Consider the following 113,794-nt stretch of genomic DNA (forward strand, 5'->3'; position numbering starts at 1 on the left):
CTCTGCTACAACGACTACAACATCGACAACTGGACCTGGGCCAAGACGCAGGGCGTCTACAACATGGTCAAGGACTTCAAGGCCCGCGGCGTGCCGATCGACTGCGTCGGCCTGCAGTCGCACTTCAACAGCGGCAGCCCCTACAACAGCAACTACCGCACCACCATCTCCAGCTTCGCCGCCCTCGGGGTCGACGTGCAGATCACCGAGCTGGACATCCAGGGCGCCTCCCCCACCACCTACGCCAACGTCGTCAACGACTGCCTGGCCGTCCCCCGCTGCAACGGCATCACCGTGTGGGGCGTCCGTGACCAGGACTCCTGGCGCTCGGGCGACACCCCGCTGCTGTTCAGCGGCGGCAACAAGAAGCCCGCCTACGACGCGGTCCTCAACGCCCTCAACGCCGCCGTTCCGGACACCTCGCCCAGCCCCACCCCGCCGGTGAGCCCGAGCCCGAGCCCGCCGGTGAGTCCGAGCCCCACGCCCCCGGTCAGCCCGTCGCCCGGCGACTCGCCGGAGCCCGGCGGATGCGGCGCGACGATCCGTACGGTCAACTCCTGGCCCGGCGGCTTCCAGTCCGAGGTCACGGTCCGCGCCGGCAACTCGTCGGTCAGGGGCTGGACGGTGAACTGGAGCTGGTCCGGCTCGCAGTCCATCACCCAGCTGTGGGGCGGCCTCAAGTCCGGCTCCGGCGCCTCGGTCACCGTGCGCAACGAGTCGTGGAACGGCACGCTGTCCGCCAACGGCACCACCACCTTCGGTTTCACCGCCAACGGCAGCGCCGACACGCCGACCCTGACGTGCAGCGCCTCCTGACCGGCGAAACCGCGATGACGCGCTCCTGACCAGGAGGAGCGCCACGGGCACCCCCGCCACCCGCGGGGGTGCCCTCGCGCATCTCCCCGTGCATTCACCTGCCGCACAGGGCCGTCTGGATCGCCGCATCGAGGTGCTGCTCGGCGGCGTCGGAGGGGAACGGGGTCCGGGTGACGGCGATCGCGGCGGCACGGCCGTCATCGGTGACCGAGTTCCAGGTCGAGTAGCCGGGAATGTCGCCTCCGTGCCCCCAGCTCTCACCGCCGCATTTCAGGGGCCGGCGGAACAGCCCGAGTCCGTAGCCCTTGCCGGGTGCGCTTGGGGAGACGGCGACAGTGCGGCGCATCTCCTTCAACTGCTCGGGCCTGAGCAGCTTGCCGCGGACGACGGCGCCGAAGAAACGGTTGATCTCGGCCGGGGTGGAGACCATCTGCCCGGCGGCCCAAGCCCAGGAGGGATCCAGGTCGGTCATGTCGACGAGCGGTTTGCCCAGGTCCTGCTGGTAGCCGTCCGGGTGGGGTCCCCTGACGCCTCGCTCGCCGACCGCGGGAAAGTAGGTGTGGCGCAGACCGAGCGGTCTGATCACCCGGTTGGTGATCGCCTCGGCCAGCGGGCGGCCGGTGACCCGCTCGACGAGCAGCCCGGCGACGATGTAGTTGGTGTTCGTGTACTTCCACCGGGTGCCGGGCGAGAAGGCCGGCTTCTGCTGTAAAGCCATGTCCAGTAGCCGGCGGGGTTCGTAGTAGTCGTACCGGTATGGCGCGACGGCCAGGTCCAGGAACGCCGTGTACTCGGGCAGGCCGCTGGTGTGCTGCAGCAGTTGCCGCACGGTGACGCGGTGGCCGTCGTTCCCGTTCCCTCGGATGAGGCCGGGCAGATAGGTCTCGACCGGCTCGTCCAGCCGGACCTTTCCCTCGCCCGCCAGTTGCAGGACGACCACGGAGACGAAGGTCTTGGTGTTGCTGCCGATCCGGACCTCCCCGTCCACCGGCGCCCTGGCTCTGGTCCGCAGGTCACCCACCCCCGCCGTGTAGCTGCGGACACGCCCGTCCCTGCCCCGTACGGAGGCGAGGGCCGCCGGAAAGCCGTCCCTGCGCACCAGGTCGTCCAGCAGCTTCTGCATGACGTCGGCCCCGGGCCGCACCCGGGGCGCCGCCGCGGGCGCGAGGACGGCGAGGACGGCGACGCACGCGCCGGCGCGCCGGCGTAAGCGGGAACGCGCGCACGTGAGACGCGACGTGGAACACCTCATGGCCCACCTCGCAAGCACAGGCATGTGTGCCGGGGCGTACCCATGGGACGCACCTGTAACCGGAACGCTCCGCTCGGGTCCGGCCGGAAGCAAGCAGAGACATCTTGTCTTTCTGTCAGTAGTGCTCAAGACTGTGCAATATCGAACAGATTCGGTCGTACCCGATCCGATATGGGAGAGCCGGGCACCGCCGAGCCGCCGTCATTCCGGAAAACCCCTGAAACGCCGGAATGCTGAGAACGCCTGAGGTGGCAATGAGACACGCCGTCGCCGTGCTCGCGACGCTCGCGGCGCTGGCCGCGCCGACCGCCCTGATCCCCGCCACGGCCGAGGCCGCCCCCGGCCAGGCACCGCCCGCGACGTACCCGGAGGTCGGGAAGGGCACCGCTTTCCTCGACCACGACGCGTTCGTGTCGGGCTACGCCGAGCCGGAGTGGTACAAGGCCAACATCCCGTTCCTGGAGGTGCCCGACCGGGAGATCCAGGACGTCTACTACTACCGCTGGAGCACCTACAAACGGCACATCCGCTACACCGACTCCGCGACCGGCCACGTCATCACCGAGTTCCACAACCCGCCCGGATACTCCGCCCCGCTCGGCGGCATCGTCGCCGCCGCGGGTCACCACGTCTACGAGGGGCGGTGGCTGCGCGACACCCGCCCGGTCGACGACTACCTCACGTACTGGCTGCAGGGGCCGGGCGCCGGTCCCAAGCCGAGGGAGGACTACGTCAACAAGGACACCGACGACTGGGCGCACCAGTACTCCTGGTGGGCGGCCGACGCCGCCTACCAGCGCTACCTGGTCACCGGCGGCGCCTCCTTCGTCGAGGGCCTGCTGCCCGACCTGGTCCGGCAGTACGACAAGTGGGGCGGCCAGTACGACAAGAAGCTCGGCCTGTACTGGTCGGTGCCGGTGTGGGACGCGATGGAGTACACCGCCTCCTCCTACGAGACCGACCCTGCCGACCCCTACCACGGCGGCGCGGGCTACCGGCCGACGCTGAACGCCTACCAGTACGGCGACGCAAGGGCGATCGCCGCCATCGCGACGATGAGCGGCGACAAGGCCCTGGCCGGGAAGTTCGAGAAGCGGGCGGCGTCGCTGCGGGACGCGCTGCACCGTCACCTGTGGGACCCCGAGCGGTCCTTCTTCTACCACAAGGCCCGCGCGGACCTGGACCCTCGGCAGCGGCTGGTGTCCACCCGGGAGCAGATCGGGTTCGTGCCGTGGGCGTTCCACATGGCCGAGCCGGGCACGGAGAAGGCGTGGGCGCAGCTGCTCGACCCGCAGGGGTTCGCCGCGCCGTACGGCCCGGCCACCGCGGAGCGGCGCAGCCCGCTGTTCATGCGGGACGCGCTGAGCGGCTGCTGCCACTGGGACGGGCCGAGCTGGCCCTACTCCACCTCGACGACGCTCACCGCGATGGCCAACCTGCTCGACGACTACGACCAGGACGTGGTCACCGCCGCCGACTACTACGCCCTGCTGCGCGGCTACGCGCTCACGCAGTACAAGGACGGCCGCCCGTACGTCGCCGAGGCGCACCACCCGGACGAGCCGCGCTGGATCTACGACTCCCGGGGACACAGCGAGCACTACAACCACTCCACTTTCAACGACCTGGTGATCAGCGGCCTGATCGGGCTGCGCCCGCAGCCGGACGGCAGGGTCGTGCTGAACCCGCTCGTCCCGGCCGGGTGGGACTACTTCGCGCTGGAGAACGTGCCCTACCACGGGCACAACGTGACGGTCCTGTGGGACCGCGACGGCACCAGGTACGGCCAGGGCGCGGGCATGCGCGTCTACGTGGACGGCAGGCCCGCGGCGCACCGGGCCGGCATCGGCGAGCTGACCGCCCGCGTGCCGGCCGCCGTGACGCCCGGCCGGTCGTCGCGGCCGAGTGACGACGCCGCCAACCCGTACGGCGCCGGCTACCCCAAGCCGTTCGCGTCGTACACCAACGGCATCGACAACGTGTGGGACGCCGTGGACGGGCGGATCTACTACGACGACGTCCCGCACAACCGCTGGACCAACTACCGCTCCCCGAACGACGAGGACCACCTCGGCGTGGACTTCGGCGTTCCGACCCGGGTGAATGACGTGCGGTTCCACGCCTACGACGACGGCGGCGGGGTGAGGGCCCCGGCGTCGTACCGGCTGGAGTACTGGGACGGCGCGGCGTGGCGCGAGGTGCCGGGCCAGACGCGCACCCCCGAACGGCCCGTGGGCGCGGCGTTGAACCGCGTCACGTTCCCGCCCCTGACCACGACGAAGATCCGGCTGGTGTTCGGCAATCCGCCCGGCGCGTACGTCGGCGTGACCGAACTGCAGGCGTGGTCACCCGCCGCGGCCGACACCACGGTGGACGTGGCCGTCGCCGGGCAGGCGCGGCCCGGCGTCCCCGTCGAGGTGACCACCACCTTCGCCAACCGGGGCCGCACGCCCGCCACCCGGGTCACGGCCTCGCTGGCCGTGCCGCCGGGCTGGTCGGCCGAGCCGGTCGACACCCCGCGCACCCCGGTGGTCCGGCCGGGCGGCGAGTTCACCGTACGCTGGCGGGTCGGGCCGCCCGCCGGGACCGCGCCGCGCCCCGGCGCCCACCCGCTGCGCGCGACCGCCGAGTACGACGGGTCGGCGCGGGCCGTGAGCCCCTACGATCAGGTGACCGTGGGGCTCGACCCGGACGCGTACGGGAAGGCGGAAATCCGGGACGACTTCGGCACGGACACCTCGGCGGGCTACACCCTCCATAAGCCCGAGGGCGGCGAGGCGCTGCCGGCGGTCACGGCGGGTGGCGGCCGGTTCGCGGGCGGTGGCACGCGGCCGTTCTTCGGCCTGGTCGCCGGACCGGCGGCGCTGTCGTCCGCCGACGCCATCAGCGTGGTGACGGCGGGGACGTTCGCCGGGACCGGCAGCCCGGAGGACAGCCTGTTCACCGGCTGGGTCAAGGACGCCGGGAACTACGTGACCGCCTGGTACAACAACACCCGCAAGCAGTCGGGCATCAACGTGCGGGTCGGTGGCCGGTTCCTGGACACGCCCGGCGACGCCCCGCTGAGCCTGGAACCGGGCGACCGGTTCGCGCTGGTGCTGTCCGGCGACACGATCACCTCCTTCGCCTACACCGGCGGCCGGTGGCGTCCGCTGCGTACGGCGGACATCGGCGGCGCGCTCGCCACGCCGCAGGCCCGTGACGGCTTCCGCTACGGCTTCGGCCTGCGCGGCACCTCCGGGACGATCGCGATCGCCGGCCTGGAGGGCCGCGCGGCGTAGCACCTTTCGAGCCGTCGTGCGGAGCCCTCCGCACGACGGCTCTCCTTCCGGTCAGGGCGCCCAGGCGGCGGTGACGGCCCAGCTCACGTCCTCGGCGTACGAGGCCGGGTTGTCGTAGGGATGCGCGCCGCCGCCGGAGGCGACCCAGACCTCCTCGGCGTAGTGCCGGACGCTGGTGCCCAGCTCGTTGAGCGACGCCAGGCGCACGCTCCCCGGGGTGCTCCCGGGCTGCGCGCAGAAGGTGGCGTCGCGGCGGAACAGCTCACCGCCGTCCGGGGCGTCCAGACGGACCCGGAAGTTCGCGTGTCTCAGGTAACGGCCCGGATAGTTGCGCGACTCCAGCGAGTAGCAGGTCGGGTCGGCCAGGCCGCGCCGTACGACGAAGGTGGCGTCGGACTTCAGCAGCGCGTCGCTCCCGGCGGTGACCACGTCGGTGCGGGCCAGGCTGTCCCGGTGCCGCAGGTAGCGGTCGGTGAACCCCGCAGTGGTGACCCGGAACGACCGGGCCTGGTCCAGCGGCAGGCCGGCGCCGCTGCGCCACAGTGGGACGGTCACCGCCCATGTGGTGTCGGCGGCGAAGCTCGCGGCGGCGTCCCAGGGGTTGGCGCCGCCCTGCTTCGCGACGTAGACGAGCGCGTTGTAGTGGCGGACGAAGTGGCCGCGCAGGTTGTAGGACTCCAGCCTGGTCCCGCCCTGCCCCTCGCGCGGGCAGAACGTCGCGTCGGCCGCGAACAGGGCCGTGCCGTCCTGCCGGTCCCTGCGCAGCCGGTAGTCCGAGTGGCGCAGATACTCGCCGGGGAAGTCGCGCGACTCGAACGACACGCACGAGGAGTCGGCCAGGCCCGGGCGCGTCCAGAACGTGGCGTCCTGCTTGGCCAGGTCGGCGCTCCCGCCGTCGATCACGTCGGTGCGCGCGAGCCCGTCCTGGTGGCGCAGGTAGCGGCCGGTGTAGCCGGGCGTGGTCACCCGCAGCGACACCGGCTCACCCCGGGGAACGTCGGTGCCCGCCGCGACCGCCAGCAGGCGCCGGTTGGCCTCCCGCACCCGCGCCTCGGTCATCTTCGGCACCCGGCGGTCGTAGGTGTAGAACCCGTTGACCTCGTTCTCCACGTCGTACGGCTCGGTGTAGACCGAGGCGGACAGCCCGCGGGTGTGCACGAGCCGTTCCACCTGCCTGGTGATCTCGACGTACCGGTTGGTCAGCGACCCCTCGTCGGGGTACAGGTCGCCGTAGGCGAATCCGGCGCCGGGCTGGTACTCGTGTCCCTGGACGCGCCGGCCGAGGCCGCCGAACTCGCCGAGCACGGCGATCCGGGTGGCGGTGGGAAGCCGGGTGTCGCCCTCTCCGGGCACCTGGTACCAGTGGTCGTCGATCACGTCGCCGTTCGTGGGCTCCGGGTCGGAGACGCAGCAGTTCGACCCGGAGTCGTGGTCGATCAGCCGGGTCGAGTCGATGGACCGGACCAGGTCGACGATGCGCTGGTTGTCGTACTCGCCCCAGCCCTCGTTGAACGGGACCCACATCACGATCGACGTGATCCCCTTGAGCTGGTCGACGATCCTGCGCAGCTCCGACTCGTAGTTGGCGTGGCTGCGCTCCGGCGGGTCGTCCACCGCGTCCAGCGAGGGCATGTCCTGCCACACCATCAGTCCGAGTTTGTCGGCCCAGTAGTACCAGCGGGCGGGTTCGACCTTGATGTGCTTGCGGACCATGGTGAAGCCCAGGGCCTTCTGCCGCTCCAGGTCGAAGCGCAGCGCCTCGTCCGTCGGCGCGGTGTAGATCCCGTCCGGCCAGTAGCCCTGGTCGAGGGTGCCGAGGTGGAACACGAACTTCCCGTTCAGCACCGGGCGCAGCACGCCGCCGACGACCGCCTTGCCGATCGACCGCATGCCGAAGTAACCGGTCACGACGTCACCGCCGCCGTTCCCCGTGAGCGTGACGCGCAGGTCGTACAGGAACGGGTCGTCCGGGGACCACAGGCGGGCGTTCGGGACGGGGACGCGGATGTGCGAGCCGACCGCGCCGGTGGCCGAGCCGACGACCGTGCCGCCGCTCAGCACCTCGGCCCTGGCCTGGTCGCCGGTGCCCCGCACGACCAGGTCCAGGACGCCGGCGGGCACGTCGGGCGTGGTGTCGAGCCGGGTGACGTGCGCGGCGTTCACCGGTTCGAGCCACACCGTCTGCCAGATGCCCGACGACGCGGTGTACCAGATGCCGCTCGGGTTACGGCGCTGCTTGCCGATGGGGAACGTGCCGCCGTCGATCGGCGAGGACACCCCGACGATCAGCTCGTTGTCCCCGGACCGCAGGGCGGAGGTGATGTCGAAGGAGAAGGCGTCGTAGCCGCCGGTGTGCCGGCCGGCCTGGACGCCGTTCACCCACACCCGGGTCTCCCAGTTGACCGCCCCGAAGTTGAGCATCACCCGGCGCCCGGACCAGCCGGACGGGACGGTGAACGTCCGCCGGTAGAACATGGTGTCCTCGTGGCGCTTGATCCCCGACAGCGCCGACTCGATCGGGTACGGCACGAGCACGCCCTCGGGCAGCGTCCGGCCGACCGGGGGCGAGTCGAGGTTCGGCGCGCCGGTGAACTCCCACACGCCGTTGAGGTTGAGCCAGTCGGACCGGACGAGCTGGGGCCGCGGATAGTCGGGCAGGGCGTTGGCGGGGGACACCTGGGCGGTCCAGGGCGTGGACAGGGGCGGCGTCTTCGGCTGCCAGACGGCGGCGGACGCGGCGGGCACGGTGAGCCCGGTGAGCCCGGTGAGGATCAGGCAGGCCGCCGTGAGCAGGAGGGCGGACGCGGCGGCGAGAGTCCGGCGAAGCTGGATCATCGGCATCAGCCCCGCCGCCACTTCTGGTTGGCGCCGCCGTGGCACTCCCACTGGATCAGCCGGGCGCCGTCGCCGGTGTTCCAGGCGTCGATGTCGACGCACTTGCCGGACTGCGGATTGACCAGGTCGCCCGCCGCGCTGAGCACGAACTGCTGAGCGGGGTTGCCGCTGCAGGTCGCGATCTGGATCACCGCGCCGTTGTCCCTGGATCCCCAGGCGACGTCCATGCACAGGTTGTTCTGCGTGCGCAGCGTGCCGCCGGTGAACGTCCATTTCTGTGCGATGGTGCCGTTGCACGTGTACATCTGCAGCGGGGCGCCGTCGCGGAAGTCGGCGCCGGGTACGTCGACGCACTTGCCGTTGAGGCCGCTGATCAGTGAGCTCGTGTCGCCGCCGGTGGTGGTGAGGCTCAGGCCATACGCGCCGAGGATCTCGTTGACCGGCTGGAAGAAGGTGACGCCGCCGGTGGAGCAGTTGCCCGCGGCGCCGGAGGTGACGCCCTGGGCCTGGTCGCCGGAGATGTAGGCGCCGCCCGAGTCGCCCCCCTCGGCGCAGGCGGAGGTCTGGGTGAGTCCGTAGACCAGTGAGCCGGAGTAGTTCACGGTGACGTTCCTGGCCTGGACGACCCCGCAGCGCCAGCCGGTGGTGCGTCCGGAGCGGCAGATCGAGGCCCCGACCGGGACCTCCTGCGAGCCGGCCACGGGGACGGTGCCGCCACCGTAGTCGTTGACCCAGGGGCGCGGCGTCCAGTCGCCGTTGGTGCGCACCCAGGCGTAGTCGTCGCCGGGGAACGACGAGGCGGCGAATGTGCCCTGGGCGGCGTTGTTGTAGCCCAGCGTCGGGTTGCCGGCGCGCCCGCAGTGCCCGGCCGTGACGAACCCGCCGTTGTTCACGGAGAACCCGACGGAGCACAGCACGTTGCCGTTGATGACATACTGGTCGCCGCCCCGGAGGTCGTACACGAGACGGGGAGCCTGGGCGACGGCGATCCGCGTCGCCGCCGCGTCCGCGGACGCGGCCCGCACGAAGCCTTCAGCCGCGGCCCGGTCGGCCGCCGACACAACGACCGCGTTGGCGGCGGGGTCGACGTACCAGCCGTAGACGCCGGTCCCGGCACGGCCGGCGGCCCGGTCGAGCGCGGCCTTGACGTCGTTCAGCTGCCTGTCACCGCGCTTCACGGAGACGGGGATGGCACCTGCCTCGCGTACACGCTCGGCGTCCCCCGTCTCGCGTACACGCTCGGTGTCGCCCGCGTCGAGGACACCGGCGGCCAGGCGCTGCTGCGCCGGGTCGTACCAGGCGCCCGCGAAGCGGTCGCCGAGCTCGGCGCGCACCCGGCGCTCGACGGCCGCCGCCGCGGCCTCGTGCGTCTGGCGGACCCGCGCCTGTTCGGGGGTCAGGCGCAGATCGCGCTGCAGCGCCTGCTGCATCGTCGCCGCGGTGCCGGTGGAGGGGGCGGCGGGACCCGGCGGGGGGACGGGGGAGGGGGCGGCGTGCACGGGCACGCCCGGGAGGACGAGCGCGACGGCGAACACCGCCACGCCCGTCAGCACGGTCAGTCTCACGGCAGTCCTTCTGGGGGGTGGACGAGACGTGAGAGCGCTCTCTGAAAAGAACCTTTACAGTGGTTGAGTCATCCGTCAAGGCCCAACATTTCCGCACATATCCCGTCACTGATCTCTTTCACCCCGGGGTGGAAGGCATGCCAGGCACACGGCCGGTGTGCGGGCCGACGCGGGAGAGCGTTTGTCCCGTCATGGCTCGGCCGAGGACACGGCAAGGTCGCCGGCTCAGCGCGATCCTCGCGAACGGGACCTGAGAGCGATCTTCCGCGGGGATACTGGGGGTTCGTACGTGCCCCCGACCCCCCGGAGAGTCATGCCGCAGCCGCTGGAGCCGAGCGATCCCGCACGCCTGGGCTCCTGTCGGATCACCGGCAGGATAGGCGAGGGAGGGCAGGGCGTCGTCTACCTCGGCGAGTCGGAGTCCGGCGACCTCGTCGCCGTCAAGCTCTTCCACGCGCGGCTCGGCCAGGACGCCGTGGCCCAGGCCGCCTTCGCCCGGGAGACGGAGCTCGCCCGGAGGGTCGCCCGGTTCTGCACGGCCCAGGTGCTCGAGTCCGGCATGGACGGCGGCCGGCCGTACATCGTGAGCGAGTACGTCCAGGGGCCCTCGCTGAACGAGGTGGTGGCCGCGCGGGGGCCGTTGTCGGGCGGCGCGCTCGAACGGCTCGCCATCGGCACGGCCACCGCTCTGGTCGCCCTGCACGACGCCGGGGTCCTCCACCGCGACTTCAAACCGCACAACGTGCTGATCGGACCGGACGGGCCTCGGGTCATCGACTTCGGCATCGCCCGCGCCCTCGCCGGGACGAGCACGATGACCAGCCAGATCGTTGGGACGCCCGCCTACATGGCGCCCGAGCAGTTCACGGCGGGCGAGCTCGGTTTCGCCCTCGACGTGTTCGCCTGGGCGTCCACCATCGCGTTCGCCGCCACCGGACGCGCGCCGTTCGGCGCCGACGCGATCCCCGCCATCATCAACAGGATCCTGCACCACGAGCCCGACCTGGACGGCGTCGAGGCGCCGCTGCGCGACCTGCTCACGGCCTGCCTCGCCAAGGATCCGGCACGCCGCCCGGCCGCACGGGAGATCCTCGACCACCTGGTGGGCCCGCGCCACGACCCGCGAAGTGCGCCGGCGGCGCCGGCCATGCCGTCCGCGCCCGCCGAATCCGCTTCGGCCGGGTCACCGCCGGGCGGCCCGGCCGCGTCCGCCGTCGCGACCTCCGGCTCGTCCGGGCCGCCCGTGAGCCCGCCCGGCACGCCCGCGCCGGGCACCGCGCCGGGCACCGCGCCGGACACCGCGCCGGGCGGCGGCCGGCGCGGGCGGGTGGGGGCCACCGTCGCCGCCGTGGTCGTGGCCGTGGCGGTCACGGTGGCCGCCGTCGTCGCGCTGCTGCCGTCTCTGCACCCGCCCTTCGCGGGAACCGGCGCCTCCACGACGGAGCGGGCGGCGGCCGGCACGGCCCCGGCAGCCGGCGGTGCCTCATCGCCGTCCGCCGCCCCGTCGCCCGGCCGCACGGCCAAGCCGTCGCGGTCCGCGTCGCCCGTCTCCTCGGGCCGGCCCCGGGTGAGACCGTCCACGGCCGGGCCGGACACCACGCGGCCCGCCCCCACGAGGACGGTCACCGCACGGCCGACCGCCCGCCGCTCGCGGACGACCGCGCCGGTCCCGGCCGACTCGCCGGTGTCGACGCCGGCGCGGCCCTCGCCCACGCCGGCGAAGCGGCTCGTGGAGCTCGGACCGGGACACTTCACCGAGTACTGCGTGACGCTCGGCTGGGAGTGGGTCGAATACCGCGAGACGCCCACGCCCGGCGCGTACTGCGTCAAGCGGAAGGGCGACACGATGTACCTCACCCAGAGCCGGCGCGACGCCGGCTGCCGCTGGCGCTACCCCGATCAGCAGGCCTTCCACCGGTTCAAGGCCAAGTCGAACTACTGCTTCACCTACCGCTGACCGCAGGCGACCTCGCGCACCCGAGACCACGCCCTATCTGAACGGCGGGAGAGCGGCAGGCTTCCGGCCTGCTGTCACCAGGTGTCCGTATCACATACGGCTATTTCTAGGCCATATATGGCTGGACAGCGTTTCAGCCGTGTTAGGCCGGGAGTCATTCCCACTGTCAAACATCCCCAGTGGACGCATCCCTCGACGCCACCACTGGGAGCATCATGGGTCCCGCCCTCGGCCGCCGCGCCTTCCTCCTCGCCTCCGGTATGACCGCCTCGGGCGTCGCGCTGGAGATGGCACTTTCCTCCGCCCCGGCCATCTCCTCGACCGTGACGCCCTCGACGACGGTCCACACCGTCGCCGGACCGCGCCACGGCACCGGCGGATACCGCAGGCTGTCCGACGGCCCCGGCTGGCGGCGGGTGACCCGCACCGAGCTGGCCGAGGCCAAGAAGGGCAGGGCCGACCGCCGTACGGCGCTCGCCTGCTTCGTCCAGTTCACCGACCTGCACATCACCGACGTGCAGAACCCGCAGCGCTATGAGTTCCTGCGGGCCGGGGACACGGGCTCCTGGCGCCCGCAGGAGGCGTTGACCGCCGTCGGCGCCGTCTCATTGATCGAACAGGTCAACGCCCTGCGGTACGGCCCGGCCACCCGGGCGCCGATCGGCTTCGTCATGACCACCGGTGACAACACCGACAACAACTCCCGGATCGAGATGGAGTGGTTCCTCACCGCCATGACCGGCGGCCGCTTCACCCCCAACACCGGCGACCCCGGCGGGTATGAGGGCGTGCAGAACTCCGGCCTCGGCCTCTACTGGCAGCCCGATTCCGGCAAGCGCGACGTCGACAAGCGGGTAGGGTTCCCCCGCCTGGACGGCTTCCTGGAGGCGGTCATCCGCGAGGTGAGCAGCCCCGGCCTGGCCGTACCGTGGTATTCCACCGTCGGCAATCACGACCAGCTCTTCGGCGGTGCCTATTCCACGGCCGGTGGCTTCTTCGCCGATCTGGCCACCGGCTCGCGCAAGCTGTTCGCCCTGCCCGCCTCCGAGGCCGGCGCCGTCTACCAGGCACTGCGCCGGGGCGACCCCACGGGCGCCCGCTTCCGCACCGCGTGGAAGCGCTACAAGGGCAAGGCCCGCACGGTCACCGCCGACGAGCGCCGCGCCCCCTTGAGCCCGCACGCCTACATCGCCGCTCACCTCGACCCGGCCTACACCGGCTCGGGACCCGTCGGCCACGGCTACACCCGGGACAATCTCGACAGCGGCCGGCTGGACTACTCCTTCCGGATCGCCGACGGGGTCGTCGGCATCAGCCTGGACACCACCGATCGCGGCGGCGACTACCGCGGATCGGTCGGCACGCGGCAGCTGGCCTGGCTGGAGCGGACCCTGAAGACCCACGCCGACGACACCGCGCTGATCTTCAGTCATCACCCGAGCTGGGCCATGACCAACCTCGCCCCCCATCCGGCCCGCCCGCACGAGAAGCGCCACGGCGGGCAGGAGTTGCTGGCAGTGCTGAGCAAGCACGGCAACGTGGCCGCGTGGGTCAACGGTCACTCCCATCTCAACAAGATCGTCGCTCACCACGGCTTCTGGGAGGTCTCCACCGCCTCCCACGTCGACTACCCGCAGCTGGCGAGGGTCGTCGAGCTGGCTGACAACCATGATGGGACGCTGTCACTGTTCACCACGCTGGTGGAGTCGGCCGCGCCGCACCGCACCGACTTCACCGATTTGTCCCAAAGCGGCCTGGCCGCGCTCTACCGGGAGCTCTCGTTCAACTCCCCAGGCATGCGGAGCGGGCTGGCGGGCCTGCCCGGCGACCGTAACACCGAGCTTCTGCTGAAGAGGCGCTGACGGTGAGCGACCGGCCCGGCCAGGTCCGGGATTCGGGACGAAGGCGCTCACCTCAAGGTGCGGGTGAGGAAGGCGGCGAGCCGCCGCGCGCGCTCTTCGAGGACGGCGATGCGGTCCCTGCGCGCTCGCGCGCCGGCGCCCAGGGCGTAGGCGACGACGAACGCCGCCGCCGTGGGACCGTAGCTGAGCGGCTGGTGATGCTGCAGCACCGCCGCGGAGGCGAACCCCGCGATGGTGCAGAGCACTCCGGCCAGCATCCGCGCGGGAGGGGACAGTGAGGCGAGGCCGTAGGTCGCGATCAGCGATGCGGCGGGGATCCCGCCCATCGAGCCGGTGAGGAAGAGGGCGCCGGTGCCGGCCCCCGTCACGGCGCTCACGAGCAGGGGGAACCGCCGCCGCCACAGGAGCGGCAGCGTGCTCACCGCGGCCAGGGCGGCCACCCACCACTCCAGGCGATGGTTGAGCACGGCCATGACCATGATGCTCAGGAAGCACCCGATCGCGAGTACCGCGTCGACCACCGTGGGAGGTACACGACGCACACTTCGTCCCGGCGATCCTCTGCCGTGTTTGCGCTGCTCGCAAGGGGGTATTCGGCTGCGCGACCGGGAGGCGGGCCGCATGGATGATCGCCTGTTTTCGGATCGCCGGGACGCGGGCTCGGTGCTCGCGGGGCTCCTCGGGCACTACCGGCGACTGCCCGGCGTCGTCGTCCTCGGCCTGCCGCCCGGCGGCGTGCCCGTGGCGTACGAGGTGGCGACGAACCTGGGCCACCCGCTCGACGCGCTGCCGGTGCGCAAGCTCGGCACGCCCGGCCGCGAGGAGCTCGCGATGGGGGCGATCTCCGGCGGCGGAGTGATCGTGCTCGACGAGGACGTCGTCCGCGGGCTCGGTATCCAGTCCGACACCATCCGGCAGGTGGTGGAGCGGGAGGCCCGCGAGCTGGCGAGGCGGGAGCGGGCCTACCGGGGCGACGCGCCCGCGCCGGAGCTGCACGGCAAAATCGTGATCATCGTGGACGACGGACTGGCGACCGGCGCGGGCATGCGAGCCGCCGTCCGCGCGGTCCGGCAGCGGGAGCCCGCCAGGATCGTGGTCGCCGTGCCCGCCGCGCCGCGGTCGACCTGTCAGGAGCTGTCGGCTCTGGTGGACGAGATCGTCTGCGCGACCACGCCCACGCCCTTCTTCTCGGCGGGGGAGTCGTACTGGAACTTCAGCCGGATCACGGACGACGAGGTGCGCAAGCTGCTGCACGCCGCGGCCGCCCAGGTCTCGGCGCGGGCTCGGGCGGCGCCCGCCCGGACCGGCCTCGCGATCCTGCGCTCGCAGCTCGTTCCCACACAGGAGGGCGTTCCCTCAGACGAGGTGCTGTTCGGCCTCGTCGGTGACGCGCGGTTCGTGCTGATCGGCGAGGCGTCGCACGGCACCCACGAGTTCTACGCCGCGCGCGCCCGCATGACGCGGCGGCTCATCGAGAAGAAGGGCTTCGTCGCCGTGGCCGTGGAGGCCGACTGGCCCGACGCGTACCGGGTGAACCGGTACGTCCGGGGGCGCGGCGACGACGCGTCCGCCGAGGAGGCGCTGCGCGGCTTCCGGCGCTTCCCCACCTGGATGTGGCGGAACGCGGACGTGCTGGAGTTCGCCGGGTGGCTTCGCGAGCACAACGAGCGGCTGGACGAGCGGGCGCGGGCCGGTTTCTACGGGCTCGACCTCTACAGCCTGCACCACTCGGCCGACGAGGTCATCGCGTACCTGGAGAAGGTGGACCCCGGCGCGGCGGAACAGGCCCGCGACCGATACGCCTGCTTCGACCACAGCGACGGCGACGACGGGCAGGCGTACGGCTTCGCCGCCGCCTTCGGCGCGGGGGAGTCGTGCGAGCGGCGGGTGGTCGACCAGCTCGTCGACCTCCAGCGCAACGCGCTGCGCTACCAGCGGGCGCAGGGGCTGCTCGGCGAGGACGAGTTCTTCCACGCCGAGCGGAACGCCGCGGTGGTGGCGGCCGCCGAGCGGTACTACCGCACGATGTTCGGCGGCCGGGTGTCGTCGTGGAACCTGCGCGACCGGCACATGGCCGACACGCTGTTCGCGCTGGCCGAGCACCTCGGCTGGCAACGCGGCGAGCCGGCGAGGATCGTGGTGTGGGCGCACAACTCCCACCTCGGCGACGCGCGGGCGACGGAGATGGGCGCGCGCGGCGAGCTCAACCTCGGCCGGCTGGTCCGCGAGCACAACCCGGAGGACTGCCGGCTCATCGGCTTCACCACCTACACCGGCACCGTCACGGCGGCCGGCGACTGGGGTCACCCGGCCGAGCGGAAGAACGTGCGCCCGGCGCTGCCCGGCTCGGTCGAGGAGCTGTTCCACGAGGTCGGGCACGAGGAGTTCCTGGTCGATCTCGCCCGTCCGGCCGGCGCGGCGGACGCACTGCGGGGGGCGCTGCTCGAACGGGCCATCGGGGTCGTCTACCGTCCGGGCACGGAACGGCGGAGCCACTACTTCCAGACCCGTCTGCCCGACCAGTTCGACGCGGTCGTCCACATCGACCAGACCGGCGCGGTGGAGCCCCTGGAGCGTACGGCCCGCTGGGAGCGCGGAGAGGTCCCGGAGACCTACCCGGTGGCGCTCTGAGGCCAGGACGGCGGGGCGGTGATCCGCCCGAGGAGGTTGGAGTCCGGCTCGCTGACGCCACTGGCCGGTTCGGTTACTGCTTCTCCGGTTTCCCGGAGCCCTCGCCGTCCGTGAACTGGTGGATGTCCGGCCGCATGGCTTTGAGAAAGCACTCGACGAGGGCGTCGGCGTACTCAGGGGTGAGCGGGCCGGAGCGGAGCAGCCAGCGCTGGTAGAGGGGCGCGTACAGCAGTTCGAGCGCCAGGTCGAGGTCGGCATCGGCGGCGAGCTGCCCGGCTCGCCGCGCGCTGCGCAGCCGGTCCTTCTTGGCCTCGTCCACCGGGCCGGCCAGCTTGGCGCGATACTGGGCGGCCAGGGTGGGGTCGTTGATGATCTCGGTGTTGAGCGCGCGGATGGGGCCCTCGAATGCGGGGTCGGCGAACTCGGCCACCGTCGCCCGCATCACCACCTTGAGGTCGGCCTCCAGGTCGCCGGTGTCGGGCAGTGCCATGCTCCGCTCCGGCCCGGCCTCGCTGAGCGCGAGGAAGGCATCCAGGACCACCGCGCCCTTGGAGGGCCACCAGCGGTAGATGGTCTGTTTGCCCACGCCGGCCCGGGCCGCGATGGCCTCGATGGACAGCTTGGCGTACCCCACCTCGTGAACCAGCTCGCGGGCCGCGGTGAGGATGGCCTGCCGGGAGCGCTCGCTGCGGCGGGCGGGATTGGGCTGCTTGACCATGCCCCGGATCGTACCACGGTGATAAGACGAGACGTTGCGTCTTGACTGTGCATGAGGCAAGACGTACCGTCTTGTCTCGTCTCAACGGACCCAAGCAAGAGGGGTGGAGCCCATGACCCGGGTGTGGTTCATCACGGGCGCGTCACGAGGACTGGGCCGGGCGTTCGCGGAGGCGGCGCTACGGGCGGGCGACAGGGTGGTCGGGGCCGCGCGCAACGTCGAACCGCTCGCCGACCTCGCCCAGCGATATCCCGACGACCTGGTGCGGCTGTCGCTCGACGTCACCGACCGCACGGCCGTCCTCGCGGCCGTGGAGCGGGCGGTCGCGGCCTTCGGCCGGCTCGACATCGTGGTCAACAACGCCGGCGCCATGCTCCTGGGCATGCTGGAGGAGGCGACGGAGGAGCAGATCAGAGCCCACTTCGACGTCAACCTGTTCGGCGCGATCTGGGTCACCCAGGCCGTGCTGCCGCACCTGCGGGCCCAGGGCGGCGGGCGCATCCTGCAGGTCACCACGATGGGCACCGGCGGCGGTTTCCCGATGGTCGGCCTGTACGCGGCCGGCAAGTCGGCGCTCGACTCGGTGAGCGAGGCCGTGGCGATGGAGGCCGAGCAGTTCGGCGTCAAGCTCACCATCGTCCAGATGGGCGGCTACGACACCGGCCTCTTCACCACAGGTACCACGATGACGACGCCCGACCCGCTCTACCAGGAGCTGCGCGACAAGCTGATCGAGATGTGGGGCGACGACGCCGGTCCAGCCCCGGACACCGCCGCTCCCGTGATCATGGAGCTGGTGGACCTGCCGGAGCCGCCGCGGCGTCTCATCGTCGGCGCCGCGTCCTACGACATGGTCCAGCAGAACCTTCAGGACCGTGTGGCGAAGTATCGCGCCTGGGAGCACCTCAGCCGCAAGGCGCCCGGATGACGTGGGTGCCGGTGTACGGGCGATAGGTGCCGGCATCGGTCAGGTGCCGCGGCGGGCCCGGAGCGGTTTGCCGGACCGGCGGCACGATTCAGCAGGGCTCCGCCGTGCGGTCGGGTTGCTGAGCGTGCCGTACGCCCCGCGCGGCGGGCCGCGGCCCAGCGAGGTGCTCGCGCAAATGGGCGGAGAGGAGGAGTTCTATGTGAGCTACTTCCAGGAGCCCGGCCGGGCCGAGGCCGAGGCCGAGCCGGACGTCCGCGGCCGGCTCGCCGGCTTCTACGCCTCCCTGCCCGCTTGAACTCCTGCCTGCCCGCCTGAAACGGCGACCGTCCGGGCCGGCCCGCGCGGGCCGGCCCGGACGGTCATGCCGGGATCAGATCAGGTCGAACCGGTCGAGGTTCATCACCTTGTCCCACGCCTTGACGAAGTCCTGCACGAACTTCTCCTTGGCGTCGTCGCTCGCGTAGACCTCCGCGACCGCGCGCAGCTCGGAGTTGGCCCCGAAGACGAGGTCGGCCCGGGTGCCGGTCCACTTGACCTCGCCCGTGGCGGCGTCGCGCGCCTCGAACGTGGTCTGGTCCTCCGAGGCCGGCTTCCACTCCGTGCCCAGGTCGAGCAGGTTGACGAAGAAGTCGTTGGTCAGGACCTCGGGGGTCTCGGTGAGGACACCGAGCTTCGACTGCTGGTGGTTGGCGCCCAGGACGCGCAGGCCGCCGACGAGGACCGTCATCTCGGGGGCGCTGAGGTTCAGCAGGTTCGCCCGGTCGATGAGCAGGTACTCGGCCGGCAGGCGGCTGCCCTTCCCGTAGTAGTTGCGGAACCCGTCGGCGGCAGGCTCGAGCGCGGCGAACGACTCCACGTCCGTCTGCTCCTGCGACGCGTCCACGCGACCCGGCGTGAAGGGCACCTCGACGTCGAAGCCGGCGTCCTTGGCGGCCTTCTCCACGGCGGCGCACCCGGCGAGCACGATCAGGTCGGCGAGGGAGACCTGCTTGCCGCCGGTCTGGGCGGAGTTGAACGACTGCTGCACGTTCTCCAGGGTGCCCAGCACGGCCGCGAGCTGGTCGGGGTCGTTGACCTCCCACCCGACCTGCGGCTGCAGGCGGACGCGCGCGCCGTTGGCGCCGCCGCGCTTGTCACTGCCGCGGAAGGACGCGGCCGACGCCCACGCGGTGGAGACGAGCTGGGACACCGACAGACCCGAGGCGAGGATCTGCTCCTTGAGTGCGGTGATGTCCGCGGCGTCGACGAGCTCGTACGTCCGCTCGGGCAGCGGGTCCTGCCACAGCAGCACCTCGCTCGGGACCTCCGGGCCGAGGTAGCGGGAGACCGGGCCCATGTCGCGGTGGGTCAGCTTGAACCACGCCCGGGCGAAGGCGTCCGCGAACTCGTCGGGGTTCTCCAGGAAGCGCCGCGAGATCTGCTCGTAGATCGGGTCGAACCGGAGCGAGAGGTCGGTCGTCAGCATCGTCGGGGCGTGACGCTTCGACGGGTCGTGGGCGTCGGGGACGGTGCCCGCCCCGGCGCCGTCCTTCGGCCGCCACTGGTTGGCGCCGGCGGGGCTCTTGAACAGCTCCCACTCGTAGCCGAAGAGGACCTCGAAGAAGGTGTTGTCCCACGTGGTCGGGGTGGGCGTCCAGATGACCTCGAGACCGCTGGTGATCGTGTCGCCGCCCTTGCCGGTGCCGTAGGCGTTCTTCCAGCCCAGGCCCTGCTGCTCGATCGGGGAGGCCTCGGGGTCGGGACCGACGTTGTCGGCCGGGCCCGCGCCGTGGGTCTTGCCGAAGGTGTGACCACCGGCGATGAGGGCGACGGTCTCCTCGTCGTTCATCGCCATGCGGCGGAACGTCTCACGGATGTCGCGGGCCGCGGCGAGCGGGTCCGGGTTGCCGTTCGGGCCCTCCGGGTTGACGTAGATGAGGCCCATCTGGACCGCGGCGAGCGGGTTCTCCAGCTCACGGTCGCCGCTGTAGCGCTCGTCGCCGAGCCAGGTGGTCTCGGGGCCCCAGTAGACGTCGTCGTCGGGCTCCCAGGCGTCCACGCGGCCGCCGGCGAAGCCGAAGGTCTCGAAGCCCATCGACTCCAGGGCGACGTTGCCGGTGAGGACCAGGAGGTCGGCCCACGAGATCTTCTTGCCGTACTTCTTCTTGACCGGCCACAGCAGGCGGCGGGCCTTGTCGAGGTTCCCGTTGTCGGGCCAGCTGTTGAGCGGGGCGAAGCGCTGCTGACCGGACCCGGCGCCGCCGCGGCCGTCGCTGATCCGGTAGGTGCCCGCGCTGTGCCACGCCATCCGGACCATGAGCGGGCCGTAGTGGCCGAAGTCGGCCGGCCACCAGTCCTGGGAGGTCGTCAGCACCTCGGCGATGTCCCGCTTGACCGCAGCGAGGTCGAGGGACTTGAACGCCTCACGGTAGTCGTAGTCCTCGCCGAGGGGGTTGGCCACGGCGGGGTTCTTGGCGAGGATCTTGAGGTTGAGCCGCTCCGGCCACCACTGGTGGTTGGCGTTGCCCTGGGTCGGGTGCGGGGCGCGCGTGTGCGCGACCGGGCAGCCGCCTTCACCCTCCGTCTTCGGGTCGACAACGATTGCGTCGTGGTTCTCGGTCAAGGGAATCCTTCTGGAACTAGTCGATCATGGGGCTCAGGAAGCGCGGGCGTTGGAACAGCCGGGGCACAGGCCCCAGTAGATGACGTCGGCCTCGTCGATCGTGAAGCCGTGGTCGTCGGACGCGGTCAGGCACGGCGCCTCACCGGCCGCGCAGTCGACGTCGGCGACGACACCGCACGACCGGCATACGACGTGGTGGTGGTTGTCGCCGACGCGGCCCTCGAACCGGGCCGGGCTGCCGGCCGGTTCGATGCGGCGGACGAGTCCCGCTGCGGTCAGGGCATGGAGGGCTTCGTACACGGCTTGCAGAGAGACGTGGCCCACGCGATCGCGGACCCCGGAGGCGATCGCCTCGACGTCGAGGTGGTCACCGCTACGGACGGTCTCGAGCAGTGCGACGCGGGCGGCCGTCACCCGCAGGCCGGCCCCGCGCAGTTCCTCGGCGGTCGTCGGAGTCCTGGGTGCGATCATGGCGCCTAACCTATCGTCATAAACACGAGGAGTTCAAGAGAACGAAGCGCCCAATTTTTTTGTTCTCTCGGGTGTTGCCTGCTGTTAAGGGTTGCCAGGAGGGCCGGTGCTCCCGCCCTGTGCGCAGGCGCAGCCGCACGGGACGTGGGCGGCGGCGGCGAGCACGGCGGGCGACATGCGCGACTGGCCGGTCCCCGGCGAGGACGCGGGCAGGTCGACGGGCACCGGGTAGACGATGGTCGACCGGCCCTCACCTCCCAGCTCCAGCAGCGTCTGCAGGTAACGCAGCTGGATGGCGGCCGGGTCGGCCGACAGGGTCAGCGCCGCGTCGCGCAGGTTCTGCGCGGCCTGCATCTCGCCCTCGGCGTTGATCACCTTGGCCCGGCGTTCGCGTTCGGCCTCGGCCTGGCGCGCGATGGCGCGTTGCATGGCCTCGGGAATCTCGACGTCCTTGATCTCGACCAGGTCGACCTTCACGCCCCAGGGCTCGGTCTGCTCGTCGAGGACCTTCTGCAGGCTCTCACCCAGCCGGTCACGATCGGCGAGCAGGGCGTCGAGGTCGTGGCGGCCGAGCACGGAGCGCAGGCTCGTCTGGGCCAGTTGGGAGGTGGCGACCGCGTGGTTTTCCACCTCGTTCACCGCGCGGACCGGGTCCACGACCTTGAAGTAGGCGACCGCGTTGACGCGGACGGGGACGTTGTCCCTGGTGATCGCCTCCTGCGGCGGGATGGTGAGGGCGATCGTCCGCAGGTCGACGCGGACCATCCGGTCGACCAGCGGAACCAGGAGCACGGGCCCGGGCCCTGCGATCGGCAGCAGCCGGCCGAGCCGGAAGACGACGGCCCGCTCGTATTCGCGTAGCACCCGCAACCCCGTCAGACCGCCCGCGAGGAGAAGGACCGCCGCGGCGACTGCCCAGATCACGATTCCGACCTCCAGACGGTGGTGTAGCGGTCGCCGTTCTTTGCCGCGCTTTCCGGCTCGGGGAAACCGGCGGGGGTGGCGCGGAGATGGCGGGTCAGCAGCCATCCGGTCAGGCCGGTGGCCGCGAGCGTGGCGGCGGCCAGCACGAGGTCGGGCCAGGCGGGGTGGCGTACCGCCTGGATGAGCGTCAGCGATGCGGCCAGGACGACCAGGACGAGGGCGAGGCCGCGGTGGAAGCGCCCCACCTCCGAGTGCGGCCAGGGCAGCAGCGCCCGGACGATCTCCCGGCCGTCGCGGGAGGGGGTGCAGCCGGCCTTGCCCGGGCAGGCATTGCAGACCGAGGGCTTGGCCCGGTAAAGCCGATGGTGCCGGTCCTGCCCGACCGGCCACAGCAGTTGGTCGGCCGGGCATACCCAGGCGTCGTGTTCCGGCCGGTAGGTGAACCCCCCGGTGCGGTGGCGTTCGGATCGTACGGCGACGTGGCGGGCCAGGCGGTCCAGCCCGGCGGCGGTGGCGAGCAGTCCGGCCGCGTAGCCGTCCGCCAGGACCGCCTCCATGGTGAAGATCATGCTGTGTCCACCGGTTCCCGGATGTCCGACAGCCGGGGCGCGGGGGTGACCCCGGTGACCGGGTCGGCGGTTGCCTGCCGTCCCCGGTGGCGTACGCCGAGCCAGGCGATCCGGCAGAAGGGCAGGACGCCGCCGACGATGAACAGCGCGTCGCCGGGCAGGCGCAGCCACTCGAGCAGGGTGTTGGTGCGGCCGGTGAGGTAGCCCAGGGAGCGCGCCTCGAAATAGCCGGAGGCCACGGACTCGTACAGCTGGAGGAGGCCGAGCGGCAGCAGGGTGGCGAAGCACATCCAGGCCAGGCCGATGTTGAGCGACCAGAAGGAGACTCTGGCCCACTTCTCCGGCCACCGGTCGGCGGGGATCAGGTAGCGCAGCACGAACAGGCCCATGGCCACGGCGAGCATGCCGTACACACCCATCATCGAGCCGTGCGCGTGGTTCGCGGTCAGGCCGGTGCCGATCTCGTAGTAGGAGACGATCGGGAGGTTGATCAGGAAGCCGAAGACGCCCGCGCCGAGGAAGTTCCAGAAGCCCACGGCGACCAGGAACATCACGGCCCAGCGGTGCGGGAACGGCGTGCGTGACTCCATGTGCTGGCGCGCTCCGAGCTGCACGAACGACCAGGCCTCCACGGTCAGGAAGGTCAGCGGCACGACCTCCATCGCGGAGAAGAACGCGCCCAGCGCCAGGTGCTCCACGGGTTCGCCGCTGAAGTACAGGTGGTGCATGGTGCCGATCACCCCGCCTGCCGAGTACAGGATGATGTCCAGGTAGACCACCACCAGGGCGACCCGTTCCCGCACCACGCCGAGCTGGACGAACATGTAGGCGACCATGGCGGTGGTGAACAGTTCGAGGAAGTCCTCCACCCACAGGTGCACCACCCAGAACCGCCAGAAGTCGGTGACGGTGAAGGTGTCGCCGGGGCGGGCCAGCAGGCCGATCGCGTAGACGCCGGGGATCGCCAGGCCGGACAGGAAGAACATCCAGGGCAGGTTGCCGCGGCTGTCCCTCGTCAGCGTCCCGCGCAGCACCCGCCACATCATCACCGCCCACAGCGCCATGCCGCCCGCCAGCAGGATCTGCCAGACGCGGGGGAGGTCGAGCCATTCGAACTGCTGGCTGCCCCAGAAGTCGCCCGGCCGGATGAACCCGTGGATGCTCAGTCCTTCCGCGATCAGGGAGCCGAACGCCACGACGGCCAGGGCCGCCAGCAGCGTCCAGGCGAGCCTGTCGTGCCCGCGCGGCTCTCCTCCGGCCATGAGCGGGGCCAGGAAGATGCCGGCCGCGAGGAAGGCGGCGACCACCCAGAACAGCGACAGCTGCAGATGCCAGGTGCGGGCGAGGTTGAAGGGCAGCAACTCGGCCAGGTTGAGACCGAAGAAGCTCGTGAGGTCGGCCCGGTAGTGCTCCGTCGCGCCGCCCAGCAGCACCTGGGCGAGGAAGAGCAGCGCGACGACGAGGAAGAAGAACGCGGTGACCCGCTGGGCGGGAGTGAGCGCCACGTGATCGGGCGAGTGGAAGTCGAGGGTCTCCGCCTGGCGTCCGCGCCAGCCCAGGTGGCCGCCCCACCGGCCGACGGCGCCGAACAGCGCCCCGATGCCGACCAGCAGGGCGACCAGCGACACCACGCTCCACAGCACGGTGTCGGCGGTGGGCGCATTGTCGACCAGCGGCTCGGCGGGCCAGTTGTTGGTGTAGGAGTAGCCCGCGCCGGGGCGTTCGGCCGAGGAGATCCAGGCCGTCCAGGACAGGAACGCGGTCAGCTGGCGGATCTGCCGCGGGTCGGTGATCGCGTGCGGACGCAGCCCCTTGTCCGTACGAGGGTCGGCGAAGTAGTCGCGATAGTGCCCGGTGAGCGCGGTGAATGCGTCCGCCTGCGCCCGCGTGTAGGTCAGCACCCCCGTACGGGGGTCGTAGCGATTGGTACGGAACTCCTGTCTGACCCGCTCACGAGCCCGATCGCCGCCGCCGTGGGCCCGTAGGGCGGCGGTGGCGGCGCGACGCAGGTAGTCGGCCGTGTAGTCCGGCCCGAGATAGCCCCCGTGCCCGAGCACCGACCCGTACTGCATCAGCCCGTTGGCCAGGAAGACCTTCTGCCCGTCGGCGACGTCGCGGCCGGTGTACAACTCCTGCCCGGATTCGCCGACCACCAGCCGCGGCACGGGCGGGCCCGCGGTGTACGTGCGGAACGCGAGCAAGCCCATGACGAAGAACCCGAACACGGCCACCAGCACCGCTGCCTGAATCCAGCGTCTGGAGACCAGAAGCCCTCTGCGCGTCCCCGTCCCCGGAACCATCGCTCACCGTTTCCGACAAAGGAAGGGGAGAGTGTTCCTACTCCTATCGGGCGCCGGTCGTACCGGTCGAGAGGACACGCCCTCAGCGGGCGGACCCGTGGCACGCGCGAGCCGCCCGGCGAGGGAGAGCACGGGCCGGGACCGGCCCGGCAGGTGACGGGGGACCCGTACGGACAGGCCCAAGGTCCCTGCCCCGCCGGCCCGGCGGCCGGGCATCGTTGGACGAGTCCGGCGGTGATGTCCCGGACCGCGCCCAGAGCACCTGAGGATCGAGATGTGCGAGTACTGCGGCTGCCAGGCCGTGACCGTGATCGGCGAACTGACCCGTGAGCACGATCTGGTGGTCGACCTGATCGGGGACGCGCGCACGGCGCACGCCGCCGGCGACACGGACGCCATGACCGTGATCGCCAGGCGGATCGCCGAGGTGCTCGGCCCGCACACCGAGGTCGAGGAGCACGGCCTGTTCCCCGCGCTGGCGGGCGACTTCCCCGAGCACGTCGCGGTCCTGGAGGCGGAGCATCGGCGGATCGAGGCCGTCCTCGGCGAGGCGGCGGACGGCGCGCCCGGCGATCCCGGCTGGCCGCGCAGGCTGCTCGACGTCCTGAATCTGCTGCGCGCCCACATCCTCAAAGAGCAGGACGGGGTGTTCCCGGCGGCGTTGGCCGGCCTGTCCACCGAGGACTGGGAGGCCGTCGAGGCGGTCCGGGCCCGGGCCGGCACGCTGCTGCGGGCTCCGGGCGGTCAGCGCTGACGGAGCGGGAGGAGTCCCCGGGCCCCACGACCGCGACGGCCGGGTCGCCCAAAGCGACGGCCGGGTGCCCCAAACGGGAGTAGAGCCTCCTGTCGGCTTGCGCAAAAGCGGCCGAAAGCGGTGCCTCCGGCGTACGCACGGGGGTACCAATGCGGCAGTCCGCGGTTTCCGGAGAGGGGAATCCCCCCATGACCACATCGACTGAGCATCATCCGCACACGCAACACGAGCACCGGCACGGCGCCGGGTGCGGCCATGTCGCGGTGCCGCACCGCGACCATGTGGACTACGTCCACGACGGCCACCTGCACCGGATGCACGAGAACCATGCCGACGAGTGCGAGGAGAGCACGCACGCCGTCCACGACGTGCACGACCACGAGCACGGGCCGGGGTGCGGGCACGTGGCCGTGCCGCACGGCGACCACGTCGACTACATCCACGATGGCCACCGCCACGTCCGCCACGACGGTCACTGGGACGACCACTGACCCTGCCCTGACACTGCCCCTGTCCCCGCGCCGCTCCGGCCGGGTGGTGGGGGCGGAGGGCGGCCCGTACCCTGGTCGGTCATGACGATCGTGCGAAGGGACGAGCCGCGTGAGCGCTGAGGAGGCGGCGGCCAGAATCCGGGAGATCTGCCTGGCCCTGCCGGAGGCCGTGGAGAAGCCGTTCGGGGGCCACACCGCGCCCACATACCGGGTGAGCGACAAGATGTTCGCGATGACGAGCGAGGACGGGCGGTCGCTGACGTTCAAGGCCGGGCCGGGGGTGCAGGACGCCCTCGTGGCCTCGGATCCGGAGCGCTTCTTCGTCCCGCCGTACGTCGGCCGCAACGGCTGGGTGGGCGCACGCCTGGACGCCGATCAGGACTGGGACGAGATCGCCGGGCTGATCGAGGACAGCTACCGGCTTATCGCGCCGAAACGCCTGGTCCGGCTCCTCGGCGAACGGCCGGCGACCCCGTGACCGCGGGCGAACGCGTGACCACCCACGAACGGGAGATCACCGCGCCCGTCGACCTGTGCCTGCCCGGGGGGCGGCTCGACCCCGGCGCCGTCGGCTGGACCCGCCGTCCACTCCACCGGGCGAACCTGCGTGGCTGGGGACGGCGCAAGCGCTGGGAATACTGGGGCGTCGTGACGCCTCGCCACATCGTCGGCCTGGTGGCGTCGTCGCTCGACTACGCGGGCGTGTACGGCCTCTACGTGCTGGACCGGGACACCGGCGAGGAGATCACCAAGGACGTGACGGTCCCGCTGGCACGCGGCGCCGTGTTCCCCGAGCGCAGCGGGGCCGGGACGGCCTCGGTCCGCGGCGGCGGCCTGGAGATCCGCGTCGACCAGGACCCGGGCGGCGCCACGATCCGGGCCACGGCCCCCGGAGTCGAGGTGGACCTGCGGGCGGCGTCGCCGCAGGGGCACGAGTCGCTAGGCGTGGTGGTGCCCTGGGGGCCGAACCGGTTCCAGTACACGGTGAAGGACGTGGGCCGGCCCGTACGCGGACGCCTCCGGCTGCCGTCGGGCGAGTACGCCGTCGGCGAGGCGGACTCCTTCGCCGTGCTGGACCACGGCCGCGGCAAGTGGCCGTACGCGGTCACCTGGAACTGGGCGGCCGGCAGCGGGCCCGGCAGGGCCATCCAGCTCGGCGGCAGATGGACCGACGGCACCGGCTCAACGGAGAACGCGTTGTTCCTCGACGGCCGCCTGCACAAGATCGGCGACGAGCTGACCTGGTCCTACGACCGGACGTGCTGGGAGCGTCCGTGGCGGATCACCGGCCCGCGCGTCGAGGTGGAGTTCCATCCGTTCCACGTGCGGGAGGCCCGCACCGAGCTCGGCGTCGTGGGCAGCGAGACGCACCAGTGCTTCGGCCACTTCAGCGGACGGGCGAGGGCCGACGACGGCGCCTGGGTGGACCTGGACGGCCTGGTCGGCTGGGCGGAGGAAGCGCGCAACCGCTGGTAGCGGGGGCGAACCGGCGCCTCACAGCGGCGGGTAGGCGTTGGCCAGGAGCTGGAGGAACTGCGCGCCGAACCACTGTCCCGCCGGCGGGGCGCCCGGGAGCGCGCCGCTGGGCACGTACGCTCCGGTCACGGGGGCGTACGCGGGGTCGCACATCGGGTCGTGCCGGGTGCCGTCGGGAGCGGTGACGTTCACGCTGGAGCCGTCCGAGACACCCGGCTGCTTGATCCAGGCGTACGCGTCGATGCCGGGGGCGGGAATGGCCCGGGGCCGCTCGCCGAGCCCCGCGCCGGCCTGGTTGCACCAGTTGCCGACGCTCTTGCGGCGGTCCACCCGGGATTCGTCGACGAACCGGTTCACGTCGGTGGAGGTGCTCCGGCGGACCGGGCGGTTCGGGCCGCCCCACCCGCTGCGCGAGGTGTCGATCACCATGCCGATGCCGGACGGGAACCCGGCCGCGACGAGCCGCTGCCGGAACGCCTGGGCGAAGGAGAGCTCGTCCACGTAGTCGTTCCACTCGACCCATCGCGACATCTTCACCGGCTGCCCGTTGATCTTCATCTGGGCGTCGTAGTGCGGCTCGGCCAGGGCGTTGTAGCCCCCGACGTTCACCGTGAAGCCGTGCACGGACGACGGCCCCCCGCCGGTCGCGCCCGCGATGCTCGCGAGCAGGCCGGCGGCCCGGCCGAAGTTGTCGGGATAGCCGACGACGCCGTGGTGGGAGGCGTCGAGGTAGACGTACACGTTGGGGATGGCGTGCAGCCGGGTCACCGCGTACCGCACCGCCTCCGGGTAGGCGCCGCTCGCCTGGACGGCGGCGCAGCGGCCGGTGGGGGCGGGCAGGAGCAGCCCGGGCAGGAAGTCGGGCTCGACGATCGCCACGATGCGCAGCCGCTGGTAGGCCGGGTCGGCCAGGATCTCGGCGATCGGGTCGACGTACTCGGTCCGGTAGCGGTTCAGGCCGTCGGCCGCGACGCTGAAGTCCCCGTTGGAGACCAGGCGGGTGCAGTTGCGGTCCGGCAGGTCGTTCAGCACGACCTGGATCGTGAGCGGGCTCGACACACCGGCGTCCTGCAGGACCGCCTCGTTCAGATGCGCGCGCAGCCCGGGCGAGGAGGCCGTCCCCTCGACACGGGCGACGCGGTCGAGCCAGACGGCGGTCGGACTGGCGGCGACCGCCGCGCCGCCAGGCTCCGCCGCGGCCGACGCGTACCACCAGGGGTCGACGTAGCCCTGGGCACCCACGTAGGGGTTGTCGACGCGGGTGTCGGCGGCGGCAGGGGCGCTCGTGAGGACCGCCATGACCGGCAGGAGGACCAGCGCCGCGACCAACGCCTTGAGACGCGTTCCGAGACGCACCGCCATGCCGTGCCTCCTCGACCGATGGCGTGAGATCTTCCTGTTCAGCACGATCACTCACGCGGCGGGCGCGGACAACACCGGATCGGCACGCCGGCCGTCCGCGAAGCCCTGCCGCCCGGTCTGATCTCGGTGGATGCCCGCTCCCGCGATGCCCGCCGCCTGAAAGCTTCAAAGGACGCACGCCCCGGGCGGGGTCAGCGTGCCGGGGCGGCCGGATCCGTGACCCGCGCGCCGGTCATGACGAGGCCGAGGCAGCAGCAGATGGACCACGTACGGCGCCACCATGGGCCACGGCCCCCACTGGGCCAGCACGCCCGCGACCCCCGCGCCGAGCCCGAATCCCGCCGTCTGGCACAGCGCGGCGCGGCGTGCGGCGAGCCCGCCGTCCGCCCCGGCCGACAACTCCTTCACCCAGCTGCTGCCCACCGCCATGGCGATGCCGACCGCGAAACCGGTGATCAGCCGCCCCGCGTAGATGGGCCACGCGCTCTGCCCGCCGAAGCAGAGCACCAGGCTCGCGACGGCCCAGGCGGCGGCGCCGGTCACGTGGGAACGGTGGCAGGCGACGGGGCGGCCTGCGGGCTTTCGGGCATGGGAGGGTCAGACCTTCACGGTGTCAGTGCGTGTCTCAGTCGTCGTCGCGGCCGGCGGTGTGCGGCGAGCCGTGCGTCGCGGTGAGGTGACGGAGCAGGGCCGAGGCGAACGCGGCGGCGTCGCCGGCGAGGAGATGGCTCAGGAGGGCCTCGTGCTCGTCGGCGAGGAGGGACAGCCGCTCCGGCCGCAGGAGTAGCGCGGAGATGCTCATCCGCCGCTGCCGGTCGCCCAGGGTGGCGTAGAACCGGCCGGCCAGCCGGTTCCCCGACGCTTCGACGACGCACCGGTGGAACGCCTCGTCCGCCTCGGCGAACCGGCCGACGTCCGCGGCCTCGGCGAGGGCCCGCTGACGCCGCAGCAGCTCGCGCATCCTCTCGTGGTGATCGCCGCCCAGGCCGGTCCGCGCGATGCGCTCCGCCGCGGACCGTTCGAGCGCCAGCCGCAGCTCCAGCACGTCCGCCGCCTCTCCCGGCGGCACCGGCACCACCACCGCGCCGCGCTTGGGGTGCAGCGCCAGCAGTTCCTCCGACTCCAGCCGGAGGAACGCCTCCCGAACGGGCGTGCGGCTCACGCGTACCCGCTCGGCGATCTCGCCCTCGCTGATCAGGCTTCCGCCGGGAAGCTCGCCGGAGAGGATCAGCTCCTTGGTCACCGCGTACGCGGTGTGGGCGGCGGAGGGGCGCTTCGCGGGATCGGCCATGCGAGGAGCCTACAGTCATAAATACAAGCTTGTATCTATGGTCGAGGGTGCCTCGGAGGCCGCGGCCACGATTTCCGCTCGATCAAGTTAGGCTTGCCTAAGAAATCTGACGAAGGGAACCCCCATGGCGACGACCGAACCGGCGCGGCGCACACCCCGGATCACCACGGGCGTGGTGGTGCGCACCGAGCGGCTGACCCCGCACATGATCCGGGTGGTGCTCGGTGGGGAGGGACTCGCCGGGTTCGGCGCCGGTGAGTTCACCGACCACTACGTGAAGCTGCTGTTCCCGCTGCCGGGCGTGGACTACCCGGAGCCGTTCGACCCGGCGGTGATCCGCGCCGAGCTGCCCCGGGACCAGTGGCCGAAGACGCGGACCTACACCGTACGGGCCTGGGACCCGGAGGCGCGGGAGCTCACCATCGACTTCGTCTACCACGGCGACGAGGGACTGGCCGGGCCCTGGGCGCGGCAGGCCCGGCCGGGCGACGTGCTCCGCTTCGTGGGCCCCGGCGGGGCGTACGCGCCGAGTGCGGAGGCCGACTGGCACCTGCTGGCCGGGGACGAGAGCGCGCTCCCCGCGATCGGCGCCGCCCTGGAGCGTCTTCCGGCCGGCGCGCCCGCCCGGGTGTTCGTCGAGGTGGAGGGCCCGGAGGAGGAGCAGAAGCTGCTGACCGGGGGTGACGCGGAAATCGTGTGGCTGCACCGCCGCGGCGGGCAGGTGGGCGAGGCGCTGGTGCGGGCCGTGCGGGAGTTGGAGTTCCCCGAGGGCGTCGTGCACGCGTTCGTCCACGGGGAGGCGGCCTTCGTCAAGGAACTGCGGCGTTACCTGCGGGTGGAGCGCGGCCTGCCGCTGGAGAGGTTGTCGATCTCCGGCTACTGGCGGCGGGGCCGTGACGAGGACGGCTGGCAGTCCTCCAAGCGGGACTGGAACCGCCGGATCGAGGAAGAGGAGTCCGCCGCCCTCGGCGGCTGACCCGGCCGCCCGGGCGTTTTAGGCCCTCGTTATCCGCTCGTGGTTATGGTGACGCCCGACGACGTCTCGGGGAGCGGTCTCGGGAGTGCCCATGTCCCAGCGAAAGGTCAAGCGTGTGCGCGCCGCCATGCGGCGCGAGGAGGCCAGGCGGCGCGAGGAGCGCAGGCGGCTGGTGCGCAGGATCACCTACGCCGCCGCGGCCGTCGTGACGGTGGTGGCCGTGGCGACGGGGGTGCTGGTGTTCACCACCGCCGGCGCGACGAACACGGCCACGCCGGCGGCGGGGGCCTCGCCGCCTCCGTCGACGGCGGGACCCGCCAAACCGCCGGCCTCACCGTCGGATGCCGCCTCGCCCACGGGCGCCGCCTCACCGTCGGGCGCCGCCTCACCGCCGGATGCCGCCTCACCGTCGGGCGCCGCATCGCCCGAGGCGGCGACGTCCGCCAAGTGAGGCACCGCCGTGACCCGGGCCACGGCACGGGTCACGGCCCGGGTCGTGGGGTCACGGCGTCCTGTGTCCGCCGGTCCCGCGGCGGCCAGGCCGCCCGGACCGCCGCCCGCCATGGGGACGGGGACGTTCACGGCCGCTGCTCCGGGCCGACGATGGGCGTGCGCAGCACGCCGAGCCTGTCGATCTCCACCTCGACCACGTCCCCCGGCCGCAGGAAGCGCGGCGGGTCGCGCACGTAGCCCACGCCCCCGGGCGTACCGGTGGTGAGCACGTCGCCCGGCTGGAGGGTGAACGCATGGCTGATCAGCGACAGCAGCTCGCCGACACCGAAGATCATGTCGCGGGTGTTCCCGTCCTGGACGGTCTCGCCGTTGACCCGGGTCCGCAGGCGCAGCCCGCTCGCCAGGTCGCCCACCTCGTCGGCGGTGACCAGCGGGCCCATGGGTCCGCTGCGGTCGGCGTTCTTGCCCAGCGTCCACTGCGCGGTGAGCTTCTGCGCGGCGCGGGCGGTGAGGTCGTTGAAGGCGGCGTAGCCGAGCACGGACGCCGCGGCGGTCGCCTCGTCGGCGTCGGTCAGCCGCCGCCCCACGACGGCGGCGACCTCGCCCTCCCAGTCCAGGCCGGGCTCGCCGGCCGGCACCGGGGCGGGGGTCCCGCTCGCCGTGAGGGTCGTGGCCCAGCGGCCGGAGACGGTCGGATGCCGCGGCGAGGTGAAGCCGCCCTCGGCCGCGTGCGAGCGGTAGTTGAGCCCGACGCAGACCACCCGGGCCCACGGCGGCACCGGCGGGGCGAGCTCGGCCTCCGCGACCGGGCGCAGCCCGGTGTCCGTACGGCGGGCCTGCGGCAGCCAGCGGCCGAGATCGGCGTAGAAGTCGCCGACCTCGGCGATCGGGGTGACCCGGTCGCCGATCTGGACGGCGACGTCCACCCGCCGCCCGTCGCGAATGCCGACGAGCTTCACGCGATCCCCTCCAACGGACGAGCGCATGGTCCATCCACGCCGTACCCGCCGGCGAGCTCCGGCGGGTCACCGACAACGGGCGTCACGGGCGGTTCCTCCTCCAGGGCCGAACGTGCCTGGTCACCGGCCGGCTCACACGTGCAGCCGTTCCCGGAGGAACAACGGGACGCCCGGCAGGACGCGAGTGCCGTACGCGCCGGGGCGGGCGGCAACGGCGCCTCGTGGGCGGGCGCGGGGAGCCGAACGCTCACCCCCCGGCCTCCGGCCAGGCGAGGTCGGGCAGGAAGTCCATGTCGTGCTCCCGCGCCGCCGCCGGCATGCGCGGGAAGCCCGGCACGAACGGCGGCCGGTCCACCGTGGGGTGGTCGGCAGGCGTGCTCATCCGCTGGAAGAACCGCTCGAAACCGCCGGTCGCCACACCGAGCACACGGGCCTGCTCCTCGGCCTGACAGGCGTGCGCCGGTCCGGCCGGGACGACGCCGCGCCGGAGGGAGAACGCCTCGGGAGCGCCCGGCGGGATTCCCTTCCACTGCGGGCCGTGCTCGGGGCCGGCCAGATATTCGAAGCTCATCGCGCCTCCAACTCGGCGTGGGCGGACCGGCCGATGACGCGTCAGGTGCGCCGCCGGTCGCCGGGCGCCCTGCCGTTCGAGCGGCAGGTCTTCTCACCAGGGGGTACCCGCCGCCGGCCGCGTTGGCCCAGACCCGCGCGTCTGCCCTCGGCAGACATGGCGACGGGTCGCGGGCCACGGCGAATACAAAAGCCCCATGCGTGTCTCACCGAGCATGAGTTACCGGGATCGGATGAACGAGAAACTGTTCCAGCAACGGACCCTGATGTTGACCGGAGAGGTCGACGACGAGATGGCCGAGCGGGTGTGCGCCGAGATGGTGTTGCTGGCCTCGGCGGACTCCGAACGTGACATCGTCCTGTACATCAATTCGCCGGGAGGGTCGGTGCTGGCCGGGCTGGCGATCTACGACACGATGAAGCTGGTGCCGAACGACGTCGTCACCGTCGCGCTGGGGCTGGCGGCGAGCATGGGCCAGGTGCTGCTGGCGTCCGGCACGCACGGCAAGCGGATGAGCCTCGCGCACAGCCGCATCATGATGCACCAGCCGTCGGCCGGCATCGGCGGCACGGCGATCGACATCGCGATCCAGTCCGAGAACCTCAAGTACATGAAGCGACAGTCCGAGGAGATCCTCGCCGCCGAGACGGGACGCACGGTCGGGGAGATCGCCGCCGACAGCGACCGCGACCGATGGTTCACCCCCGAGCAGGCCCGCGACTACGGGATGATCGACGAGATCGTCGGCTCCTTCCACAGCCTCGCGCCGTTCGCCGTTCCCAACCGGATGGGGTTCTCGTCATGAGCCAGTACACGATCCCGTACGTGGTCGAGAAGACTCCGGTGGGGGAGCGGTCGTTCGACATCTTCAGCCGGCTGCTCAACGAGCGGATCATCTTCCTCGGCACCGAGATCGACGACGGCGTCGCGAACGTCGTGATGGCGCAGTTGCTCCACCTGGAGGCGGAGAGCCCGGACCAGGAGATCAACCTGTACATCAACTCCCCGGGCGGCTCGTCGACCGCGATGCTCGCGATCTACGACACCATGCAGTTCATCCGTGCGAAGGTCGCGACGTACTGCATGGGCCAGGCGGCCTCCGCGGCCGCGGTGCTGTTCGCCGCCGGGGCCCCCGGACGGCGGTTCATGCTCGCCCACTCCCGCGTGCTGCTGCACCAGCCGTCCACGCAGGGGCAGGGCACCATCTCCGACCTCACCCTGCAGGCGGCCGAGGTGATGCGCGTACGCGCGCAGACCGAGGAGATCCTGAGCCGTCACACCGGGGTGGACGTCGCGCGGCTACGCGAGGACACCGACCGGGACCGGGTCTTCAACGCCCGGGAAGCCGTCGAGTACGGCCTGGCCGACGAGCTGCTCTTCACCCGCGAGGCGTCGTAGCGCTCAGGCCGCCAGCAGCTCCACCCGTGGCGTGCCGGAGGGCCTGTGCGCCGCGAGCCGGCGCGACGCGCTGATCCGCCGGACGGCACGGGTGAGCAGCTGCTCGATCGGCAACCCGAGCGCGTCGCAGACCGAATGCAGCATCTCCGACGACGGCTCCTTGCGGCCGCGCTCGACCTCCGACAGATACTGCTTGGACATGCCCACCGCGCGCGCCACGTCGTCGAGCGTGCGGTCCTGGTCGAGCCGCTCGTCGCGGAGGATCTCCCCGTACACCGTGCGCAGCAACGGGTCCGGGCCGTCGGGGATCCCCGGGGCGCGCTCCTTGGCGGCCCGCCGCGTCCGGATGTCGACGACCACTGATCGGTCCGAGGCTGCCATGCCTCGCAGTCTGGCACGTCCGGGTGCGCGGCGGACCGTCTGTTCGCGGACAGGTGAGCGGAAGTCGCCGTGCTCAGGGGCTGACGCCTCTGGCCGCCGGTCCCGATGAGGTGCCCGTCATCACCGACCCCCGCGAGGCGGCCGAAGACCTCGAACCGGCCGTGCTTTCGGCGATTCACCATGCCGCCACGCCGCAGGGTCCTGACGTCCTCAACGCGCTGTTCGCCGCGCTGCACAATCTCGACCTCACCAGGGGGGTATGTGCGCTGACATGGTTCGTGCGGCAGTCCCCCGAGAGATCTGGGATCACTTGGAGAGGCACATGAAGGCAGATACCTACGAATACCTCAGCGACTGGGCCCGCGAGAACATCGCCAAGGGCAGAGCGGAGGGACAGGCCGAGGGCAAGGCAGAGGGCAAGGCCGAGGCGATCCTGGCGGTGCTCGCCGCACGTGACATCCAGGTGCCCGACGAGTTCAGAGACAAGATCCGCAAGTGTCATGACCTGGAGCGGCTGGACGGGTGGATCCGGGTCGCCGCCACGGTCGAGTCCGCGGACGTCCTCATGGACGACGAGCTCTGATGCCCCGCCGCCGGGTCGGTCGGCACCGTACCCCGGCGGCCGGGCTGTTCCCTCGGTGGTGTCAGGCGAGCCGGTGGCCGCCCAGGGAGATCTGCGTCTCGGGCATGGGAGCGAAGAAGTCGAAGTTGGGCGGCGGGCCGACCCTCCGCTCCAGCGTCTTCACCACGTGCCGGGCGTCCTCGTTCGGGCCCGCGAGGTAGAGGGGCTTGCCGTCCTTGCCGAAGGCGATGGCCGACTTGTCCTCCCACGCCCCGAGGTGGTCGGCCGCCCCGGCCAAGTCCGTGGCCGGCTCGAAGCCGAGGTCGCGCGCGTAGTCGACCGCGCCGAAGACGAGGTGCCGGACCAGGTCGAGCGGCGCATCCCGCCACCCGTGCGCGTAGATTCTGAACCACTTGGGGAGGAAGCGGTGCAGCTCCACCTCGCTCATCACGTCGGGGCCGAGGACGTGCTTGACGCCCAGGCAGTAGACGTCGACGAGGTAGGCGCAGACCGACAGCTTGTCCCACCCGTGCTTGCGGGCCACCACCACGCTGACCGTGCCCGCGGTCTCCTGGCCGTCCGGGACGTCGTCCGCCCAGCCGGTCGTGTCCGGCACGCCGAGTCCCTCGCTCCAGCCGGCGTTGATCCAGCACCCCGCGACTTCGGGCTCGCTGGCCTGCCCGCCCGTCTGCTCGGCCACCGCCCTGACGTAGGGCGCGACCGCCGCCGGCGCCATGCCCAGCGCGCGGGCGATCTGCTTGGGGGAGCGGCCCTGTCCGCGGAGCTCGCGGACCTTCTCCAAGATCGAGCTGTCCATAGGGTCCGAAGCCTACCGGCTACCCCTCTCGGGCCGGGGTGCGGAAGACCTGGCGGCCGTGCCATTCGATATGGCTCACGTCGACGGGGTCGAGACCGCTCTGGGGGTTCTTGGCGGGCCGGCCGGCGAGAGCGAGGACCATCCGCTCGGCCGCCGGGCTCCGGCCGACGAACTTGCGGGAGACGGTGATCGTCCGGTCCCGGGTCAGGCCCAGGACGCCCTTGTCGAACAGCTTGTGGTGGATCGCGCACAGGCACAGCCCGTTGGCGACGTCGTCCGGGCCCTGGAAGGCCCACCAGCGGACGTGTGCGGCGTCCAGCCCGACCGCGACGCCGTCCAGCCACCCTTCGTAGGCGCAGAAGGCGCAGCAGTACTCGTACGCCATGAGGACGTTCTGCCGGAAGGCCGGGTCGCGGCGGGCCACGAATGGCACGGCCCGCTCGGCGGGGGTGAACCGATCGGCCAGTTCGAGCCCGACGAAGCGGCAGATGTCAGGATGCAGGGACGGTTCGAAGTTGGCGTCCAGTAACTGCCGCGCGAGCCGTACGACCAACTGGGAGTCGTCGGTCAGGGCGCGCAGGAGGTCGGGATGGAGCCGCCCGGCGGCCTGGGCTTCCCGGAGCCGGCCGAGCTCGGAGCCGGGACTGCCCGGCCCGTGCACGGTGTCGACGAGCCAGACGCCGTCACTGGTGAGGTGATGGAACGGGTATCCGGGACTGGTGTCACGCGGCGGCCCGAACTCCTTGAGCAGGAGCTTGAGGTCCGCCTCGGCGGAGCCGAACGGGATCGGTCGGCCGCCCTCGCGCTGGAAGCGGCCGAGGGCGTAGAGCAGCAGGAGCGGCTTGTGCGGCGCCCGTTCGCCCTGCCGCGTCCAGCGGCGGATCTTCGCGACACGCTCGACCCAGTCCATGACCGACACCATAGGGTGATCACAACGGCGAGGCGGCGGGGACTGGAGGAAGGTGATGGACGAACAGCGGTTCGTGCGGGTCTCGAAGTACCTCGCCAAGCATCTGCGCCACCAGCCCGAGGCCATCGGCGTCGAACTCGACGCGCACGGCTGGGTGGACGTCGGCGCGCTGCTGACGGCGGCGGCCTCGCACGGGTTCCCGATCTCGCGGGCGGAGCTGGAGCAGGTGGTCGCCGGCAACGACAAACGGCGATACGTGATCGACGGCGATCGGATCCGGGCCAGCCAGGGGCACTCGGTGCGCGTCGACCTCGACCTGCCGGTGGTCGAGCCGCCTCCGCTCCTCTACCACGGCACGGTCGCCCGCAACGTGGGGGCGATCCGCGCCGAGGGGCTGCGGCCGATGGCCCGCCACCACGTCCACCTGTCGCCGGACCGGGAGACCGCCACCCGCGTCGGCGCGCGCAGGGGGAAGCCGGTCGTGCTCGTGGTGGACGCGGCGGCGATGCACGCGGCCGGGCACGAGTTCCGGGTGAGCGCCAACGGCGTCTGGCTGGTGGACCATGTCCCGCCGGACTTCATCCAGGGATGAGGACCATGCTCGCCGGATCGGTCATCCGTGTTCGGCGTGCCGGCCGTGGTCGGAGACCTGGGCGTCGAACCAGGCGTGCAGCGCCTTCACCAGGGCGGTCTCGCCGGTGGTGTAGGTGATCCGGGCGCCGGCGGGCATCTGGGTGTAGCGGATGTCGATCCGGGTGTGCCCTTCCTGGAGGTCGTGCAGGCCGGGCATGTGGTCGCCGTGGATGGATGCGGGGTCGCCGAAGTCGCCCTCGCGGAAGGCGGTCACTTCCTCGGTGAGGTGCTGCCGGATGAGGGTGATCTGCCGTACGTCGGAGGGGTCGTCGGCGGTGACGGTCTGCACGCCGCCGGTCGCCGTCTTGCTGAATCGGTGTGTGGTGCGGTCCAGGTCGAAGGGCATCACCGCGCGGCCCTTGGCGGCGACCTCCGCCTGACGGCCGGCCGAGGTCTGGTGCTGCCCGTGGTCCTGGCCGGAGGGTGCGCAGCCGGCCGCGGCCAGCGCCAGAACGGCCAGGAGCAGCCCGGCGCGCCGGTGCTCACGCTTCATCCATCGCCTCCGTGAGGATGCCGAGGGCGCGCAGCACCGCTGCGCGTTCATATTCGGGGACGCGGCCGAGGACGGCGGAGAAGCGATCCGCTCTGGCCCGGGCGAGTCGTGCGGCCGCGTTGGCCCCATCGGGGGTGAGCCGGACCAGGACGCCGCGGCCGTCGTCGGGGGCCGGGGTGCGTTCGGCCCAGCCGCGCTTGATGAGCTGGGTGACCAGGCGGCTGGTGGTGCTCTTCTCCAGGCGGAGCCGATGGGCGAGGTCGTTCTGCCGTAGGGCGCCGTCCCTGGCCAGCTCACCCAGGGCATGCGCCTCCGAGACGGGGATGGGCTGCCCGCAGGGGGTCCGGTCGGGCTGGTGCAGGCCGAAGGCGCGAACGAATCTCGTCACGGCCTCCTGCAGGCGCATCTCCTCCGACATGGTTCGACCATACAACCAAAGTCGTTGTATCGCACAACCAGATATTCGAGTGGCGAAGGGCCCGGGGACGCCCGCTATCGTGCGTGCGTGGAGGATCTGATCATTGCCCGGCGCCTGCGCGTTCCCGTCGACAGCGCGGGGGACGAGACGTCCGATTGGGGCGGGGTGGCCGCCCGGCAGCTCGACGCGGCGCTGCTCAGTGTCGGGTTCACGTGCTCGCCCGCACTGCTCGACCGCCTGGCCCGGCTGCCCGGCGAGCAGGTGATCGACCTCGGCGTGCGCGTTCTGGCCGCGGTCCGCCGTCTGGTCGGCGATCACGTCGAACACAACGCCTACTTCGTCGACTTCCCGAACAACGTCCCGGACACCCTGGAGTTCTGGGCGGGGCTGCTGCGCGAGGCCATGCTCGACCCGGTCGCCGCCGCCCGGCTCCAGCCGGACGTCCTCAACCTGCTGGACCTGCCGCGATACGGGAGCTACCAGCACACGTACGCCGACCTGCTGGCCGCGCACGCCGAGCTGATCCCCCTGGCGAAGGACAGGGTCACCGTGCTGGAGCTGGGCGGGAGCCCGCGCGACGAAGCGCGGGAGCTCTACCTCTCGCTGGCCGGCTCCGAGGTGCCGCTCGCCGCTGAGGACCTGGCGGCTCTGCGCGCGCTGGCCGGCTTCTGTGCCGACTTCTGTGCCGACTTCGGGGCCGACGACCAGCCCGAGCACATCCCCGTACGCGAGAACCGGGCGGTCGTCAACGAAGCGCGGCTGGCCGCCGGGCGACCGCTGCTCGTCGACACCGTGACGGACGTTCTCCGGCTGGCCGCGGCCTGCTCCGGCGGCGACGTCACCCTGACCACCCCCACCCGCTTGCGCTCCTTCCGCCGCGCGGAACGCCGCATCCTGCTGGCCGCCCTGGACGCCGTCCCGGCCGCCAAGCACGGGGACGTGCTCCGCCACCGGGAGCAGTGGAAACGGCTCGGCGAGCGGCTGCACCCCCACGAGTATCCGCAGTTCCCCCGGGCCGCCCAGGTCTTCGACGTGGCCAGGGGTGTGCGTAAGGCGTCGAGCCTCGGCAGTCGCGTCGAGGCCGCGCTGGCCGCGGGCCGTACGGAGGAAGCCGTCTCGCTGCTGGAGCACACGCCCGGCGTACTGCTGCGCCGCCTCGACCACCTGCTGCGCGCGGGCGGCGGCTCCGCCGTACTGGAGGCGGCGGAGAGGGCCGCCGCCCGCGCCTCCGGCCGCGTGCTGCTCTCCCTGCGGGAGCACCTGCAGAACCGGCTCGCCCCCGCGGACCGGGTCTTCACCAACCGGTACGGCAGAGCGTGGACGACGCCCGACACGCGCCCTCCACTCGACGAGGAGGCACTTCACCGGACGCTCGCCATCCTCGACGAGGAGATCGGCCGCCGCCTGCCCGACCTCGGCGAGCTGATCGTCGACCCCGCCGTACTCGACGTGGCGCTGCCCCTGTCGGGCAAGGCCGTCGCGCCCGGGCTCCGGATGCTGCCCCGTGGTTCGCTGTCGACCGTGGACGGGGAGCTGCTCCGATTCTTCGTCCACTGGCGGCAGCGCGAGCGGCGCACCGACTACGACCTGTCCGCGCTCATGCTCGGCGCCGCCTACGACGACCCGGTGCACATCTCGTGGACGTCCTACGCGAACGGCTTCGCGACCTACTCCGGCGACCTCACCGAGGCACCCGACGGCGCCTCGGAGTTCATCGACGTACGTCTCGCCGGCGCCACCAAGCCGATCATCATCCCGCAGGTCCACGTCTATGCCGGGGAGCCGTTCGACGAGGCCGCCGAGGCGTTCTTCGGCTATATGACCAGGGACGCCGAACAGGAGGGCAGGCCGTTCGAGCCACGTACGGTCCGGATGAAGTCCGACCTGCGCGGGTCCGGCCGCGTCGCGCTCCCGCTCGTCTTCCTGCGCGGGGACGACGGCGCGTGGCGGGTGAAGTGGTTGCACCTCTACCTGTCCGGCAGTCCGGGGTTCAACCAGGTGGAGGGCAACCGGGTGACCACGTCGCTGCTCGTGCGCTCGATCGTGGAGCGGGACTACCTCAGGGTCGGTTACCTGGCCGCCCTGCTCCGGGCCAGGTCCTCCGTGTCCGTCGAGGGCGGGCACGTCACGTACATCGGGCTCGATGCGCCCGCCGATCTTCCCGAAGGGGCGCGGGTGTACACGCCCGCCACCCTGCACGAGCTGATCACCGCCTGATATCTTGCTGATCGCAAGGGCATGGAAGGGCTTCCTTCTACCTCTTTTGGACCCGGTCTGCCCGTACGGGCGCCGGGCTGGTTCTAGCTCTTCCGCTTTCCTTGCGCTCCGGCGGGTGAGGCCATTCAGGAGCTTCCTTCTCGCCTGGTTCGATTCCAGGTGGGCCCGTGGGCCTGCTGGTGACATCTAGCTTCTGAGCTCTCCTCACCCGCCCGGTCGCAGCAGTCTTCGACACGGGTTCCGCGGCGAGACGGAGAGTAACGAAAGAATCACAGACCGTTATAGTGAGCTCATCGTCCAACTCGGCGTGGATACGGTCACGCAGTGGCACTAGCCGAACACGAAGCGCTCGTTCGCCTGTTCTGCGAACGACCCGACCTCGCCGCCGACCTGCTGACTCGATCTCTCAGAGTCCAGCTGCCCGACTACGACTACGCGGGCCTCGAATCGGCCGATCTCACCCAGGTCACGCCCACCGAACGGCGCGCCGACTCGGTCATCGTGTTCCGCCGTAAACGGCCGGAAGCCGATCCCCAGCCCGTTCTCGCCGTGATCGTGGAAGTCCAGCGTGGCCCGGACCCCGGCAAGATCTGGTCCTGGCCGATGTACCTCGTCAGCCTGCGTACCCGCCTCGAATGCCCGGTCATTCTGCTGGTTGTGTGCCCCGAAGCGTCGGTCGCCCGCTGGTGCGCCCGTCCGATCGAACTGGGCCATCCCGGTCTGGTGTTGAAACCGCTGGTCGCCGGCCCGAACGAGGTGCCCGTCATCACCGACCCCGGCCAGGCGGCCGAGGACATCGAACTCGCGGTGCTCTCGGCGATTCACCACGCCGCCACGCCGGAGGGCCCCGATATCCTCAACGCCCTGTTCGCCGCGCTGCACAATCTCGACCGAGACCTGGGGGGTATGTACGCTGACATGGTTCGTGCGGCGCTGCCTCGAGAGGTCTGGGATCACTTGGAGGAGCACTTGAAGACCGAAACCTACGAGTACCTCAGCGACTGGGCCCGCGAGAACATCGCCAAGGGCAAGGCCGAAGGCAGGGCGGAGGGCAAGGCCGAAGGCAAGGCAGAGGGCAAGGCCGAAGGACAGGCCGAGGCGATCCTGACGGTTCTGTCGGCCCGAGGCCTCGAGGTGCCCGAGGACATTTCCGAGAAGATCCGGAAATGTCATGACTTCGACCGGCTGGCCGCTTGGCTCCGAGCAGCCGCCACGGTCGACTCCTCTGACGCGCTGCTCGACGACATCTCATGACGCCGTCCGGCGGTGACGTGGGACCCGCCGTGCCGGGCGCCCGGGGACACGGCAGGGCCTCCGACCACGCCGACGGCGATGGCGACACCCCGTGATGATCCGGCTGCGCTGCCGGCGTCCGCCGGGCAGGGGGCTTTGCGGTGAACGTCGTCCCCGGCGGCAATTCGCGTCAATGGCGGCGTTCACCTGTGAGTCCGCCCGGTAGGGCCTACGCGCGGAGGAAGACTTCGTCGAGATGCCACTCGAGGGCCTCCCGGTCCGGCCGGTCGCGCGGCCGGGCGGGGACGCCGATCTCCTGCCCGGCCCGCCGGTAGAACTACTCTCCGTTGCCGAACTCCTCCCGCAGGCGCGGGCTCACCGATAATCGATGCCTGTGGCGCGAGGTCATCCTCAACGACCGCACCGACGAAACCGGGCACGGCCGCCGCGAGATCCGCCGCATGAAGATCTGCACCGTCTGCCCCGGCCTGCCCTTCCCCACGCCGCCCAGGCGATCCAGGTCAAACGCCGCCGCACCGACCACAAGACCGGCAAGACCACCGTCGTGACCATCTACGCCGTCACCAGCCTCCCGCCGGGCCGGATCACCCACGCGTAACTCGCCGCGCTGATCCGCGGCCACTGGAGCGTGGAGGCCCCGCACCATATCCGAGACGTGACCTACGCGAGGACGCCTGCAAGGTCAGGACCGGCGCCGCTCGCCAGAATCCTGGCGAGCATACGCAACCTGGTCATCGGCCTGGCCCGTCTGATCGGCTGGACCAACATCGCCGCCGCCACCGACCACTACCGCAGCCACCCCCGCCGATGCTCTTCAACTACTCGGTGTTACAGCATGAGAACTCCGGCCCTGCCACGCACCCCCAGAAGAAGCTCAACAAGGTCGTAACCTGGCGGATGAATGATCGACAGGGGGGATGCTAGCGTCCGGCACATGACCGTTCGCCGTTCCGTACCCGACATCACGACCTCCGACCCGGCCGCGAGCAGTGCCTTCTATCATCTCCTCGGCTTCCGCGAGGAGATGAACCTCGGCTGGGTCGTCAACCTGGTCTCGCCGTCCAACCCCACCGCCCAGGTCATCCTCATCACCAAGGATGCGGCGGCGTCTGTAAACCCAGACCTCAGCGTTGAGGTCGAGGACGTCGACGCCGTCTACGAGGCTGTACGCGCGACCGGCGCAGAGATCGTGCACCCGATCGCCGACGAGGACTGGGGCGTCCGGCGCTTCTTCGTCCGCGACCCCGACGGCAAGGTGGTCAACGTCGTCAGCCACCGCTGATCAACGTGGCCATCTCTAGTCCGCCTGATCAGCTGGACCAAAATCGCCGCCGCCACCGACGACTACCCCAGCCACCCCGCCGACGGGCTCCAGCTACTGGGTCTTACGACCTGAGAACGCTTCGGCCCTTACACGTCCCCAGGGCAGTTCCTTCCTCGACCCCTGTGACTGGGCGGACCGGGCCTCCCAGCGGGCCGGACGTGGCGGAGTCGTGGATCTCCTACCGGACGGACGGCGGGACGATCGGTAGCGTGATGTACGAGTCGGGGAAGACCTTCTGACGCTGGACGACCAGGTCGGCCTCGGTTGAATCCGTACGGCCGGTGCCGGTATTGCGGTCGAAGCGCGGGAAGTTCGAGCTGGAGACCTCCACCCGGATCCGGTGGCCGGCCTTGAAGACCTGGCTGGTGGCGACCAGATCGATGGTGAAGGTCCCGGACGGCTCGGCGACGCGGACGATGCCGTCGATCACGCTCATCGCCCGGCCGTCCGGATACACGTCCACGAGCTTGGCCGTCCAGTCGGTCGAGGCGGCGGAGGTCTCCGCGTGCAGGGTCACCGTCACCGGGCCGGTGACCTCGATGTCGGAGGCGAGCACCCCGGTCGAGTAGCAGAGCACGTCGGGCCGCCGCTCCACGTCGCGCTGGTCCTGGGGGCCGACGTTGGTGGGGTCGGGCAGCAGGGTCGGGCCGCCGACGGTCGGGACCGGGTCGCGCGGGTCGAAGGTGAAGGTCGCCGGCTCGTGCGTGGTGGGCGGCTCGGGGGAGAGCAGGCCGCCGGTGTGCAAAAAGTAAGGGGTGCCGACCGCGCGCTCCAGCGGCCAGGCCTCCTCGTCCCGCCAGACGTCGTCGCCCATCACGAAGATCTTCACCGCGGGGCCGGTGTCCTCGCCCTTCAGGAACGCGAGCTCCCGCTGCTCCAGCTGGATCGCCTGTGCGGAGGCGGCGCCGCCGAAGAACAGCCGCCCGGTGCCCGTGGCGCCGGGCGCGAGGTGGGACCAGGGGCCGATGACCAGAGGGCCGCCCAGGCGGCGGTGGTTCTCCAGCGTCCCGCCGAGGAACAGGTCGAACCAGCCGGCCACGTGCATGACCGGCACCTCGACGCGGTCGTGGCGCAGGGTCTCGGCCAGGTCCTCCCAGTAGGCGTCGCGCTCCACGTGCGAGGTCCAGTCGCGCCACCAGGGGATGCCCGGGATGTCGCCCACCGGCAGGGTGCGCGCCGCGGCGTCCTGGTCGCCCAGCACGGGAAGAACGGCGGCGAGCCCCGCGCCGGCGTCCTCGCCCGCCTCGGCGGCGTGCAGCAGGCCGAGCATCGTCTGAAAGGCGCCCCAGTTGAGGGCCGAGCCCAGCGCGAAGGCCCCGCCGTGATACTTGAGGCCGTCGTGGAAGTCGTGCGGCGTCATCGAGGCGATCACGGCCTTCAGCCCGGGCGGGCGCGTCGCCGCCGCCTGCAGCGCGCATCCGGCGAGGTAGGACATGCCGCTCATCACGACTTCGCCGTTCGACCAGGGCTGCGCGGTGATCCAGGCGATCGTGTCGTGGCCGTCGGCGCCCTCGTCCGCCCAGGGGCGGAACTCGCCGTCGCTGCTGCCGCGTCCCCGGCAGTGCTGCAGCACCACCGCGAACCCGGCCCGCAGCGCGGGCGTCACGGGCCCCGTCCGGAACGAGTCCTCGCCGTACGGCGTGCGCACGAGCAGGGCGGGGAACGGACCGCCCTCCGCCGGACGGTGGACGGTGCCGCGCAGGACGGTGCCGTCCCGCATCGGCATGGGGGTGTCGTGCTCGACGGTGACCGGGAGCGGGGGGCGGTCGAGCTTCGGCATGAGGCTCCTCAGGGCGAGGTCAGGTCAGGGCGTAGGCGTCGTAGCGTACGGCGGCGGCCGCACGGGCCGCCGAGGCCACGGCGAGGGTGCGGTTGAGCCAGACATAGCGATCGTCGCCGGTCTCGAAGCGGCAGAACAGCCGGAAGTAGTACTCCGCCGGGTCCACGTCCTCGCCCCGCGCGAGACGGCCGAGCACCTCGGGGGTGCCGTGCCGGACTCCGCTGGTGGTGATGTAGACGTACGCGCCGTCGTGGGTGCGCAGCGTGTAGCGGGTGTCGATGCTGATCATCCCGTCGGCGTGCACGACCTGCCAGTCGGCCCCGCCGGGCAGCACCTCGCCCGACAGGCGGGGGCCATCGAAGGTGCCGCCCACGATGTTGATCACACGGCGGTGCCCCCACTGCGAGTCGCCGAGATCGAGCACGGGATCGAGTTCCACGTGGAAGGTGGCGAGCGGTTCCAGGTTCACGAGACGGCACTCCGATCGACGCTCCAGGAGGGGCGTTCGCTGAGCGAGGCGGGGTCGAACCCGGCCGTGCGCTTGTAGGACGCGGCGATCTCCGCCCGTTCGGCGTGGGGGATGACCTGCTCGATGTCGTCGAACCCGCCGGGCGCGCGCTCGTGCGCGAGCTTCATGACGACCTCCGGGCCCATCTCCCGGTTCGACAGTTGCAGCGCCGTCGTGGCCGGGCGGCGCGTCTCCTCGTACGCCGCCAGGTCGCCCCGCGCGAGGGCGTACGCCAGCACCCGGGCGTCGATGATCGCCTGCGAGGCGCCGTTGGAGCCGATCGGGTACATCGCGTGCGCGGCGTCGCCGAGCAGCGTGACGCCGTCGAAGGTCCAGCGGGGGAGTGGGTCGCGGTCCACCATCGGGTACTCGTACGCGGCCTCGGCCCCGGCGATGATCCCCGGCACGTCGAGCCAGTCGAAGCGCCAGTCGGCGAAGTGCCCGCCGATCTCGGCCAGGTCGGCGGGGCGGTTCCAGTTCCCCCGGTCCGGGGCCTCGCCGTCCAGCGGGCGTTCGGCGATCCAGTTGATCAGCGTGCGCTCGCCGGTCTCGATCGGGTAGGCGACGAACTTCTGCGTGCCGTCCCCGGCCATGATCATGGATCGGCCGGTCAGGAACGGCTCGCCGTAGGTGACGCCCCGCCACAGGACCAGGCCGTTCCACGGCGGCGGGCCCTCGCCGGGGTACAGGTGGGCGCGAACGGCCGAGTGGATCCCGTCCGCGCCGATCAGCAGGTCCTCGTCGCCTGGGCCGGTGATCCGGCTGCCGGTCCGTACGGCGTCCGGGCCCAGCCGCTCGACCACGGCCTCCAGCAGGAGCATCTGCAGCGTCCCGCGGTGGACGGAGTACTGCGGCCAGGCGTAGCCCGCGGCCAGGCCCCGGGGCTCGGACCAGATCGGCGTGCCGTACCGGTTGAAGTAGGCGAGTTCGGCTGTGGCCACGCCGATCTCGGCCAGCCGGTCGGCCAGTCCCAGCTCGGTGAGCTCTCGCACGGCGTGGGGGAGGAGGTTGATCCCGACCCCCAGCGGCCGGATCTCGGGGGCGGCCTCGTGCACGGTCACGTCCTCGAACCCGGCCGCGTGCAGGCTCAGTGCGGCGGTCAGCCCGCCGATGCCCGCTCCGGCGATGACGATGTGCACGGGCGCCTCCGGGAGGACGAGAAGTTGTTACGGCCGTAACAATACTCACGGCCCCCGGTGCGGCTGCGCAAGACTTGACGCGTGAACAGCGAGCCCGACACCCGGCCCGACCTCGCCATGGACGTGCCGCCGGACCTGCGGTACGCCGCGTACGCGCGCGAGCGCCTGGCGGCCATGTCGCCTCCGGCCGACGCCGAGGCGTTCGCACTGGCCTACCACCTGCTCCAGCTCGCCTACCTGCTGGTCACCGACCTAGAGACCCGGATCCACCGCCCGCGCGGCCTGACGCTGCCCGGGTTCCGGCTGATGTTCAAGCTCTGGCTGCTCGGCCCCACCCAGCCCGTACGGCTCGCCGAGATCTCGGCCATGTCGCGGTCCGCGGTGACCAACGCCGTCAACACCCTGGAACGCGGCGGGCTGGTCGAACGCCGGCCGGTGCCGGAGGACGGCCGCGCGGTGGTGGTCGCGCTCACCACGGAGGGCGAGGCGGCCGTGCGTGACGCCTTCGCCGAGCAGACCCGCAGGGAGCGGGAGTGGTTCACCTGCCTCGGTCCCGCCGAGCGCGAGCAGATGACGGCCCTGCTGTCGCGCATCCTCCGGGCCCGCCCGGCGGATCTCTGACGGTCAGTCGCCGCGCCGCCGGCTGGCGGCGTCGGTGAGCAGCCCGAGCCCGACGCCCAGCATCCACACGTCCTTGCTGACGCCGATGCCCGCCGGGCTCGGCCAGATGCTGCGGGGCTTGCGCAGGGCGGGCGTACGCAGGTAAAGCGCGAGCAGCCCGCCGGAGAACCCGGTGAGCGCGGCCCCGGCGACAGCCGCCGGCACGACCGGCGCCAGGAGCGCCACGCCCGTCGCGATCTCGGCCGCGGACAGCAGCTTGAGGAACCGGCGCGGCGGAACGGACTTCAGGAACGGGAAGGCGGCGGCGGCCATGCCGTGGAGTCCGGCGGCCTGCTCCTCGTCGCCGTTCCACTTCTCCACGCCGGAGTGCAGGACGTACGCGCCCGTGGCGACCCGGCCAGGCACCTCCCGTGCCCTCATGAGCTTCATCGGCGACTCCTGTCCGTTTCGATCCATACCGTCCGTTCTGCGACGATACCCGCCCGCCTGACGGCGGCAGGCGGGGGGCTGTCAGAAAGGGCGCCGTCACAGGAAGTACAGACGGTTGAGCGAGACGGACCGCGCCGGAGGCGAGCTCAGCGGCTCACCGTCGAGGCTCACCTGCCCGGTGCCCGGGTCGACGCGCACCTCGCCCGTGCGGGCGTTGCGCACCATCGCGGCGGGGCCGATGCCCCGGGTGCCGCGTACGCCGACGCGGGCCCGGCGGGTGGGCAGGCCGTCGCCGGGCCGGTGCGCCGACCCGGCGTGCGCGGGCGTGGCCACGGCCGCCGCCGCGCCGGAGACGAAGGCCACCGACAGGTCGGCGGCGGTCCCGCCGTGGGCCCCGAACTGCGGGCCGAGGACCAGTGGCTCGCTGGAACCGGTGGCGGCGTTGGGGTCGCCCACCACCCCGTACGCCGGAAACCCGGCCTTGAGCACGAGCTGCGGCTTGGCGCCGAAGAACTCCGGCCGCCACAGCACGATGTCCGCGAGCTTGCCGGGCTCGATCGAGCCGATCTCGTGCGCCAGGCCGTGCGCGATCGCCGGGTTGATCGTGAGCTTGGCGATGTACCGCAGCACCCGGGCGTTGTCGTGCCCGGCCGGGTCGCCGTCCAGCGGGCCGCGCTCGGCCTTCATCTTGGCCGCCATCGCGAACGTGCGCCGCGCGGTCTCCCCGGCCCGGCCCATGCCCTGCGCGTCGGACGAGGTGATCCCGATGAGCCCGAGGTCGTGCAGCACGTCTTCGGCACCCATCGTGCCGGCGCGGATGCGGTCGCGGGCCAGGGCGGCGTCGCCGGGCAGGTCCGTCTTCAGCCCGTGACAGGAGACGATCATGTCGAAGTGCTCGGCGAGCGCGTCCCTGCCGAAGGGCAGGGTGGGGTTCGTGGAGGAGCCGATCACGTTCGGGACGCCCGCCAGCCGCAGCACGTCCGGGACGTGCCCGCCGCCGCAGCCCTCGATGTGGAAGGCGTGGACGGTGCGCCCCTCCAGCACGGCGAGCGTGTCGTCGACCGACAGGCACTCGTTGAGGCCGTCGGTGTGCAGGGCGACCTGCACGTCGTGCTCCTCGGCGACCCGCAGCGCGGTGTCGAGCGCGCGGGCGTGCGCGCCCATGTCCTCGTGGACCTTGAAGCCGCAGGCCCCGCCCTCGGCCAGCGCCTCGGTCAGCGGGCCGTCGCCCGAGGAGGAGCCGCGGGCGAGGAAGCCGATGTTGACGGGCCAGGCGTCGAACGCGTTGACGGCGTGCCGCAGGGCCCAGGGGGAGTTCACGCCGACGCCCCACACCGGCCCGAACTCCTGGCCGATGATCGTGGTGACGCCGGAGGCGAGCGATGCCTCCATGATTCGCGGCGACAGGAGGTGGACGTGCGTGTCCACGGCTCCGGCAGTCGCGATGAGCCCCTCGCCGGAGACGATGGCGGTGCCGGTGCCCCACCACGACGTCCACGCCGTCGAGGGTGTCGGGGTTGCCGGCCCGGCCCACCGCCGCGATCCGCCCGGCACGGATGCCGATCGAGACCTTGCGCACGCCCAGCACCGCGTCGATGACGACGACGTTGCTGATCACCACGTCGCAGGTCTCGCGGACCGGCGCGGCCTTCAGGTGCAGGCCGTCGCGGGCCGTCTTGCCGAAGCCCGCGAGGAACTCGTCGCCGGGCCGCTGCGCGTCGCCCTCGACCTCGACCACGAGGCCGGAGTCGCCGAGCCGGACGCGGTCGCCCGCCCGCGGACCGTGCGCGGCGACGTATCCCCGGGCGAATCCGTGGTCGCTCATGGCGTCTCCGTGAGGTAGCCGCACGCCCGGGCCTTCGCGAGGGCGGCCTCCTTGGCGCCGGGCGCGTCCAGCGGGCCGTCGACCAGCCCCGCGAACCCGACCGCCACCCGGGCGCCGCCGATCGGCACCAGCTCGACCTCCCGGGTCGTTCCCGGGTCGAAGCGTACGGACGACCCGGCGGCCACGGCCAGGCGGGTGCCGTACGCCGCGGCCCGGTCGAACGCCAGGCGCGGGTTGACCTCGAAGAAGTGGAAGTGCGAGGTCACGGAGATCGGCACGGGCGCGGTGTTGCGCACGCGCAGCCGTACGGAGGCGGCGGGCGGGTCGTAGCCGTCGCCGGGTCCGAGCACGACCGCTCCGGGAGCGTCGTCGCCGAGGGATCCGCCGCCGAAGGGGTCGGTGACCACCGCGAGCCGGGTGCCGTCGTCGAAGACGGCCTCCACCTGCACCTCGGTGACCACGTCGGGCACCCCCGGCAGCACGTCGCCGGGGCCGAGCACCTCCCGGGCGGCCCGGATCGCCTCGGCCAGCCGCCTGCCGTCGCGCGCCGCCTCGCAGACCGTGTCGGCGATGATCGCGGTCGCCTCGGGGACGTTCAGCCGCAGGCCGCGGGCGCGGCGGGCACGGGCCAGCTCGGCCGTGGTGAAGATCAGCAGCCGGTCCCGCTCCGAGGGGGTCAGGCGCACCGGAGCGCGCCCATCGTCGGAGCCTTTTGGTCACCTTTGAGGTGGCTCATGCTGGAATGTCCCCGCATGGAGGGTCAAGCTACCGCTGGGAAGAGCCGGGTGTCCACGCGTCCCCACCCGTGACCTGGTCGAGCAGCTCCAGCAGGTGGTGGTAGGTCTCGCCGGTGGCGCGGGTCATGCCGATCTCGCACGTGCGGTTGACCGACGCGTGCGCGGCGAAGCCGCCCTCGGCCACGGAGGCGGCCTCGGCACGGGTGGCGGAGGCGGTCAGCTCCGGGTGCAGCATGCCCCGGTCGCCGGCGAAGGCACAGCACTGCCAGCCCTCGGGGACGACGACCTCCTTCGCCACCGCCCCGGCGACCTCGGCGATGGCGGCGTCGAGGCCGAGCCGGGCGGACGAGCAGGTCGGATGCAGGGCCAGCGAGGCCACCCTGCGGCCCTCCGCTGGCTGCGGCAGCCGCGGCAGGACGTGCTCGGCCACGAAGGTCACCGCGTCGAGCACCCGTACGGCGGGGGAGGCGGCGGCCACGAGCCGCTCGAACCCCTCCGTGCAGGAGGCGGCGTCGCTGACCACCGGAAGCCGGCCGCCGCCGGTCGCGCTCAGCAGCGTCTCCCGCACCCGGCGGCCCATCACCTCGTAGCCCTCGCCGAAACCCTTGGAGGACCACGGCGTGCCGCAGCACAGGTTCTCCACGCCCTCGGGCACGTGCAGCCGCACGCCTGCCCGCTCGGCGAGCCGCCGCACGGCGGCCATGACGCCGGGACCGCCGTCGGCGGGGGCGAACAGGGTGTTCAGGCACGACGGCACGTAGACCGCGTCGGCGTCCCGCGTCGGCGCGGCGCGCCGGGGCGTGCCGCCGCGCGGCAGGTCGCGGCTCCACTGGGGGACGGTGTCGGGGTCGCCCACCGCGCGGGCCGCCCGGCTCGCCCCCTCCACGAGCCCGGCCGGGGCCGCGGCGGCCGCGTCCATGGCGAGGTCCATGGCCCGGGTCACCGCGCCCCAGTGCCTGGCGGCGGTCTTCCAGCCCGCCCGCGCCGCACGCCCGTGACGTTCGCCGCGCAGGCGCTTGGTGAGGTCGCCGGTGTTGATCAGCACGGGACAGGCCGTGGCGCACATGCCGTCCACGGCGCAGGTGTCGACAGCGTCGTAGTCGTACTCCTCCTCCAGCCGCCGCGCGAGCGCGTGGTCGCCCGCAGCCCGGGCCGCGGCGATCTCGCGGCGCAGCACGATGCGCTGGCGCGGGGTCGTGGTGAGGTCCCGGCTCGGGCACACCGGCTCGCAGTAGCCGCACTCCACGCACCGGTCGACCTCGGGCTCGACGCTGACGACGGTCTTGAGGTCGCGCAGGTGCGCCCGCGGGTCGTCGGTGAGCACGACGCCGGGGTTGAGGGTGCCCGCGGGGTCGCACAGCCGCTTGACCTCGCGCATGACGTCGTACAGCTCGTCGCCGTACTGGCGGCGCACGAAGGGCGCCATGACCCGTCCGGTGCCGTGCTCGGCCTTGAGGGTGCCGCCGCGGCCGAGCACGGCGGCCACCATCTCCTCGGTGAACTCCTCGTAGCGGTCGAGGTCGGTGTCGAACCGCTCGTTGAGCATGAAGTGCAGGTTGCCGTCCTTGGCATGCCCGAAGATCACGCTGCGCTCGTAGCCGTGCGCGGCGAACAGCTCCGCGAGGTCGTCGCAGAGATCGGCCAGGGCGGGCACCGGGACCGCCACGTCCTCCAGCAACGCCGTCGTGCCGCTGGGCCGGGCGCCGGCGACCGCGGCGTACAGGTTCTTGCGGATGCGCCACAGGGCCGCCCGCCCGGCGGTGTCCCCGCTGAGGCGTGCGGGCGCGGCGAGGTCCAGCCGGGCGAAGACCCGCGCGGCCTCCCGCTCGCGCACGGCGAGCGGCTCGGGCTCGGACTCCTGCCACTCCACCAGCAGCGCCGCGTGATCGCGCACCTCCAGCGTGCGCAGGACGTCGTCGGCGTACGGGTCGGTCGCGGCCACCCGCAGCGACTCCGCGTCGAGCAGTTCGACGGCGGCCGGCCCCGCGGCGACGATCTCCGGCACCGCCGCCATCGCCTCCCGCAGGGCCGGGAAGACGACCAGGCCGGTCGCGGCGAGGCGGTGCGCCGGCACGGTCCGCAGGACGGCCTCCGCGACGAACGCGAGCGTGCCCTCGCTGCCCACCACGAGATGGGCGAGGATCTGGGCCGGCGAGTCGTGGTCGAGGAAGCTGTTGAGGCCGTAGCCCATCGTGTTCTTGAGGGAGAACTGCGCCTCGATCCGGCGTACCGAGTCCGGGTTGCCGCGGACCCGGTCGCGCAGCCGCACCAGGCCTTCGGCCAGGGCGGGTTCGAGGGCACGCAGGCGCGCGTCCGCGTCGGGCGCGCCGGTGTCGACGACGGTCCCGCTGGGCAGCACGAGGACCAGCGACTCCAGCGTCCGGTAGGTGTTGGCGTGGGTGCCGCAGGTCATCCCGCTGGAGTTGTTGGCGACGACCCCGCCGATCGTGCACGCCGACTCACTGGCCGGGTCGGGGCCGAGCTTGCGGCCGTACGCGGCGAGCCGGGCGTTGACCTGCCGCAGCACGGCGCCGGGCTGCACCCGGACGCGGGCGCCGCCGTCGAGCACCTCGACGCCCCTGAAGTGCCTGCGGGTGTCGACGAGCAGGTGCTCGCTCACGCCCTGCCCGCTCAGGCTGGTGCCGCCGGACCGGAAGGTCAGCGGCAGGCCGGTCCGCATCAGCGCCGCCACCTGCGCGGCGCTCTCCGGCACGAGAACGGCCTGCGGGGTCAGCAGGTAGTGCGAGGCGTCGTGCGCCATGCCGAGCCGGTCACTGGCCCGGGCCCGGACGATCCCCGGGACGGCGGCCTCCACCGCCGCGAGAACGGCGGGGTCGGACGGCCGCGGCCGTCGCGGCCGGGCCTGGGCCTCGGCATCGGTAAGGCTCATGATCTCAACGCTTCCGTCCAGGAGGCGCCGGTGCGCCTCTATCGCCGGGGGTCGATGTGGATCTTCGGGCCCGGACCCGCGCCGGCCGGGCGGCGCCCCGCCAGTACGCCGGCGACGTCGTCCAGGCCCACGGTGGCGGCCACGAGCGGGCGGGCGTCGACCGATCCGTCCGCGTACGCCTCGATCGTCCCGGCCAGACCGGCCGAGCCGGCGAGCACGCCCACGGCGGTGACGTCCCGGAACACGAGGTCGCGGGTGTCGATGCGGCTGGGGGACCCCGCGAGACCGATACAGACTACCCGGCCCCCCGGCCTGACCAGGTCGAGCGCGAGCGCCGGGAGGTCCGCCGCGTTGGACGCGTCGACCACGGAGTGCCACGGCAGGGCCGGGAGCGACGCGCGGGTCCAGGCGCCCGCGAAGCCGAGATCGCGAGCCAGCCGCAGCGTGGCCTCGTCGCGGCCCAGCAGGTGCACCTCGGTGCCCCGCGCTCGCGCGAGCAGCGCGACGAGCAGGCCGATCGTGCCCGTGCCCAGCACCAGCAGCCGGTCGCCGGGTTCGGCGGCGGCGCCGCGCACCGCGCGCAGGGCGTTGCCGCCGGGCTCGACGAGCGCGCCCGTCGTCGCGTCGATCGTCTCCGGCAGCGCGTGCAGGGCCCAGGCCGGTACGGCCAGCCGCTCGGCCAGCGCCCCGGGGAAGCCCTTGCGGATGCCGATCTCGGCCCGGTCGGGGCAGACGTGGTGGAGGCCGTCGCGGCAGAGGCCGCAGTGACGGCAGCCGAGCTGGGTGTCGCCGGTGACGCGGCGGCCCAGCCAGCCGGGGTCGACGCCCTCGCCGAGCGCCGTGACGACGCCGCACCACTCGTGTCCGGGACGCAGCGGATACCGGGCGTGGCCGGTGTGCAGGTAGCTCATCGCGCCGGTGAACAGCTCCACGTCGGTGCCGCAGACGCCGACCCGCTCGACGTCCACGACCACCTGCCCCGGCGCGGCGACCGGCGGCTCGACGTCCCTGACCTCGGCCCTGCCGGGGCCGGTGATGACCAGTGCGCGCACGTGCCGCCCCTACCGCGGGCGCGGGACGACGGGAGCGGCGGGCAGGCGGGCGAGGAGCACGGCGCGGTCTCTCCGGCGGGTGTCGAGGCTCATGATCGGGGCGGCACCCAATAGGGCGTGGCCAGGCCGCGTACGCCCACCCGGGCGGTGAACAGGTGCCCGGACCCCGGGTGTTCGGCCACATCGACGCCACTGGCGGACGTGGTGATGACGAGGACGTCGAGGTCCGGCCCCGCGAAGGCGGGGCAGGTGACGTTGGGCGCGCCGACCTCGACGACGGCGAGCAGGCGCCCGCCGGGATCGCGGCACTCGACCCGGCCGCCGCCGAAGACGGCGATCCACAGGTTGCCCTCGGCGTCGGCGCACATCCCGTCGGGCATGCCGCCGGCGAGTTCGAACAGCTCCCGCCGCGGCCCGGTCCGGCCGGTGACCGGGTCGTAGTCGCGCTCCCACACCACGTGCGGGACGCTGTCGATGCTGTACAGGCGGTCGCCCGAGGGGCTCCAGGCCAGGCCGTTCGACAGGGTCAGGTCCTCGTCGAGACGGACGCAGGTCGTGCCGTCGAGGCGGGCCAGCACGTCCTGGCCCTCCCGGTCGTCCAGCGCCATGCTGCCGATCAGGAAGCGCCCGGCCGGGTCCACGGCTCCGTCGTTGAGCCTGCTCCGTACGCCGGGCGGCAGCACGCGGGCGAGCTCGGTGCGGTGGCCGGCGGTGTCGACCCGGGTGAGGACCTCGCGCTCGGCGACGACGAACTCACCGTCGGCCGAGACCGCGACCGCGCCCACGGTGCCGCCGAAGGTGTGCGCGGTGGTGGCGGTGACGGCGCCGGTCGCGACGTCGAGCCGTCCCTCGTGCACCGCCCCCGCGTCGATGTCCACCCACAGCAGGCGTTCCCTGTCGGGGTCCCACACGGGTCCCTCGGCGAGGGCGTACACCTCGCCGGACGCCCGGGCGGCGGTGAACTGCCGGGTCATGCGACCTCCCGTCCGGCGGCGATCGCGCGGATGGACGGCGGGCCGCCGGGAACCACCCGCGGCGGAGCGAGCGGAAGCGCGGTCATATCCCGGATACTAGAGCCGATTTCGGGCGGAGGAAAAGGTCCTCACCGGGATCTTCCGTGCACAGTGCAGGGTTACTCGGCCTCACAAGCGCGCCACGGCATCGGTTTCAGGGGTCGCGGGCGCGGAGGTACGCGTCCAGGTCGGCGGCGCCCGCGAGCATGGCGCGGCCCCGGGCGGACAGGCGGGCCTGCCAGTCGCGCAGGGTCGACTCCAGCGGGGCGACGCCTCCGGCGGAGCGGACCTGGGCGATCAGCGGGGCGATCTGCTCCAGCAGGTAGCCGCCCCTCCTGAGCTGGTGGGCCAGCCGGACGTCACGTACGTCGGCCGCGCTGTAGACGCGATAGCCCGTCCGCGGATCGCGGCGCGGCCGGACCAGCCCGGCGTTCTCCCATTTGCGCAGGGTGGCGGGGCGGAGGCCGAGCCGTCTGGCCAGGGGGCCGATGAACGTGTCGCCGCGTTCCTGCGGCACGTGGTCGTCGGCCTTGGGCGCCAGATCGCGGAGCGCGGACTCGACGGCCTGGAGGGTGCGGCGGTCGTCGAGGAGCTGGCCATGACTCTGGTCGATGAGCCGCAGCGCGTCCTCGGTGGCGCCCCGGTTGACCGCCTGCATGATCGCCGTGGCCGTCTGGTGACCGTGCCCGGGCACGAGGCCGATGAACGCGCGCAGGGCTCGCGCGTGCAGCGGCGTGTAGGTGCGGTAGCCGTGGACGGTGCGTTCGGCGGCGGGCAGGATGCCGGCGTCCTCGTAGTTCCTGATCGCCTGGGTGGACAGGCCGTGCTCGCGCGCCAGGTCCACCGGCCTCATGGCTGCATCATCGATTGAAGGTCCATCGCGATCAGATAGGGGCGTTGCGGCCAAAAGTTTACACCGAGTGTTCAACGATACCGTCAAAGGTATGGAAATCAAGGACACGGCCCGGCCGCTCGACGGCGCGGGAGTCTCGGCGTTCCTGCGGTCGCTTCCCGTCAGGCCCCTGCTGCTCGGCCTGGGCGAGGCCAGGCACTTCGTGGGGGAGCTGGGCGAGGTGCGCAACGAGATCTTCCGGCATCTGGTCGAGCATGAGGGCTACCGGTCGTTCGCCATCGAAAGCGACTGCCTCATGGGCCTGGTGGTGGACGCCTACATCACGACGGGCGTGGGCACGCTCGACGACGTCATGGAACGCGGCTTCAGCCACGGCTTCGGCGCGTCGCCGGCCAACCGCGAGCTCGTGCGCTGGATGCGGGCGTACAACGAGGAGCATGACGAGAAGCTCCGGTTCTTCGGGTTCGACGGCCCTCTGGAGTACTGGGCGGCGAGCCCGCGCCAGGCGCTCACCGCCCTCCACACCCTCCTCGACGGCCCACTTACCGGCGCCGTGGTGACCGGGGAGACTCTCGACACTCTGCTGGGCCCCGACGACCGGTGGTCGAACGAGGCCACGGCCATGGATCCGTCCCAGTCCATCGGCCGGTCCGCCGACGCCCGGCGGCTGCGGCTGATCGCCGACGACCTGGCGGCCCTGCTCGAGACGCAGGCGCCGCAGCTGAGCGCTGAGGACAGGGAGCGGGCGGAACTGTACGCGCGCAGCGCCACCGGCCTGCTCCGCTACCACTACTGGATGGCCGACGCGTCCCCGGCCCGGTGGACCCGGCTGTCGGCCCTGCGGGACGCGATGATGGCCGCCAACCTGCGCGCCGTCGCCGAGCACGGCCCGGCCCTGGTCTTCTCCAGCAACCTCCACCTGCAGCGGAACAAGAGCCTGATGCCGTTCGGCGACCGGCAACTGGAGTGGTGGAGCGCGGGGGCGATCACCGCGACGCACCTGGGCGACCGGTACGCCTTCCTTGCCTCGGCCTTCGGCACGGCCGGCGACGACACCCCGCCCCCGGACACCGTCGAGGGCATCCTGTCCACGCTCCCGTGGGACCGCTGTCTCGTCGACGCCCGCCGCCTGGCCGAGGCCGTCACGAAGCCCGCCCCGCGCGTCTCGCGCGACTTCGCCTATTTCCCGCTGGACCCGGCCCAGCTCGGCATGATCGACGGCGTCGTCTTCCTCAAGCGGGTGGTCACGCCGGCGTGACAGGGCCGCCTGCGTGTCAGGCGTGCCCGGCACGCACGCGTGTCAATCCCGGACCTCTGTGCCGCGGGGACGTCACCTGCCCGCCGTCACGGCCTTCAGCTCGTCGAACGACTCCCGGACGATCTGCGCCAGGTCCGGCTCGCCGGGGCCGCTGATCCAGCGTTCGAACGCGATCTTGAAGGCGGCGACGCCCGCCTCGGCGGCCAGGCTCGCGGCCGGATCCGCGACGCCGCGCCGCCGAAGCGTGTCGGCGAGGGCCGCGGACCACCATGCGAGCTTGATCAGCTCGCGCTCCCGCAGTTCGGCGTTGGCGGCGATGACGGCCTGCCGCCGCAGGGAGCGCTCGCGGCCTTCCTGGAACAGGACGCCGACGTTCTCGAAGGCCGCGGCCACCGCGTCGATCGGCGCCACGGAGTCCGGGGCGCCGGCGACCGCGTTCACGAGGTGCTCCCGCAGCGCGTCCGAGCCCGAGAACAGAACCTCCCGCTTGTCCGCGAAGTGCCGGAAGAAGGTGCGCTCGGTCAGTCCCGCCCGCTTGGCGATCTCCGCCACCGTGGTCTGCTCGTAGCCGCGCTCGACGTAGAGCTCCAGCGCCGCCTCCGCGAGACGGCCGCGCGCGTTCGGCTCCCATCGACCCATGCTCGGATCCTACCTGGATGACAGTCACTGACATCGGTGCTAATTTGATGACAGTCACTGACATAGCCCCTCGCCGGGGAGCGCTCCGGCGTGGAGGGCGACCAACCACTTGGAGTACGTCATGCGCGTATTCGTCACCGGGGCGTCCGGCTGGATCGGCTCCGCCGTCGTTCCCGAGCTCATCGGCGCGGGGCACGAGGTCGTCGGCCTGGCACGGTCCGACGCCTCGGCCGCCGCCCTCACCAGGGCCGGGGCGCAGGCATGCCGCGGCACCATCGACGACCTCGACACCCTGAGGAGCGCGGCCGCCGCGTCGGACGGTGTGATCCACCTCGCGTTCAAGCACGACATCGCCTTCACCGGCGACTTCCGGGGCGCCGCCGAGGCGGATCGCCGCGCGGTCGAGACGTTCGGCGAGGTGCTGGCGGGCTCCGATCGCCCGTTCGTCCTCGCCTCCGGGCTCCTCGGGCTCACGCCGGGGCGGGTGGCGACCGAACGGGACGGGCGTGATTCCGGCGCGGCGCACGGCGACGGCCCGGCAGCCCGGCAGGCCACCGCGCTGCGGACGCTCGACCTGGCGGCCCACGGCGTACGCTCCTCGGTGCTGCGCCTGCCCCCGACGGTGTACGGCGAGGGAGACCACGGCTTCATGGCGGCCCTGGTCGGCATCGCCCGCGACAGGGGCGTCTCCGGTTACGTCGGTGACGGCTCCAACCGCTGGCCCGGGGTGCACCGGCTCGATGCCGCGCACCTGTTCCGCCTCGCGCTGGAGAAGGCCCCGGCGGGATCGGTGCTGCACGCGGTCACCGACGAGGGCGTGCCGATCCGCGCCGTCGCCGAGGTGATCGGCCGCCACCTCGGCCTGCCGGCGGTCTCGATCCCCCGCGAGGAGGCGGGCGAGCACTTCTCCTGGCTGGGCGGCATGATCGGGGCCGACGCCCCGGCGTCGAGCGCGCTTACCAGCGAGCTGCTGGGGTGGCGGCCGGTTCAGCCGGGGCTGCTCGACGATCTCGGCAAGGGACACTACTTCCGCGCTGGCTGATCGGCGACCGGCGGGCACGCGGGTGCGGGATCGTCAGGGCCGGGGGAGCGCGATCGAGGTCGCGATGTGCCCGTCGCTCACCACCCATCGGCCGGACAGGGCGCGGGTCCCCATGGCCGGGTCGTCGACCAGGAGTCGCGCGCTGAACGAGCCGGAGGCGTCGATGTCCACGACCGCCTCGGAGAAGTCGAGCCATCGACCGGTGAGCGGGAACCAGACCTTGTAGACCGACTCCTTGGCGCTGAACAGGATCCTGTCCCAGCAGATCTTGCCGTCCGCGGCGTCCAGCGCCCGGAGGGCGTCGATCTCCCCGGGAGAGGCGATCGTGGGAAGGACGTCCGCGGGAAGGGGCGCGTGCGTCTCCGCGTCGATGCCGACGGCGCGCGCCACGCCGGTGGAGGCGGCGGCCGCCGCGCGATACCCCGAGCAGTGGGTGATGCTGCCGACCGTCCCCGCCGGCCAGACCGGGGCGCCCCGCTCGCCGCGCGGGATCGGCCCCGGCGTCACGCCGATCTGGGCCAGCGCGAGCCGGGCGCAGTGGCGTCCGGTGACGAACTCACGGCGGCGCCGGTCGACGGCCCGCGCGATGAGCGGTCGTTCCTCCGGGAACAGCGTCTCCTCCGGCGCGTCGCCGAACCTCTCGGCAGACGCCACCCATGAGGGCAGGATCTCGCCGATCATGCGGCCGTCCCGGGCACCGCGAACATCCGCTCCACTGTGTGGAGGGTACAGATCCACACGCCGCGGCGGAAGATCGATTGGTGGGCGGGCGGCGCTACCGCTGCTGCTCTCCGGCGGTCAGATGTGTCCCGTCGCGCGCCTCGCGGCGGTTCCTGTACTGGCTCGCGCCCACGGCGATCGCGAGGCAGGCGCAGATGACCACGAGCGACAGCCAGACGGGGATCTTGTACACGTCGGCCAGGAGCATCTTCGCGCCGACGAACACGAGAATGGCCGCCAGGCCGTACCGCAGATACCCGAACCGGTGCATGGCCCCGGCCAGCAGGAAGTACATCGCCCGCAGTCCCAGGATCGCGAACGCGTTGGAGGTGAAGACGAGGAACGGCTCGGAGGTGACGGCGAAGATCGCCGGGATCGAGTCGACGGCGAAGACGATGTCGCTGGTCTCCACCGCGACCAGGACGGCCAGCAGCGGTGTCGCGGCCCAGCGGCCGCGCCCGTCCTGCCGGTCGCCGTCCCGCCGTACGAGGAACCGCTGGCCCTGGTAGGAGTCGGTGACGGGGATGAGCCGGCGCATCAGGCGCAGCACCGGGTTGCGGTCGGGGTGCACCTCGATCGCCGAATGCCTGGCCATCTTCACGCCGGTGTAGAGCAGGAACGCGCCGAAGACGTACAGGATCCAGTGGAAGCGGTCGAGCAGCACGGCGCCCGCGCCGATGAACACCGCGCGGAAGACCAGCGCCCCGAGCACGCCGAGGAACAGCACGCGATGCTGCAGCTCGCGGGGGACCGCGAAGAACGAGAACAGCAGCGCGATCACGAAGACGTTGTCGACGGCCAGGGACTTCTCGATGAGATAACCGGCCAGGTACTCCCCGCCCGCCTCGGGCCCCCACACCAGCCAGACCACGGCCCCGAAGCCGAGCCCGAGCGCGATCCACAGCCCCGACCAGGTGAGCGCCTCACGGGTGCCCACCACGTGGGCCCGGCGATGGGCGAACAGGTCCACGGCGAGCATGGCGAGGATGACCGCCAGAACCGCGGCCCAGATCCACAGGGGCACCGACATCGTCAACCTCCATCACCGCCGCGTACGGCGGGCTCGGCAGGCCGACGGTCTCCCCGTGCCACCAGCAATGGTGACCCTCGCGCCGGGACGCCCTGCGACGGCGGCCGTGATGACGACGCTGAGGAAGCCGGGTACTCCCCCTCGAACTGTGCTCAAGTATTCACGAAATCAGTTTCGTGCGTCAACCGGCGCCCCGAACAGCTCGAGAAACTCGCCGATGTGCCGGTGCCGCTCGATCGGGTGCCGGAACGGGGCGAGCGGGTTGATCGTGTAGTGGTTGCGCCGGCCCACGCGTTCGCGGCGCAGGTAGCCGGCCGCCTCCAGGTCGGAGACGATCGCCTGGGCCGCCCGTTCGGTGATGCCGACGGACTCGGCGACGTCCCGCAGTCGCGCATCGGGATCGCGGGACAGCGCCAGCAGGACGTGCGCGTGGTTGGTGAGGAACGTCCAGCCGCCCGCGGGGGAGGAGGTGCTCATACCTCATTATGCGATGAGCGATTCACGAAACCAGGGTCGGGGACACCCCGCCGGTGCACGGCGACACCGTGATCGTGAACGCGGCGGCAGAATGAGGGCTTCCGCGGATCTTCTGGGAGGCTCACGTGACCATCGACGTCGGACGGGTGCGGGCGGACACGCCGGGGTGTGAGCACGTCGTCCACTTCAACAACGCCGGCTCGTCGCTGCCGCCGCGTCAGGTGACCGACGCCGTGGTGGACCACCTGCGCCTGGAGGAGCGTACCGGCGGCTACGAGGCGGCGGCCGCCGCCCTCGACCGGTCCGAGCGGGCCTATGACGCGCTGGCCGCTCTCGTCGGCGCGGATCGTGACGAGATCGCCCTCGTCGAGAACGCGACCCGCGCCTGGGACATGGCCTTCTACTCCCTGTCCTGGAAGCCGGGCGACCGCATCCTCACGTCGCGCGCCGAGTACGCCAGCAACGCGATCGCCTTCCTGCAGACCGCCCGCAGGCACGGCGTCCAGGTGGACGTGGTGCCCGAGGACGAGACCGGCGCCCTGTCCGTCGACGCGCTGCGGGACATGATCGACGAGCGGGTCAAGCTGATCGCGGTCACCCACGTGCCGACCCAGGGCGGCCTGGTCAACCCCGCGGCGGGTATCGGCGCCGTGGCGCGGGAGGCCGGGGTGACGTACCTGCTGGACGCCTGCCAGTCGATCGGGCAGATGCGCGTCGACGTCCGCGAGATCGGCTGCGACCTGTTGTCGGCGACCGGGCGCAAGTTCCTGCGCGGGCCGCGCGGCACCGGGTTCCTGTACTGCTCGCGGCGCGTGCTCGACCACCTGGAGCCGCCGTTCCTCGACCTGCACGCCGCCACCTGGACCTCCGCGGACTCCTACGAGGTGCGCGGCGACGCCCGGCGGTTCGAGAACTGGGAGGGCTACGTGGCCGGCAAGATCGGCCTCGGTGTGGCGGCCGACTACGCGCTGGACCTCGGGATCGACGCCGTCGAGGAGCGGGTGACCGGCCTCGCGGAGGCGCTGCGCGGGCGGCTGGCCGCCCTCCCCGGAGTGACCGTGCACGACCGCGGCGCACGGCGGTGCGGCATCGTGACGTTCACCGTGGACGGGCACGACAGCCGGGACGTGGCCGCCCGGCTGTCGGCCGCGAAGATCAACGTCTCGGTGTCGGCCGCGTCCTCCGCCCGGTGGGACTTCGAGGCCCGCGGACTGCCCTCGCTGGTGCGGTCCTCGGTGCACTACTACAACACCGAGGACGAACTGGACCGGCTGTGCGAGGCGCTGCCCGGTCCCGTGACCACAGGCGCGTGACTACAGACTCCAGTCGATGACCGGCCCCGCGGGCACGATGCGCAGCGGGTTGATCTTCGGGTGGGTGCCGTAGTAGTGCCGCTTGATGTGGTCGAAGTCCGTCGTACCGCCGAAGGCCGGGTTCGCGTACAGGTCGCGGGCGTAACGCCAGAGGCTGGGATAGTCGGCCAGGCGGCGGAGGTTCGCCTTGAAGTGGGTCACGTACACCGTGTCGAACCGGGCCAGCGTGACCCACAGGCGCACGTCCGCCTCGGTGAGCCGGTCGCCGAACAGGTAGCGGCTGCCGCCGAGGCGCTCCTCCAGCTCGTCGAGGGCCGTGAACAGCGTCGTCACCGCCGCCTCGTACGCCTCCTGGCTCTCGGCGAAGCCGCACTTGTACACGCCGTTGTTGACGTCGGCGTACACGCGCTCGTTGAGCGCGTCGATGTCGGCCCGCAGGTCCTCCGGGTAGAGGTCGACGCCCGGCCCGGCCCACCGCGCGAACGCCTGGCCGAGGTCGAGGCTGATGTCGGGGAAGTTGTTGCTGACGATCCGGCGGGTGTGGCGGTCCCACAGCACGGGCACCGACACGTGGCCGTCGTAGCCGGGCTCGGTCGCCTCGTATGCCTCCCGCAGCAGGGTGAAGCCGTTGAGCTCGTCGGGGCCGTGGCCGGGGCCCTCGCGGAACGCCCAGCCGCGCCCATCGCGCACGGGGTCGACGACGGACATCGACACGACGTCCTCCAGGCCGAGCAGTGCCCGCACGATGACCGAGCGGTGGGCCCACGGGCAGGCCAGCGACACGTACAGGTGGTAACGGCCGGGCTCGGCCGCGTATCCGCTGCTCCCGTCGGCCGTCACGCGGTCGCGGAACCGGTACAGGGGCCGCTCGAAGGACCCGTCCGGCCGGGTGGCCGCCTTCACCGTGTAGTCGCCGTAGGCCGCGAAGTCCACCGGACTCGCGACGGGGGCCGTTGTCGTCACGCCGCCACCGTCCTCTCGTCTCCTGCACGACGAGACTAACGGGAGCCGGTGACGTGACGGCGACCGCGCCGGCTACGGCATCCCGGGGGCGGCGGTGCCGCGCCCGCGTGGCGTGCCGGCGCGGGGCGAGGCGATGCGCCGCCCGCCGTTCGGCCGGGGTCCGGTCAGTGGGCCGGTCCCATGTGCGGCGTCCCGGTGCGGAACCCGCCGGGCTGTACGCGCTGCATCATGGCGAACCGCATCGTCGCCAGGCCGAGAAGCAGGATGAGCGCGCCGACGACCACGTTGCTGATGATCGTCGCAGTGGTCGCCATGCCTCCCCGGATCACCCAGGGGGCGATGATGGTCCAGATACCGAGCAGCGGGGCGACCCAGGAGAGTCCGTAGGTGCGCCCGAACGCCGAGCTGTACGCCATCGCCAGGAGCGCCACGGCGAGGCCCGTTACCAGGTTGTTCACCGCGAGCGGAGTCCGCGTGCCGCTGAATCCGATAATCCACGGCGAGAGCGCTAGATACAGGCCGCTCAGGAGCGTGAGACCGTCGGCGAGCTGCGCCGCGGGATTCGCCGCGGCGGCCTCGTAGCGGGCGCGCATCTGCATGATGTCGGGATGCGTCCCGATGTCGGCACCGTGTGTCATACGTCACACCACCCTTCAGAGGTGTGTGCTTTAGTCCTTATTCCTAGCGTACGCCCGGTTCGTCACGTCTTCCCGTTTTGGAGGGATTGTGTTTGCGGAGGCGGGTGCGACACGCCGGGTCGCGTTTAGCCACTTCACCAGGGGAAAGAGGGTGTTCGTCAGCTTCTGGAACCGAGAGGAGCGTCCGGATGAGCACCGAGGACAAGTTCCGCAACAAGTCGGAAGAGGTCGCCGGCAAGGCCAAGGAGGGGATCGGCAAGGTCACCGACGACGAGAGTCTGGAGGCCGAGGGTCGCGCCGATCAGTCCAAGAGCCACATGAAGCAGGCCGGCGAGAAGGTGAAGGACGCCGCCGGCAAGGTGAAGGACGCCTTCAAGGACTGACCCTGGGGAGACGATCCCGCGGGAGGCGACAGGCCGCACCGGCCCGGGTGAACGGGCGGTTGCCGTCGCCGGGGGACGAGGGAGCCGCCGAGCCGGGCGTGATCGCCCGGCGCTCCCGTCCCCGTGAGGGGGTGGAGGGAGCAGCCGGTCTCAACGGGGGGCCGGCTTTCGCGTTCACGGGCCTGGCTCGGCCGGCCTGTGGCCGTGCGGCGGACGGCCTTCCTTGGGGCGCGGTAGCAGGGCCGGGCGGTTCGGAGAACCGGCGGCCCGAGGAATCGGCGCTCGTGGGAGCCGGCGGCGCCGGCCCGCGATGAACGGGCGTCCCGCCGGTCAGGCCGTGTGCGGCAGCGTGACGCGGAAGGTCGACGTCACAAGAGTCTGGATGAGGCGCACGAGCAGCGCTTCCAGGACCATGATGGCCGCCCGGGAGAGTACGGCGGCGAGGAACTCAGTCACTTGACACCTCGGTAGGACAAATCGGCTTCTAGGGAAGAATGACTCATAAACCTCCCAGAACGGCGTAGTTAAGGTTACCGTTCGGTGAACGATCGGTGACTGTTGCGGGTACACGCCCTGATCATGCGTCCCCTGCCGCGTCCCCGAGCGACGGCCCGGCCGCTGCCCGGTCCGTACGGCCCAGCCGGCCGGACCGGGCGCGGCGGCCCGTACGGGCTCAGCCGGGATAGGGGCGGTTGAACCGGGGCGGGGTGAACGGGACGTACCGAGGAGCGGGGCCGGCGGCCAGCGCCGCCGCGCGGGCGTTCATCGCCGGGGCGGACGTCGCGGGCCAGCGACCGCTCCGCAGCCGGTCGAACATCGTCATGAGCGCCGCTTCCTGCTCCGCCGGGGAGAAGTCGCAGTGGCCGACGGTCTCCGTGTACGTCTGGCGCAGCAGGGAGTTCGCTCCCGCCCGGCGCACGTTCTCCTCGTACGACTGCTGCTGGGCGACGGTGGAGATCTGGTCACCGGTGCCGGACAGGGTCAGGACGGGGATCCGCAGGTCACCCTTCAGGACGATCCCGCGCGAGAAGCGCTTGACGGCGTCCGGATCCGCCGCGACGCGGGGCGCGGCGGCCAGGGTCTTCAGGTCGGCCGCGAGATCCAGGCCCGCCGCCCTGTACAGCTCGCGGACGGCACGCCGGAGTGCGGGATCGGCCAGGCGCAGCTGCTTCTCGTAGTCCACGCCGGTGTTCCAGGACGGGTTCCCGCCGGCCACCGCCATGAGCTGGCGCCGGCTGCTCATGGCCTGCCCGATGTAGGGCAGGGGCCCGCCGGCGAGCGCGAGGTAGGCGCCCTGCTGCAGCGCGGCGGCGTCCCCGCTGTCCGGAGGCGGCGGCACGGACCCGTCGGGGTTGCGTCCCCAGGCCGGCAACTGGCCGATCGCGGCGGCCAGTGCGATCCGGGCCCGTCCCTCCGGGGTCCGCTGCGCCGCGGCCAGGGCGTCGATCCACGCCTTCCTGGCCGACTCGACGTCCGCCGGGATGTCGACGACCGGCAGCCCCGGTGCGACCAGGCGCTCGAGCACGAAGACCGTGTCGAGCTTCTGGTTCCACTGGCCGACGGACCCGCCGAGGCCGCCGCACATCGGGACGGCGGCGTCGAAGGCGCCGGGATGGACCTGGGCGACGCCGGCGGCGACGAAACCGCCCATCGAGGTCCCGGAGGCGATGGCCTTGCGGGCCGGGCCGTAGGCCTGCTCGAAGCGGGCCAGCGCTTCGGCCTGGTTGTCGATGGCGGACCGGATGTCCCAGCCGGTGATCGCCCGGCTCGTCCCGCCGCGGGCCACGCCGTCGGCCAGCAGACGCGCGGTCAGGGGCTCGCTCCGGCCCGGTCCGGCGAAGTCGAGGGCGACCACCACGGTGCCGTTCCAGTGGGCCGGGACGACGAACTCGTACGGCGTGCCGTCCTTGAGGGTGCCGCTGACACAGGTGGGACGGGCGGGGGAGTCCGGCAGGCAGGGTGTGCCGCCGGGAGGTCCGGCGGGGGCAGCGGCGGCGGCGGTTCCGCCTCCGGCGACGGCCGCCAGCGCGGCGGCCAGGCATGCGGTCACTCCACGGCGGATCACAGCGCCAGCCCCTTCGACTCGACCGTCCACCCGTTCTCGCCGCACAGTCCGCAGTCTGGGCCGACGAAGCGCGTCCCGGCGGCCTGGTCCCCGCGCAGGACGTAGTCGAACCAGTCCGCGGCCACCTGCCAGCCCTTGGTGGCTTCCAGACCCGCGATCAGGCCGGTGTGGCCGGCCGCCGTGTCGCTGACCAGGGCGGCGGGGACGTCGAGCAGGGCGTAGTTGTCGACGCTGTTCTGGTAGGCGACGTCGTCCGGACCACCGTTCACCAGCAGAGTCGGGGTGTGCAGGCCGGCGAGACGGTCGCGGCCGTAGCCGCCGAAGACCGGGTCCGCGAAGTATCCGGTGTTGAATCCGGCGACCGCGTCGACGATGGGGTCGGTCCCGGCGGCGAGGGCCTCGACGCCGCCGCAGCTGTGGCCGAGCACGCCGACCCGCGTCGTGTCCGCCCGCCCGTCGAACTGCTTGCGTGCCTGCTTCGACTCGGTGGCCCAGTGGGCGGCCGCGAGGAGCGCCTCGGGGTGCGCGATCGTGTTCTCGGGGGTGTTGGGGACGGGGAACTCGTCCAGCCCGCCGTTGGCCACGACGATGTATCCCTGCGAGGCCAGGCCGGTCAGGAACGTAATGCCTTCCAGGTTGCTCGTCGCGCAGGCGCCGTTGCCGTAGACGATCACGGGCAGGCTGCCCTTCCGCAGCGCCTTGAGATCGGCCGGTCGGTAGACGGTGTGCCCGGGCAATCCCTCGGCGGCCTCGCGGACCGTGGGCAGGATGGCGGTCGCGGGGGCGCCGGTCGCGGGGGGCTTCGGCGGTTGCGGCTTCTGGGCGGACGACGCCGCGGCGGCGCCGGAGCCGGCGAGGACGGCCGCCCCCACGGTCGCCGCCAGCAGGGTCCGCGCGGTCATGGAGCGGGCAAGCACGTTGCGTTTCCTCCACGGTTGATGGACGGGCAGGGGGTGTTGGCTCGGGGCCCGACGAGGTCCGCGAATGGCCGGCGGGGCGCCTGGCAGCTGTTGAGAGACATATAGCAGTCGCCAACGGAGACGATCGTTCAGCGTTCTGTCATCAATGTCAATCCCCCGATCGCCGCTTCGATCACGTGACGGAGCGACCGGGACGTACGCCGGGTGAGGCGCGGTCTCGTCGGCGTCCGCTGCGTGGCTGACCCCGCTCGCGGAGGTGGGACCACCGGCAGGCGGCCGCGGCCACGTGGCGGGCGACGCCCCTGCCGCCTGCCGTGGTGGGGGTGGCGTGCCCGGTCCACGCCCTGACGAACGACATGCACCATGACGCCGGTGCGGGTAAGCGTCATCCGGAACGCGCCGGAGCGCTCCCTGACGCCCAGAGCGAGGGTCAGCAGCGGGGGACGAGGCGCAGCGGCGCCGACCTGGGGCCGAACTCCAGCCAGTTGAACATCTCCACCTCGCCGTCCGGTTCGACGCGGGTGGTGGCGGCGAGCAGCTCGCCCAGCGCGGCCGTCATCTCCAGCCGGGCCATCGCCGCGCCGGGACAGCGGTGCGCGCCCCGGCCGAACGCGAGGTGCCGGTTGGGCCGCCGCTCCAGGTCGAGCCGGTCCGCGTCGTCGAACACCGCCTCGTCGCGGTTCGCCGAGGGGAAGATCATCGCGATCGCCTCTCCGGCGCGCACCGTGCGGCCGCCGAGTTCCACGTCCCGGGTGGCGGTGCGGGCGAACACCCGGTAGGGCGCGTAGAGCCGCAGCAGCTCCTCGATCGCCGCAGGCAGCAGCCCGGGGTCGGCACGCAGCCGGTCCTGGAGCCCTGGGTCGCGGGACAGGTGGACGGCGGCGCTGCCCAGCGCGGCGTGCGGCGCCCCGATGCCGGCCACGATGGTCTGCCGCACGGTGGCCACGACCAGGTCGTGCGGGATCGGCCGAGCCGGGTCGGCGGACGCCCGCAGCAGGCTGGTGACCAGGTCCTCGTCCGGGTCGCGGGGGTCGGTGCGGCGGTCCTCGACGATGGCCCGGGCGATCGCGTAGAGCTCCTCTCCGGCCGCCATGACCCCGGCCCGGTCCATCTCCTGGATGGCGAAGCTGTACTCGACGCCGATCCGGCGGATCTCCAGCACCTGGCCGACCGGCAGGCCGAGGAAGAGCGCGAAGCACTGGGCCGCGTACGGCAGCGCGAACTCCTGGGAGTAGTCGCAGCCGCCGCGGGCCAGCAGCGGCCCCAGCAGCTCGCGTGCCGCCTCCGCGAAGGCCGGTTCGAGACGCCGTACCACGCCGCGGCGCAGCACCCGGTCCATGGGAGCGCGGTAGATCGCGTGCTCGGGTGGGTCGAAGTGCAGCGGCGGCCGCCGCTGGGCGCGCGGCACGTGCGGCACGACGTTCTGCACGGCGGTGCTGAACGTCTCGCTGTCCCGGGCCACCCGTACCACGTCCGGGTAGCGGGTGGCGGCCCAGAAGCCGCCGAAGGCGTCGCTCCACGGCACCGGGCAGCGTCGCCGCAGCTCGGCGTAGACCTCGTGGGAGCTGTCGAAGGTCTCCGGCGCGGTGGGGTCCCAGTCGGAGGCGCGCCCGGGGCCGTCGGCGGTGGTGGTCATGGTGGAATCCCTTCCTTCCCGTCATGGCCGCTCACAGCAGGTGCCTGCGCGCGACCCGGGCGAGCGTCTCGATGGCGTACACGACGACGGCGATCGCGATGACGATCGCGGCGGTGGTGTCGTAGCGCAGCGTGGCGATCGACTCCTGCATCAGGTAGCCGACGCCGCCCGCGCCGGCGATGCCGAGCACGACCGACTCGCGCAACGCCAGGTCGGCCACGAACAGGCCGTTGCCGGTGAACGACGGCACGAACTGCGGCCAGATCCCGGCGGCGAACGCCTGCCATCGGCGGGCGCCGACCGAGGTCAGCGCCTCGTGCGGCAGCGGATCGAGTTGCTCCAGGGAGTCGGCGAAGAACTTGGCCGCCAGCGCGGTGGAGGAGATCCACAGCGCCAGGAAACCGGCGAAAGGGCCGAGCCCCAGCGCGGCCACGAACAGCAGGGCGTACACGAGGTCGGGGACGCCCCGGACCACCACCAGCAGCACTCGGACCACCGCGGACAGCGGCCGCCAGGGAGTGGTGGTGACGGCGGTGAGCAGGGCCAGCACCAGGCCGCACGCGGCGCCCACCGCGGCGGCGCCCAGCGCCATCAGCAGACTTTCCAGCACCGCCATGAGCAGGTGGCCGGAGAACGCGGGCGGCCACATGCCGGTGAGTACGCTCCGCAGGTTCGGCCAGGCGCCGGACAGGCGCGCCGGGTCGGGGTTCAGGGACCACAGCGACACCAGGAAGACCATCCCGGTGGCGACCGCGCCGGCCACCCGCAGCACCCGGCCGCGGTCCCAGCCGACGTCGTGCGGGGCGCGCCCGGCGGGCAGCGCGGCCGTGCCCGTCGGGTCCCCGGCGGACCGGCCGGCCCTGCTCCGGCGGCGGACCGCGCGGCGGCGGATCGTGCCGTGGCGGACCAGGTGGCGGATCGTGCGGCGGCGGACCGCCACCGACAGCAGCTCCAGCAGCAGCACCAGGACGACGATCACGCAGATGATTCCCGCCGCGCGGTGGTAGTTGAGGCTGCCCAGCGCGGTCTGCAGCGCCACGCCGATGCCGCCGGCCCCGACGACGCCGAGCACGGCCGACGCCCGGATGTTGATGTCGAGGCGGTGGAGCACGATGCCGGTCAGCGCCGGGAACACGCGGGGCAGCACGGTGGAGACGGCCACCTGCACCTCGCCGGCCCCGCACGCGCGGGCCGCCTCGGCGGGGACGGGGTCGGCCTCCTCTACGACGTCGGCCAGCAGCTTGGCGATCATTCCGACCGAGTGCACGGCGACGGCGAGCGCGCCGGCCGGCGGGCCCAGGCCGAAGATCCGCACGAACAGGATCGCGAAGGCCAGCGTCGGCACGGCCCGGGTCAGCACGACGGCCACCCGGGCGGCCGGCCGCAGCCAGCGGGGCCCGCGGTGGGTACGCGCGGCGGTGAAGGCCAGCGGCACCGAGGCCAGCGCCGCCAGACCGGTGCCCGCGACCGCGATGAGCAGCGTCTCGGCGACCATCCCCGCGACGTCGCCGGCGCCGGGCAGGTCCGGTGGCCACATCCGGCGCAGCAGCCGCGCGGTGTCGTCCAATCCGGCGGCCAGTGAGGCGGGGGACAGGCCGATCCACCAGAACGTCAGCCAGGTGACGGCCACGGCCGCGACGAGCAGCCCCGTCGCGATGAGGGCGCGGGCGCTCCACGGCGGCCGCAGCGGGCCCGGGTCCGCCGCGGCCGGGGCCCGCGCGACGGGGGTGGTGTCAACCATCGCGCGCCCCCGCCTGAGCATCGCGCGCCCCAGCTTGAGCGTCGCGGGTCCCCGCCGTCTCGTAGACCTCGCGCAGCCGCTCGGCGGTGAGGCCGGCCGCCGGCTCGTCCAGCACCAGTCGGCCGCCGCGCAGCGCCACGACCCGGTCGGCGGTGGCGAGCGCGAGTTGGATCTGGTGCAGGCTGCACACCACGGAGATGCCGTCCTCGACGCTGATCCGTTTGAGGGTCTCGAGCACCAGCGCGCTCGCCGCCGGGTCCAGCGAGGCGACCGGCTCGTCGGCGAGGATCAGCTCGGGACTCTGCAGCAGGGTCCGGGCCACCGCGACCCGCTGCTGCTGCCCGCCGGAGAGCGTGTCGCAGCGCTGGAACCGCCGGTCCGCCAGCCCGACCCGGTCCAGGTGCTCCACGGCGCGGATCCGCAGCGCGCGCGGGTAGCTCATCACGCCGTATCTCGGCAGCCGCAGGGTCGCCAGCGACCCCATCAGCACGTTCTCCAGCGCGGACAGCCGCCCGACGAGCCCGAACTGCTGGAAGACGAACCCGACCCTGGCGCGCAGGGCGCGCAGCCGGCTCCGGGAGCAGGCGGCCGGGTTCTCGCCGAGGGTGTGCACGGTGCCGCTGTCCGGCAGGTGCATGCCGTTGACCAGCCGCAGCAGCGTGGACTTGCCGGCCCCGGAGGGGCCGGTCAACGCGACGAACTGGCCCTGCGGGACGTCCAGTGAGACGCCGTCGAGCACGGTGGTGCCGTGGAAGCCCTTGCCGACATCCGACAGCCGCAGCACGGGGTCGCCGATCGTGGCGGGTTCCTCAGCCACCGGACGTGCAGACCTCGGCCTCGGTGATCTCGCAGATGCGCGTGATCGGCTGGTAGGTGGCGTCGGTGGCCTTGACGAACGTCCAGGCGGTGGAGGTGCCGAGGGTGCAGGCCGCCGCGCCGGCGTACTGGCCCCAGTTCTTCGGGCCCGTGATCTCGCTGCCCTTGCACAGTCCGGCGGAGGCCGCGCCGGTGGCGGTCAGCCCGGTCACCGTCTTGGCGATCTTGTCGCGCATGTCCTGCGGAAGCCACGTGCCGACCACGATCGGCGGCCCGGGGATGAGCGGCGAGGTCCACACCTTGGTGACCTGCCCCGGCTTGAGCTGGCCGCGGGCGGGCAGCAGCTGGTCGATGAACACGTCTCCGACGAAGGCGATGTCGCAGTCGCCGGCCAGCAGCGAGGCGACCGCCGTGTCGTGCCCGTGGGTGAACACCGTCTTGACGTCCTTGGCGACATCGACGCCGGCCTCCCGCAGCGAGGCGAGGGGCTGCAGGTAACCGGTGGTGGAGCCGGGGTCGGTGAAGCACACGTCCTTGCCGGCGACGTCCCCGAGCGAGGTGATGCTCTTGTCGTCGCCGCGGGTCACCCCGTAGGCGTAGGCGCCGGGCTCGCCGCCCGGGGCGGCCAGCGGGACGGCGACGGGCTCGACGTCGGCGCGGCTGCGGGCCAGGTAGTAGCTGAAAGCCCCGTAGACGGCGACGTCCACCCGCTTGGCGACCTGTGCCTCGACGACGGCGGCGTTGCTGGTGACGGCCTGGAACCGCACCGGGACGCCGAGGTCCTTCTGCAACGCGGAGACGATCGGGGCGAACGACGCCTCCAGGTTGTCGCTCTGCTCCGACGGGATGGCGGCGAAGACCAGCTCGTCGGGCCGGCCGCCGTCTGCGGACGCGCCGCGGGTACTGCCGGGGCCGGCACCACAGGCGGACAGGAGTGCGATCGCGGCACCCGCCGCGACGACGCCCAGAGCTGGCTTTCGGAACATCGAGGCTCCTCACATGCAGGGGGTCGGGCCAAAGTAAGCAGGCTCCGGAGCATTGTCAACACTTCTGTGACGACCGTAGAATTTCTGCCGAACATAATTGACGGCGAAAACTGGACGACCGTTCACCGAACTGTTGCGCGTCTTGGGTCGCAGCAGCTTCCCACCCCCTGGAGGCGGACATCAATCCCCGTTCAGTGATCAATCGGGCGCCCCGTGCCGTGACGGTGCTCGCCGCCGCGGCCCTGGCACTCGCCCTCCCGCCGGCCGCCGGTCTGCCGCACGCATCGGCGGCGTCCGGCAAGGCCCAGGGCGGTCAGATCAGCGTCACGGGCGTCCATCCGAGCGGCGCCACCTACGCGATCGAGGTCCCGCCGAACTGGAACGGCACCGTGCTGACGTTCAGCCCGGGTTACGGCGAGGGCGCCGGCCCGCAGCACCTGCCGGCCGACCTCGGTGGCGACACCGCCGCGCGGAGGTGGCTGCTGGCCCACGGGTACGCCCTGGCCGGCACCCGGCCCTACGGGAGCGGCTGGGCCGTAGAGGAGACTCTGCGGGCCTCCGCCGACACGCTCGCCCAGTTCGCCGAGGTCGCCGGGAAGCCCAGGACCACCCTGGCCTGGGGCGGTTCCATGGGAGGCGCCATCGCGGCCGGTCTGGCCGAACGCCGGCCCGACCTGATCGACGGCGCGCTGCCGTACTGCGCCTCGGTGGCCGGGCCGGTGGCGATGCTCAACCAGTCGCTCGACGCGGCCTTCGCGTTCAAGACGCTGCTCGCCTCCGGCGACGACGCGGTGAAGCTCGTCCGACTGGCCTCGGCCGACGAGGAGGCGCGGAGCACCACGGCCGCCCGCGCCGTCCTGGACGCCGCTCAGCGGACTGCGGCCGGCCGGGCCCGCATCGCGCTGGCCGCGTCCTTCGCCCAGGTCTCCACCTGGTCGGTGACCGGCACCGCCGAGCCCGCCGCGCGCGACTGGGCCGCGCAGGAGACGCAGGAGTACGCGGCGTTCATGGCGACGGTGTTCTCTCCCCGCTATCCGCTGGAACAGCGGGCGGGCGGAAACCTCTCCTGGAACACGGGCGTCGACTACCGCCGGGAACTGCGGGAGTCCGGGCGGACGAAGCAGGTGCGCGCCCTCTACGACAGCGCGGGACTGGACCTCGACGCCGACCTCGACGCCCTCGCGGCGGCGCCGCGCGTCTCCGCCGACCCCGGCGCCGTCGCCTACATGGAGGACTACTTCACCCCGCGCGGCTCGCTCGGCGTCCCCGTCCTGACGATGCACGAGCGCGGCGACAACTACCCCACCGTCACCCAGGCCCGTGCCTACTCCGACGTGGTGCGGCGCGCCGGGAAGGGTGCGATGTTGCGCCAGGCGTTCGTCGACCGCCCCGGTCACTGCCGCTACACCGGAGCCGAGTTCGTCGCCGCGGTGCAGACGCTGAGGAACCGGGTCGTCACCGGCCGCTGGACGGACGTCGACGCCCATCAGCTCAACAAGCTGGCCGCACGCCTGGCCGCGGAGGACCCGGCTCTGGGCGCCGCGGAGTTCGTCCACTTCACCCCGGGCCGCTTCCTGCGCCCCCACGTCCCCCCACGGTGATCGGCATGTGCGGCATCACATCGTCTAGAAGCATGACAATCTGATAACGAGCGCGCGATCAATCGTTGTCAATATACTCATGGTGTGAATGATCGGGAGAGGTCCGAGGCAGGGGATGTCGATTTTCCGCGCTTCCAGGTGGGCGCGCCCCCGCAGCACCTGATTACGACGCTTCTCGGGGACTACTGGATCAGCCGGCCCGAGCAGCTGCCGTCCGCGGCCCTGGTGAGGCTGACCGAGGAGTTCGGGGTCTCCGCCGTGGCGGCCCGGGCCGCGCTCAGCCGCCTGACCAAGCGGGATCTGCTGGAGTCCTCCAAGGCCGGGCGGCGCACCTACTACCGCCTGACGGATCGGGCCGCCGCGGTGTTACTGGAGGGGCGGCAGCGGATCATGTCCTTCGGCCTGGAACAGGGCGCGTGGGACGGGAGATGGGTGATGGCGGCGTTCTCCATCTCCGAGGAACAGCGCGACCTGCGGCACGCGCTGCGCGCGAGGCTGCGCTGGCTCGGCTTCGCGCCGCTCTACGACGGGCTGTGGGTCTCGCCGACGGCCGACGCCGACAGTGCGGCCGCGGTGCTCACCGAGCTGGAGATCCCCATGTCGACGATCTTCCGCGCCGAGGCCCTGGATCTCGCGGGCATGCGCGCGCCGCAGGAGGCATGGGACTTCGATCAGCTCCGGCGCACCTACGAGCGGTTCGTGGCCGACTACTCGCCCCTTCTGGAACGCGTCCGCGGCGGCGCGGTCGGCGCGTCCGAGGCGCTGGTGGCGCGTACGAGGATCATGGACACCTGGCGCACGTTCCCCAACCACGACCCCGATCTGCCGGCGGAGCTGCTGCCCGCCGACTGGCCGCGTGCCGCGGCCAGAGACCTCTTCGTGGAGATCTACGACACCCTCGGGCCGCTCGCCGAGTTCCGCGTCAAGCAGATCGTCGCGGAGTTCGAACCCGAGCTGGCCGTGCTGGTCGCCCACCATCGCACCAGCTCCATCCTCGCGTTCAGCTGACCGCTCCCCGGTGACGGGGCGGCGGTCCGGCCGCCCCGCGCGTCTCCCTCGCAAAGCCGCCTCTTGACAGGTGTGCATTCCTAGGTGTGACACTTATCTCCACGACCGCAACATTAAGTGCATCATTGGCCGGTCGCGGAAGGACCACCATGAGAATGCCCAGGACCATCCTCGCGGGTGCGGCCGCCTTGGCCCTCGCCTCCGCCGCAGCCTGCGGCGGAGGCGCCGGCGAGACGCAGCGGCCGGCCGGCGCGACGGCTCTGTACGACGCCCTGCCCGACAGCATCAAGGAGACGGGCGTCATCCGATTCGCCGGGGATTCCCACCCGCCCTATCGGATCGTCGCCGACGACGGCAAGACCGTCACGGGCATCGACAAGGAGTTGCAGGACGCCCTCGGCAAGGTGCTGGGGGTCCGCACCGAGATCTCGATCGTCAGCGGCCTGCCCGCGGCGCTGTCCGGCATGCTCGCCTCCCGGTACGACGCCTTCAACGGTCCGGTGAAGGACAGCGCCGAGCGTGAGAAGCAGTTCGACGCGCTCGTGTGGATGGTCACCCGGACCTCCTACCTGATCCCCAAGTCAGGGTCCTCGGCCGTCGAGAGCTCGGGTGACCTGTGCGGCAAGCGCGTCGCCGGCACCGCCGGCAGCATCGTGGAGGACCAGGCCAAGCGCCTGACCGAGTGGTGCGCCAAGCAGGGCAAGCCGGGACTCGACTTCATCGGCTTCGCCGACACCAACGGCACCATCCTCGCCGCGAAGTCCGGCCGGGCCGACGCGGCCGGCATGACCGAGAGCGCCGCGCTCGACGTGCTCTCCAAGGAGAAGGACGCCTTCACGTACGTGACGCAGACCGAGGAGCAGGGCGCCGGCGTCGACCAGCTGGCGATGCTCGTGCCCAAGTCCAGCGGTCTCGGCCCGGTCATGTTCGACGCGTTCAAGGAGATCTTCAAGAACGGCGAGTACACGAAGATCATGGACAAGTACGGGCTCCAGAAGGTGGCGGTGGAGGAGCCCAGGATGAACACCGCGGCGACGGGATGAGCGTGGCACCGCAGGCCGTGGCACCGCGGACCGTGGACGTCGCCGCCGCCCGTCCGCGCGTCCGCCCCCTGCGCTGGGTGGCCGGAGCCGTCCTGCTCGTGCTCGTCGCGCAGTTCGCCTGGTTCCTCGTCACCAACGAGCGGTTCGAGTGGCCGGTCGTCGGCACGTACCTGCTCGACCCGAACATCCTGCGCGGCCTGGGCATGACGCTGCTGCTCACCGTCATCGTGATGCTGCTGGGCAGCGTGTTCGGGGTGCTTCTCGCGGCGGGCAGGCTGAGCGGCTTCAGGCCGGTGGTCTGGGCGTGCGCCGTATACGTCACGGTCTTCCGCAGCATCCCGCCCCTGGTCCAGCTGATCTTCTGGTTCAACCTCGGCTACCTGCTGCCGCGGATCCCGCTGGGCGTGCCGTTCGGCCCGACGTTCGTCTCGTGGCCGACCAACTCCGTGATCAGCTCGCTGACCGCGGCCATCATCGGGCTCACCCTGCACGAGGCCGCGTACATGGCCGAGATCGTCAGGGCCGGCGTCCTGTCCGTGGACGGCGGCCAGCGCGACGCGGCCCGCGCGATGGGGTTCACGGCCGCGCAGAGCTTCGTCAAGGTCGTGCTCCCGCAGGCGATGCGCGTGATCATCCCGCCCACCGGCGGCCAGTTCATCAGCGTGCTCAAGGGCACCTCCCTGGTCAGCGTGATCGCGCTGTCCGACCTGCTCTACTCGGCGCAGGTCATCTACAACAGGACCTACGAGATCGTGCCGCTGCTGATCGTCGTCTGCGCCTGGTACCTGGCGGTGGTCACCGCTCTGTCGCTCGGCCAGCGGCGTCTGGAGCAGCACTTCGGGAAGGGGCAGCGGTGAGTGACACGCCTGTCCTGCGCATCCGTGACGTGCGCAAGCGGTTCGGCGACCACCTGGCGCTCGACGGGGTGAGCCTGGACGTGCACGAGGGCGAGGTCGTCACCGTCATCGGCCCGTCCGGCTCGGGCAAGTCCACCCTGGCCCGTTGCGTCCACCAGCTGGAGGGCATCGACGGCGGGGCCATGTACCTCGACGGGGAGCTGCTCGGCTACGAGATGCACAGAGGCCACCTGCGCCCGTTGCCGGACCGGCGCGTCGCCGCCCAGCGCGGCCGCATGGGCATGGTCTTCCAGCAGTTCAACCTGTTCGCGCACTGGAGCGTGCTGCGCAACGTCGTCGAGGCGCAGGTGCTGGTCCACGGGCGGAGGCCGGAGGAGGCGCGCGGGGAGGCGCTGCGGCTGCTGGAGCGGGTGGGGCTGGCGGGCAAGGCGGACGCCCATCCCCGGATGCTCTCCGGGGGCCAGCAGCAGCGCGTCGCCATCGCCAGGGCTCTGGCCACCAACCCGCGGATCATGCTGTTCGACGAGCCCACCAGCGCGCTGGACCCCGAGCTGGTGGACGAGGTGCTGAGCGTCGTGCTCGACCTGGCCCGCGGCGGCATGACCATGATCATCGTGACGCACGAGATGAGCTTCGCCCGCGAGGTGGCCGATCGGTGCGTCTTCATGGAGAACGGCCAGATCATCGAGACCGGCACTCCCGAGGAGATCTTCGACAACCCCGCCTCGCCCCGCCTGAGAGCCTTCCTGTCGCGCTTCTCCGGTCGCGCGGCGCACACCCCCGACGAACGCGAGCTGGAGGAGGAGTCCACCTTTTGAGCTTCACGGTAATGGCCGTCGGCGACCTCGTCGTCGACGAGCCCGATCCCGCGTCCTTCTTCGCCCCGGCCCGGGAGACGCTGGGCCGGGGCGATGTGGTGATCGGCCACATCGAGGTGCCCCACAGCACGTCCACCGCCCAGGTCAGCACCGACGTCCCCGCCCCGCCCGCCGATCCCGCCGCGCTGTCCGCGGTCGCCGGCGCCGGCTTCCACGTGGTGACGCTCGCGGGCAACCACGTCTACGACGCAGGCGACCAGGGAGTGGCCGACACGATCGCGTACGCGACCGAGGCCGGACTGGCCACCGCGGGCGCAGGCATGAATCTCGACGAGGCCCGCCGTCCCGCCGTCGTGGAGCGCGACGGGCTGCGGATCGGCGTGCTCGGCTACAACTGCGTCGGTCCCCGCGAGTCCTGGGCGACCAGCCGCAAGCCCGGCTGCGCGTACGTCAAGGTGCTGACCCACTACGAACTCGACCACGCCAGCCCCGGCGGGCCGCCCGCCGTCTACACCTTCGCCGACCCCGCCTCCCTGGAGCGGATGGCCGAGGACGTGGCGGCCCTGGCCGCCGAGGCCGACGTCGTGCTGGTGTCGCTGCACAAGGGCGTCGGGCACACGCCCGCCGTGCTGGCGATGTACGAGCGGCCCGTGGCGCAGGCCGCGATCGACGCCGGGGCGCACGCGGTGTTCGCCCACCACGCCCACATCATGCGCGGCGTCGAGATGTACCGCGGCAGGCCGATCTATCACGGTCTGGGCAACTTCGTGACCGTCACCCACGCGCTGACGCCCACCACGGGCGACGCGGGCGAACGGGCCGAGTGGGCGCGCCGCAGAGTCGAGCTGTACGGCTTCGCGCCCGACCCGGACATGCCGTACTACCCCTTCCACCCCGAGAGCCGGAACACCGCGATCGCGGTCTGCCGGTTCGACCGGGACGGTCTGGTCTCGGCCGGAATCGTGCCGTGCCGGATCGACGGCGCGGGCCGTCCGGTGCCGCTCGGCGACGACGAGGAAGGACGGCGGGTCGTGTCGTACATCGAGCAGATCACCCGGCAGGCGGGCTTGAAGACGGAGTTCCACTGGGAGGGAGACGAGGTGGTGCTGCGTGGCTGACCGTCCGCTCGCCGGCCGCACGGTGATCGATCTGACCACCGCGCTGTCCGGACCGTACGCGACCCTGCTGCTGGCCGGGCTCGGCGCCCGCGTGATCAAGGTGGAGAACCCGCTGACCGGCGGCGACTCCTCCCGCAACAACGCCCCCTATGTCGGTGCGGACGGGCTGACGCTCGCCCGCCACGGGGACGACGACATGTCCGTGTCGATACTCCTGCGGGGCCGCAACAAGCAGAGCGTCACGCTCAACCTCAAGCACCCCAAGGCCCGCGACATCCTGGCCGGTCTGGTCCGGGTGTCGGACATCATGATCGACAATTACAGCGCCGGCGTCACGGCTCGGCTCGGCATCGGCCACGACTGGGCGAGCGCGATCAACCCGCGCATCGTGTGCACGTCGATCAGCGGCTTCGGCGCGCAGGGCGGTCCCGGCTCGGGCAAGGCGATGGACACCATCGTCCAGGCGCTCAGCGGCGTGATGATGACCGCGGGCGCGCCCGGCGAGCCGCCCGTCCGCTTCGGGCTGCCGGTGGGCGACCTGGTCGCGCCGCTGTACGCGGTGATCGGCACGCTCGCCGCGGTCCTGCGGGCCGAGGCGACCGGCCAGGGCCAGCACGTGGACGTGTCGATGCTGGGGGCGCTGACCTCGCTGGTCGCGTGCGAGCCGTTCGACGCCTACGAGAAGCTGGGTCTGCCCATGCGCACGGGGACGACCGTGCCCAGGCTGGCGCCGTTCGGAACGTTCCCCGCCGCGGACGGCTGGTTCGCGCTGTGCGGCCCCACCGACGCGTTCGCCCGCGGCCTGTTCACGGCGATGGGACGCGACGATCTGGCGGCGGACCCGCGCTACGCCACGCGGGACGCGCGCGTGGCCAATGCCGGCGAGCTGCACGAGCTGGTGGCCTCATGGGCGGGGGACCGCCCGCTCGCCGTGGTCCTCGACCTGTTCGCCCGGCACGGCGTCCCCGCCGCCGAGGTGCGTGAGCCCGGCGACGCCGTACGCGACCCGCTCGTGCTGGAGCGCGAGGAGGTCGTGCCGCTGGAGCATCCGCGCCACCGTCCGGGCCAGGGCCGCCACGGGGACCTGTACGGCACCGGCGTCCCGATCCGCTTCTCCGCCTCGGAGGCGGGGCTCGACCGGCCGGCGCCCGGCCTCGGCGAGCACAACGCCGAGATCTACAGCGGCCTGCTCGGCTACTCCGACGACGAGCTCAAGGCCCTGGCCGAAGAGGGAGTGATCTGACATGCCCACGGCGCTGGCCGCGCTGGAGGAGGCGTACACCCGGCGCGGCGCACCTCCGGCCGCCCCGACGGGCGACCGGACCCTGGTCGTCGGCTATGTCGGGGCGGACGTGCCGGTCGAACTGCTGACCGCCGCGGGGGTCCGCGCGGTCCGTCTCACGGGGGACCCGGACTCCGGCTCCGCGCCCGGAGACCGATATCTGGGCCGCGGGGTGGACCCGGCGGCCAGCTCGGTGCTCACCCGGCTGCTCGCCGGGTCCTTCGGCGGCCTGGACCGCGTCGTGGTCTCGCACGACTGCGAGGCGTCCCTGCGGCTGTTCTACGCGCTGCGCGAGCTGCGCCGCGTGGAGCCGGGCACGGGGCTGCCCGAGGTGTACCTCGTCGACATCCTGCACCTGCCGCACCGCACGACCGCCCTGTACAACCGTCGCAGGATCGGCGAGTTCGCGGCCAGGCTGGAGGCCTGGACCGGCCGGCCCCTCGACGTGGCCGGAGCGGTGGCGGCGCACGACGAGCGGCGCCGGCTGCTGGCCGCCGTCGCCGAGCTGCGCAGGGCCGTGCCCGCCCGCCTGACGGGACGGCAGTTCCTCGCGGTGGCCAACGCGGCCCTGCCCGTGGACGAGCACATCGCGCTGCTGGAACGGCTGCTGGCCGAGGCGGGACAGCTCGGGGAACACCCCGGGCGGCGCGTCTTCCTGAGCGGCAGCGACCACGACACACCACATGTGTACGAGGCCGTCGAGTCCGAGGGCTACGTGATCGTCGGCGAGGACCACTCCTTCGGCGAGCTCTTCCTCAGGGAGCCGGTCGGCGCGGGCGGCCTGGACGCGCTGGCCGAGCACTACCACCACGGCGGCCCGACCGCCCACCGGGCCACCGTGAGCGAGCGCGCCGCCCACGCGGCGCGGGCCGTACGGCACTGCCGGGCCGAGCTCTTCGTCGCCTATTCCAGGATCGGCGACGAGGCCCCGGCCTGGGACTTCCCGGCGCAGCGCGCGGCGCTCGACATCCCCGCCGTGCTGCTGGAACGCCAGGAGTACGGGCGTGCCGACCTGACCGCCCTGCGGAAGGAACACCCATGCGCAGTGTGAAAACCCTCGCCACGGCGGCCGAGGCGGGCAGGCACCAGCGTGAGTGGTTCGCCGGCCTGCGGCGCCGGGTCGCCGCCGGCGAGCCGTTCGCCCTGCTGAACGCGGACGTCCCGCACGAGATCTTCCGCACGATGGACATCCCGTACGCGGTCAGCCAATGGTGGGCGTCCCTGGTGGCCGCCAAGCAGCGTTCGGGGCACTACCTGGAGCTGGTGCGGCGGCGCGGCTACCCCGACTACTCCGAGCAGTACAACTCGGTCACCCTCGGCTCCGCCTTCGACCCGGAACCGGAGGCCGCCCCGTGGGGCGGCCTGCCGAAACCGGACATCGTCGTCGGGGACGCCACCGGTGACATCACTCGCAAGGTCTTCGACATCTGGGGTCACGAGCCCGGGGTCACCTTCTATCCGCTGGAGAGCGCCGCCGAGAACGAGGTCCCCGCCAACTGGTGGGAGCTGATGCCGCACCGCTGGGAGCAGGCCGTCGGCCCGGCCAGGCTGGACCTGCTCACCGCGGAGCTGGACAACCTCGTCAGGTTCCTGGAGACCACCACCGGCAGGCGGTTCAGCGAGTCCCGCTTCCGTGCCGTGATGGCTCTGGTCAACGAGCAGGAGGAGTGGAACAGGAAGACCCGCGACCTCATCGCCCGCACCCGGCCCGCCCCGCTCGGCGTCGTCGACAGCATCCCCAGCGTCATGCTCCCGCAGTGGCACCGCGGCACCGAGTGGGCCAGGGACATCGCCAGGCGCTTCTACGAGGAGGTGCGCGACCGGGTCGACGCGGGCCGGGCCGCGTGCCCGGACGAGCGGGCCCGGCTGATGTGGATCGGCCGGGGCCTCTGGTACGACATGGGCTTCTACCAGCGCTTCCAGGAGGAGTACGGCGCGGTGTTCGTCTGGTCGATGTACCTGGCCATCGCCGCCGACGGGTACGTCCGCTACGGCGACGACCCCATGAGGGCGCTGGCGGCGCGCTTCGCCGCCTTCGGCGACCAGCTCTACACCCCGCCGTGGTCCGGCGAGTGGTACGTGAAGGAGGCCCGCCTGCACGGCATCGACGGCGTGGTCCACCTGGTCTCCGACGATCCCCGCGGCAGCTACTTCACCGCCAGGGCGCTGGAGGCGGCCGGGTTCCCGGTGATCGAGATCCACGCCGACAACGTCGACGCCCGCACCTTCGACGACGAGGTGGTCAAGCGCATCGCTCAGTGGCTGGAGAACGTCGTCCTGGCCTGACCCCGATCGTCCCCCGGCTCCGCTCCGCCATGCGGGCCGAGCTCGCCCAAATGTTGGGCAGATCTTTGACGGCCGTCACAAAATCGACATATATTCGCGCCATTCGCCGCACAACTCAGGGGGAATCCCATGGATCTTTCCGGCAAGGTCGTCGTAGTCACAGGTGCGGGCCGCGGGCTCGGCCGCGCGTACGCCGAGGCGCTTGCCGCGGGCGGGGCGGCGGTGGTCGTCAACGACGTGGACGCCGAAGCGGTGGCGCAGGTCGTCGACGCCATCACCGCCGAGGGTGGCGCCGCACGGGGTGTCGTCGCCCCGGTCGGCTCCGCCGAGGCGGCCGGCCGGCTGGTCGACACCGCGGTCAAGGAGTTCGGCCGGCTGGATGTGATGGTCACCAACGCGGGCATCCTGCGCGACCGGGTGCTGTGGAAGATGTCGGACGACGACTTCGACGCGGTGATCGACGTGCACCTGCGCGGCACGTTCACCTGCGCCCGGGCGGCGGCGGTCCGCATGCGCGAGCAGGGGAGCGGGGGCCGGCTGATCCTGATCTCCTCCCCGGCGGGCCAGCGCGGGAACTTCGGGCAGACCAACTACGCGGCGGCCAAGGCCGGCATCGTGGCGATGGCCAGGACCTGGGCGCTGGAACTGGCCAGGGCGAACATCACGGTGAACGCGGTCGTCCCGGTGGCGGCCACGGAGATGACCAAGACCATTCCCGTGTTCGCGCCGATCATCGAGGAGTCCGAGCGGACCGGGCGGCCGTTCCCCGAGTGGCTGCGCAGGGACGAGGGGCTGGGCACGGTCGAGGACGTGGCGGGGCTCGTCGTGTTCCTCGCCTCGGACGCCTCGGCGGGGGTGACCGGCCAGGCGATCGGGATCGGCGGCGACCGGCTCGCGCTGTGGTCGCACCCGGCCGAGAAGGCCGTCGCGTTCGCCGACGGCGGCTGGACGGCCGAGACCATCGCAGCCTCCTGGCGGTCGGGAGTCGGCGCCGAGCCGGAGACGTACGGCATCCCCGCGCCCAAGGTGCCCGCCTCCGACGCCGAGGGGGCCTGACATGGCGGCCATGAACGTCGCCGACCTGGTCGCGATCGACGTGCACACGCACGCGGAGATCTCCAAGGACGGGCACGGATCGCTCAGCCCGGAGCTGTTCGGGGCGTCGGAGGACTACTTCAAGGCCCACGGGCACCGGCAGCCGACCATCGCGGAGATGGCCGCCTACTACCGGGAGCGGACGATGGCCGCGGTGGTGTTCACCGTGGACGCCGAGCACGCCACCGGGCACCCGCGCATCTCCAACGAGGAGGTGGCGGAGAGCTGCGCCGAGCACGCCGACGTGCTGATCCCGTTCGCCAGCGTCGATCCCTGGAAGGGCCGGGCGGGCGTGCGCGAGGCGCGGCGGCTGGTCGAGGAGTACGGCGTGCGCGGCTTCAAGTTCCACCCGAGCATCCAGGGCATCGCCCCCAACGACCCCGTGGCGTACCCGCTGTACGAGGCGATCGAGGGACTGGGCGTCCCGGCGTTGTTCCACACCGGCCAGACCGGCATCGGCGCGGGCGTCCCCGGCGGAGGCGGCATCCGGCTCAAGTACGGCAATCCCATGCTGGTGGACGACGTGGCCGTGGACTTCCCCGAGCTGCGGATCATCCTGGCCCATCCGTCGTTCCCGTGGCAGGACGAGGCGCTGGCGGTGGCCACGCACAAGCCGTACGTCTACATCGACCTGTCGGGCTGGTCTCCGAAGTACTTCCCGCCGCAGCTCGTGCGGTACGCCAACACGCTGCTGAAGGACAAGGTGCTCTTCGGCTCCGACTACCCGGTGATCACCCCGGACCGCTGGCTCGCCGACTTCGACAAGCTCGAGATCAAGCCCGAGGTCCGCCCCAGGATCCTGAAGGACAACGCCGTGCGCCTGCTCGGGCTCGGCGCGCAGGAGAGGACGACGGACGCATGACCACCACGGCGTACGGGCTCGACGAGATCAGGGCGCTGGCCGGTAAGGACCTCGGGCGCAGCGGCTGGCTGGAGATCGCCCAGGAGCGGGTGAACACTTTCGCCGATGCCACCGGCGACCACCAGTGGATCCACGTCGACCCGGTCAGGGCCGAGGGTGGCCCGTTCGGCGGCACGATCGCCCATGGGTATCTGACCCTGTCCCTGGTCATCCCGATGTTCAATGAGCTGCTGGAGATCCAAGGGGTGACGATGAGCATCAACTACGGGCTGGAGAAGGTCCGCTTCCCCAGCCCGGTCAGGGTCGGCGCCAGGATCCGGCTCGGCGCCGTCGTCGTCTCCGTCGAGGACGTCCCCGGCGACGGCGTCCAGATGCTGCTCGACTTCACCGTCGAGATCGACGGCGCGGCCAAGCCCGCCTGCGTCGCCCGCGCCGTCTACCGGCACTACGCCTGACCCCGCTTCCCGCTTCCCGCGGACCACGGACCGGACCCGCGCCGCCGTGCCTGCTCGGTCCGGGCACCTTCCCTGATTCCCCCAGCTGTCAGGAGGTCGAACACCAATGCGCAACGCCGGACTGGGAGGGTGGCCCGCCCGCCGGGCCCGGATGACACCGGACCGGCCCGCGTTCGTCGTCGGGGACCGGTCCGTCACCTACGCCGAGGTCCACGAGCGGACGACACGGCTGGCGTCGCGCCTGCGCGCGGCGGGGGTGCGGGCCGGCGATCGGATCGCCTACCTCGGCCGCAATCACCTCGCCTTCGTCGAGACGATGTTCGCCTCGCACCTGCTCGGGGCGATCTTCGTGCCGCTGAACTTCCGTCTGGCCGCGCCCGAGATCGGTTACATGCTGGACCACTCGGGCGCCGAGGTCCTGATCTACGCGCCCGAGTGCGCCGAGGTGGTCCGCGCCCTGCCGGACACCGCGGCCGCCCTCCGGGAGGTCGTGGCCCTCGATGCTCCGGGGCCAGGGGAGCGGCACTACGAGAGCTGGCTCGCGGAGGGCGATCCCACCCCGATCGACATACCCGTGCGGATGGACGACACCGCGCTCATCCTCTACACCTCGGGTACGACCGGGCGGCCCAAAGGCGCGATGCTCACGCACGGCAACCTCGTGTGGAACTGCTACAACCTCCTGCTCGGCGTCGATGTCACCAGCGACGAGACGACACTGATCAGCGCCCCGCTCTTCCACGTCGCCGCGCTGAACCAGACCTTGCTGCCGACCTTCCTCAAGGGCGGCAGCTCGGTGATCATGCCGTCGTGGGGGGTCGACGAGTGTTACGACCTCATAGAGAAGCACGGGGTCACCTGGATGTTCGGGGTCACCACGATGTTCGCCGCGTTCGCCCGGTCGCCCAGGTGGACCGGTGCGGACCTGTCGTCGCTGCGCCACCTCATGGCCGGGGGTGCGGCGATCCCGGCCGCCCTGATCCGTACGTACCAGGAACGGGGCCTGGTGTTCTGCCAGGGATACGGGCTCACCGAGACCGCTCCCGGCGCCACCTTCCTCGAGGCCAGTCAGAGCGTGCGCAAGGTGGGCTCGGCAGGGGTTCCGGTGTTCTTCGCCAACGTGCGGGTCGTCCAGCCCGACGGCACGGACACGGCGCCGGGACAGCCGGGTGAGGTGCTGATCCAGGGGCCGAACGTGACGCCCGGCTACTGGCGCGACCCGGAGGCGACCGCCGCCGCCTTCTCCGACGGCGGCTGGTTCCGCTCCGGAGACATCGGCGTCCTGGACGAGGAGGGTCACCTGTACGTCGTCGACCGGGTCAAGGACATGTACATCTCGGGCGGGGAGAACGTCTACCCGGCCGAGGTCGAGGCGGCGATCTTCGAGCATCCGGCCATCGCCGAGGTCGCCGTGCTCGGCGTGCCCGACGCCAAATGGGGCGAGGCCGGCCGCGCGTTCGTGGTCCTCCGTCCCGGCGCGAGTGTCACCGCCGGCGAGCTGCGCGACTTCCTCCGATCTCGTCTGGCCGCGTACAAGATCCCAACGTATTTCGACATCACGGACGACCTGCCGAAGACGGGCTCGGGCAAGATCCGCAAGCCCCTGCTGCGACGCCTTCCGCTGCCCGGTGCCGGCACCTCCACTTCTCCGATGTGACCGCGGGCCCCCGGGTCCCGCGACGGGGTGACGGGACGAGGCCGGCCCGCTCGCCGACGGCGAGGCCGGTGGGCCTGCGGCGCGCCGGTCGCGCGGTGCCGCCGCCCGCGGACCCGCGCGAGGCGCCTCCCGTCTTCCCCTCGTGCTTCCCCTGTTACTTGGCGCCGGCCCTGGTACGCCGGGTGGTGCCTGTGGCAGGGGTCTTCGCCGCGCCTCCGGCCGTGGCGGTTCTCCTCGTGGCTGCCGTCTGCGCCGCCGGCTCCGGCATACCCGGGGTTCCGGCGGCGGGCGTCCCCTTCTGCGGACCGCTGAGCGGGGACCAGCGCTGCTCGCGGCCCCTGGCGCGCTGCGCGATCAGAGTTCCCGCGCCGATCGCCGCCGCCACGGGCCATTCCAGGATGCCGAGCGCGGCCAGCGCGCCGAGACCGCCGTAGTACATGATGCGCTCCGGCGGCGGAAGGAACGTCCGGGCCATGTCCACGGCGTGCCCGACGTCGCGGCCGCTGATGTGCGGCATGCCCACGTGTGGCATGTGCATTTCGGGTGCCCGCAGCTGGATCCGCAGGAACGGCAGGTTCAGGTCCAGCTGGGGCCGGTGCCCCTCCTTCATCTCGGTTGGCGGAGCCGGAGTGGGCGTGGGTGTGGGCGGTGTGGTCGTGGTCCGGGCGCGGCCCGCGCGGCCCCGGGTGGTCGTCGTTCCCGTCGCGGCCGTGCCTGCCGCGGTGCCGGTCGTGGTGCCCGCCGTGGCCGTGCCCGGCGTCGTCCCGGTCGTGGTCATGGGTCCTCCCGATTCCGTGTCCCCCGATCGCGGATCTCGGCCTGACCCGCGGAGCTTTAGAAAATGACCTTTCTATCCTCTATCGAGCCTCGTGTGGTTGCTGGTGCTGATAGCGACTATTTGCCCACTTTTGCCGCTGCTTTCGTGCTCGGCGCCTCCTGAGCAAGGATGGCGGGCATGACACGCGTAGGAATCCTGCTGTTCGACCGGGTGGAGGAACTGGACGCGGTCGGTCCCTGGGAAGTCTTCGGCATGTGGGCGAAGCTGTGCCCGGAGGAGGCGGAGGTCGTCGCGTTCGCGCCGCGGGCGGGAGCCGTACGGGCGTCCAAGGGGCTGACCCTGTACGCCGACCGGTCGGCCGCCGACGTCGGCCATCTCGACGTCCTCGTGCATCCGGGCGGTGCCGGGACCCGCCCCCAGCTGGGGGACCCGGAACACCTCGAATGGGTGCGGAACCAGCGCGAACGCGTGCCCCTGATGACCAGCGTCTGCACCGGGTCGCTCGTCTTCGCCGCGGCCGGCCTGCTGGCGGGCCGCCCGGCGACCACACACTGGGGCGCCCTCGACCTGCTCGCCGACCTGGATCCGAGCATCGACGTCCGCCGCGACGAGCGCTTCGTCGACGACGGCGACGTCGTCACCTCGTCCGGAGTGTCGGCGGGCATCGACATGGCGCTCCACCTGGTGGCACGGCTCGCGGGAGTCGAGCGGGCCCGGGAGGTGCGCCGGCGCATGCAGTACGACCCCGCGCCGCCCGTGTAGGGCCGGAGCTCCTCGACGCCGTCCCGGCGTGCGCTCACGGGCGCAGCAGCTGCCGCACCCGTGCGGCCTCCCGCGTGAGGTGGTCGCGCTCCGGCACGCTGGCGGCGGCACGCGAGGCCTCGGCGTACAACTCGGCGGCGTGCTCGAGGTCGCCGGCGCGCTCGTGCAGGTATGCCCGCACCGCGACGTGACGGGGCACACCGGGATCCACGGCGGCCAGCGCCGCCAGACCGGCCTGCGGTCCGTCGGCCTCCCCGACCGCCACCGCTCGGTTGAGCCGCACCACCGGGCTGCCGGTGAGGAGCAGCAGTTCGTCGTACCACTCCACGATCTGCACCCAGTCTGTCTCGGCGGCGCTGCGGGCGTCCGCGTGCAGGGCGGCGATCGCGGCCTGCGCCTGGTATTCGCCCAGCCGGTCGCGGGCCAGCGCGGCCTGCAGGATCGCCACCCCCTCGGTGATCAGGCCGGTGTCCCAGCGTGACCGGTCCTGCTCGGCGAGCGGCACCAGGCGACCTCCCGGGCCGGTGCGAGACGCGCGGCGCGCATGGTGCAGCAGCATGAGCGCGAGCAGCCCCGCCACCTCGGGCTCGTCGGTCAGGGCGGCGAGCTGGCGGGTGAGGCGGATCGCCTCGGCCGCCAGGTCGAGGTCTCCGCCATACCCCTCGTTGAAGACGAGGTAGAGCACGCGCAGCACCGTCCCGAGATCGCCGGGCTGGTCGAGCGGCAGCCCCGCGATCCGCCGCTTGGCCCGGCTGATCCGCTGCGCCATGGTGGCCTCGGGGACGAGGTGGGCCGCCGCGATCTGCCGTGTGGTCAGACCGCCGACCGCGCGCAGCGTCAGGGCGACGGCCGAGCTCTGCGGCAGGGTGGGGTGCGCGCACAGGAAGTAGAGCCGCAGCGTGTCGTCGGCGGCGGGCGCCGGGCCGGCGGGAGGCTCGGCCTCCACGGCGAGCTCCCGCCCCCGCCGCGACGCCTCGGCGCGCGCGGCGTCGAGAAACCTGCGCCACGCGACCGCGACGAGCCACGCCTTCGGGTCGCGCGGCGGATCGTCCGGCCAGGTCTCCAGCGCCCGGATCAGGGCCTCCTGCACGGCGTCCTCGGCCGACGCGAAGTCCGCTCCGCGCCGGACGAGGACACCGATCACCGCGGGCACGAGCTCCCGCAGCAGCGACTCGTTCACTCGGTCACCCTGAGCGACTGGGTGAGGAACGGCCGCACCTCCAGCCACTCGTGGATCGGCTTGCCGCCGGCGCCGGGAGCGGCGGACAACTCCCCGGCCAGCTGGACCGCGCGATCCCACGACTCCACGTCGATGATCATCCAGCCGGCGATGAGGTCCTTGGTCTCGGCGAACGGACCGTCGGTCACCGGCGGGCGCCCCTCGCCGTCGTACCGCACGAACGCGCCCTCGGGCGCCAGCGCCTGTTCGCCGACGAACTCGCCCGTCTCCTCCAGCCGGGCCGCGAAGTCGCGCATGTACTGCACGTGCGCGTCGACCTCCTCCGGCGTCCACTGGTCCATCGGCACGTCGTTCACCGAAGCCGGCGCGCCCCGGTAGTGCTTCAGCAGCAGGTACTTCACGGTGGTTCTCCCTCTCCGTCGCGCGGCCCGTCATGGCCACTGTGTCCCTGGGACGGAGCCGGCACCACATTCTCGACACCCGGAAGCACGCCGACTTCCAGAATCTTCTTCTGGTCGTGGCGGGTGACGCGTGTGGCCGCGGCCGGCCTACCGGTCGAGGACGTGCAGGGCGCGGGAGGCGGTGCTGAGCACCTCCGGCCCGTCCTCGCCGCACACGACCACGTCGGCCACCCGGGCGCCGAAGAGGTCGGGCAGGTAGACGGCGGGTTCCAGGCAGACGGCCATTCCGGCCGCGAACGTCTCCCCGGCCGCCAGCCAGGGCGCCTCGGCCGGGCTCAGCCCGATGCCCCGGCCCGTCCGTGCGGCGGTGTAGTCGCCGTAGCCGCTGCCGTCGACGACCTCGCGGGCGGCCGCATCGGCCTCGGCGCACGCCACTCCGGGGCGTACGCGGTCGACGGCGGCTTCCTGGGCGGCGAGGACGACCGAGTACATGGCGTCGAAGTCCTCGGGCGGCTCCGCGACCGCGAAGACCCGGGCGACCTCGGCGCAGTAGCCGTTCCAGCGTCCGCCGACCGAGACGAGCAGCGCGTCGCCCGGGTTGATCACCCGTTCGCACGGCCGGTGGCGCGCGTCGGCGGAGTGCTCGCCCGCGGCGACGAGAACGGAGGGCGCCCCTTCGCAGCCCGTCTCGGCGAGCATCGCCCGGAGCCTGCGGGCCATCGCCCGTTCGGTGGCGCCGAACCACGTGAGCTCGCGGGCGGCGAGCAGCACGGCGTCGGCCGCGGCGGCGGCCTGCCGCAGCGCGGCCACCTCGGCCGCGCGCTTGCGCAGGCGCAGCGGCGCCAGCACGACCGAGGCCAGCACGAGCTCCGCGCCGAGGCGCAGCGCGAACAGCTCGGCGGCGTGCATCTGGGGGTCCACGGCCACGCGGCGGGCCGCCGGCGGCACGAGAGCCGCGGCCCGCGCGGGATCGGCTGCCGGCGCGGGCGGCCCGTCGAGCGCCACCACGAGGTAGCCCTCCTCGCCGCCCGCCGCCGACAGCGGGTCCGCCCGCAGGTACCGGAAGTCCGGGGAGGGCCGCAGCACGAGGGCGTCGATGCCCGCACCGGCCATCCCGGCGCGTACGTCCTCCAGCACGAGCGGGTCGATCATGACAGGGTGGACGGCTCCGGCTGGTGCAGCCAGCAGGCCACCGGACCGAAGTCGGGTTCCCGCTCCCGGCACACGTCCATCGCGAACGGGCAGCGGGGATGGAACCGGCAGCCCGCCGGGGGATCGGCGGGGTCGGGCACGTCCCCGGGCAGCTCGGCGGGCAGCACTCCGGCGCCGTCGGGGGAGGGGATCGCGGCGAGCAGCGCCCGTGTGTACGGGTGCCGGGGGTCGGCCCACACCTCCGCGGTCGGCCCGGTCTCCACGACCTTGCCGAGGTACATGACCGCGATCCGGTCGGCGATCAGCCGTACGACGGACAGGTCGTGGCTGATGAACAGCAGGCCCGCGCCGGACTCCACGGCGAGGTCGCGCATGAGCCGGGCCACCTGCGCCTGGGCGGAGGCGTCCAGGGCGGAGATCGGCTCGTCCCCGATCAGCAGCGACGGCCGGGCGGCGAGCGCCCGCGCGATGGCGACGCGCTGCCGCTGCCCGCCGGAGAACTCGTGCGGGTAACGGCCGGCGAACGCGCGCGGCAGCCCCACCCGTTCCAGCAGGTCGGCGGGGCTGGTCGCGGTGTCGCCGGCGGTGCGCAGCCCGTCGGCGATCTGCGTGCCCACGCGCCGGCGCGGGTTCAGCGAGGAGTACGGGTCCTGGAACACCATCTGCACGCCGCTGAGCGCCGGATCCCTGCGGCGCAGCCCGAGGGGCGTCACCGGGTGCCCGCCGACGAGGATCCGTCCCGAGGCGGTGCCGTGCAGTCCGCACACCGCCCGGGCCAGGGTGGACTTGCCGCACCCGGACTCGCCGACGAGGCCGACCACCTCACCGGCGGCGACGCGCAGGCTGGCCCCGGCCACCGCCCGCACGACCGGACGGCCCGGCGTCCGGTGCTCCACGACCAGGTCCTCCACGGACAGAAGGGGACCGGTCAGAGGCATGGTCACGGCGAGTTCTCCCCAGGCGGAACGGGCAGGGCGTCGAGCAGCGAACGGGTGTAGGGGTGGCGGGGCTCGCGCAGCACCTGGCCGCGCGTGCCGGTCTCCACGACCAGGCCGTCCTTCATCACGCTCACCTCGTCGGCGACCGCCGACATCACGCCGAGGTCGTGGGTGACGAGGAGGACGGCGAGGCCGAGGTCGTCGCAGAGGCCGCGCAGCAGGCGGAGGATCCCGGCCTGCACGGTCACGTCGAGCGCGGTCGTCGGCTCGTCGGCGATCAGCACCTCGGGCTCGCAGGCCAGCGCGACCGCGATGGCGATCCGCTGCCGCATCCCGCCGGAGAACTGGTGCGGGTAGCGCTTGAGCGCCTCCTCCGGGCCCGGGATGCGCACCTTGGCGAGCAGGCCGGCGGCCCGCTCCCGTGCCTCGTTCCTGCCGAGGCGCAGGTGGTGGCGCATGTGCTCGGTGAGCTGCCGCCCGACCGTCAGCATGGGATGCAGGCTGGTCGACGGGTCCTGGAAGACCATGGCGATCTTCGCGCCGCGCACCTCGTTGAGCTCGCGGGCCGGCATCTCCAGCAGGTCACGCCCGCCGAACTCGATCCGTCCCGAGCTGCGGGAGCCGTGGGGGAGCAGGCCGAGCACGGCGAGACCGGTCATGGTCTTGCCCGAGCCGCTCTCCCCGGCGAGACCGTGCACGCGGCCCGCCTCCAGGCTCAGGTCCACGCCGTGCAGGACGTCGTGGCCGCCGATCGACACCCGCAGCCCCTCGATCGTCAGCGCGGCGCTCACAGTGCACGCTCCTTGATGGCCCGGGCGGTACGTGGGTCGAGCGCGTCGCGCAGCGTGTCGCCGAGGAAGTTGAACGCGAGGACGACCGTCAGGATGGCCAGCCCGGGGAACGTCGCGACCCACCAGCTGTCGAAGACGTCCACCCCCGCGGCGACCATCGCGCCCCACTCGGGCGACGGCGGTTTGGCGCCGAGCCCGAGGAACGACAGGCCCGACAGCAGCAGCAGCGCGGTGCCGATGTCGAGGGTGGCGAGCACCAGGACCGGCCCGGTGACGTTCGGCAGCACGTCCACCCGCAGCGAGCGCCAGGCCGAGAAGCCCAGCAGCCGGCCGCTCAGCACGTACTCCCGCTCCCGCACGCCGAGCACGAGGCCGCGGGTGACCCGCGCGTACGCCGGCCAGGCGACGACGAGCACGGCGAGCACCGCGTTGCCGAGGCTCGCGCCGAGGGCGGCGGCCACGACCATCGCGAGGATGACGGTGGGGAAGGCGAACACGAGGTCGGCCAGGCGCATGATCGTCTCGTCCACCCACCGGCCGAAGTAGCCCGCGCAGGCGCCGAGCAGGCCGCCGATCAGCACCGACAGCACCACGAGCAGCAGCGTGAGCGGGATGGACACCCGGGCGCCGTACATGACCCGGCTGAGGATGTCGCGGCCGAGCTGGTCGGTGCCGAGCCAGTGGCCAGGGCCGGGCGGCGCGAGCCGGGGCAGCTCCTGGGCCAGGGGGTCGTGCGGCGCGAGCACCGGCGCGGCCAGCGCGACCACGATCCAGGCCAGCGCGACGACGACGCCGACGACCGCCAGCGGCCGCCGCCACGCCTCGGGGAGCCGCCTCGCGCGGGTGCGCGCGAACAGGCCGGCGCGCTTCACGAGACCCTCACTCTCGGATCGACGACGCCGTACAGCACGTCGACGACCAGGTTGATGACGAGGTAGACCACGCCCACCACGAGACCGACGCCCATGACGGCGGGCAGGTCGAGGGTGGTGGCGCTCTTGTAGGCGTACTGGCCGACCCCCGGCCAGGCGAAGACGGCCTCCACCAGCACGGTGCCGGACAGCAGGCTGCCGAACGCCAGACCGGCCACCGTGATGACGGGCACCAGCGCCGGGCGCAGGACGTACCGGAACAGCACCACGCGGCCGGGCAGGCCCTTGGCGCGGGCGGCGCGGACGTAGTCCTGCCCGAGCACCTCCAGCACGGCCGAGCGGGTGAACCGCGTCAGCAGGCCGATCGTGTAGAGGGCCAGCACGAGCGCCGGGGCGGCCAGGTGGCCGACGGCCGAGGAGAACACGTCCCACCGGCCCGACAGCAGGGCGTCGACCGTGTAGAGGCCGGTGACCTGCGGCGGCGGGGTCATCCCCGGGTCGATGCGGCCGCTGCCCGGAGTGATCTGGAGCCGGAAGAAGAACACGTAGAACGCCATCAGCGCGAGCCAGAAGGTCGGCACCGAGATGCCGACCAGGCTCAGCACCCGGAGCACGTGGTCCGCGAAACGGTCCCGGCGCAGCGCCGCGACCACCCCGAAGCCGACGCCGAGGACCAGTGAGACGACGATCGCGGCCCCGGCCAGCTCCAGCGTGGCCGGCACGGACTGGGCGAGGTCGTCCAGCACCGGGCGGTGACTCTGCTGGCTCGTCCCGAGGTCGCCGTGCAGCAGCCCGCCGAGGTGCGCGAGGTACTGCTGCGGCAGCGGCCGGTCGAGGCCGTGGTCGGCCCGCCACTGGGCCACGATCGCCGGGTCGCCGAGCGCCCGCTGGCCGAGGTTGGCGGCCACGGGGTCGCCCGGCACCAGGTTGGTCAGCACGAAGGTGACCAGCGTGATCCCCACCGCCAGCAGCAGCGCCGTGACGATCCGCCGGACCAGGAACCGGGCGAGCGGGCTGCGCACCGCCCGGTTCCCCGTACGCCGGCTACTTCGCGCCGAGGTCGGCGACATTGATCGTCCACACGGGGTGGTACTCCACGCCGGTGACGGAGGCCGCCGTCACGATGTTCTGCCCGGGCTGGATCAGCGGCATGAACGGACCGGTCGCGTTGAGCTTCTGCTGGAAGTCGGTGAACGCCTGCTTGCGGTCGTCGTCGGTCACCGCGGCGCCGGCCTTGTCGGCCGCGGCCTGGACGTCCTTGTCCGCGCCCGCCTTCCAGCCGGACCGCAGGCCGACCAGCTTGCCCGGGGCGAACGACAGGTAGTTGCTGGGGTCGGGGAAGTCCGGGCCCCAGTACCACAGGCCCAGCTCCTCCTTGCCGTTGCGGTAGTTGTCCAGGGCGGTGGTGACCGGCGCGGGGGCCAGCTCGACCGTGATGCCGACCTCCTTGAGGTTGGCCTGGATGCGCTCGGCCAGCGGCTGGAAGGACAGGCCGTTCACGGTCAGCTCGCTGGGGTACTCCAGCGTGACCTTGGGGTCGGCCACGCCGCTCGCCGCGAGCGCCGCCTTCGCGCCCTCGACGTCGCGGGCGGCCGCCTGGTCGGCGGGGAGCGCGCCGAGGAACATCGACGGGATGATGCCCGAGGCCTGCGTCGAGCCCTCGCCGGCCAGCTCCAGCAGGCCCTGGTAGTCGATGCCCTTGCGCAGCGCCTCGACGAACTTGGGGTTGGAGGTGACCTTGCTGACGCCCGGGTCCTGGTTGGCGAGCAGGAAGAACACGTACGCCGAGGCGGTCCGCTTGACCTGCAGGCCGCCGGAGACGCCGGAAACCTGGTCGCCGGACAGGTTCAGCGCCACCTGGCTGTCGCCGCGCTGCACGTTGAGCTTCTGCGTGGCCGACTCGACGTTGCGGATGACGACCTTGTCGTAGTACGGCTTCTTCGCGCCCCAGTACTTGGCGTTCGCCTTGAGCACGACCTGGCTGCTCACGTTGAACGACTCGATGGTGTACGGTCCCGAGCCGGCCGAGGCGGAGTTCAGGTACTGCTCGGCCTTGTCGTTCGGGTCGTTCGTCGCGCCGTTCTCCTTGGCGACCTTCGAGTTGAGGATGCCGAGGGCCGGGTTCGGGAGGATGTACGGCAGCGCCGGGTTGGGGGTCTTCGACGTCAGCGTGATGGTCGTGTCGTCGGTCTTGGCGACCTCCACGCCGTCCAGCAGGAACGACGGCGTGCCCTTCATGTCGCGGACCCGCGTGAGGGAGAACACGACGTCGTCGGCCGTCACCGGGGAGCCGTCGGCGAACGTGGCGCCCTGCCGCAGCTTGAGCGTGAGCTCCTTGCCGTCGGGCGACAGCTCGTACGACTCGGCGAGCGACGGCACCGGCTTGGTGACGTCGGAGCCCTCGAACGTGAGAAGCGTGTCGTAGGTCGCCTTGTCGACGATCAGGCCGGTCGGCTCGTAGGTCCGCCCGGGGTCCGCCGTCTTGAGGTCGAACGAGGTGTCGATCACGAGCGTCTTGCCCGCGGCGCCGCTCTGGGTGCTGCTGGACGAGCCGCCGCCGGAGCAGGCCGCGAGGGCGAGGGCGCCGGTGAGCACAACCGGCAGCAGGCCGGCCCTCACCTGCCACGAACGGGTCGTCATTATGTGTCCTCCGAAAACAGGCCAACTCGTGGCCGTATGGACGTTTGGTCGCCGATCGTCCAGGATTGTGCTGCAGAAAGTCCAGCTCATGAGGCCGAACCGAGACGAATCTCCCGTGGAGGAAGAACCAGTGACCGAAATGTCAAGCAACTCGGGGTCCGGAGGCGGGGCCGCTGGACGGATCGGCATCGGCCTGGAGCTGGACGCCACCCACCTGAAGATCCTCGAGGTGCTCAGGGAGAACGGGCGCGTCTCGGTGTCCGCGCTCGCCGAGCGGGTGGGGATCTCCCGGGCCAACGCGTACACGCGGTTCGAGGCGCTGCGCGCCGACGGCGTGATCAGGCGGTTCACGGCGGAGATCGACCACCAGCGGGCCGGCCTCGGCATCGTCGCGCTGATCTTCGTGACCGTGCGCCAGCAGATGTGGCGGCAGTTCCGCGCCCAGCTCGCGCAGATGCCGGAGGTGGAGTACTGCGCCATCACCACGGGGCAGCACGACGCCATGATCCAGGTAAGGATGGCCGACGTGGCCGAGGTGCACGCGATGGTCACCGAACGCCTGGCCAACATCCCGGCCGTCAAGGCGACCGAGACCGTGTTCATCCTGGACGAGGTGCTCAGGCGGCCGTACGTGCTGCCGAGCGATCACGAGCGGGAGCGGGGCCGGGGGACCTCGCGGCGGCCCGGCTCCGCCCCCTCGCCGGAGCCCGAGCAGGGGCAGGGGCACGGGCAGGGGCTGCCGCTCGGCAAGATGCGGTTCGTCGGGGCGGCCGAGGGCCGCGCCGCGCTGCGCGACGAATCGTAGGTTTCAGACCACTTCGGCGCAGATGCTGATGTGGGTGGTGTCGTCGTCCTCGAACTGGAACTCCTCCACCAGGCGCAGCCGGCCGTCCCCGGCCGTCTCGATGCGGCTGGCGCCGCGGCCGCTCGCGCGCTCGCCGGTCTTCAGCAGGTGGACGTAGGAGATCTCGATGCGGTCGGCGTCCCGGGTGCCGACGAACCGGCCGTGGACGACGGTGTCACCGGTGTAGTGCCCCCAGATCACGCCGCCCGACTCCTCGTACGCGAACTCGGTGGGCGCGTCGGCGTTCACCTCGCTGGCAGTGGAGCTGATCATGACGAAGCGGCGGCCGTTGAGCAGGTCTGTGTCGTTCACGAGTTCGCATCGTGCCGTTTCGCACGAGATTCGCAACTCGCTCTGGACGTTCCGTTCACCGGGCCCCGGCCGGGCGTGTGATCCGTCCAGGACACACGCCGCGGCCGGGCCGCGGGGCGGACGGCCGTGTCAGCGGCCGACGATCTCGGCGAGGGCCGCGAGCGCCGCGCCCCGTGCGCCGGCCATGTCGAGGTCCTCCACCAGCGTCACGGTGGTTACCCGCCGCTGCTCCTCGCGCAGCAGGGTGTGTTCGCGGACCTTCTCGAGGAACCACTCGCGGAAGTGCGGGGCCGCCTCCACCACTCCGCCGCCCAGGAAGTACGCGTCCGGGTCGGTGAAGTTGGCCGCGATGGTGAACAGCCTGCCGATGGCCATCGCCTGCTGTTCGAAGACCTTGAGCGCGAGCGGGTCGCCGTTCTCGGCGTAGCCGCGCAGCAGCTTGGCGGCCTTCCCGGCGGACCCGGCCCGGTGGAGCTCGTGATCGGGAAAGCGAGTCAGCCAGTAGGGCAGCAGGTTCTTCTCGATGCCGGTCAGCGAGGCCACGCTCTCGGCGTCCCCGACGAAGCCGCAGTTGCACTCGGGCAGCGGCTGGTCCTCCTCCAGCAGGCCCTGCAGGGGGATGTGGACGTGCCCGAGCTCGCCGGCCATCCCCGCCGCGCCCTTCACCACGTGCCCCGACTGGATGACGCCGCCGCCGAGGCCGGTGCCGACGATGGCGGAGACCGACGAGTGCTGCCAGGCGTCGGGCCCGAAGCGTACGTGATGGGAGTAGAGGGCCGCCGCGTTGCCGTCGTTGTTGTAGACCACCGGCACCCCCAGCCGGGACTCCAGGGCCCCCCGGAAGTCGAAGCCGAACCACCCGGGATCGACGAAGTTGGTCGCGCCCTTCGAGGAGATCACGCCGTCGGCGCTGGCCGGGCCCGGGGTGTCCAGTCCCACCGCGCGCACCGTGGAGCGCGGCGTGCCGGTCAGCTCCAGCACGTTGTCGAGGGCGAGGAGGAGCTGCTCGACCGCGACCTCAGGACCCTCCCGTACGAGGCTGGGCGTCTCCACCATCCGGTCCACGAGGAACCGCCCGGAGGCGTCGAGAACGGTCGCGTTGTTGCTGGTGCCGCCGTTGTCGAGCCCGACGACGACCCAGGACCCTGCATCTGCCATTGGGGGATGTCCTTTGCGTTCGTGCGTGTCAGTGCGAAGACTACGAGAGCCGGCGCCCGCGGGCACAGGTCGGGGCGCAACAGGCGGGAGGCGTGCCGCGCGGGGGCGCGCACGGTGAAAGATTCAGTTCGGGCCGCGGCCGTCTCCGGTCGTCTCCGGCGGTGGCGGTGCCCATGAGCTGCGCCGGATGCCGCCGTCGGCCGGGCGGTCCCGCCCCGGCGCCGAGGGCGTCCGTTGACCGGTCAGGCGACCCGGAGAAAACATCTGCGTCCGGGGGCCGCAGCGTCGCGACCCGTCTGTCCCAGGGCCCGCGGCCCGAGCGCGCGCGCCTGCCCGAGACTGCCCGCCCGTCCGTGCCTGTCCGGCGGGCGCGGCGCGGGCCCGGGCGGCGCGCCGAACGAGCGGATGCGCAGAAATCGAGGTACGCATGAAGCAGTTCCGTCCTGTCCGAGGGGTTCGCCCCGGCGCCGGTGGCCTGCCGGGCTCTCCGGCGGCGCGCCTGGTCGCGGCGCTCGCCGCGCTGGTCGCCGGTCTCGTGGTCGTGCTGGTGCCCGGCACCGCCTCCGCGGCCCCCGTGTGCAAGGTGGACTACACGACCAACCAGTGGCCGGGCGGCTTCACCGCGTCGGTGCGGCTGACCAACCTCGGCCCGGCGGTCAGCGGATGGACGCTGCGCTGGACGGCGGGCACCGGCCAGCAGATCACCAACGCCTGGAGCGCCCAGGTCAGCCAGTCGGGTACGGCGGTGACCGCGGTCAACGTCGGCTACAACGGCTCGCTGGCCACGGGCGGCACGACCGACTTCGGGTTCCAGGGCACCTGGTCGGGCAGCCTCACGACGCCGTCCGACTGGTCGCTGAACGGCGTGTCGTGTGACGGCGGCGGGGTCTCCCCGTCGCCCTCGCCGACGCCGTCCCCGACCGTCGACCACTCGCCATCCCCGTCCCCGTCGCCGTCGCCGTCGCCGACTGTCGACCACTCGCCGTCCCCGTCACCGTCCCCGTCACCGTCGCCCTCCCCGTCACCGTCGCCCTCCCCGTCACCGTCGCTGTCGCCCACGCCGTCCGGCTGCTCGGGCAGCGGCCTGGTCGTCTGCTCCGGCTTCGAGGACCAGTCGGGCACGCCGTCGGGTGAGTGGCAGGTGACCACCCCGAACTGCTCGGGCAGCGGCACCGCCACGATCGACTCCACCACCGCGCACAGCGGCGGCAAGTCGCTGCGGATCAACGGCGGCGGCAACTACTGCAACCACGTCTTCGCCTCGAGCACCAAGAACGTCTCCGCCATCTCGCCCGTGGTCTACGGGCGCATGTGGGTGCGGCACACCACCGCCCTGCCGGCGAACCACGTGACCATGATCACGATGGCGGACTCCAGGGACGGCGGCAAGGACCTGCGGATCGGCGGCCAGGGCGGCGCCCTCCAGTGGAACCGGGAGTCCGACGACGCCACGCTGCCCGAGCAGAGCCCCACCGGGGTCGCGCTGAGCAGCCCGCTGCCCGTCAACCGCTGGGTGTGCCTGCGCTTCCAGGTCGACACCACGAAGCAGGCGATGCGCACGTACCTGGACGACCAGGAGATCAGGGGCCTCACGGTGGACGGCACGCCCACGCAGGACGTGGACGCCCAGTGGCTGCGCCGATCCACCGCGCCGCGGCCCACGACGCTGCGCCTCGGCTGGGAGAGCTACGGCAGCGACTCCGACGTCATCTGGTACGACGACGTGGCGCTGGGATCGAGCCCGATCGGCTGCTGATCACCGCAGGTCAGGGGTAGATAGCCGGGTGTCCGCCAGATGCGGTCAGGCTCGACCGTGGTCCCGTTTTCGTCCGGCGCCCGGCCTTCCGAGGGGAGGCCGGGCGCCGTATCCGAGGGGAGAGGGACATGACCGACGTGCAGCACCCGATGCCGGAACTGATGAAGGAAGGCGACGTCGTCGACCTGCTCGTCCACCAGCACGCGCTGATCAGGGACATGTTCGACGAGGTGGAGCACACCGCGCCGGGCGAGCGCCGTGAGCCGTTCCGGCGGCTGGTGCGCATGCTGGCCGTCCACGAGACGGCGGAGGAGGAGATCGTCCACCCCTACACCCGGCTGCGGGTGGACGGGGGGACCGGCGTGGTGGCCGACCGGCTCAAGGAGGAGCGCGAGGCCAAGGTGATGCTCAGCAGGCTGGACGAGATGGGCCCGGAGCATCCCGGCTTCATGGCCGAGCTGGACAGGCTGCGGATGGCCGTGCTCGCGCACGCGCGGGCCGAGGAGCGGTACGAGTTCACCAGGCTCCGGGCCGAGACGACGGCGGCCGAGCGGCGGGCGATGGCCCTCGGTGTCCGGGCCGCCGAGGCGATGGCGCCCACCCGCCCGCACCCGGGCGTGGAGACGATGACGAGGAACCTGCTCCTGGGCCCGCCCGCGGCGATCATGGATCGGGCGCGGGACCTGATCCGCCAGGCGCTGCGCAGGTAGCAGGCCTGCGAGCCCCCGGCTCGGGCCCGCGCACGTACGGACCCGAGCCGGGGGTTCGCCCGGTCAGTGGGTGCGCAGGCTGTAGAGAGGGTGGGCGCCCTCCAGCTCCAGGCGGTACTCGTCGCCCGACTTGGCGCGGTTCTCGTCGATGACGCGCTCGCTGGGCGGTTCCTCCCCGCCCATCAGCTGCTCCTGCCAGCGCTGGAACCGCTCGTGGGCCTCCTGGACGTAGCCGGTGCCCAGGGTGGTGTAGTCGATCTGCGTGGCGATCAGCTCCCGCAGGTAGTCCTTGTTGGGCTCGAACGTCACCGGCTTGGGCAGCGCCGGGGCCAGCAGCTGCTCCGGGTCGCGCCCGTCGTGCCGGCGGAACAGCTCCGCGGCGATCCGCAGGTGCTCCAGCTCCATGTTGAGATGCAGCTCCCAGATCGTCTTGACCTTCGGGTCGGACTCGGTCTCCATGAAGGAGTGGTAGAGGTAGCACTCGTTGTACTCGTGGTTGAGCAGCTGCTCCCACCACGTCTCGCCCGGGTCGACCAGCGACTCGTAGTGCGTGACGTGCTCTTCCTCGATCAGCCCGATCTCCTGGTAGAGCTGCCGCGCGATCGGCTCCATGTACGTCGGGCCGACGTTCATGTAGAAGTTCATCGTCTGCTGCTCCGCGGACATGACGGTCAGCGCGTGCAGCTTGGAGATCGCCTGTGCGGTCTCGCGGTTGTAGTGCTCACGGACGTTGTCGGCCGGGTGGCGGTGGTGCATCTTCGTCGGCCGGCCCGGCATCACCTCGGTCACCCGGTCGACGATCTTCTCAGCCTTGCGGTGCTCGATCATCTCGTACAGGTTGGCGTAGCGGTACAGGTGATCGAAGTCCTCCAGCACGCCGAACTGGTAGGCCTGCTTGAGATAGGGGTCGGGCTCCATCCGGGCGACCCAGGCGGTCAGGTCCACCGCCACCTGCTCATAGGCGATCGTCGTCTCCAGCACCGAGGCCAGCCCCGGCAGCAGCCAGTTCACCGTCCTCTGCTGCTGTGCCTCGATGTAGCGCACCTCAGCCAGCCGCTGCCTGACCTCCAGATCGGCGTGGTGCCGGGCGAGATGATGGCTGAACATGATCGCCTCGATCTCGATGCCGTTCATCGTGATGATCCGGCACCGGGTGTAGGGATCGGCGCGGTCGGGGTCGATCGGCGTGACATTCAGCTCGCGCCAGTTGCGCAGCTGCCGATCCAGCGGTATCCCCCGCTCCTGCAGCGGATTGAACGTCATCTCGGTGCTCCTCCCCACGATTGGCGCTGGGCGTACCCAAGCCGCGGAATGCGACAAACGTGGACATTCGGAGCTTTGCCCTAGATTGTCATCCGGCCGCGAGGGCCACCCGTCAGCCCGCGGACGACGTCCTGGAGTGCGGGTCGCCGACCCTTTTCGACTGCGGTGAGCCCCGCTCGCGCAGGAAGATCGCGAGCAGGACCATGGAGGCGACCGCGAGGAACTCCGACTGCCAGTTCTGCAGCGTGCGGTTCCAGAAGTCGGCGGAGGTCACGTAGCCGCCCCAGCCGACCGGGTCCTCCAGCCGGGCGAGCTGCTCGTTGTTGTACGCCGCGAGGCCCGCGACGGACTGGGCCAGCCAGGACAGCAGGAAGAGCAGGCCCATCGCGATGCCCAGAGAGTGGCTGAACACCGTCCGCCGCCAGCCGTCCGCCGCCGCCCACGCGGGGGAGCCGGGCTCGGCGTGCCGGCCGGCCTTCTGCTCGGCGTCGGTCTCCAGGCCCTCCTCGCCCCGCTTCTTCGACTCCGGCGAGCCGCGCTGCACGAGCCAGACCGTGATGAGGATGTAGAGGAAGAACTGCAGATACTCCGACTGCCAGTTCTCAGCGACGTCCACCGCGAAGGCCGACGAGGTGACGTAGTCGGCCCAGGTCACGGGAGAGCCGCCGCCCGCCACCCGCTCCTCGCTGAACGCCGCCGCGCCCGCCGCAGACTGCCCGGCGAGGCTCAGCAGGAACAGCAGCAGGAAGCACAGCGCGAGCGCGTTGTCCCTGATGAGGCGCTTCACCGCCGCTACCTCCCCGCCAGGCCGACGACGATCACGTAGGCGAGAACCAGCACGACCGTGACCAGCAGCACCGCATAGAGCGTCCGCGCGCCGTTCACGCCTCCACCTCGCATTCGTACGGCTGTCCCGGCCGGGGTTCGCAGCCCGCGGCCCGCACCCGCCAGCCCTCGGGGAACCGGTGCAGGAAGAGCGTGTCGCCGTCCACCCGCACCCGCGCCTCGTCGCCCCACACGTCGACGCCGCGTACGGCGCCCGTGCGCAGGCCGGCCGACACGATCTGTCTCTCGCACTCGTCCAGCGAGCGCGCCGCCTCGGGGGCCAGGAGCAGACATGCCTGGCCTCCCCGGCCCTGCCCGGCCCCGGACAGGAAGCGCTCCGTCGTCGCGGTGATCGACGCGTCGTCCGCGGACGCGCACCCCGCGGCGACGAGTGTGAGGCAGACGACCGCCGTTGCTCGAATGCCCATGGATCGCGACTACCCGGGGGACGGAAGTGAAACCTGCACACAGTTTTTCGTCAGGCAGATGGGATTATTCGTCGGTTACGCGTAATATGGGCGATTCCGGAAGGAGTTCCGGGTGGGGTCATCTCACCAACGGAGGTGGGATCCTTGCACGACTTCCAGGTGTCGGTGGCGCAGTCGCCCCCCTTCACCCTCATCACCCTCAGCGGTGAGCTCGATGTGCTCACGGTCCCCGCGCTGCGCGAGCAGGTGGCCCCCCTCGTGGCCCGTCCCGCGACGCGCATCCTGTTCGACCTGGAGAGGCTGCGGTTCATCGACAGCGCCGGCATGCGCGTGCTCATCGACGCCTGCGTCCGCAACCCGCCCAAGGACGGAGACGGCGCGGTCTGCGGGATGAGCCCTCAGATGCGCCACCTGTTCTCGCTGCTCGGCCTCAGCTCGCGGCTCACCATGTATCCGACCCGCGCCGACGCGCTGCGCCGTTCGGTGGCCGAGCCTCCCGACGCGGCTCACATGAACTGATCTCCCGGCGTGTGCCCGCGGCCGGTAGCCGCCGGGCCGGGAGCGCCCGCCCCGCAGGCCCGGCATCCGGCTCATCACATGATCGTCTGCCACCAGCCGTCCACCGGCGGCGGGTCGTCGACCGTGACGCGCTCGCCCGGCCGCGGCACCACGAGGCGCACGTCGCGTGCCTTGGCCTCCCGCCACAGCTGGTCGACCGGGTCGTTCCAGGCGTGCGGCGCGAGCGAGAACGTGCCCCAGTGAACCGGCAGCAGCACCCGGGCGCGCACGTCGAGGTGCGTGAGGATCGCCTCCTCGGGTGTCATGTGGATGTCCGGCCAGCCCTTGCTGTAGGCGCCGATCTGGACCACCGACAGGTCGAACGGCCCGTACGTCTCGCCGATCGCGGCGTACCCGTCGAAGTAGCCGGAGTCGCCGGTGTAGAAGACCCGCCGGCGCTCGCCCGCGACGACCCACGAGGCCCAGAGGGTCTGGTCCCGGCGGAACCCGCGGCCGGAGAAGTGACGGCCGGGGGTGGCCACGAACCGGAGACCGGACACCGTGGCCTCCTCGTTCCAGTCCAGCTCGATGATCCGGGACGCGGGCACCCGCCAGCGCTCGAGATGGGCGCCGACCCCGAGCGGCACCAGGAACGGCGCGGACTGCGTGCGGACCAGCAGGCGCACCGTGTCCATGTCGAGGTGGTCGTAGTGGTCGTGCGAGATGACGATCGCGTCGAGCTCGGGCAGCTCGTACACCGGCACCGGCGGAGGGTGCAGGCGGCGCGGCCCGGTGAACGACGCCGGGGAACACCGCTCGCTCCACACCGGGTCGAGCAGCACCCGCCGCCCCTCGATCTCGATCAGCACCGAGGAGTGGCCGTACCAGACGGCGTCGAGGTCCCCGCCCTGGGACGGGCCGGGGGTCATCAGGGGAACGGGGAGGCGCGGCCTGCGCGGCGTCCGGCGGAGGAACTCGCGGGCGACCTGCTTCCTGGTCCCCGGCGGAAGGACGGGACTGGGCGTCGTGTTGCGGAAGGCGCCGTCACGGAACTGTTTCGAGCGCCGCACCCGGCTCGCCCGCTCGCCCGACGGCCGCGCCCCCAGCGCGGCGGGGACGTTCCGCACCGCCCACACCGCCGCCGCCAGGGCGGCCGCTCCCGCGACGAGCCCCACGCGCCGGCCCAGGTCACTACTTCTCGAACCACCGATCTTCAATGGCAATCTCCCTTGCTGGGTTCTGCCGATCAGACTAGGCAATCGCCGCACCGGTGCGCGCCGACGGCGCCTTGCCTGTGGACAACCCGTCAGAGGAGACTGCCTTTGAATGAAAGCATGCAGACCGACCGGCCCGGCGTGGGCCGGTGAGGCGGGGGAGATGAACACCGGCCACAACGCGGACGACGGCCCGGGCGGCCACCTCGGCAACCTCGGCGGCCGTGACGTGCCCGGCGACCGTGACGTCCTCGATGTCGTCGATGTCTTCGGCGACTTCGGCGACGTCGACGGCGAGGCCGCGTCCCGCCTGCTGCGGCTGTTCGAGGGGCACCGGCTGACACCCGTGCAGCGCAGGATCGCCCACTGCCTCGCACGGCACGCCGCCGAGGCGCCGTTCCTGTCGAGCGTCGAAGTGGCCGAGCTGGCCGGGGTCAGCCAGCCGTCGGTGACCCGCTTCGCGATCGCGCTGGGCTACAGCGGATACCCCGGCCTGCGGCGCAGGTTCCGCGAGCTGGGCGTACCGCCCGGCCGGGGACGGGACGGGGCCGGCCGGAACGGGAAAGACGCCGGACCGGACGCGGGCTCTTCCGCGCCCGCGGTCGCCCCTCGGCTTCCCGGCGGCGGCGGGGACGGGCAGGCGCCCGAGGATCACGGTCCTGGCCTCGACTCGGCGACCGGCCCGGGTGGCGAGTACCGGCGGGCCGTGCTGGCGGAGATCGAGAACCTGCGCGCCCTGGCCCGGTCGCTGGACGACCCCGGGCCCGTCGCCGAGGCCGCCCGCCTGCTGGCCGCATCGCGACCGCTTCCGGTGCTGGGCCTGCGGGCCGCCGCGGCCCAGGCCGCCGGGTTCGCCTACTTCGCGGCGAAGATCCACCCCGACGTACGGCCCCTGCACGAGGCGGGGTCGCTTCTGGCCGACCGCGTCGAGCAGGCGGCGGCGGCCGGGGCGACGGCCCTGCTGTGCTTCGCCCTGCCCCGCTACCCGGCCGAACTGGTGGACGCTCTCCGCGCCGCCCGCGCGGCCGGGCTGAACGTCGTCACGGTCGCGGACCGGCGGGTGCCGTCTCTCGCCGGTCTGTCGCACGTCCTGCTCACCGCCGCCGTGGGCACGCGTCTGGTGTTCGACACGGCCTGCGCGCCGATGATGCTCGGCCGGGTGCTGCTGGAGGCCATGTGCGACGAACTGCCCGGGGCGCAGGCCCGCCTGGAGGCGTTCGAGGCGTCGGCCGCGGCCCGTGGGGTATTCCTCATTGACTGAATCTATTCATTCATTCAGGATGAATGGAACCATGCGCCGCGGGCGCGGGTGAAGGGAGGATTCGTGGCTGACGACGGCGACAGCGCCCTCAACCGGGCTCCCGTCCGCGCACCCGTCCGGGCTCCGCGTGGCGGCACGCTCAACACGCGCGGCTGGCAGCAGGAGGCCGCGCTGCGCATGCTGATGAACAACCTGGACCCCGAGGTCGCCGAGCACCCGGAGCGGCTCGTCGTCTACGGCGGCAGCGGCAAGGCGGCCCGCGACTGGCGGTCGTACGACGCCATCGTGCGCGAGCTCACCACCCTGCGGGCCGACGAGACGCTGCTGGTGCAGTCGGGCCGGCCGGTCGGCGTGATGACCACCCACGAGTGGGCTCCCCGGGTGCTCATCGCCAACTCCAACCTCGTCGGCGACTGGGCGACCTGGCCGGAGTTCCGGCGGCTGGAGCGGCTCGGGCTCACGATGTACGGCCAGATGACGGCCGGCTCGTGGATCTACATCGGCACCCAGGGCATCCTGCAGGGGACGTACGAGACGTTCGCGGCGGTCGCGGCCAAGCGGTTCGGCGGCAGCCTCGCCGGGACGATCACCCTCACCGCCGGGCTCGGCGGCATGGGCGGCGCGCAGCCGCTCGCGGTCACGATGAACGGCGGCGTGGCGATCTGCGTCGACTGCGACCCGCGCGGCGTCGAGCGCCGCATCGGCCACCGCTATCTCGACGTGCGGGCCGAGAGCCTGGAGGAGGCGCTGCGCCTGGCGTACGAGGCCAGGGACGCGCGCCGCCCGCTGTCGATCGGGGTCGTGGCCAACGCCGCCGAGGCCGTGCCCGCCCTGCTGGCCGGGGGCGCGGAGATCGACGTCGTGACCGACCAGACGAGCGCGCACGACCCGCTGGCGTACCTGCCGCTCGGCGTCGCGTTCGAGGACATGACCGCGCTCGCGCGCAAGGACCCCGAGGGGTTCACCCACCGGGCGCGCGAGTCGATGGCCCGGCACGTCGAGGCGATGGTCGGCTTCCAGGACGCCGGCGCGGAGGTGTTCGACTACGGCAACTCGATCAGGGGCGAGGCGAGCCTCGCCGGCTACGCGCGGGCGTTCGACTTCCCCGGGTTCGTGCCCGCCTACATCCGGCCGCTGTTCTGCGAGGGGAAGGGCCCGTTCCGTTGGGCGGCGCTGTCCGGCGACCCGGCCGACATCGCGACGACCGACCGCGCGATCCTCGATCTCTTCCCGGACAACGAGCCGCTGGCCCGGTGGATCAGGATGGCGGGGGAGCGGGTGCGCTTCCAGGGCCTGCCCGCGCGGATCTGCTGGCTGGGGTACGGCGAGCGCGACCGGGCCGGGGAGCGGTTCAACGACCTCGTCGCCTCGGGGGAGATCTCCGCGCCCATCGTGATCGGGCGCGACCACCTCGACTGCGGCTCGGTCGCCTCGCCCTACAGGGAGACGGAGGGCATGCTCGACGGCTCCGACGCGATCGCCGACTGGCCGCTGCTCAACGCCATGGTCAACGTGGCCTCCGGCGCATCCTGGGTGTCGATCCATCACGGAGGAGGGGTCGGCATCGGCCGTTCCATCCACGCGGGGCAGGTCACCGTCGCCGACGGCACCGCGCTGGCGGGGGAGAAGATCCGCCGGGTGCTGACCAACGACCCCGGCATGGGCGTGATCCGGCACGTGGACGCAGGGTACGACCGGGCCGCCGAGATCGCCCGCGAGCGAGGCGTACGCGTCCCGATGACCGGGGCGGGGCCGGCCGATGCGGACGCCGATGCCTGAGGGAGCGGCGCGGGTCCTGCCCGAGGAGGTGGCGGACGGCTTCCGCCGCATGTGGCGTGACCTGCTCCCCGTCGGCCGGTACGACGCGACGGGCGGGTACCGCAGGCACGCCTGGACGGCGGCGGACGCCGAGTGCCGGGCCTGGTTCGCCGGGCAGGCGCGCGAGAGAGGCCTGACGTACGAGATCGACCGCAACGGCAACCAGTGGGCCTGGCTGGGCGATCCCGCGGCCGGGAACGCCGTGGTGACCGGCTCCCACCTCGACTCGGTGCCCGACGGCGGGGCGTACGACGGCCCGTTGGGTGTCGTGGGGGCGTTCGCCGCGCTCGACGCCCTGCGGGCGCGCGGCCTGCGGCCGGAGCGGCCGCTGGCGGTGGTGAACTTCACCGAGGAGGAGGGCGCCAGGTTCGGCCTTGCCTGCCTGGGGTCGCGGTTGATGACCGGCGCCGTCCGCCCGGAGACGGCGGGGGCGCTGCGGGACGCGGACGGCGTCACCCTGGCGGCCGCGATGGAACGGGCGGGACGCGACCCGGGGGCCGCCGGGCGCGACGACGAGCGCCTCGCGCTCGTCGGCGCGTTCGTGGAACTGCACGTGGAGCAGGGCCGCCACCTCGCCGGCACGCCGTACCCGGTCGGCGTCGCCTCGGCGATATGGCCGCACGGCCGCTGGCGCTTCGACTTCCACGGGGAGGCCAACCACGCCGGGACCACCCGGCTGGAGGACCGGCGCGACCCCATGCCGGCCTACGCGGCGGCCGTGCTGGCCGCTCGGGCGGGCGCCGAGCGTCTGGGGGCCCTGGCCACCTTCGGCAGGGTCAGGGTCGAGCCCAACGGCACCAACGCCATCGCGTCGCTGGTCACCGCGTGGCTCGACTGCCGGGCTCCCGACGCCGCCCTGCTGGACAGCCTCGTCGAGGAGACGGCCCGGGCGGCCGAAGGGGCCGAGGTTACCCGGGAGTCCTACACGGCGGTCGTGGACTTCGACGCGTCACTGCGCGACCGCGTCGCGCGCGTCCTCGGCGGCGCGCCGGTGCTGCCCACGGGGGCGGGGCACGACGCCGGCATCCTCGCAGGAGAGGTCCCGGCGGCCATGCTGTTCGTGCGCAACCCCACGGGTGTCTCGCACTCGCCGTACGAGCACGCCGAGGAGGTCGACTGCCTCGCCGGGGTCGCCGCCCTCGCCGCCATCCTGGAGGACCTGCTCGCTCCGGCCGCCGACGGCCCCGGCGCGGCTCTCTGAGCGCACCGGCGGCTGAACCCCCCCGGCGCGAGTTGCCCAAGCTGGGTGCCAACTGGGCGAATTTAGCCTTTTAGTGCTACCAGTGCTTGTTTGCTCCCTGATGGGTGACTGAGGCGTTTGATGCCTTTAGCGTGAGAACCAGGGTCCAGATCCAAGGTTCGATGGATCGATTCGAGCTCCGTGCACTCGGACGTCGTCCGCTTTCTCAGCACGGAGCCGACGGAGGGATTCCCATGTTCAGACACGCATTGGCTGCTGCCGTCGTGACGGCTTCGGCCCTCGTCGTCCCTGTCACGATGCAGACGCAGCCCGCCGGCGCCGCCGGCACGACCGAGCAGGTCATCAGGCCGTCGAGCACGGGGGACTGCCCGGGAGGCGAATGCCGCAGGCGCCACCGTCACCGTCACCATCACCGTGAACATCACCGCCGCCACCATCCCGGGCAGCAGCAACAGCAGCAGCAGCAAGGAAGAGGCCAGCAGCAACAGCAGCAACAGCAGCACGGCCGAGGCGGTCAGCAGCAGCAACAGCAACAGCAACAGGGCCGGGGAGGTCAGCAGCAGCAACAGCAGCAGTGACCGAATGACCGGCCATCGTTCCTGATCGGCCCTGTGCCCCGCGTCCATTGCCTCGCGGGGCATTTTCGTCGCCGGTCCCGGCGCACCGAAGGCGGGCGCCGGGAGCGAGCAGGCGGCAGACCGGGAGGGCGTCAGCGGGATCGGCGGTCACCTGAACGGGGAGCGAGCAGGCGGGTGGACCGGGAGGGCGTCAGCGGGATCGGCGGTCGCCGGAGCCGGGGTCGGCCAGGCCGGCCCGGCGCAGGGCCTCGGCCATGGCCCCGCCCTGCGGGGCACCGCCCGAACCCCGCCCGCTGCCGCGGCCAGACCCGCCTCTGCCGCCCTGGTTCTGGCCGCCCTGGGCTTGGCCGCCCTGGTTCTGACGGGGGGAGTTCTGGCGCGGCTGGCCGCGCCGGCCGCCCTGCCGGTCGCCCCGGGCCTCGCCGTCCGGCCCGCCCCTGCGGCCGTTGCCCGTTGTCTCGTCATCCAGGCGCAGCGTGAGCGAGATGCGCTTGCGCTGGAGGTCGACGTCGAGCACCTTGACCCGGACGATGTCGCCGGGCTTGACCACTTCGCGCGGGTCCTTCACGAACGAGTTCGACATCGCGGACACATGGACCAGGCCGTCCTGGTGCACGCCGATGTCGACGAACGCGCCGAACGCGGCGACATTGGTGACGACGCCCTCCAGGATCATGCCGGGCGACAGGTCGGAGGGCTTCTCGACGCCGTCCTTGAAGGTGGCGGTCTTGAACGCCGGACGGGGGTCGCGGCCCGGCTTCTCCAGTTCCTTCAGAATGTCGGTGACGGTCGGCAAGCCGAAGGTGTCGTCGACGAAGTCGGACGGCTTCAGCGTGCGGAGCGCCGAGGTGTTTCCGATCAGCGTGCGCAGGTCGCTCTTGCTGAAGTCGAGGATGCGGCGCACCACCGGGTACGCCTCCGGGTGGACGCTGGAGGCGTCGAGCGGGTCGTCGCCGCCGGGGATGCGCAGGAAGCCCGCGCACTGCTCGAACGCCTTCGGGCCGAGCCGCGGCACGTCCTTCAGCCCGGTCCGGGAGCGGAACGGCCCGTTGGCGTCCCGGTGCGCGACGATGTTCTCCGCCAGTCCGGAGCTGATGCCGGAGACCCGGGTCAGCAGCGGGGCGGACGCGGTGTTGACGTCCACGCCCACCCCGTTCACGCAGTCCTCCACCACCGCGTCGAGCGAGCGCGACAGCTTCACCTCGGACACGTCGTGCTGGTACTGGCCGACGCCGATGGACTTGGGGTCGATCTTGACCAGCTCGGCCAGCGGGTCCTGCAGCCGCCGCGCGATCGATACCGCGCCGCGCAGCGAGACGTCGAGACCGGGCAGCTCCTGCGAGGCGTAGGCCGACGCGGAGTACACCGAGGCCCCGGCCTCCGACACCATGATCTTGGTGAGGTGCGGCATGTGCTTGACCAGCTCGGCGGCGAGCTTGTCGGTCTCCCGCGACGCGGTGCCGTTGCCGATGGCGACCAGCTCCACCTTGTGCTCGGCCGCCAGCCGGGCCAGCACCGCGAGCGACTGGTCCCACTGCCGCCTGGGCTCGTGCGGGTAGATCGTCTCGGTGGCCACGACCTTTCCGGTGCCGTCCACGACCGCGACCTTCACCCCGGTGCGCAGGCCCGGGTCGAGGCCCATGGTCGGCCTCGCCCCGGCGGGAGCGGCGAGCAGCAGGTCGCGCAGGTTGGCCGCGAACACCCGCACGGCCTCCTCCTCGGCCGCCTGCCACAGCCGGGTGCGCAGGTCGATGCCCAGATGGACGAGGACGCGCGTCCGCCAGGCCCAGCGCACGGTGTCGAGCAGCCACTTGTCGGCCGGGCGGCCCTGGTCGGCGATGCCGAAACGCCGGGCGATCCGCGCCTCGTAGTCGTTCGGCTCCTCGGCCTCCGGGTCGAGGGTGAGCGCGAGCACCTCCTCCTTCTCGCCCCGGAACATCGCGAGGATGCGGTGCGAGGGCAACCGGGTGAAGGGCTCGGAGAAGTCGAAGTAGTCGGAGAACTTGGCGCCGGACTCCTGCTTGTCCTCCCGCACCTGGGAGACGAGCCGCCCCCGGGACCACATCCGCTCCCGCAGGTCGCCGATGAGGTCGGCGTCCTCGGCGAAGCGCTCGACCAGGATGGCCCTGGCGCCCTCCAGCGCCGCGGCGGCGTCGGCCACGCCCTCGCGTACGTATCCCTCCGCGGTCGCCTGGGGGTTCAGCGACGGGTCGGCCAGCAGCGCGTCCGCCAGCGGCTCCAGCCCCGCCTCCCTGGCGATCTGCGCCTTGGTCCGGCGCTTGGGCTTGAAGGGCAGGTAGATGTCCTCCAGCCGGGCCTTGGAGTCGGCCTCCATGATCCGCGCTTCCAGGGCCTCGTCGAGCTTGCCCTGAGAGCGGATCGAGTCGAGGATGGCCGCCCGCCGCTCCTCCAGCTCGCGCAGGTAACGCAGCCGCTCCTCCAGCGTGCGCAGCTGGGCGTCGTCGAGCGCACCGGTGGCTTCCTTGCGATACCGGGCGATGAACGGCACCGTCGCCCCGCCGTCGAGCAGGTCGACGGCCGCGGTGACCTGGCTCTCGCGCACGCCGAGCTCTTCGGCGATCCGCTGCTGAATGGACGTCGTCACGATCCTGATCCGCCTTCTTCCGGGAGGGCTCTCATTCTGCCGGATCCGCCGGGTCCCCTCACGCCACCTGTGGACAACCTCCGCCGGCGCCGGACGATCAACGGGCACTCGCGCGGTTCCGCCTGCATACGAGGACCACGGCTCCGGCCGCCCTGTCGTGCTGATCCACGGGTACCCGCTCGACGGCCGCTCCTGGGAGAAACAGACCACCGCGCCCGCCGCCCATCCGGGCCTGCTCCGCAGCCGGTTCCCGGCGATGCGCGGCGCGGGCGGCGCTCACGATTGCCGGGCGGGGCGGCTCAGCGCGCGGTGAGCCTCTCGTACAGGCCGAGACCGGCCGGCAGCAGGAGCGCGAGCGTGAGCAGGCCGTGCGACGCGAACCACCGTCCGCCTCGGGAGGGCTCCTCCTTCGCGGGAATCTCCAGAGCCGGACGGCCGAGCGTGATCTCCGGATGGTGCGCAAGGTAACCGGTGGGGAACGTGGTCACGGTCCCGCAGCCGCACCCGGGGCAGGTCATCCCTGACCAGGGCGGCTGGACGGCCACCTCGTCCCGGACCCACACGACGACGTCGTTGCCGTGCTCGTCGCACCTGCGGTGGACGACGTACTCCTCCTCCCAGACCCGCAGGCAGTGCAAGCACTCGAACGGCCACGTCTCCCTGGTGCTGATCCCCTCCCGCACCGGTACCACCCCCGAACTCAAGACCCCTCTACGAGTCTCGACACCGGGCGAAACCACTGCAAGTGGGGCCAAGGCCACGATCGGTAATGATTGCCCAGCCGGACGGGCGTACCCCGGGA

Annotated in this window: 106 protein-coding genes and 2 pseudogenes (1 of these 108 running past the window's edge); 46 read left to right on the forward strand and 62 right to left on the reverse strand. The window is 72.2% G+C overall.

The window, feature by feature from the left end; genetic code table 11:
- Positions 1-816: the final stretch of a PHB depolymerase family esterase gene (locus tag HHX41_RS17965; RefSeq protein ID WP_182906890.1), read on the forward strand. Its footprint begins 1,524 nt before the window's first position; 816 of the gene's 2,340 nt are visible here — the last part of the coding sequence; the start codon falls outside the window, past its left edge; its stop codon occupies positions 814-816.
- A 94-nt stretch (positions 817-910) separates the two neighbouring features.
- Here HHX41_RS17965 and HHX41_RS17970 read toward each other — a convergent pair whose 3' ends face one another.
- Positions 911-2,068: a serine hydrolase gene (locus tag HHX41_RS17970; protein WP_182906891.1), complete on the reverse strand. Its 1,158-nt coding sequence runs from the start codon at positions 2,066-2,068 to the stop codon at positions 911-913.
- A 254-nt stretch (positions 2,069-2,322) separates the two neighbouring features.
- Between HHX41_RS17970 and HHX41_RS17975 the strand changes: the two genes are divergently transcribed.
- On the forward strand, positions 2,323-5,349 hold the full coding sequence (locus HHX41_RS17975; RefSeq protein ID WP_182906892.1) for an MGH1-like glycoside hydrolase domain-containing protein: 3,027 nt from the start codon (positions 2,323-2,325) through the stop codon (positions 5,347-5,349).
- A gap of 51 nt (positions 5,350-5,400) precedes the next feature.
- On the opposite strand, the gene HHX41_RS17980 is transcribed toward HHX41_RS17975, so the two are convergent.
- Together HHX41_RS17980 and HHX41_RS17985 are read right to left on the reverse strand one after the other, a co-directional pair.
- Positions 5,401-8,184: an AbfB domain-containing protein gene (locus tag HHX41_RS17980; RefSeq protein WP_182906893.1), complete on the reverse strand. Its 2,784-nt coding sequence runs from the start codon at positions 8,182-8,184 to the stop codon at positions 5,401-5,403.
- Positions 8,185-8,189: 5 nt separating this feature from the next.
- On the reverse strand, positions 8,190-9,749 hold the full coding sequence (locus HHX41_RS17985; RefSeq protein ID WP_220504182.1) for a ricin-type beta-trefoil lectin domain protein: 1,560 nt from the start codon (positions 9,747-9,749) through the stop codon (positions 8,190-8,192).
- Between the two features lie 313 nt (positions 9,750-10,062).
- Here HHX41_RS17985 and HHX41_RS17990 point away from each other — a divergent pair, with 313 nt between their 5' ends.
- Together HHX41_RS17990 and HHX41_RS17995 are read left to right on the forward strand one after the other, a co-directional pair.
- Complete coding sequence (locus HHX41_RS17990) at positions 10,063-11,706, forward strand: serine/threonine-protein kinase (protein WP_182906894.1); 1,644 nt, start codon at positions 10,063-10,065, stop codon at positions 11,704-11,706.
- A 179-nt stretch (positions 11,707-11,885) separates the two neighbouring features.
- On the forward strand, positions 11,886-13,568 hold the full coding sequence (locus tag HHX41_RS17995; RefSeq protein WP_220504183.1) for a TIGR03767 family metallophosphoesterase: 1,683 nt from the start codon (positions 11,886-11,888) through the stop codon (positions 13,566-13,568).
- Positions 13,569-13,615: 47 nt separating this feature from the next.
- Here the strand turns inward: HHX41_RS17995 and HHX41_RS18000 are convergent, their stop codons facing one another.
- Complete coding sequence (locus tag HHX41_RS18000) at positions 13,616-14,089, reverse strand: hypothetical protein (protein ID WP_182906895.1); 474 nt, start codon at positions 14,087-14,089, stop codon at positions 13,616-13,618.
- 100 nt (positions 14,090-14,189) lie between these two features.
- On the opposite strand from HHX41_RS18000, the gene HHX41_RS18005 reads away from it, so the two are divergent.
- Positions 14,190-16,199 carry an erythromycin esterase family protein gene (locus HHX41_RS18005; RefSeq protein WP_182906896.1) on the forward strand — a complete coding sequence of 670 codons (2,010 nt, stop codon included), beginning with the start codon at positions 14,190-14,192 and terminating at the stop codon, positions 16,197-16,199.
- 73 nt (positions 16,200-16,272) lie between these two features.
- On the opposite strand, the gene HHX41_RS18010 is transcribed toward HHX41_RS18005, so the two are convergent.
- Entirely contained in the window at positions 16,273-16,917 is a 645-nt protein-coding gene (locus tag HHX41_RS18010) for a TetR/AcrR family transcriptional regulator (RefSeq protein ID WP_182906897.1), read from the reverse strand.
- A 112-nt stretch (positions 16,918-17,029) separates the two neighbouring features.
- Here HHX41_RS18010 and HHX41_RS18015 point away from each other — a divergent pair, with 112 nt between their 5' ends.
- Positions 17,030-17,845, forward strand: coding sequence for an SDR family NAD(P)-dependent oxidoreductase (locus tag HHX41_RS18015; RefSeq protein ID WP_182906898.1), 816 nt, complete (start codon positions 17,030-17,032; stop codon positions 17,843-17,845).
- A 370-nt stretch (positions 17,846-18,215) separates the two neighbouring features.
- Here HHX41_RS18015 and katG read toward each other — a convergent pair whose 3' ends face one another.
- The 5 genes from katG to HHX41_RS18045 form a co-directional block, all read right to left on the reverse strand.
- Positions 18,216-20,447, reverse strand: a complete 2,232-nt coding sequence (gene katG / locus HHX41_RS18025) for a catalase/peroxidase HPI (RefSeq protein ID WP_182906899.1) — start codon at positions 20,445-20,447, stop codon at positions 18,216-18,218.
- A gap of 33 nt (positions 20,448-20,480) precedes the next feature.
- Positions 20,481-20,918 carry a Fur family transcriptional regulator gene (locus HHX41_RS18030; protein ID WP_182906900.1) on the reverse strand — a complete coding sequence of 146 codons (438 nt, stop codon included), beginning with the start codon at positions 20,916-20,918 and terminating at the stop codon, positions 20,481-20,483.
- 84 nt (positions 20,919-21,002) lie between these two features.
- Complete coding sequence (locus tag HHX41_RS18035) at positions 21,003-21,842, reverse strand: slipin family protein (RefSeq protein ID WP_220504184.1); 840 nt, start codon at positions 21,840-21,842, stop codon at positions 21,003-21,005.
- Positions 21,839-22,411: a hypothetical protein gene (locus HHX41_RS18040; RefSeq protein WP_182906902.1), complete on the reverse strand. Its 573-nt coding sequence runs from the start codon at positions 22,409-22,411 to the stop codon at positions 21,839-21,841. The genes HHX41_RS18035 and HHX41_RS18040 overlap by 4 nt, the downstream gene beginning before the upstream one ends.
- Complete coding sequence (locus HHX41_RS18045; RefSeq protein ID WP_220504185.1) at positions 22,408-24,648, reverse strand: nitric-oxide reductase large subunit; 2,241 nt, start codon at positions 24,646-24,648, stop codon at positions 22,408-22,410. Before HHX41_RS18045 ends, HHX41_RS18040 begins: the two co-directional genes overlap by 4 nt.
- Positions 24,649-24,985: 337 nt before the next feature.
- On the opposite strand from HHX41_RS18045, the gene HHX41_RS18050 reads away from it, so the two are divergent.
- From HHX41_RS18050 to HHX41_RS18065, 4 genes are all read left to right on the forward strand, one after another.
- On the forward strand, positions 24,986-25,465 hold the full coding sequence (locus HHX41_RS18050; protein ID WP_169984509.1) for a hemerythrin domain-containing protein: 480 nt from the start codon (positions 24,986-24,988) through the stop codon (positions 25,463-25,465).
- A 188-nt stretch (positions 25,466-25,653) separates the two neighbouring features.
- Entirely contained in the window at positions 25,654-25,956 is a 303-nt protein-coding gene (locus HHX41_RS18055; RefSeq protein ID WP_169984508.1) for a hypothetical protein, read from the forward strand.
- Between the two features lie 109 nt (positions 25,957-26,065).
- Entirely contained in the window at positions 26,066-26,434 is a 369-nt protein-coding gene (locus HHX41_RS18060; RefSeq protein ID WP_169984507.1) for an MmcQ/YjbR family DNA-binding protein, read from the forward strand.
- A gap of 14 nt (positions 26,435-26,448) precedes the next feature.
- A complete protein-coding gene (locus HHX41_RS18065; RefSeq protein ID WP_182906904.1) occupies positions 26,449-27,432 on the forward strand; it encodes a DUF2804 domain-containing protein in 984 nt (327 codons plus the stop codon).
- An 18-nt stretch (positions 27,433-27,450) separates the two neighbouring features.
- Here the strand turns inward: HHX41_RS18065 and HHX41_RS18070 are convergent, their stop codons facing one another.
- The 3 genes from HHX41_RS18070 to HHX41_RS18080 form a co-directional block, all read right to left on the reverse strand.
- Entirely contained in the window at positions 27,451-28,794 is a 1,344-nt protein-coding gene (locus HHX41_RS18070) for a glycoside hydrolase family 6 protein (RefSeq protein WP_182906905.1), read from the reverse strand.
- Positions 28,795-28,959: 165 nt separating this feature from the next.
- Positions 28,960-29,337: a hypothetical protein gene (locus HHX41_RS18075; RefSeq protein WP_182906906.1), complete on the reverse strand. Its 378-nt coding sequence runs from the start codon at positions 29,335-29,337 to the stop codon at positions 28,960-28,962.
- Between the two features lie 82 nt (positions 29,338-29,419).
- Positions 29,420-30,085: a GntR family transcriptional regulator gene (locus HHX41_RS18080; protein ID WP_182906907.1), complete on the reverse strand. Its 666-nt coding sequence runs from the start codon at positions 30,083-30,085 to the stop codon at positions 29,420-29,422.
- 124 nt (positions 30,086-30,209) lie between these two features.
- Here HHX41_RS18080 and HHX41_RS18085 point away from each other — a divergent pair, with 124 nt between their 5' ends.
- Positions 30,210-31,061, forward strand: coding sequence for a siderophore-interacting protein (locus HHX41_RS18085; RefSeq protein WP_182906908.1), 852 nt, complete (start codon positions 30,210-30,212; stop codon positions 31,059-31,061).
- Positions 31,062-31,152: 91 nt separating this feature from the next.
- Positions 31,153-31,512 carry a hypothetical protein gene (locus tag HHX41_RS18090; RefSeq protein WP_182906909.1) on the forward strand — a complete coding sequence of 120 codons (360 nt, stop codon included), beginning with the start codon at positions 31,153-31,155 and terminating at the stop codon, positions 31,510-31,512.
- Between the two features lie 127 nt (positions 31,513-31,639).
- Here the strand turns inward: HHX41_RS18090 and HHX41_RS18095 are convergent, their stop codons facing one another.
- Together HHX41_RS18095 and HHX41_RS18100 are read right to left on the reverse strand one after the other, a co-directional pair.
- Positions 31,640-32,473 (reverse strand): fumarylacetoacetate hydrolase family protein, encoded by an 834-nt coding sequence (locus HHX41_RS18095; protein ID WP_310742043.1) that lies wholly within the window; start codon positions 32,471-32,473, stop codon positions 31,640-31,642.
- 247 nt (positions 32,474-32,720) lie between these two features.
- On the reverse strand, positions 32,721-33,044 hold the full coding sequence (locus HHX41_RS18100; RefSeq protein WP_182906911.1) for a hypothetical protein: 324 nt from the start codon (positions 33,042-33,044) through the stop codon (positions 32,721-32,723).
- A gap of 232 nt (positions 33,045-33,276) precedes the next feature.
- Here HHX41_RS18100 and HHX41_RS18105 point away from each other — a divergent pair, with 232 nt between their 5' ends.
- Both HHX41_RS18105 and HHX41_RS18110 read left to right on the forward strand, forming a co-directional pair.
- A complete protein-coding gene (locus HHX41_RS18105) occupies positions 33,277-33,849 on the forward strand; it encodes a ClpP family protease (RefSeq protein ID WP_396794759.1) in 573 nt (190 codons plus the stop codon).
- On the forward strand, positions 33,846-34,442 hold the full coding sequence (locus HHX41_RS18110) for a ClpP family protease (protein WP_182906913.1): 597 nt from the start codon (positions 33,846-33,848) through the stop codon (positions 34,440-34,442). The genes HHX41_RS18105 and HHX41_RS18110 overlap by 4 nt, the downstream gene beginning before the upstream one ends.
- Before the next feature lie 3 nt (positions 34,443-34,445).
- Here HHX41_RS18110 and HHX41_RS18115 read toward each other — a convergent pair whose 3' ends face one another.
- A complete protein-coding gene (locus HHX41_RS18115) occupies positions 34,446-34,823 on the reverse strand; it encodes a helix-turn-helix domain-containing protein (protein WP_169984495.1) in 378 nt (125 codons plus the stop codon).
- A 322-nt stretch (positions 34,824-35,145) separates the two neighbouring features.
- Between HHX41_RS18115 and HHX41_RS18120 the strand changes: the two genes are divergently transcribed.
- Positions 35,146-35,406, forward strand: coding sequence for a hypothetical protein (locus tag HHX41_RS18120; RefSeq protein WP_182906914.1), 261 nt, complete (start codon positions 35,146-35,148; stop codon positions 35,404-35,406).
- A 61-nt stretch (positions 35,407-35,467) separates the two neighbouring features.
- Here the strand turns inward: HHX41_RS18120 and HHX41_RS18125 are convergent, their stop codons facing one another.
- A complete protein-coding gene (locus tag HHX41_RS18125; RefSeq protein ID WP_182906915.1) occupies positions 35,468-36,202 on the reverse strand; it encodes a helix-turn-helix domain-containing protein in 735 nt (244 codons plus the stop codon).
- A 19-nt stretch (positions 36,203-36,221) separates the two neighbouring features.
- Entirely contained in the window at positions 36,222-37,112 is an 891-nt protein-coding gene (locus HHX41_RS18130) for a phosphorothioated DNA-binding restriction endonuclease (protein WP_169984491.1), read from the reverse strand.
- A gap of 55 nt (positions 37,113-37,167) precedes the next feature.
- Between HHX41_RS18130 and HHX41_RS18135 the strand changes: the two genes are divergently transcribed.
- On the forward strand, positions 37,168-37,704 hold the full coding sequence (locus HHX41_RS18135) for an RNA 2'-phosphotransferase (protein WP_182906916.1): 537 nt from the start codon (positions 37,168-37,170) through the stop codon (positions 37,702-37,704).
- Between the two features lie 21 nt (positions 37,705-37,725).
- On the opposite strand, the gene HHX41_RS18140 is transcribed toward HHX41_RS18135, so the two are convergent.
- The gene (locus tag HHX41_RS18140) at positions 37,726-38,238 is read right to left on the reverse strand and encodes an aspartate carbamoyltransferase (RefSeq protein ID WP_182906917.1); all 513 of its coding nucleotides are present in this window, start codon (positions 38,236-38,238) and stop codon (positions 37,726-37,728) included.
- Complete coding sequence (locus HHX41_RS18145; protein WP_182906918.1) at positions 38,228-38,656, reverse strand: MarR family winged helix-turn-helix transcriptional regulator; 429 nt, start codon at positions 38,654-38,656, stop codon at positions 38,228-38,230. Before HHX41_RS18145 ends, HHX41_RS18140 begins: the two co-directional genes overlap by 11 nt.
- A gap of 87 nt (positions 38,657-38,743) precedes the next feature.
- On the opposite strand from HHX41_RS18145, the gene HHX41_RS18150 reads away from it, so the two are divergent.
- From HHX41_RS18150 to HHX41_RS18160, 3 genes are all read left to right on the forward strand, one after another.
- The gene (locus tag HHX41_RS18150) at positions 38,744-40,873 is read left to right on the forward strand and encodes a TerD family protein (RefSeq protein WP_182906919.1); all 2,130 of its coding nucleotides are present in this window, start codon (positions 38,744-38,746) and stop codon (positions 40,871-40,873) included.
- Between the two features lie 324 nt (positions 40,874-41,197).
- Positions 41,198-42,127 carry a hypothetical protein gene (locus tag HHX41_RS18155; protein WP_182906920.1) on the forward strand — a complete coding sequence of 310 codons (930 nt, stop codon included), beginning with the start codon at positions 41,198-41,200 and terminating at the stop codon, positions 42,125-42,127.
- A gap of 934 nt (positions 42,128-43,061) precedes the next feature.
- Positions 43,062-43,409 carry a VOC family protein gene (locus tag HHX41_RS18160; protein ID WP_182906921.1) on the forward strand — a complete coding sequence of 116 codons (348 nt, stop codon included), beginning with the start codon at positions 43,062-43,064 and terminating at the stop codon, positions 43,407-43,409.
- A gap of 220 nt (positions 43,410-43,629) precedes the next feature.
- Here the strand turns inward: HHX41_RS18160 and HHX41_RS18165 are convergent, their stop codons facing one another.
- From HHX41_RS18165 to HHX41_RS18175, 3 genes are read right to left on the reverse strand one after another with little or no spacing between them, the layout of a single operon-like run.
- Positions 43,630-45,231 (reverse strand): CocE/NonD family hydrolase, encoded by a 1,602-nt coding sequence (locus HHX41_RS18165; protein WP_182906922.1) that lies wholly within the window; start codon positions 45,229-45,231, stop codon positions 43,630-43,632.
- A gap of 19 nt (positions 45,232-45,250) precedes the next feature.
- A complete protein-coding gene (locus HHX41_RS18170; RefSeq protein WP_310742044.1) occupies positions 45,251-45,700 on the reverse strand; it encodes a DUF3237 domain-containing protein in 450 nt (149 codons plus the stop codon).
- The gene (locus HHX41_RS18175; protein WP_182906923.1) at positions 45,697-46,878 is read right to left on the reverse strand and encodes a flavin-dependent oxidoreductase; all 1,182 of its coding nucleotides are present in this window, start codon (positions 46,876-46,878) and stop codon (positions 45,697-45,699) included. The genes HHX41_RS18170 and HHX41_RS18175 overlap by 4 nt, the downstream gene beginning before the upstream one ends.
- 81 nt (positions 46,879-46,959) lie before the next feature.
- On the opposite strand from HHX41_RS18175, the gene HHX41_RS18180 reads away from it, so the two are divergent.
- On the forward strand, positions 46,960-47,499 hold the full coding sequence (locus HHX41_RS18180; protein ID WP_310742045.1) for a MarR family transcriptional regulator: 540 nt from the start codon (positions 46,960-46,962) through the stop codon (positions 47,497-47,499).
- A gap of 3 nt (positions 47,500-47,502) precedes the next feature.
- Here the strand turns inward: HHX41_RS18180 and HHX41_RS18185 are convergent, their stop codons facing one another.
- The 8 genes and pseudogenes from HHX41_RS18185 to HHX41_RS18215 form a co-directional block, all read right to left on the reverse strand.
- Positions 47,503-47,928, reverse strand: coding sequence for a hypothetical protein (locus HHX41_RS18185; RefSeq protein WP_220504186.1), 426 nt, complete (start codon positions 47,926-47,928; stop codon positions 47,503-47,505).
- A gap of 96 nt (positions 47,929-48,024) precedes the next feature.
- The gene (locus tag HHX41_RS18190) at positions 48,025-49,356 is read right to left on the reverse strand and encodes an urease subunit alpha (RefSeq protein ID WP_310742046.1); all 1,332 of its coding nucleotides are present in this window, start codon (positions 49,354-49,356) and stop codon (positions 48,025-48,027) included.
- Between the two features lie 109 nt (positions 49,357-49,465).
- Positions 49,466-49,753 (reverse strand): annotated as a pseudogene (locus HHX41_RS40700) (urease subunit alpha); the annotation flags it as partial.
- Positions 49,750-50,439 carry an urease subunit gamma gene (gene ureA, locus HHX41_RS18195; RefSeq protein ID WP_169984481.1) on the reverse strand — a complete coding sequence of 230 codons (690 nt, stop codon included), beginning with the start codon at positions 50,437-50,439 and terminating at the stop codon, positions 49,750-49,752. The pseudogene HHX41_RS40700 and the gene ureA, both read right to left, overlap by 4 nt.
- Positions 50,440-50,518: 79 nt before the next feature.
- The gene (locus HHX41_RS18200; RefSeq protein WP_182906924.1) at positions 50,519-53,380 is read right to left on the reverse strand and encodes an FAD-binding and (Fe-S)-binding domain-containing protein; all 2,862 of its coding nucleotides are present in this window, start codon (positions 53,378-53,380) and stop codon (positions 50,519-50,521) included.
- A gap of 38 nt (positions 53,381-53,418) precedes the next feature.
- A complete protein-coding gene (locus HHX41_RS18205; RefSeq protein WP_182906925.1) occupies positions 53,419-54,432 on the reverse strand; it encodes an alcohol dehydrogenase catalytic domain-containing protein in 1,014 nt (337 codons plus the stop codon).
- A gap of 89 nt (positions 54,433-54,521) precedes the next feature.
- Entirely contained in the window at positions 54,522-55,406 is an 885-nt protein-coding gene (locus HHX41_RS18210) for an SMP-30/gluconolactonase/LRE family protein (RefSeq protein ID WP_182906926.1), read from the reverse strand.
- A gap of 193 nt (positions 55,407-55,599) precedes the next feature.
- The gene (locus tag HHX41_RS18215) at positions 55,600-56,298 is read right to left on the reverse strand and encodes a TioE family transcriptional regulator (RefSeq protein WP_169984477.1); all 699 of its coding nucleotides are present in this window, start codon (positions 56,296-56,298) and stop codon (positions 55,600-55,602) included.
- 91 nt (positions 56,299-56,389) lie between these two features.
- Between HHX41_RS18215 and HHX41_RS18220 the strand changes: the two genes are divergently transcribed.
- Positions 56,390-57,556, forward strand: a complete 1,167-nt coding sequence (locus HHX41_RS18220) for an erythromycin esterase family protein (RefSeq protein ID WP_182906927.1) — start codon at positions 56,390-56,392, stop codon at positions 57,554-57,556.
- A gap of 72 nt (positions 57,557-57,628) precedes the next feature.
- Here HHX41_RS18220 and HHX41_RS18225 read toward each other — a convergent pair whose 3' ends face one another.
- The gene (locus tag HHX41_RS18225) at positions 57,629-58,195 is read right to left on the reverse strand and encodes a TetR/AcrR family transcriptional regulator (RefSeq protein ID WP_182906928.1); all 567 of its coding nucleotides are present in this window, start codon (positions 58,193-58,195) and stop codon (positions 57,629-57,631) included.
- A gap of 121 nt (positions 58,196-58,316) precedes the next feature.
- On the opposite strand from HHX41_RS18225, the gene HHX41_RS18230 reads away from it, so the two are divergent.
- The gene (locus tag HHX41_RS18230) at positions 58,317-59,237 is read left to right on the forward strand and encodes an SDR family oxidoreductase (protein ID WP_182906929.1); all 921 of its coding nucleotides are present in this window, start codon (positions 58,317-58,319) and stop codon (positions 59,235-59,237) included.
- A gap of 33 nt (positions 59,238-59,270) precedes the next feature.
- Here HHX41_RS18230 and HHX41_RS18235 read toward each other — a convergent pair whose 3' ends face one another.
- From HHX41_RS18235 to HHX41_RS18245, 3 genes are all read right to left on the reverse strand, one after another.
- Positions 59,271-59,918 (reverse strand): 4'-phosphopantetheinyl transferase, encoded by a 648-nt coding sequence (locus HHX41_RS18235; RefSeq protein ID WP_169984473.1) that lies wholly within the window; start codon positions 59,916-59,918, stop codon positions 59,271-59,273.
- 94 nt (positions 59,919-60,012) lie between these two features.
- The gene (locus tag HHX41_RS18240; RefSeq protein ID WP_169984472.1) at positions 60,013-60,987 is read right to left on the reverse strand and encodes a TerC family protein; all 975 of its coding nucleotides are present in this window, start codon (positions 60,985-60,987) and stop codon (positions 60,013-60,015) included.
- 168 nt (positions 60,988-61,155) lie between these two features.
- A complete protein-coding gene (locus tag HHX41_RS18245) occupies positions 61,156-61,464 on the reverse strand; it encodes a winged helix-turn-helix domain-containing protein (protein ID WP_182906930.1) in 309 nt (102 codons plus the stop codon).
- Positions 61,465-61,589: 125 nt separating this feature from the next.
- Here HHX41_RS18245 and HHX41_RS18250 point away from each other — a divergent pair, with 125 nt between their 5' ends.
- The gene (locus HHX41_RS18250) at positions 61,590-62,777 is read left to right on the forward strand and encodes an aminotransferase class V-fold PLP-dependent enzyme (RefSeq protein ID WP_182906931.1); all 1,188 of its coding nucleotides are present in this window, start codon (positions 61,590-61,592) and stop codon (positions 62,775-62,777) included.
- Here the strand turns inward: HHX41_RS18250 and HHX41_RS18255 are convergent, their stop codons facing one another.
- Together HHX41_RS18255 and HHX41_RS18260 are read right to left on the reverse strand one after the other, a co-directional pair.
- On the reverse strand, positions 62,778-63,740 hold the full coding sequence (locus HHX41_RS18255; protein WP_182906932.1) for a glutathione S-transferase family protein: 963 nt from the start codon (positions 63,738-63,740) through the stop codon (positions 62,778-62,780).
- A gap of 164 nt (positions 63,741-63,904) precedes the next feature.
- A complete protein-coding gene (locus HHX41_RS18260; RefSeq protein ID WP_169984468.1) occupies positions 63,905-64,378 on the reverse strand; it encodes an SPW repeat protein in 474 nt (157 codons plus the stop codon).
- A gap of 188 nt (positions 64,379-64,566) precedes the next feature.
- Between HHX41_RS18260 and HHX41_RS18265 the strand changes: the two genes are divergently transcribed.
- A complete protein-coding gene (locus HHX41_RS18265) occupies positions 64,567-64,761 on the forward strand; it encodes a CsbD family protein (RefSeq protein ID WP_169984467.1) in 195 nt (64 codons plus the stop codon).
- A gap of 330 nt (positions 64,762-65,091) precedes the next feature.
- Here the strand turns inward: HHX41_RS18265 and HHX41_RS40705 are convergent, their stop codons facing one another.
- The 7 genes from HHX41_RS40705 to HHX41_RS18295 form a co-directional block, all read right to left on the reverse strand.
- Complete coding sequence (locus HHX41_RS40705; RefSeq protein WP_259401075.1) at positions 65,092-65,217, reverse strand: hypothetical protein; 126 nt, start codon at positions 65,215-65,217, stop codon at positions 65,092-65,094.
- Between the two features lie 217 nt (positions 65,218-65,434).
- On the reverse strand, positions 65,435-66,826 hold the full coding sequence (locus HHX41_RS18270; protein ID WP_220504187.1) for a S9 family peptidase: 1,392 nt from the start codon (positions 66,824-66,826) through the stop codon (positions 65,435-65,437).
- Positions 66,823-67,743, reverse strand: a complete 921-nt coding sequence (locus tag HHX41_RS18275) for a S9 family peptidase (RefSeq protein ID WP_182906933.1) — start codon at positions 67,741-67,743, stop codon at positions 66,823-66,825. Before HHX41_RS18275 ends, HHX41_RS18270 begins: the two co-directional genes overlap by 4 nt.
- Before the next feature lie 433 nt (positions 67,744-68,176).
- Positions 68,177-69,382: a cytochrome P450 gene (locus HHX41_RS18280; protein ID WP_182906934.1), complete on the reverse strand. Its 1,206-nt coding sequence runs from the start codon at positions 69,380-69,382 to the stop codon at positions 68,177-68,179.
- A 31-nt stretch (positions 69,383-69,413) separates the two neighbouring features.
- Positions 69,414-71,123, reverse strand: a complete 1,710-nt coding sequence (gene phnE / locus HHX41_RS18285; protein WP_182906935.1) for a phosphonate ABC transporter, permease protein PhnE — start codon at positions 71,121-71,123, stop codon at positions 69,414-69,416.
- Complete coding sequence (locus tag HHX41_RS18290; protein WP_182906936.1) at positions 71,116-71,940, reverse strand: phosphonate ABC transporter ATP-binding protein; 825 nt, start codon at positions 71,938-71,940, stop codon at positions 71,116-71,118. The genes phnE and HHX41_RS18290 overlap by 8 nt, the downstream gene beginning before the upstream one ends.
- Positions 71,933-72,925 carry a phosphate/phosphite/phosphonate ABC transporter substrate-binding protein gene (locus HHX41_RS18295; RefSeq protein ID WP_182906937.1) on the reverse strand — a complete coding sequence of 331 codons (993 nt, stop codon included), beginning with the start codon at positions 72,923-72,925 and terminating at the stop codon, positions 71,933-71,935. Before HHX41_RS18295 ends, HHX41_RS18290 begins: the two co-directional genes overlap by 8 nt.
- Positions 72,926-73,119: 194 nt before the next feature.
- Between HHX41_RS18295 and HHX41_RS18300 the strand changes: the two genes are divergently transcribed.
- The 13 genes from HHX41_RS18300 (at position 73,120) to HHX41_RS18360 (ending at position 87,007) form a co-directional block, all read left to right on the forward strand.
- Entirely contained in the window at positions 73,120-74,526 is a 1,407-nt protein-coding gene (locus HHX41_RS18300) for a hypothetical protein (protein WP_182906938.1), read from the forward strand.
- Between the two features lie 84 nt (positions 74,527-74,610).
- The gene (locus HHX41_RS18305; protein ID WP_310742047.1) at positions 74,611-75,534 is read left to right on the forward strand and encodes a PaaX family transcriptional regulator C-terminal domain-containing protein; all 924 of its coding nucleotides are present in this window, start codon (positions 74,611-74,613) and stop codon (positions 75,532-75,534) included.
- 149 nt (positions 75,535-75,683) lie between these two features.
- Entirely contained in the window at positions 75,684-76,577 is an 894-nt protein-coding gene (locus HHX41_RS18310) for a transporter substrate-binding domain-containing protein (RefSeq protein WP_259401076.1), read from the forward strand.
- Entirely contained in the window at positions 76,574-77,434 is an 861-nt protein-coding gene (locus HHX41_RS18315; protein WP_182906939.1) for an amino acid ABC transporter permease, read from the forward strand. Before HHX41_RS18310 ends, HHX41_RS18315 begins: the two co-directional genes overlap by 4 nt.
- Positions 77,431-78,252 carry an amino acid ABC transporter ATP-binding protein gene (locus HHX41_RS18320; protein WP_182906940.1) on the forward strand — a complete coding sequence of 274 codons (822 nt, stop codon included), beginning with the start codon at positions 77,431-77,433 and terminating at the stop codon, positions 78,250-78,252. Before HHX41_RS18315 ends, HHX41_RS18320 begins: the two co-directional genes overlap by 4 nt.
- Positions 78,249-79,370, forward strand: coding sequence for a CapA family protein (locus HHX41_RS18325; protein WP_259401077.1), 1,122 nt, complete (start codon positions 78,249-78,251; stop codon positions 79,368-79,370). The genes HHX41_RS18320 and HHX41_RS18325 overlap by 4 nt, the downstream gene beginning before the upstream one ends.
- Positions 79,363-80,613 carry a CaiB/BaiF CoA-transferase family protein gene (locus HHX41_RS18330; protein WP_182906941.1) on the forward strand — a complete coding sequence of 417 codons (1,251 nt, stop codon included), beginning with the start codon at positions 79,363-79,365 and terminating at the stop codon, positions 80,611-80,613. Before HHX41_RS18325 ends, HHX41_RS18330 begins: the two co-directional genes overlap by 8 nt.
- Position 80,614: 1 nt before the next feature.
- Positions 80,615-81,703, forward strand: coding sequence for a 2-hydroxyacyl-CoA dehydratase family protein (locus tag HHX41_RS18335; RefSeq protein WP_182906942.1), 1,089 nt, complete (start codon positions 80,615-80,617; stop codon positions 81,701-81,703).
- Entirely contained in the window at positions 81,691-82,938 is a 1,248-nt protein-coding gene (locus HHX41_RS18340) for a 2-hydroxyacyl-CoA dehydratase family protein (protein WP_182906943.1), read from the forward strand. The genes HHX41_RS18335 and HHX41_RS18340 overlap by 13 nt, the downstream gene beginning before the upstream one ends.
- A 129-nt stretch (positions 82,939-83,067) precedes the next feature.
- Positions 83,068-83,994 carry an SDR family NAD(P)-dependent oxidoreductase gene (locus tag HHX41_RS18345; RefSeq protein ID WP_182906944.1) on the forward strand — a complete coding sequence of 309 codons (927 nt, stop codon included), beginning with the start codon at positions 83,068-83,070 and terminating at the stop codon, positions 83,992-83,994.
- Between the two features lie 10 nt (positions 83,995-84,004).
- A complete protein-coding gene (locus tag HHX41_RS18350) occupies positions 84,005-84,895 on the forward strand; it encodes an amidohydrolase family protein (protein WP_182907055.1) in 891 nt (296 codons plus the stop codon).
- On the forward strand, positions 84,892-85,350 hold the full coding sequence (locus tag HHX41_RS18355; RefSeq protein ID WP_182906945.1) for a MaoC family dehydratase: 459 nt from the start codon (positions 84,892-84,894) through the stop codon (positions 85,348-85,350). Before HHX41_RS18350 ends, HHX41_RS18355 begins: the two co-directional genes overlap by 4 nt.
- A gap of 106 nt (positions 85,351-85,456) precedes the next feature.
- Positions 85,457-87,007, forward strand: coding sequence for a long-chain fatty acid--CoA ligase (locus tag HHX41_RS18360; RefSeq protein ID WP_182906946.1), 1,551 nt, complete (start codon positions 85,457-85,459; stop codon positions 87,005-87,007).
- Between the two features lie 154 nt (positions 87,008-87,161).
- On the opposite strand, the gene HHX41_RS18365 is transcribed toward HHX41_RS18360, so the two are convergent.
- Complete coding sequence (locus HHX41_RS18365; RefSeq protein WP_182906947.1) at positions 87,162-87,785, reverse strand: hypothetical protein; 624 nt, start codon at positions 87,783-87,785, stop codon at positions 87,162-87,164.
- 177 nt (positions 87,786-87,962) lie between these two features.
- On the opposite strand from HHX41_RS18365, the gene HHX41_RS18370 reads away from it, so the two are divergent.
- On the forward strand, positions 87,963-88,547 hold the full coding sequence (locus HHX41_RS18370) for a DJ-1/PfpI family protein (RefSeq protein ID WP_182906948.1): 585 nt from the start codon (positions 87,963-87,965) through the stop codon (positions 88,545-88,547).
- A 34-nt stretch (positions 88,548-88,581) separates the two neighbouring features.
- Here HHX41_RS18370 and HHX41_RS18375 read toward each other — a convergent pair whose 3' ends face one another.
- From HHX41_RS18375 to HHX41_RS18410, 8 genes are all read right to left on the reverse strand, one after another.
- Positions 88,582-89,727, reverse strand: a complete 1,146-nt coding sequence (locus tag HHX41_RS18375) for an RNA polymerase sigma factor (protein WP_182906949.1) — start codon at positions 89,725-89,727, stop codon at positions 88,582-88,584.
- Positions 89,724-90,128: a YciI family protein gene (locus tag HHX41_RS18380; protein WP_310742048.1), complete on the reverse strand. Its 405-nt coding sequence runs from the start codon at positions 90,126-90,128 to the stop codon at positions 89,724-89,726. Before HHX41_RS18380 ends, HHX41_RS18375 begins: the two co-directional genes overlap by 4 nt.
- Positions 90,129-90,275: 147 nt before the next feature.
- On the reverse strand, positions 90,276-91,280 hold the full coding sequence (locus HHX41_RS18385; RefSeq protein WP_220504189.1) for a Xaa-Pro peptidase family protein: 1,005 nt from the start codon (positions 91,278-91,280) through the stop codon (positions 90,276-90,278).
- Entirely contained in the window at positions 91,277-92,218 is a 942-nt protein-coding gene (locus HHX41_RS18390) for an ABC transporter ATP-binding protein (RefSeq protein WP_182907057.1), read from the reverse strand. Before HHX41_RS18390 ends, HHX41_RS18385 begins: the two co-directional genes overlap by 4 nt.
- Before the next feature lie 2 nt (positions 92,219-92,220).
- On the reverse strand, positions 92,221-93,009 hold the full coding sequence (locus HHX41_RS18395) for an ABC transporter ATP-binding protein (RefSeq protein ID WP_182906950.1): 789 nt from the start codon (positions 93,007-93,009) through the stop codon (positions 92,221-92,223).
- Positions 93,006-93,881 carry an ABC transporter permease gene (locus HHX41_RS18400; RefSeq protein WP_310742049.1) on the reverse strand — a complete coding sequence of 292 codons (876 nt, stop codon included), beginning with the start codon at positions 93,879-93,881 and terminating at the stop codon, positions 93,006-93,008. Before HHX41_RS18400 ends, HHX41_RS18395 begins: the two co-directional genes overlap by 4 nt.
- On the reverse strand, positions 93,878-94,903 hold the full coding sequence (locus tag HHX41_RS18405; RefSeq protein ID WP_310742050.1) for an ABC transporter permease: 1,026 nt from the start codon (positions 94,901-94,903) through the stop codon (positions 93,878-93,880). The genes HHX41_RS18400 and HHX41_RS18405 overlap by 4 nt, the downstream gene beginning before the upstream one ends.
- Before the next feature lie 22 nt (positions 94,904-94,925).
- Positions 94,926-96,521, reverse strand: coding sequence for an ABC transporter substrate-binding protein (locus tag HHX41_RS18410; protein ID WP_169984448.1), 1,596 nt, complete (start codon positions 96,519-96,521; stop codon positions 94,926-94,928).
- 139 nt (positions 96,522-96,660) lie between these two features.
- On the opposite strand from HHX41_RS18410, the gene HHX41_RS18415 reads away from it, so the two are divergent.
- Positions 96,661-97,326, forward strand: coding sequence for an Lrp/AsnC family transcriptional regulator (locus tag HHX41_RS18415; protein ID WP_249350435.1), 666 nt, complete (start codon positions 96,661-96,663; stop codon positions 97,324-97,326).
- Between the two features lie 3 nt (positions 97,327-97,329).
- On the opposite strand, the gene HHX41_RS18420 is transcribed toward HHX41_RS18415, so the two are convergent.
- On the reverse strand, positions 97,330-97,677 hold the full coding sequence (locus tag HHX41_RS18420; protein WP_182906952.1) for a hypothetical protein: 348 nt from the start codon (positions 97,675-97,677) through the stop codon (positions 97,330-97,332).
- 129 nt (positions 97,678-97,806) lie between these two features.
- Entirely contained in the window at positions 97,807-98,835 is a 1,029-nt protein-coding gene (locus tag HHX41_RS18425; protein ID WP_169984445.1) for an ROK family protein, read from the reverse strand.
- A 427-nt stretch (positions 98,836-99,262) separates the two neighbouring features.
- Between HHX41_RS18425 and HHX41_RS18430 the strand changes: the two genes are divergently transcribed.
- Together HHX41_RS18430 and HHX41_RS18435 are read left to right on the forward strand one after the other, a co-directional pair.
- Positions 99,263-100,591 carry a cellulose-binding domain-containing protein gene (locus HHX41_RS18430; RefSeq protein WP_182906953.1) on the forward strand — a complete coding sequence of 443 codons (1,329 nt, stop codon included), beginning with the start codon at positions 99,263-99,265 and terminating at the stop codon, positions 100,589-100,591.
- Between the two features lie 128 nt (positions 100,592-100,719).
- A complete protein-coding gene (locus HHX41_RS18435; RefSeq protein ID WP_182906954.1) occupies positions 100,720-101,301 on the forward strand; it encodes a hemerythrin domain-containing protein in 582 nt (193 codons plus the stop codon).
- Positions 101,302-101,364: 63 nt separating this feature from the next.
- Here the strand turns inward: HHX41_RS18435 and HHX41_RS18440 are convergent, their stop codons facing one another.
- The 3 genes from HHX41_RS18440 to HHX41_RS18450 all read right to left on the reverse strand — a co-directional run bounded on the left by HHX41_RS18440 (position 101,365) and on the right by HHX41_RS18450 (position 103,817).
- Positions 101,365-102,564, reverse strand: coding sequence for a hypothetical protein (locus HHX41_RS18440; protein ID WP_182906955.1), 1,200 nt, complete (start codon positions 102,562-102,564; stop codon positions 101,365-101,367).
- A gap of 112 nt (positions 102,565-102,676) precedes the next feature.
- Entirely contained in the window at positions 102,677-103,351 is a 675-nt protein-coding gene (locus tag HHX41_RS18445; RefSeq protein ID WP_182906956.1) for a DUF6766 family protein, read from the reverse strand.
- A gap of 94 nt (positions 103,352-103,445) precedes the next feature.
- A complete protein-coding gene (locus tag HHX41_RS18450) occupies positions 103,446-103,817 on the reverse strand; it encodes a hypothetical protein (protein ID WP_220504190.1) in 372 nt (123 codons plus the stop codon).
- A gap of 144 nt (positions 103,818-103,961) precedes the next feature.
- On the opposite strand from HHX41_RS18450, the gene HHX41_RS18455 reads away from it, so the two are divergent.
- Positions 103,962-104,336 (forward strand): STAS domain-containing protein, encoded by a 375-nt coding sequence (locus HHX41_RS18455; RefSeq protein WP_182906957.1) that lies wholly within the window; start codon positions 103,962-103,964, stop codon positions 104,334-104,336.
- A gap of 74 nt (positions 104,337-104,410) precedes the next feature.
- On the opposite strand, the gene HHX41_RS18460 is transcribed toward HHX41_RS18455, so the two are convergent.
- Positions 104,411-105,532: an MBL fold metallo-hydrolase gene (locus HHX41_RS18460; RefSeq protein WP_259401079.1), complete on the reverse strand. Its 1,122-nt coding sequence runs from the start codon at positions 105,530-105,532 to the stop codon at positions 104,411-104,413.
- Positions 105,533-105,641: 109 nt separating this feature from the next.
- On the opposite strand from HHX41_RS18460, the gene HHX41_RS39725 reads away from it, so the two are divergent.
- The 3 genes from HHX41_RS39725 (at position 105,642) to HHX41_RS18480 (ending at position 109,809) form a co-directional block, all read left to right on the forward strand.
- Complete coding sequence (locus HHX41_RS39725; protein ID WP_259401080.1) at positions 105,642-106,790, forward strand: MurR/RpiR family transcriptional regulator; 1,149 nt, start codon at positions 105,642-105,644, stop codon at positions 106,788-106,790.
- Positions 106,791-106,853: 63 nt separating this feature from the next.
- Positions 106,854-108,569 carry a urocanate hydratase gene (gene hutU / locus HHX41_RS18475; protein ID WP_182906958.1) on the forward strand — a complete coding sequence of 572 codons (1,716 nt, stop codon included), beginning with the start codon at positions 106,854-106,856 and terminating at the stop codon, positions 108,567-108,569.
- Positions 108,562-109,809, forward strand: coding sequence for an allantoate amidohydrolase (locus tag HHX41_RS18480; RefSeq protein WP_259401081.1), 1,248 nt, complete (start codon positions 108,562-108,564; stop codon positions 109,807-109,809). The genes hutU and HHX41_RS18480 overlap by 8 nt, the downstream gene beginning before the upstream one ends.
- Before the next feature lie 62 nt (positions 109,810-109,871).
- Here HHX41_RS18480 and HHX41_RS18485 read toward each other — a convergent pair whose 3' ends face one another.
- Both HHX41_RS18485 and HHX41_RS18490 read right to left on the reverse strand, forming a co-directional pair.
- Entirely contained in the window at positions 109,872-110,435 is a 564-nt protein-coding gene (locus tag HHX41_RS18485; RefSeq protein ID WP_220504191.1) for a hypothetical protein, read from the reverse strand.
- A 142-nt stretch (positions 110,436-110,577) separates the two neighbouring features.
- Entirely contained in the window at positions 110,578-112,992 is a 2,415-nt protein-coding gene (locus HHX41_RS18490) for a Tex family protein (RefSeq protein ID WP_182906960.1), read from the reverse strand.
- 67 nt (positions 112,993-113,059) lie between these two features.
- Between HHX41_RS18490 and HHX41_RS39730 the strand changes: the two are divergent.
- Positions 113,060-113,206: pseudogene (locus HHX41_RS39730) on the forward strand (alpha/beta fold hydrolase); the annotation flags it as partial.
- 85 nt (positions 113,207-113,291) lie between these two features.
- Here HHX41_RS39730 and HHX41_RS18495 read toward each other — a convergent pair.
- Entirely contained in the window at positions 113,292-113,675 is a 384-nt protein-coding gene (locus HHX41_RS18495; protein WP_169984434.1) for a hypothetical protein, read from the reverse strand.
- Positions 113,676-113,794 lie beyond the last annotated feature (119 nt).

The sequence above is a fragment of the Microbispora sp. H13382 genome, from assembly GCF_014161445.1.
Lineage (GTDB): Bacteria > Actinomycetota > Actinomycetes > Streptosporangiales > Streptosporangiaceae > Microbispora.

Bases quoted from the DNA above. Each gene is read 5' to 3' on its own strand.
- HHX41_RS17970 (WP_182906891.1), bottom strand. From the start codon at position 2,068: ATGAGGTGTTCCACGTCGCGTCTCACGTGCGCGCGTTCCCGCTTACGC.
- HHX41_RS17975 (WP_182906892.1), top strand. From the start codon at position 2,323: ATGAGACACGCCGTCGCCGTGCTCGCGACGCTCGCGGCGCTGGCCGCG.
- HHX41_RS17980 (WP_182906893.1), bottom strand. From the start codon at position 8,184: ATGATCCAGCTTCGCCGGACTCTCGCCGCCGCGTCCGCCCTCCTGCTC.
- HHX41_RS17990 (WP_182906894.1), top strand. From the start codon at position 10,063: ATGCCGCAGCCGCTGGAGCCGAGCGATCCCGCACGCCTGGGCTCCTGT.
- HHX41_RS18005 (WP_182906896.1), top strand. From the start codon at position 14,190: ATGGATGATCGCCTGTTTTCGGATCGCCGGGACGCGGGCTCGGTGCTC.
- HHX41_RS18010 (WP_182906897.1), bottom strand. From the start codon at position 16,917: ATGGTCAAGCAGCCCAATCCCGCCCGCCGCAGCGAGCGCTCCCGGCAG.
- HHX41_RS18015 (WP_182906898.1), top strand. From the start codon at position 17,030: ATGACCCGGGTGTGGTTCATCACGGGCGCGTCACGAGGACTGGGCCGG.
- HHX41_RS18030 (WP_182906900.1), bottom strand. From the start codon at position 20,918: ATGATCGCACCCAGGACTCCGACGACCGCCGAGGAACTGCGCGGGGCC.
- HHX41_RS18040 (WP_182906902.1), bottom strand. From the start codon at position 22,411: ATGATCTTCACCATGGAGGCGGTCCTGGCGGACGGCTACGCGGCCGGA.
- HHX41_RS18050 (WP_169984509.1), top strand. From the start codon at position 24,986: ATGTGCGAGTACTGCGGCTGCCAGGCCGTGACCGTGATCGGCGAACTG.
- HHX41_RS18055 (WP_169984508.1), top strand. From the start codon at position 25,654: ATGACCACATCGACTGAGCATCATCCGCACACGCAACACGAGCACCGG.
- HHX41_RS18070 (WP_182906905.1), bottom strand. From the start codon at position 28,794: ATGGCGGTGCGTCTCGGAACGCGTCTCAAGGCGTTGGTCGCGGCGCTG.
- HHX41_RS18080 (WP_182906907.1), bottom strand. From the start codon at position 30,085: ATGGCCGATCCCGCGAAGCGCCCCTCCGCCGCCCACACCGCGTACGCG.
- HHX41_RS18085 (WP_182906908.1), top strand. From the start codon at position 30,210: ATGGCGACGACCGAACCGGCGCGGCGCACACCCCGGATCACCACGGGC.
- HHX41_RS18090 (WP_182906909.1), top strand. From the start codon at position 31,153: ATGTCCCAGCGAAAGGTCAAGCGTGTGCGCGCCGCCATGCGGCGCGAG.
- HHX41_RS18100 (WP_182906911.1), bottom strand. From the start codon at position 33,044: ATGAGCTTCGAATATCTGGCCGGCCCCGAGCACGGCCCGCAGTGGAAG.
- HHX41_RS18105 (WP_396794759.1), top strand. From the start codon at position 33,277: ATGAACGAGAAACTGTTCCAGCAACGGACCCTGATGTTGACCGGAGAG.
- HHX41_RS18110 (WP_182906913.1), top strand. From the start codon at position 33,846: ATGAGCCAGTACACGATCCCGTACGTGGTCGAGAAGACTCCGGTGGGG.
- HHX41_RS18115 (WP_169984495.1), bottom strand. From the start codon at position 34,823: ATGGCAGCCTCGGACCGATCAGTGGTCGTCGACATCCGGACGCGGCGG.
- HHX41_RS18120 (WP_182906914.1), top strand. From the start codon at position 35,146: ATGAAGGCAGATACCTACGAATACCTCAGCGACTGGGCCCGCGAGAAC.
- HHX41_RS18125 (WP_182906915.1), bottom strand. From the start codon at position 36,202: ATGGACAGCTCGATCTTGGAGAAGGTCCGCGAGCTCCGCGGACAGGGC.
- HHX41_RS18130 (WP_169984491.1), bottom strand. From the start codon at position 37,112: ATGGACTGGGTCGAGCGTGTCGCGAAGATCCGCCGCTGGACGCGGCAG.
- HHX41_RS18135 (WP_182906916.1), top strand. From the start codon at position 37,168: ATGGACGAACAGCGGTTCGTGCGGGTCTCGAAGTACCTCGCCAAGCAT.
- HHX41_RS18140 (WP_182906917.1), bottom strand. From the start codon at position 38,238: ATGAAGCGTGAGCACCGGCGCGCCGGGCTGCTCCTGGCCGTTCTGGCG.
- HHX41_RS18145 (WP_182906918.1), bottom strand. From the start codon at position 38,656: ATGTCGGAGGAGATGCGCCTGCAGGAGGCCGTGACGAGATTCGTTCGC.
- HHX41_RS18160 (WP_182906921.1), top strand. From the start codon at position 43,062: ATGACCGTTCGCCGTTCCGTACCCGACATCACGACCTCCGACCCGGCC.
- HHX41_RS18165 (WP_182906922.1), bottom strand. From the start codon at position 45,231: ATGCCGAAGCTCGACCGCCCCCCGCTCCCGGTCACCGTCGAGCACGAC.
- HHX41_RS18185 (WP_220504186.1), bottom strand. From the start codon at position 47,928: ATGAAGCTCATGAGGGCACGGGAGGTGCCTGGCCGGGTCGCCACGGGC.
- HHX41_RS18200 (WP_182906924.1), bottom strand. From the start codon at position 53,380: ATGAGCCTTACCGATGCCGAGGCCCAGGCCCGGCCGCGACGGCCGCGG.
- HHX41_RS18210 (WP_182906926.1), bottom strand. From the start codon at position 55,406: ATGACCCGGCAGTTCACCGCCGCCCGGGCGTCCGGCGAGGTGTACGCC.
- HHX41_RS18215 (WP_169984477.1), bottom strand. From the start codon at position 56,298: ATGAGGCCGGTGGACCTGGCGCGCGAGCACGGCCTGTCCACCCAGGCG.
- HHX41_RS18220 (WP_182906927.1), top strand. From the start codon at position 56,390: ATGGAAATCAAGGACACGGCCCGGCCGCTCGACGGCGCGGGAGTCTCG.
- HHX41_RS18225 (WP_182906928.1), bottom strand. From the start codon at position 58,195: ATGGGTCGATGGGAGCCGAACGCGCGCGGCCGTCTCGCGGAGGCGGCG.
- HHX41_RS18230 (WP_182906929.1), top strand. From the start codon at position 58,317: ATGCGCGTATTCGTCACCGGGGCGTCCGGCTGGATCGGCTCCGCCGTC.
- HHX41_RS18235 (WP_169984473.1), bottom strand. From the start codon at position 59,918: ATGATCGGCGAGATCCTGCCCTCATGGGTGGCGTCTGCCGAGAGGTTC.
- HHX41_RS18240 (WP_169984472.1), bottom strand. From the start codon at position 60,987: ATGTCGGTGCCCCTGTGGATCTGGGCCGCGGTTCTGGCGGTCATCCTC.
- HHX41_RS18245 (WP_182906930.1), bottom strand. From the start codon at position 61,464: ATGAGCACCTCCTCCCCCGCGGGCGGCTGGACGTTCCTCACCAACCAC.
- HHX41_RS18260 (WP_169984468.1), bottom strand. From the start codon at position 64,378: ATGACACACGGTGCCGACATCGGGACGCATCCCGACATCATGCAGATG.
- HHX41_RS18265 (WP_169984467.1), top strand. From the start codon at position 64,567: ATGAGCACCGAGGACAAGTTCCGCAACAAGTCGGAAGAGGTCGCCGGC.
- HHX41_RS18280 (WP_182906934.1), bottom strand. From the start codon at position 69,382: ATGACCACCACCGCCGACGGCCCCGGGCGCGCCTCCGACTGGGACCCC.
- phnE (WP_182906935.1), bottom strand. From the start codon at position 71,123: ATGGTTGACACCACCCCCGTCGCGCGGGCCCCGGCCGCGGCGGACCCG.
- HHX41_RS18295 (WP_182906937.1), bottom strand. From the start codon at position 72,925: ATGTTCCGAAAGCCAGCTCTGGGCGTCGTCGCGGCGGGTGCCGCGATC.
- HHX41_RS18310 (WP_259401076.1), top strand. From the start codon at position 75,684: ATGAGAATGCCCAGGACCATCCTCGCGGGTGCGGCCGCCTTGGCCCTC.
- HHX41_RS18315 (WP_182906939.1), top strand. From the start codon at position 76,574: ATGAGCGTGGCACCGCAGGCCGTGGCACCGCGGACCGTGGACGTCGCC.
- HHX41_RS18335 (WP_182906942.1), top strand. From the start codon at position 80,615: ATGCCCACGGCGCTGGCCGCGCTGGAGGAGGCGTACACCCGGCGCGGC.
- HHX41_RS18340 (WP_182906943.1), top strand. From the start codon at position 81,691: ATGCGCAGTGTGAAAACCCTCGCCACGGCGGCCGAGGCGGGCAGGCAC.
- HHX41_RS18345 (WP_182906944.1), top strand. From the start codon at position 83,068: ATGGATCTTTCCGGCAAGGTCGTCGTAGTCACAGGTGCGGGCCGCGGG.
- HHX41_RS18350 (WP_182907055.1), top strand. From the start codon at position 84,005: ATGAACGTCGCCGACCTGGTCGCGATCGACGTGCACACGCACGCGGAG.
- HHX41_RS18355 (WP_182906945.1), top strand. From the start codon at position 84,892: ATGACCACCACGGCGTACGGGCTCGACGAGATCAGGGCGCTGGCCGGT.
- HHX41_RS18360 (WP_182906946.1), top strand. From the start codon at position 85,457: ATGCGCAACGCCGGACTGGGAGGGTGGCCCGCCCGCCGGGCCCGGATG.
- HHX41_RS18365 (WP_182906947.1), bottom strand. From the start codon at position 87,785: ATGACCACGACCGGGACGACGCCGGGCACGGCCACGGCGGGCACCACG.
- HHX41_RS18370 (WP_182906948.1), top strand. From the start codon at position 87,963: ATGACACGCGTAGGAATCCTGCTGTTCGACCGGGTGGAGGAACTGGAC.
- HHX41_RS18385 (WP_220504189.1), bottom strand. From the start codon at position 91,280: ATGATCGACCCGCTCGTGCTGGAGGACGTACGCGCCGGGATGGCCGGT.
- HHX41_RS18390 (WP_182907057.1), bottom strand. From the start codon at position 92,218: ATGCCTCTGACCGGTCCCCTTCTGTCCGTGGAGGACCTGGTCGTGGAG.
- HHX41_RS18410 (WP_169984448.1), bottom strand. From the start codon at position 96,521: ATGACGACCCGTTCGTGGCAGGTGAGGGCCGGCCTGCTGCCGGTTGTG.
- HHX41_RS18415 (WP_249350435.1), top strand. From the start codon at position 96,661: ATGTCAAGCAACTCGGGGTCCGGAGGCGGGGCCGCTGGACGGATCGGC.
- HHX41_RS18425 (WP_169984445.1), bottom strand. From the start codon at position 98,835: ATGGCAGATGCAGGGTCCTGGGTCGTCGTCGGGCTCGACAACGGCGGC.
- HHX41_RS18430 (WP_182906953.1), top strand. From the start codon at position 99,263: ATGAAGCAGTTCCGTCCTGTCCGAGGGGTTCGCCCCGGCGCCGGTGGC.
- HHX41_RS18435 (WP_182906954.1), top strand. From the start codon at position 100,720: ATGACCGACGTGCAGCACCCGATGCCGGAACTGATGAAGGAAGGCGAC.
- HHX41_RS18440 (WP_182906955.1), bottom strand. From the start codon at position 102,564: ATGACGTTCAATCCGCTGCAGGAGCGGGGGATACCGCTGGATCGGCAG.
- HHX41_RS18450 (WP_220504190.1), bottom strand. From the start codon at position 103,817: ATGGGCATTCGAGCAACGGCGGTCGTCTGCCTCACACTCGTCGCCGCG.
- HHX41_RS39725 (WP_259401080.1), top strand. From the start codon at position 105,642: ATGAAAGCATGCAGACCGACCGGCCCGGCGTGGGCCGGTGAGGCGGGG.
- HHX41_RS18480 (WP_259401081.1), top strand. From the start codon at position 108,562: ATGCCTGAGGGAGCGGCGCGGGTCCTGCCCGAGGAGGTGGCGGACGGC.
- HHX41_RS18485 (WP_220504191.1), bottom strand. From the start codon at position 110,435: ATGGACGCGGGGCACAGGGCCGATCAGGAACGATGGCCGGTCATTCGG.